Raw genomic sequence first — 115,343 nt, forward strand, 5'->3', positions numbered from 1 at the left:
CGACGCGCGCATGGTTGATCGCCGCCTGCCGGAACATGCCGGGGGTCTGCGCCGTGTTGGCATCGAGCCGGTCGCCCTTGATGACCCGAACACCGTCATGCTTCCATTGATCCTCCCCACGCGCATGGCCATGAGAATGAGGACGATCGTGTGAATGCTCGCTCATAGGTGTGTTCCGTGGTTTCCGTCCCAAAGCTCCGCTGCGTGGATATGGCACGCGCCAGGTTCGGATGCCTAGCCAAAGTTGCCCGTCAATCTTTCGCATCGAGGCGCCGACGCGAGTCATCATAGGGATTGCGTAAGTCGCGAGATAGTCCGGACACCCTGTGGTAAGCACCAGGATATCGGGATCGACAGCTTGATCTGATCGAGCTATCGCATTGCGAGAAGACGACTGAAACGGCGCTTGCTCGCGGCTCACGTTTGAACGGGTGGCTCTCCTATGCGCGATGGCATAACGGGTAAATTTACGACGAAGCGTTGGCGCTACGAACCAGCACCGTCCGCGTCATGAGCATCGACACGCCGGAAACCCGTGACAATCCCGAAGCCCGACGCTCGGACGTACATGCCGAAGATGCGCGTGAACGCCTGTTGGGCGCGCGCTATGGCCAAGCCTTGCTGGAGGGGCCGCTTCCCTGGAATGACGTGATTGGCACGATGCTCGCCCATCGCTCGGTCCGGGCCTTTCTCCCAAGAGCGCTGCCGGACGGCACGCTGGAAACACTTGTCGCTGCCGCGCAATCAGCGTCGAGTTCATCGAACCTGCAGACCTGGAGCGTGGTTTCCGTCACCGACCCTGCGCGCAAATCGCGCCTGGCGAGACTCTCCGCCAACCAGAATGCGATAGACGAGGCGCCGCTCCTGCTTGTGTGGCTTGCGGACCTCAGCCGCCTGCAGCGGATCGGCGACGAGTGCGGACACGCCGTCGATGGGCTCGCCTATCTTGAAATGGTGTTTGTCGCCATCGTCGATGCGGCGCTGGCGGCGCAGAACGCCCTCGTCGCGGCGGAGAGCCTTGGCCTCGGCGGCGTCTATATCGGCGCGATGCGCAACAAGCCGGTCGAAGTGGCGGCGGAACTCGGGCTGCCACCTCAGGCCTTTGCTGTCTTCGGGCTCTGCGTCGGTTATCCCGATCCCGCGCGCGCGTCCGGCGTCAAGCCACGGCTGCCACCGGACGTTGTCTTGCATCGCGAGCAATATGGCAGCGCTGCGCGCAACTATGTGGCGGAGTATGACGAGACGCTGCAGTCCTTTCAGCGGGAGCAGGCGATGGCCCAGATGCCCTGGTCCGCACGCGTTCTTCAGCGCGTTGGCGGCGCTGGATCGCTGTCGGGCCGCGATCGCATACGCACCGCTCTCGACGCGCTCGGCTTTGGCCTCAAGTGAGATTGCGCAGTTCGCCCTCGAGGTTCCGCAGATATTGCATCAGTTGAAGAAGCGGTTCTCAGGCCGCGGCAGGCCAAGATGCTCGCGCAGCGTCGTTCCCTCATACTCCAAGCGGAACAGGCCTCGCCTCTGCAGTTCGGGGATGACCTTGTCGACGAAATCGTCAAGCCCGCCCGGCAGATAAGGGAACATCACGTTGAAGCCATCGCTGGCTTCTGTCATGAGCCATTCCTCCATCGCGTCGGCGATGGTCGCCGCGGTACCCACGAAAGCAAGACCGGCGTAGCCTCCCATGCGCTGGGCAAGTTGCCGAACCGTCAGATTATCGCGCTTGGCAAGGGCTATGGCTCTCTCACGCCCGCTTTTGCTCGCGTTGGTCTCTGGAATGTCCGGTAAAGGCCCGTCCGGGTCAAAGCGAGAAGCATCCTGTCCGATGGCAATCGACAGCGAGGCGATCGCGCTCTCATAGTCCACGAGGCTATCGAGATGCGCCCGCTTGGCCTGTGCTTCAGCGACAGAATCGCCCACGACCACGAAGGCTCCAGGCAGGATCTTGAGATGATCGCGTTGGCGGCCGGCCTTTTCCACCCTGCTCTTCACATCGGCATAGAAACGTTGCCCCTCGGACAGCGTGGAGGCCGCGGCGAAGACTACCTCCGCGGTTTCGGCCGCAATCTGACGTCCGGCCTCCGAAGCGCCGGCCTGAACGATGACGGGCCAGCCCTGGACTGGTCGCGCGATGTTCAACGGGCCACGGACCGACAGATACGGCCCCTTATGGTCGAGAACATGAAGTTTGCCAGGGTCGAGATAGATGCCGTGATCGACGTCCCGGATAAAGGCGTCGTCAGCAAAGCTATCCCAAAGCCCCGTAACAACATCGTAGAATTCTCGCGCCCTGATATAGCGTTCGTCATGGGCGATATGCTCTTCCAGCCCAAAATTCAAAGCCGCATCAGGATTGGCTGTCGTCACGATGTTCCAGCCGGCTCTGCCGCCGCTGATGTGGTCGAGCGACGCGAAGCGCCTCGCGATGTGGAACGGCGCGTCAAAGGTTGTCGACGCCGTGGCGACCAGCCCAATCCGCTCTGTCACCATTGCCAGCGCCGCCAGCAAGGTGAACGGCTCGAAAGAGGTGACCGTGTGACTGCGCTTCAGCGCCTCCAGAGGCATGTTCAGGACGGCGAGATGGTCCGCCATGAAGAAGGCATCGAACTTGGCGCGCTCAAGCTTCTGGGCGAACGTCGCGAGATGCCGCAGGTTGAAATTGGCGTCGGGATAGGCCCCCGGGTAACGCCAGGCGCCGGTGTGAATGCTGGCCGGCCGCATGAAGGCCCCGAGGTGAAGGCGGCGAGACTGCGACATTGCAAGACCCTTGTGTTCAAGGCCGATCTTTCGAGGGAAAACTATTCAGTCTTCGACATCTCTGTGGTCTCACGACATATAAATACAGAATTCTTTTGTATAATGCGCGATAACCGCTGTGGCGGTGTGATACATGAAGTAGGGCGGCATGATCGGCGCTGCAAGGTCGCCATGGCGACTGGCATACGCCGGGGATACGAGCACGTCATTCGCCTCGAATCGCGCCGGCATGTTCTTTTCTATCGTGGGACGGTGTGCTAACCATCAAAGTGATAGGATATGCGGACCTGCGAGATAATCTGAGAGCATGCCCGACGACGGCGACAGTACAGACGACAGTCGATACCGATGCTGGCTGGTGCCGCTTTTGCGCCGCCAGCCTAACTCTCATGTTTTAAGCTGCGATCTGGAAGACGTGTGCCTCGGATATTCGATCCGGGGCTTTTTGCGTTCACCCAATACCCTGTAAGGCTGAATGATGGAATTGCTCGCAGATCCGAACATCTGGATCGGCCTTGTCACGCTTATTGTTCTGGAAGTCGTTCTCGGTATCGACAACCTCGTGTTCATTGCGATTCTGGCCGACAAGCTCCCACCCAGCCAGCGCAACAAGGCGCGCATCATCGGCCTCTCCCTCGCGCTGATCATGCGCATCGGACTTCTGTTTTCGATCTCCTGGATCGTGAAGTTGACGCGACCGATCTTCAGTGTCAGCGACTTCTCCTTCTCGGGCCGTGATCTCATTTTGATCATCGGCGGTGTGTTCCTTCTGGCGAAGGGAACGATGGAGCTCCACGAGCGGCTTGAGGGAGCCCACAAGCCCAAAGAAGGCAAGGTTGTTCACGCCGTCTTCTGGCAAGTCATTGTCCAGATCGTCGTCCTGGACGCGGTTTTCTCGCTTGATAGCGTCATCACCGCCGTCGGCATGGTTGACGAGCTCTGGGTGATGATCGTCGCGGTTTGCGTGGCCATGGCCGTGATGATGGTCGCCTCTGGGCCGCTCATGGCCTTCGTATCGAAGCATCCGACCGTCGTCATCCTCTGTCTCGGCTTCCTGCTGATGATCGGCTTCAGCCTCGTGGTCGAAGGCTTTGGCATGCATATCCCGAAGGGATATCTCTATGCGGCGATCGGCTTCTCGGTCCTGATCGAGGCTGCCAATCAAATCGGTCGCCACAATCGAGAAAAGCTGATCACCACGGGCGATCTCCGTGAGCGCACATCGGAAGCCGTATTGCGCATGCTCGGCGGGCGGGTGGGGCAAGCGCCAATGGGCGAGACAATCGACGTCATGGCGGAACAGGCTGCTCAAAGCGCCCTGTTCAAGCCAGAAGAAAAGGAAATGATCCGGGGCGTTCTCGATCTCGGAGAACGTCCCGTCAGCTCCATCATGTCTCCACGCAATGAGGTCGAGTGGCTAAATCTCAATGAAAGCGCCGAACAGCTGCAGGCTTCGATCCGAAAACTGACGCATGGCCGGGTCATTCTGGCGCGCGATAAGGTCGATGATTTCGTAGGCGTGGCGATCACGAAGGAGCTGTTGAATTCACTTATCGACGGCGGGCCGATCGATTGGGGCCACCTCACGCGTCAGCCGGTCATCGTCCACGAGGCGACGGATGTTCTCAAGGTCATGGAACAGTTGCGGCGATCCCCTGTGCAACTCGCCATGATCGTTGACGAATACGGCTCCTTCGAAGGGATCGCGACACCCACGGATATCCTCGAAGCCATCGCCGGCGAGTTTCCTGATATGGATGAGGAAGCCGCGGCTCTTGATCGCCAGGAAGATGGTTCCTGGATCGTCGACGGCTTCATCGATGTGCGTCAGCTCAGCGGTGCGCTCGGGCACGATCTCGTCGACGATTCCAACCGCTATTCCACCCTCGGCGGCTATATTCTAACCCACTTGGGCCACCTGCCGGCAGTTCACGAAACTCTGGAGCTCAAAGGCCTGCGGTTCGATATCGTCTCGCTCGACAAGCGCAGCATCGGCAAGGTCCGGATCAGCCTGATCGATGACTTGGACGGCTGACCGATGTGCAGGAGCGGCCCCTCATGGGGACCGCGCCTCGCCAGCGCGACTTGCGTACTCGGCGACATTCGTTCCGGGCTGACTTGCGCTAAGGGCGACTGGCGTCACCCCCGCGCGGGTTTCCCGGCTCGTCCGGCGAGCACAAGCAGGAGACCTCCCCCGGCAAGAATGGCCCCGGCGATCGGCACCGCGGCATAGCCCCATTCAAGGGCGATCACCGCCCCACCGACGCCCGCTCCCAAAGCATTGCCCAGATTGAACGCGCCGACGTTGATGGAGGAGGCAAGCCCCGGCGCTTCGGTCGCAAGCTGCATCACCCGCATTTGCAACGGCGGCACCACGGCGAAGGTTGCGGCGCCCCAAGCCAAAAGCGCCACCGCAGCACCAAGTTCGCTTCTCGCCAAGAGGGGGAAGACCAGCATGATCGCGGCCAACAGGGCGAGAAACAGCAACAGACTGCCGTCCAATGAGCGATCGGCGAGCCTCCCGCCGGCCATATTGCCGATGGTGAAGCCTATGCCGATCAACACGAGCATCATCGTGATGAAACCGGGCTGCGCTCCGTTGAGATTGGCGAGGACCGGAGCGACATACGTGTAGAGTGTGAACATCGCGCCCGCACCGAGAACCGTAGTCGCGAACGCAGCCAGCACCGCCGGTCTGCTGAGAACCCTCAGTTCGCGACGGAGATCCGGCATCCGCCCACGCTCGCCCCGCGGCAGCGCAAAAGCCAAGGCCGCCATGGCAAGGAGCCCGAGCCCCGCTGTTCCGGCAAATGCCATGCGCCAACCGATCTGCTGCCCGACCCAGGTCGCGGCCGGCACTCCGCCCACATTGGCGATCGTCAGGCCGAGAAACATGGTCGCAACCGCGCTCGCGCCCCTGCCGGGCGGCACGACGCTCGCTGCGACCAAGGACCCCAGGCCGAAAAACGCGCCATGGGCCAGGCTGGTCACGAGCCGGGCCATCATCAAGGTGCCATAGCCGGGAGCGGCCGCGGAGAGGAGATTACCCACGGTAAAAATCGCCATGAGCGCGATCAGTGCAGTCTTGCGCGACATCCGCCCCAACCCCAGCGTCATCAGGGGAGCCCCCAGCAACACGCCAAGCGCATAGGCACTGACGAGAAGACCCGCCTCCGGGATGGTGGCGCCCACGCCTTCGGCAATGACCGGAAGCAGCCCCATGGGCGCAAATTCCGTCGTTCCGATACCAAACGCACCCACAGCCAAGGCTAGCAAGGCCCAGGATGCATGTGACCGCGACGGCTCGGCGACCGCGGATGCCTCTTCGGCGGTTGTGCAAAGATTCATAGCAAGGTCTTCCTGTCAGTCCCAATCTCGTGCCGAGCGCCGCGGGGTCGCGCGCTCCACCTGCCGCATCCGACATGCGGAACACACCAATTCCGAGGGCAGGACTGCGGCGCCTGCGCCGTAATGGTCTGCATTGTGTCGTTCTCGTTGAATGATCTGGGATGGCGAACCTCGGGTCGGAGGCGTCGGACGCCCACGGCCTAAATGGATCGGGCGGCGCGACTTGATAATCCGCTCGCTTTCCACATCATCAGTGAAATGGTTTCACAGATGGAGCCCTTATGGACAATCGGTTCGGGGAAATGCAGGTGTTCGTGCGGGTCGTCGAAAGCGGCAGTTTCTCGGAAGCTGCAAGGGCGCTCCGGATGACCCCATCTACGGTCAGCAAGCTCATCGCCCGCATTGAGGAGCGGCTCGGAGCCCGGCTCCTCGAGCGGTCCACGCGTCGCCTGTCTCTGACGGCCGAAGGGCAGACCTATTACGAGCGAAGTCAGGTCTTATTGGGCGAGCTCGATGAGATGGAGCATGGCCTTTCGAGGGGCGCTGCGAGCCTCGGCGGAACCATACGCGTCAATGCGTCCGTCGCGTTCGGGATCATCGGGCTGGAGCCGATCCTGCCTGCCTTCTGGAAGGCTTACCCGGATATCGTTGTGGACCTCTCACTGTCAGACGAGATCATCGACCTCTATCTCGACAGGACCGATGTGGCCTTCCGCACCGGCAGTCTGCCCGACTCGACCATGATGGCGCGGCGTATCGGGATTGCGCGTCGCAAGATCGTCGCCTCGCCCGGCTACCTCGAACGATACGGCGTCCCCCGCTCCGTCGATGATCTCGCCAGACACAATTGCCTCGGCTTCAATTTCCGCAGAGCGTCACCAGTCTGGCCGGTCAAAGAAAGTGGCCGGATCGTCGATCGCGCTGTCCGCGGATCACTCCTCGCCAACAACGGAGAAACTGTACGCCGCATGGCGGTGGCAGGCATTGGGCTGGCAAGGCTTGGGGATTACCACGCGCGCGCCGATATCGCCGCAGGCCGCCTGGTTGAAGTGCTCGGCGACGTGGCGCAGGTCGATGAGGAAGAAATCCATGCGCTCTATCTCGGCGGCTCGCGCATGCCGCAACGCGTGCGGGCGTTTCTCGATTGCGTGGTCCCGCCGCTCCAATCTTTCCTAGCCGCCGAATGAAGGCGCCAGCGGACGGCAAGATGGCACGCCGGAACTACGGCTTAGGGAACATCACGTCCCCGCTGCCGCATGCCGCCACTCGTTAAAGGCTGTCCTGAAGGATCGGTTCAACGTTCATGGAGCTCTCCCCCCGGCTGAAAGCGATCGCGAGGCGAAATGAATGGGCGATGCGCAAGGCGCGATCCATGAACAGCGCCGCTACATCCGGCGGGCAGAGCTCCCTGACGGTCGCCTGGAAGAGGGTGAGCCAACGCCGAAAGTGCTCCTCCGCAAGCCCGGGAATGGCGAGATGCGGCGGTAGCGGCTTGCCCTCGTAACGACCGGTGCGCAGCAGCATCGAGGACCAGAAATCGCACATCTTGTCGAGATGACGAGGCCATTCATCGGGCGCGATCTCCGCATTGAATACCGGCCCCAGCAAGGCGTCCTGCCGAATCCGGGTATAGAAGCCATGCACAACGGCGTGAATCATCGCCTCGTCGAGAATATCAGGCAGCGGCGTACCGTCCACCAGGATGGTGCGCATGGGCACGGGGCGGCCTTTCATGGGTCGTCACCTCTTCTGTTCACGGACCAAGTCGTCTCTGACGGAGCCAGCCTTTCCTGGCCAAGGCCAACCACTCCCGAAGTAACCTAGTCGCACTCGCCGCTGGCCTAAACTGGCTATGCGACCAAACACCCGTGTCAGGAAATGAGAAAGGCGACGCTGTTCGTCGTCAAGGCCCCAATGCTGGCTCAACGTCCCCTCGCGATTCGCCTCGCGACGTGACGGGTAATTGCCGGATCCGAGGCGTGACGACGCCGCCATCGCTCTCGCAAGGCGATGACGTTGTAAATGATGGGCAAGGCGAAATTCTGTCTTACCAACCCGGCGGCCTCGCGCGCTACGGCGAATCCTTTCGGAACGGCCTGGTGGCTATCCCGGAGAAACCAGAATGGGTCGCGCTCCCGCCCGATATCGGCAGCAGCGGCTGGCGCCATCAGTATCAGGCTTCTCAATGCCATCAGAGGACCATGTCCTCCAGACAAGCCGGACCGTCGTCGGGTTTCGGAGGGATCAGTTCGTGAAAGCCGGCTCCTCGCTATACGCGTTCGGGATGCCCACCTTGGCGTGGTGTTTCCGCCCAGGCCCGGTAGCGCGGCGACGGCGTCACCTCGCCGCGCGCCATCAGGTCGACCCAGACGCCGCAGGCATCGAGAAAATGATTCACGCCGACCGGCCACATGATGAGGCTCATCGCTTCGACAAGCGCATCTTCGGACGTGCCGAGCCGGTAAACCGCCCGAATATGAGCCGCCAGTCCCCACTTGCGCCCGCGCGCGGCCTGCAGTCCCGCCATGGCGAGATGGCAGATCCCGGCTGGCAGCAGACTTTCATCGAGCAGCGCCTCGAAATCCGCAAGATAGGCGTCTTGGCCCGCGAGGGCCGGAAATGATGACGCCCAACTCCGGTCCATGAAGGCGTAGGCCTCGGCACCGAGTGCAAAGGCGGCGAGCCGCGTCAATAGCCGTGCCTGCTCCTGCGTTCCGCCCTCCTTGAAGAAGAGCTCGACATGGTGGGTTCCGATCGCCTCTTTTGCGGCAATGAGAATGGCGAGCCAGACGACCTCGCGTTCAAATCCAGACAGATGCCTGTCGGTCTGCGTCAGCGCCTTGTACATGCCGAAATAGGCATCCTGCAGATCAGGCGCCGCGACGGCCATCGCCCCGTGGTGGGGCAGAAGGAACCCACGCCCGCGCCGCAGGGTCTCTATGCGCTCCCGCAATTCGGCCGGCACGTCATTCCCGTGTGACATGCCCTCAGCTCCGCCAACGGAGGAGCCAGCCTTCCGTCACCTTCAGGAGCCCATTGATGATGGCGCCGACAACGGCCAGGATGATGATGCCGGCAAAAACGGAGTTCGTGTCGAAGAGGCCCGTCGCCTGGGCGATGATGAAGCCGATGCCGCGATTGGCGGACATGAACTCGCCGATGACCGTCCCGACCAGCGCGTAGGGCACTGAGACCTTAAGGCCGGTAATGACCCAGGCGGTCGCCGAAGGAATGATGACCGTGCGCATCACACCCCATTGGGAGGCGCCCATAATCTGCGTGGCATGGATGTAGATGGGGTTGACCTCGCGTACCCCTGAGAACGTATTGAGAAAGACAACGAAGAATACGATGGACGCTGATACTGCGATCTTGGATTCGATACCGATGCCGAACCAGATGATGAAAAGAGGTGCCAGCGCCAGCTTCGGGATGCTGTAGAGCGCGGTTATGTAAGGGTCGAGCACCTCGGCGAGGAAAGCAAATTTGCCGAAGATCAGTCCGAGAGCAAAGCCGATCGCCGAGCCGATCAGAAAGCCGATCGCCGTCGCATAGAGCGTGATCGAAAGATGGCGAACGAGTTCGCCGTTCAGGAGCCATGTGTAGAGCTTGCCAAAAACAGCGCTTGGGGATGACACGAAGAAGGGGTCGATCAAGCGGCCGGAGGCCCATTGCCAGAAAGCAAGAAAGAGAACGCCGAAAGCCAGCTGGCAGACGTAGACCAGCACCTTGCGGCGCACGAGCCCAGCCTCGAAGTCCCGCACCGCTTTCGACGGAGCGCCCGTCCCCACCGCGGCCCCTTCATCGATCTGCATGGCTCGTCCTCCGCTCACAGGTCTTCTCCCTTGGCGATTTCCGGCGAGAGCTCGCGCCAGAGGTTGTCATAAGCCGCCTCGAATTCTGGCAGGAAGCGAACTTTGAAGACATCACGCGGATAAGGAATGTCGATTGTCTCGATATACTTGATGCGCCCCGGCCGGCCGGAGAACACGACAACACGCGAGGCGAGCGCGATCGCCTCGGCGAGATCGTGGGTGACGAAGACGATCGTCTTCTTCTGCTCCTGCCAGATGCGCAGGAGCTGTTGCTGCATAACGAGCTTGAGCTGGGCATCAAGGGCGCCGAACGGCTCGTCCATAAGCAGCGTATCGGGGCCATAGGCCAGCATCTGCGCGAGCGCGACACGCTTGCGCATGCCGCCGGAAAGTTCCTTCGGAAAGGCCTTTCCGAAGCCCTTGAGATCAACGAGAGCCAGCATCTCCTCGACGCGCTTCTGCCGCTCGGCCACCGGGATACCGCGATATTCGAGAGGCAGGCCGACGTTACGTTCCACGGTGCGCCAGGGGAGAACGCTATCGGCCTGGGTGAGATAGCCGACACGCCGGTTGATCGCGGTGACCGCACGGCCTTCGTGCACGATCGTGCCCGAGGTCATTGGTATGATCCCGGCGATCATGTTCAGCAAGGTGGACTTGCCACAACCGGATGGGCCGACGAAGGCGACGAATTCGCCGTCCTCGATCGTTAACGAGACATGGTCCAGCGCAACGACCTCACGGCCTCGCCCGACATATCGCTTATCTACCCGCTCGATGCTGATGGCCGCTGCAGTCATTACAGACCCTTCATCGCTGCGTCCGCTATTGAGGGATCGCTGACGGTCTCAAAGGTGAGAGTTGTCGGGAGCGCCGGAGCGCCCATCTGCTTGTTCACCGTATTGATGAAGGCGATGTTCTTCTCGAGCAAAGCGCGCTTCGGCGTGGGATCATCGAAGTAAATCGCGCCATTGTTCGCGAAAGCCAGGTTGAACGTGTCTGGCTCCAGCCCCTCGAACCAGTCCTTTGCCCAGGCCTTGAATTTCTCGGGCTCGTTCTTGATCGAACGCAGCGAAAGAGCGATACCGCGCGCGTAGCGCTCCAACGCGTCCCGCTTGCTCGCAAGCGTCGCTTCGCCCGTCGAGGCCACAATATACTGAACTTCCTTCATCTCCGCCGGGGGATTGAGCGCCATCTGGAAAAGATAGCCGCAATCTTGCTTCTGCACAGCCATGTCGGCGGTGGGCGAGGAAAGGCAGAAGCCCTCGATCACACCTTGCTGCAGGGCGGCCAGTATAGCAGGCCCGCCCCCCTGGATCGGCACCAGCTGGAAATCCTTGTTCGCATCGAGCCCGGCCGTCGCTGCAAGGTAGCGGAACAGCGCGTCCGGGGCCGCGCCCGGCCCCGTCGTTCCCAGCTTGAGCCCCTTCAAAGCCTCGATTTTCTTCTCCTGCGGCGATGTCTCATCGACGCCGCGCTTCGCCAGGATGTCCTTCTTCAGGAGAACATGGCTCGCATAACGATTGACCGTCGCGATGAATGTGCGGATCTGGAGGTTCTGTGTCCGGGCCCGCAAGACCTCGCCGGGATCGCCCAGCACGATATCGACGCCACCGCCCTGCAGCGCAGCGACATTGGTGCCGCGATTCGAGGCGTTGGAATTGACCTTCACTCTTGCTTCCGTGAAGAAACCAGCCGCCGTCGCATAGTCCTCAGCAGCCCAAAGCCAAGATTTCGAGGTTGAGCGGAGTGTCGTCAACTCAGGCATAGACGCTTGAGCATAGACGCTTTTCGGCAGAAAGCTCGCCGCTGCGGCGCTGCCAGCAGCAACAATGACCGATCGACGAGAGAGACCTGCCCTATTTATCATGGTTATTTTCCCCTGTGATTATCCGTTTATTGCCTTGTTGTCGCAACTGGCACGTTCTCATCAAGTTTCGATGATGCGTCTCACCGATTCCAGGATCAAGGCATGATCCTCTTCATGGGGCAGCCCCGATACCGCAAGCGCGCCGACAAGTTGCGTTCCGGCGAAAAGTGGCACACCACCGCCCATGTCAACAACGGTCTTCGGATCTGCCCATCCGACATCGGACAGCGTGCGACCCGTCGCCCGCAGGTGATGAAACCACCAGAGCGAGCTATGCCCACAGTTGAACACGGTATTGATCTTGAGATCGAGAAAACGTTCGTTGTCGAAGCCCGTTCCGTCTTGCGCGAGCATCAGGACTGTGCGGCGGCCTAACACGATTTTCGCGCATAAGGGAGCCGGCGCGCGCGCCAGCAAATCCCGGCCAAGCGCATGCAGCGTGTCGGCGCCAAGCGGCAGCTTGGCCAGCAAACGCTCATCGGCCTCGATTGCGACCTTCGCGGCCACATGATCCATGCTCATACCTCTCCCTCACGCCGCGAGCACGATACCGCCCGTGACATTCAAAATTGTACCGGTCATGTAGGCTGAATAAGGCCCGCAGAGAAAGCGGACAGGCCCCGCGACATCCTCGGCCGTTCCGACACGCCGCAGGGGAATCGCTTGTGGATCGGGCTTGGAGAAGCTGGCCGTCATGTCGGTTGCGATCACGCCAGGCGCAACAGCATTGCAAAGTATTCCATGCGGACCACCATTCCGCGCGACGTGGCGGGTCATCGCCGCCACAGCGCCCTTCGACGCGGAATACTCCGTCCCCACGATGACGCCGCCCTGATAATAGGCCATCGAACTCACCAGCACGATGCGGCCGTAACCGCGCGCCATCATGTGCGGCCAGCAGGCGGCAATGCAGGCCTGGGTCCCGTTTACATTGACGTCGATCACCCGGTCCCACTGCGCCCAGTTACCCGTCACCTCACCAGGTGGACAGATTCCCGCATTACAGACAAGGATATCGAGACGCTGTTCAGCGGCCATGACTTCATCGGCAAGAGCAACACAGGCCTGCCGGTCGGCAACGTCGAGCTTTCGCGCGTGAGCCAGCGCGCCGTCTTCAGCAATTGCAGCGACCGTTGCATCGCAAGGCAACAGGTCCGCCGCATAAACGGTCGCCCCATCCTGCGCGAGAGCCTGGCAGACCGCCGCGCCGATTCCGCGCGCGCCACCGGTGACTAGCGCAACCTGCCCCGAAAGCGGCCGCTCTGCTGAACGCTGCATCAACACTCTCCCCCGCACCGGATCCAGGCTGGGCGCCCTCACATCCACGCGGCCATTACAAGTTGTTATTCCCGTCAACCTCTGTTATTCTTGTTATAAACAAAGTACAAGTAATTTGTCAAATGGGGCTTCCGTGGGATTCGACTTCATCATCGTCGGCGCCGGCTCCGCCGGCTGCGTCCTTGCCAATCGCCTGTCCGCCAACCCCCGCAATCGTGTACTGCTCCTGGAAGCAGGTGGATCCGATTGGAACCCGCTTTTCCGCGTTCCGTTGATGACCGGCGTTCTGCTACGCAGCCGCTATGCGAACTGGTTTTACCGCACGGAACCGGAGCCCCATCTCAACAACCGGGAGCTGTTCTGGCCACGTGGGCGGGTGCTCGGCGGATCGTCAGCCATCAATGGGATGGTCTATACGCGCGGCACCCGGCTCGACTACGACAGCTGGGCTCAGATGGGGTTGCCGGAATGGTCGTTCGACAAGGTTTTGCCCGCTTTCATGCGCAGCGAGAGCTATCAGCCGGGGGGTAACGCCTTCCACGGCGGCGACGGACCGCTGCCCATCTCGCGGCCGAATACGCCAAACCCCTTGTTCGACGCCTTTGTGGCCGCTGGACAGCAAGCCGGCTACCCGTTCAATCCCGATTTCAACGGCGAGACGCAGGAAGGCTTCGGCCGTTACGATTTCACCACGAAGAACGGGGAACGCTGGAGCGCGGCGAGGGCCTTTCTTGGTCCAGCGCGGCAACGACCCAATCTCGTGATCCGAACGGGCACGCGTCTTCTGAAGGTCATCGTGGAGAAGGGCCGCGCGACAGGCGTTGAGGTTCTGGCTGGCCGTGAGCGGCAATCGATCCGCGCTGAGCGGGATGTGATTCTGTCCTGCGGCACCGTGAACTCTCCCGCCGCCCTGATGCATTCCGGCATCGGCGATGCAGATCTGCTTCGCAGTCACGGCATTCCCGTCGTGCTGGATCTGAAAGGCGTCGGCAAAAACCTGCAGGATCATCTTCTGGCCAGGGTGGAGCATGCATGTCTCGAGCCCGTGACGCTCTACAGCACCTTGCGCGGGGATCGCGCAGCGCTTGCGCTCCTCAGGGCGATCTTCCTCAAGCGTGGTCCGGCAGCGTCCTTCCCGCTCGAGGGCGGCGCGTTCTTCAAGTCTGACCCCGCGCTTGACGAGCCGGATCTGCAATCGCATTTCCTCCCCGGCCTCTCTACCGCGGCCCTGAGATTGCCGTTCCTGGCAAAGGCCAGCGGGCGCTACGATGGTCACGGCTTTTTTGCCAATGTTTATCAGCTGCGCCCCAACAGCCGAGGCGAGATCACGATCGGCAGCGCTGATCCCCTCGCGGCACCGCGGATTAAGCCCAATTATCTCGCAGATCCCGTTGATCTCCACGTCTTGCGTGAGGGCGTGAAGGCGCTGCGCCGTGTCTTCGCCCAGCCGGCTTTCGACCGTTTCCGCGGGCCCGAGCTTGCGCCGGGGCCGGATATCGTCTCTGACGCAGATATCGAACGCTGGCTACGAGGCGTCGCCGACACCGTCTTTCACCCGGTGGGAAGTTGCCGCATGGGCACGGACGATCTGGCCGTCGTAGACCAACACCTCAACGTTCATGGCGTCACAGGATTGCGCGTGGTCGACGCATCCATCATGCCGCGCATGCCGTCTTCCAACACCCATGCACCAACGATGATGATCGCCGAACGCGCGAGCGATTTCATCCTCGGAGAGACGTCGTGAGTAGCGCGGCGAAGGCCCGCCGCGCTGTGCCTTCAGCGCGCGGCGCGGCTTGCTTCATCGAAACCGCCCTGGCCCGACATTTCAGCCCAGTCACGAAACATGGGAGAGGCCGGTACTTTGCCGTCAACGATCAGCTCGCGCCACACGCGGGCAGCCTCGACGAAATGTGGCACGCTGCCCGGAAACATCGTCAGCGAGATCGCTTCCGCCAAGTCGAGTTCCGGAACTGCGTCCTCATACGCAGCCACGATCTGCAAGGCGACCGCGTCCCAACCCGCCTTGCAGACGAAGACCGCCGCCGCAGCCATATGGACCAGGCGCATCGGGACCTTGGCCGCCGCGGTACGCAGCGCCCGCAGGTAGCTTGCGCGCGGGTCGCAGGCCGGCAGGTGGACAAGCCAATGCTTTTCCACGAAGCGGTAGGATTCGAAGCCGAGCGCGAGCGCGGTCACCGTCAGGATGACCTCGACCTCCTCGTCCGTCCCGCCGGCTGCCCTGAACTTGGCGATGTGGTGGGTGGCGATCGCCTCATCCGTCGCGATCAGGATCGCGAGCCAGACAAATTCACGATCGTGGTGGCTCAGGACCCGGTCATCAAGCGCCATCGCGGTATACGCAGCATCATAAGCGTCAAGCAAAGCCGGCGCGGTAATCGCCATCAGTCCATGGTGCGGCAGCAGATAGCCACGCTTGGCGCGAATGCCGGATAAAAGTTCACTCAAATCGAGAGGCGTGGTCATTGCAGACGTCTCCTCGAATCATCATGCAAGAGGTGTCGGACATGACAAGTATTACAAGTTTGGCTGACCGTCGCCTGCTTGTTACAGGTGCTGGCTCAGGCATCGGGCTAGCATTCCTTCGTCTCGCACTCGCGGATGGCGCGCATTGCGTCGCCCTTGTCCGCGACGTTGGCGAGGGCGAGGCTCTGCGGCGGCAGGACGGTCTCTCCGACTTCCCCCTAGAGCGTATCATCCCTGCCGATTTGACCGAATTCGGGCGGTCGAACGAGTGGGCCCAGCTTGCGGTCGACCTTCTTGGCAGCCTTGATGGCCTTGTTTCATGTGCCGGCATCTTCGATCATCGGCCCGGACTGGAGACTGGTCTGGCCGACTGGCAGCGCGTGCTCGACATCAATCTCACGGCCGGCTTCACCTTGGCGCGAGATTGCGCCCTCGTCATGGGCACCGGCGCGCCGAATGCGATAACCTTTGTATCCAGCCAGATCGGCATGATCGGGCACCCACGCGCAGCAGCCTATGCAGCCTCGAAAGCCGGCCTGAATGGGCTCACCAAGGCTCTCGCTCTCGAACTCGCGCCGCGCGGCGTGCGCGTGAATGCCGTCGCCCCAGGGCCGATCACAACGCCCATGACGGCGATCGCGAGAGCCGACGCGGCGCGCGCCGAGAAGCTCGTGGGCAGCATTCCACTCGGGCGTTTCGGCGAAGCAACGGAGGTGGCCGAAACATTGCGCTTTCTCACCTCCGCGGGCGCGTCCTTCATCACCGGGCAGATATTGTGTGTGGACGGGGGCGTAACCGCTGCTTGAGCGCCATGGCAAAGCAGCTTGATCTCCCGATCAGGTTGCGTAAAGGCTCGCAGCAAGAAAGAGGCGCATCATCGTGGGGGAAGAGGAGGAGCGATGACGACGGGCATCACCAGGCGGCCGAAAGACTTGAGGCAGGAGATTGCAGCCCCTCTGCACCATCAGGTCTATGTTGTGCTGCGCCAGCAGATAATCGACGGTGACTACCCGGCTGGCAAAGCTTTGCCTTCCGAGCACAAACTGGAGGACCTGTTCAATGTCTCACGCATCACAGTGAGACGAGCCCTGGACCGCTTGGCCGCGGAAGGCCTGATCGTACGGCGCCATGGAAAGGGCAATTTCGCCCAGCCGGTGATCACACCCCCTCCCATCGACACCAGCCTGCGGGGTATGCTCGAGAACCTGCTCGCCATGGGTCTCAAGACCCGCGTCGATCTTGTCGAGTTCGACTATATATCCGCGTCCCCCGAGATCGCCGCGCGGCTCGAGCTGGAACCCGGCGCCATCGTGCAGCGCGTCGTACGCGTCAGGCGCCATGAAGACACACCCTTCTCGTTTCTGACAACCCATGTGCCAGAGGCCGTTGGGCGCAGCTATAGCCAAGTCGAACTGCTCGAGCGGCCTTTGCTGAGCCTGTTCGAGAAGGCAGGCATCAAAGTGGCGCGCGCGGACCAGACGATTACGGCGAAGCTCGCCGACACGCGGGTGGCGCCCCTGCTTGATGTTGATATCGGCGCGGCGTTGTTGAGCATCCGCCGCCTCGTCCGCGACCAGAAGGGAAAGCCGGTCGAATTTCTTGAGGCACTTTATAGGCCCGACATCTACGAGTATCAGATGTCAATGACACGCAAGGGCAAGAGATCCGAGTTTCTATGGTCCGACGGTTTACCCGCCGGACAGTGAGGTTCCTCTGAAACTTCCGGTCGCGCGGAGCCGTACATCTCGTAACCGACACCTTCGCCCCGGATCGTCGGGCCGATCTGCGGCTCTGTTGGGCGCATTGCATGAAACATTCAACGACGCGCTCATCTGCCGGCGTCGATAAGGCCGTTTCTCAGATTATCACCTTTTTTCATCGGGCCTTTCTCAGCTATCGGGGATAAGGTGCGGCGCCGATTCACTGCCTGACGCCCTCGCATGCTCCGCAACTTCTTCTCCTACTACAAGCCGCATAAGGGTCTATTCGCCCTCGACTTCTCCTGCGCGGTCGCCTCCGGACTGCTTGAGCTCGGATTTCCGTTGGCTGTCAAGATCTTCGTCGACAGCCTTCTGCCCAGCGGCGACTGGATGCTGATCATGCTCGCATCGGCGGGCCTCCTCGCGGTTTATCTCGTGAATACAGGCTTGATGGCCGTAGTGGTCTATTTTGGCCACATGCTCGGCATCAACATCGAGACCGAGATGCGCCGGCGCAGCTTCGATCACCTCCAGAAACTGTCCTTCGGGTTCTTCGACAACCAGAAGACCGGCCATATCGTTGGCCGCCTCACCAAGGACCTGGAGGAAATCGGTGAGATCGCCCACCACGGCCCGGAAGACCTCTTCATCGCGGTCATGACGCTCATCGGCGCTTTTGTGCTGATGTTCATGGTCAATCCACAGCTCGCGCTGATCACCGCCACCATCGTGCCGCTCATCGTCTGGGTCACAACGCGATACGGCGGCCGCATGAGCCGCAACTGGCGGCAACTCTACGAGCGTGTTGGCAGTTTCAATGCCCGCATCGAGGACAATGTCGGCGGTATCCGCGTGGTCCAGGCTTTTGCCAACGAGGACCACGAGCGCAGGCTGTTCGCCTCCGACAACCAGAACTATCGCCGCACCAAGCTGGCCGCTTATCGTCTCATGGCCGTCACCACCTCGCTCAGCTATTTCAGCATGCGGCTGACGCAGATGGTCGTCATGATCGCCGGCAGCTATTTCGTGCTCAGGGGCGAATTGAGCAACGGTGGTTTCGTTGGCTTTCTCTTGCTCGTCGGGGTGTTCTTCCGCCCCATCGAGAAGATCAACTCGGTCATCGAGACATACCCCAAGGGAATTGCCGGCTTTCGGCGCTACATGGAATTTCTCGCTGTAGAGCCGGATATTGCGGACAGGCCCGATGCCAAGGCAGTCTCCGGCCTGAGGGGGCATATCCGCTATACCGACGTAGCTTTTGGCTACACGCCGGACAGACCTGTGTTGCGGGGGATCAACCTGGAGGTTCGCCCCGGTGAAATGGTTGCCTTCGTTGGCCCTTCGGGGGCCGGCAAAACAACGATCTGCTCCCTGCTTCCGCGGTTTTACGAAATCGACAGCGGCGAAATCAGCATCGATGACATCGACATCCGCGCGATGACGCTTGCATCGCTGCGTGGACAGATCGGCATCGTGCAGCAGGACGTCTTCCTCTTCGCTGGCACCATTCGCGAGAACATCGCCTACGGCCGCCTCGACGCAAGTGATGCCGAGATCGAGGAGGCTGCGCGCCGCAGCCGCCTCGACCAAGTCATTGCTCGCTTGCCAAATGGGTATGACACCATCATCGGCGAGCGAGGCGTGAAGCTGTCTGGCGGACAGAAGCAGCGGCTGGCGATCGCGCGCGTGTTTCTCAAGAATCCGCCCATCCTCATTCTCGATGAAGCGACCTCAGCGCTCGACACAGAAACGGAGCGGGCCATCCAGCGCTCCTTGACCGATCTATCCAAGGGACGCACGACACTTGTCGTTGCCCATCGCCTCGCCACCATCCAGCATGCCGACCGCATTATCGTCGTGGACGACCACGGCATCGTCGAGCAGGGACGTCATGATGAACTCGTCAAGGCCGGCGGCGCTTACCAGCGGCTTCACGAGGCGCAGTATGGCGCGTTTTTCAACCGTGCCGGCGAATGACGCAAGCGGGTGGAACGCGCGGCCGCGCCTGCTTGATCGATATTAAGGCGGCGCGTTTTTTTCGTGTGTTGCTGCGCCAGCATCCATGTATAAAACAGCGACTTCGGGAGTGATCGCGCCTCGGTGACCCGTCCGCGGGCGACAGTCTGCCTGCGTGTGTGACTGTCATCGCCGTGGCTCAGCCGTTGCCGGAGCATCGATAGCTGCTGGTCAGGATTAAGTCTGGAGGATTTGTTCATGCCGCATGAGACCACGCTCATCGCGACTGTTGCAGTGGGTTTCGTGCTGGCCTTCATCTTTGGCTTCCTGGCCGATCGATTTCGATTGCCCCCCTTGGTCGGCTATCTCGTCGCCGGCATCTTCATCGGGCCCTTCACGCCCGGCTTTGTTGCTGACGCGGGCCTTTCCGGACAGCTGGCCGAGATGGGCGTCATTCTGCTGATGTTTGGCGTCGGCCTTCACTTTTCGATTTCCGATCTCATGGCCGTCAAATGGATCGCCATTCCTGGTGCTGTGGGTCAGATCGTCCTCGCCACGCTGATCGGTGTGGGGGTCGGCACGATCTGGGGTTGGAGCCTCGGCGGCAGCCTGGTGTTTGGCCTCTCCCTTTCGGTCGCGAGTACGGTAGTACTGTTGAAGGCACTGGAAGAGCGCAACATGTTGCCAACAGCCAACGGGCGCATCGCCGTGGGCTGGCTCATCGTCGAAGATCTCGCGATGGTCGTCGCGCTCGTCCTGCTGCCGGCCTTCGCGGAAACGTTGGGTGGCCACGCAGCCGGTGGTCATGGAGCGGCAGCCGCGGCGGATACGAGCCTCGCCATGGCGTTGGGTCTTACTCTCCTGAAAGTCGCGGGCTTCGTCGTGCTTGCCATCGCGCTCGGGCCGCGCGTCGTTCCGTGGATTCTCGGGCAGGTTGCCCGCACGGGATCACGTGAGCTCTTCACGCTCTCGGTACTCGCGGTGGCGCTCGGCATTGCCTACGGCTCGGCTGTCATATTCGGCGTTTCATTCGCGCTCGGCGCCTTCTTTGCCGGCGTGGTGCTGTCCGAATCCCGCTTCAGCCATCGTGCCGCCCATGAGTCCCTGCCCCTGCAGGACGCCTTTGCCGTGCTGTTCTTTGTCTCGGTAGGGATGCTGTTCGACCCATCGATCCTCATCCGCGAGCCACTGGCGGTGTTGATCGTGCTGGCGATCATCATGGTCGGTAAGTCGCTTGCAGCCATGCTGATCGTTCTCGTACTCGGCTACCCCTTGGCGACGGCGGTGACCGTTGCCGCAAGCCTCGCGCAGATCGGAGAATTCTCGTTCATCCTCGGCGGCCTCGGTGTCGCCCTCGGCTTGCTTCCGAAGGAAGGCAGTGATCTCATCCTTGCCGGTGCCCTGTTGTCCATCACGTTGAACCCCCTCGCCTTTGTCCTGGCGCCGAGACTGATCAGCCGCCTCGGCGTGTGGAAGGCGCTCGCGACCCACGGCGAGCATCGCTACAACGCGTTGGAAGCTGATATCGAGGCGGCCCAAGCACGCGCCCACGAAAGGGAGCACGCCCACGCTCTCGAGGTGCAGCAAGTCGTGCAGCGCTTCCCGATCTTCGCGGATATCGACCCCGAACAGCGGCAGGAATTCTTGCTCCTGTTCCGGCCGGAAAGTGCCGACCCTGGCAAGCGTATCATCCAGAAGGGCGACAAGCCGGACGGGATGTATTTCATCTCATCCGGCAAGGCCGGGGTAGGTACAGAGGCTGGCGACATAACCCTTGGCCCCGGCGACTTCTTCGGTGAAATGGCGCTCCTGTCGGGCAGCCGCCGGACCGCGGATGTGACGGCGCTCGACTATTGCGAGCTCCTGAAGATGAGCCGGCGCGATTTCCTGCAATTCGTCGCCCGTAATCCGAGCCTTCGCAGGCGTTTCAGCGAAACAGCCACGCATCGAAGCGAGGTAAACCGGCGCAACCTGATCTCCGAACCACCGGCGGCTCCATCGCACTGATACTGCGGGAAGGGTGCTGGCCAACCGCGCGCACCCCACGGCGCCCAATCCAACGGGCGCCGTCTCCTTCCGGTCAATAGCCGACGGTAAATCGCTGGCGGATATGGGCCGGATTCTCCACTTCATCAACAAGGGCGACAGCGTAGTCCTCGAAAGAGATGCTGCTTCCCCTGTCGTTTGTCAGCAGTTCGTCCTTGCCGAGGCGGAACTGGCCTGTGCGCTCGCCGGGAACGAAGAGCGCGGACGGGGACAGGAACGTCCAGTCGAGGTCGTCAATCCCGCGCAATCTCTTCAGAAAATCACCCCCCTTGACGGCTTCGGCCTTGTAGGCCGAGGGAAAGTCAGGCGTGGTCACCAAGGCAATGCCCGGTGCGACCTCCAGGCTGCCGGCCCCGCCGACGACCAGGTAGCGCTTGACGCCCGAAGCACGGACAGCCTCGATCAGAACGTCCGGGTCGCTGGCGAGGAAATGAACGGAGCTGATGACCGCATCATGCCCTTTCAAGAGATCCGCCAGGCCCTCGCCATCAAACACATCCCCCTTCTTGGGCGTGACATTCGGCTCCGCGGAGATTTTCTCGGGATGACGGGCAATGGCGGTGACACTATGCCCCCGGCGCACGAGTTCTGCGAGGATGCGCGAGCCGGCGTTGCCACTGGCGCCTATGAGAGCGACTTTCATCGTCGTCGTTCCTTTCAGGGATGAACAGCTGGTGTCATTGACTGTCGAGCTGGCGAAGCAAGGCCTCGCGTTCGCCGTAAAGAAGCTGGCTCGGAATAAGGCGATCACCCTGCTCGGTGGACAGAACCACTGTCGGCACACCACGTGCGCCATGGGCCGCCATGAGACGTCGGCCGGTGGCAACCGCGTGACGTGCCGCGGCGAGAACACCCCGGTCATTAGCCAGAAGTCTAGCGGCGGCCCCGGACAGCCCCATCCCGTCGAGCACCGCAGCGACCTCCTGGCGAACGGAGGTATCGCGGCCGTCGACATAGCGCGCATGCTGAATTGCCTTGCAGGCCGCGAAAAGCTGATCGGGCGCGTCGAGGCTGACAGCCACGAGCGCCAACGTAGCGACTGTGGAATCAAAGGCTGTGCCTGGCAGCAGTACCTGCTCGCGATAGCGCTCCGAGAAGGGCTGGCCCGTTAGAGAGGCGATCCGCTGATCATTCTCCCAGGCATAGGCCGCAAAATTCGCATCCATGACGCGGGCGCCCTCCCCCGCGAAAAGGCCGGTTGGCACGAAGGTAATCTTCGCCCTGCTCTGCAGCACCTCAAGGGCCGGCATCGCGCCATAGCACCATCCGCACAGCGGGTCATAAAGATAGGTCACCTGTCCCGCCAGACTGTCGAAAGGAGCGACGGAGTCCGGCAACCCCTGTTCAACCCTATGGTTCATTATCAGACCAAGTTCGGATATTAGACTTAGTTGGGAGCATGGAGCGCTAACATAGGCAGTTCGGGATTCGTGACAAGAAGTCATCGGAACGGCCCTTGGTCAGCGGGATCTTACTGTTCCCTTCGCTCGGACGCCCGGCTGCAGGGAGCAAAACAAGGAGGAGTGACGGTGGTTGCAAAGTCCGCCGACATGGGTCGGGACGCGGTGGACGGTGAGCTTTTATTCTCGCCGTGCCCCATCCGGGATGTACTGGACCGCATTGGTGACCAGTGGAGCGTTCTCGTCTTAGAAGCCCTGGAACCGGGAACTCTGCGGTTCAACGCCCTGAAACGTCAGATCGGCGATATCTCGCAGCACATGTTGGCGCGAACCTTGAAACGGCTTGAACAGGACGGCCTCGTGTCACGAACGCTCTATCCGGTCATACCGCCACGAGTGGACTATGCCCTCACTCCGCTAGGTCACTCGCTGCTCATTCCGTTGCGCGGTCTGATCGCGTGGGCAGACAACAATCACGCTGCGGTCTGCGCGGCGCGTCGCGCCTATCGTGACACGATCATCGGAAAGGCGGCTTGTTGAAAGGGCGGAGAACACATCTCGGAGGGACTTCGTTAACGATTAGGTCTCAATCCACCGCCATCCTGGGATCGCCGCCGCCCTTCAGGCCGCTTGTCGCAGGAAATGGTGATCGATGACTGTTCAAACAACTGAAGTCCGCCTTCGAAATCGCTGGCGCCACGGCATAGCGGGGACGCTTCTTGTTCTCCTGACGAGTATTTCGGCGGGTCCCCTGGCTGGAATGTCCACGGCCCACGCCGCAACCCTTTGCACGGTCATTGCGGACGCTGCGACGGGCCAATTTTTGACCAAGGAGGGAACTTGCGAAACGCGCGTCACACCCGCTTCCACCTTCAAGATCCCCATCAGTCTGATGGGTTTTGACGCTGGATTTCTCAAGGACGAGCACAACCCGTCTCTTCCCTTCAAGAAGGGGTACGCCGCCTGGATCCCAGCCTGGAAGCAGGATACGGATCCATCGAGCTGGATGAAGAATTCTGTTGTCTGGTATTCGCGACTGATTACTGAAGCGCTGGGCGAGCAACGATTTCGCGACTATGTCCGCCGGTTCGATTATGGCAACGAGGATGTGTCCGGCAATCCCGGCAAGAACGACGGGTTGACCAATGCTTGGCTGAGTTCATCGTTGAAAATATCGCCAGTCGAGCAGATTGCTTTTCTGCGAAAGCTCGTACGCCGCGAGTTGCCGGTGAGCCCGCATGCCTATGTCATGACGAGTAAGATCACTGCGTTGCAGGACGTGGATGGCTGGAGCGTGCACGGCAAGACGGGAGCGGGTCCAGTGCGCAGGGCTGACGGCTCCCGTGAGCCCGGCCAGAGCTATGGATGGTTTGTCGGCTGGATGGTCAAGGAAGGCCGGACGCTCGTCTTTGCGCGTCTCGTTCGCGATGAAAAACGTGAGGCTGTCAGCCCCGGCATCCGGACACGCGACATCTTCCTTCGCGAGCTCCCCTCAATCATCGCGCGCCTCTAGGCTGTGGGCGGCGCTTCCGGACTGCGTTGCCTGGCGGGCCAGCGCGTGGACGCCGTGTCACGCCAGGGGCAGAGGTGGCTGACGGAGCATGGCAGTCAGGAGGGGCTCTCGACCACCAACTGATCCAGCAGAGAGGTCAGAAGCCGCAGGCCAGCTCCGGTGGCGACGGCGATGGCCGGCAGGACCATCCACTCGAGCGTCCAGGCTGCTCCCGACCTCTCATTTTCGTGGATCAGCGCCTGATGGAGAACGCCGGCCTGGCCGGCGTTGTAGCGCGCGAGCGTGACGAGCACCTCGGCTGCCACAGGATTTGACTTATGCGCCATCGCCGACGATCCGCCGCCACCCGACAGGCGGACAGCAGCAACCTCGTTCTGCGCCATCAAAGCGATGTCAGCTCCAATCTTGCCAAGAGAACCGCTGATCAATGAAAGCTGTGAACCCAGCCTGACGATACGATCTCGCGCTGTATGCCAGGGAGAGGCATTGGCAAGGCCGAGGCGCTGTGCGAGGGCGCGGGCTATCGCATCGCCGTGGCCTGCAAAGCTGGATCGATCACCAATCGGGCCTCCGAGCTGAATGGCGAGACAGGTGTCGCGGCATTCGACCAGCGCCGCCCGATGGCGCGCCAGCGGTTCGCTCCAGGTCTGCAATTTTCGATGCCATGTAAATGGCAGCGCCTGCTGCATGCGCGTATGAGCCATCAGTGCTTGTCCGCCATTGAAGTGGTCAATGACGGCAAGCTTATTCAGAATGACCGACAAACGCGCTTCAAGGATGGGCAGAACATCTGCGAATTGGAGAACCAGCGCCGTGTCGATCACATCCTGGCTCGTGGCGCCCTTGTGCAAGGCCTCGCGGAACTGTGGCTGCAAGCCGGCGCGGATCTGCTTCATCAATGCCGGGACAAGGACGCCATCACGGGCGATGCCAACCGCGAGATCATCCCAATCCGGACAAAAAGCCGCTATCGCCGCCGCTACGGCATCAGCGGCTTCGATCGCAATAAACCCGGCATCTGCCTGTGCACCGGCAAGCGCGGCTTCGAAACGCAATATAGCTCCAAGCTGCGCCGCGTCGGACAGCAGATCTTCTATGTCACGGTCACCGACAAGCGAAGAAAGAATTGGCATAGGCTATGCAGCATCCACGTCTACGTGACTGCAGGTCTATTACATATCGAAGAATACCGTCTCCCGATCCCCCTGCAGGTGGATATCGAGCACATATCGCGGGACGTCACCTTCTTCTTTTCGAGCGATCAATGTTGCCCGCCTTTTGGGATCGGGAATGCGGCTGAGAACGAAGTCAGTGCCGTTGGCCGCTTCTTCGTCGGCGAAATAAAGCCGCGTTTGCAGGCCGATGTTGATGCCCCTCGCCACGATCCAAAGCGCGATATGCGGCGCCATCAACGTTCCGTCGGGACCTCGCACAGGTCCGGGCTTTATCGTCTCGAACAGGAAAACGCCCTCACTGTTTGTGGCTTGCCGGCCCCACCCGGTGAAAGTGGGTCGCGAATTGGAGGTCCGCCCTACCTGGCCCGTGTAGGATCCGTCCGTATCGGCTTGCCAGATCTCCACCACCGCATCGCTGACCGCCGCGCCCGCGCCGTCGATAATCCGTCCGGATACAACGATCCGCTCGCCGCGCGTGTCTGGCGATACCATCGTAGCCCCTGGATCGGCATCATAGATGCCTCTGATCTCCGCGAAATTGGGCGTCAGCCCAATATGGACGTAAGGTCCCGCCGTCTGCGACGGCGTTTCCTTCAAGGTCGGGACGGGGTGCAGCATCAGTTCCCCTCCAGCTTGTTCTCGAACATGGTGGAGCGCCTGCCGCGCAGCACGATGTCGAAGCGATAGGCCAAAGCGTCCATCGGCGTTGTGTTGTGGCGATCAAGCTTTGCGACCAGCTGCTCGATCCCCGCTTTGTCAGGCACGCTCGCGACGATCGGGCATTGCCAGATCATCGGATCACCTTCGAAATACATCTGGGTAATGAGCCGCTGAGCAAAGGCATTCCCGAATATGGAGAAGTGTATATGAGCGGGCCTCCAGTCGTTCGCGCCGTTGGGCCACGGGTAGGCTCCCGGCTTCACTGTACGGAAAGAATAGAAGCCGTTTTCATCCGTTATTGCACGCCCGCAACCTCCAAAATTTGGGTCGAGCGCGGCGAGATAACCTTCGCGCTTGTGGCGATAACGGCCGCCGGCGTTGGCCTGCCAGAACTCGACCAAGGTATCGACGACGGGGCGAGCGTTTTCGTCTAGGACCTGACCGTAAACAATCAGCCGTTGGCCTATCGCCTCACCGCCATCTTGGCTGTAGTTGCGGATGAGGTCGTTGTCGAGAGGGCCGAGAGGTGTGTCGCCAAATGTTGGCCCCGTCAGCTCGGACACCGTGGCCGGAAGAGACAGGAGGGCGTGGCGTGGTGCGCGAAACGTCGTGCTCTTGTAACCGGGCGTATTAGCCGGCGGCTGCCACGAACGATCACGCGCATAGAGCGCGCCTCGATCATCGCCCGGCAGTATGATACTGTTCACTGGTCCCCTCCCCGCTCCTCGGGCGATTCCCGCTTGGCGGCTTTCCCTCTGGCCAACTCACCTTTCGCGATCTTGAAGGCGCGGTTCGCTGCCGGAACACCGGCGTAGACGGCGACATGCAGAAGCGCCTCCTTGATGTCGTCGGGCGAAGCTCCCGTGTTCGCCGTCGCGCGTATATGCATGGCGAGTTCCTCATCATGCCCGAGGGCCGCCAGCAACGCTACCGTCAGCATCGACCGTTCGCGCTTGCTGAGCCCGGGCCGAGACCAAACCGCTCCCCATGCGCCTTCCGTTATGAAGGTTTGGAAATCTTCATCGAAGGAAGTCTTGCGGGCCGTGGCCCCATCAACATGAACATCGCCGAGAACCGATCGGCGCGTTGCCATGCCCTGCTCGAACCGGGACGTGTCAGCCATGGTGAGCCCCATTGAGAAAGGTGCTGATGTGCTCCGCCAGGACCAGTGGCTGCTCGATCGCAGGGATATGGCCGGCGTTGTCGATGACGGCAAAGCGCGCGGCGGGAATACGCGCGGCGGTATCACGGACCAACTCCACTGGGGTCGATACATCGTCAGCGCCGACCACCATCAATGTCGGGACAGCGATTGATCCCACCTCCTCGCGCAGATCCGTATCTCGCAGCGTGGCGCAAGTGCCTGCATAGCCCGAGGCAGGCGTGCGGAGGAACATGTTGCGCCAGCCTGCGATATCGATGGGCTGCTCCTCACGGTAGCTTCTTGTGAACCAGCGCATCATCACGCCGTCGCCAAGGGCCTCCATACCACCACCGCGCACGCGGACGATGCGTTCGTCCCACATGGCTTCCTCACCAATTCTCGCAGCAGTGTCGCACAAGATGACGCCCGTGATGCGAGACGGGTGGCGCAATGCCATGCCCTGGGCGATCAGGCCGCCGACAGAGATCCCGGCCAAGGCAAAGCGCTCGATTTTGAGATAGTCGAGCAATCCGGCAAGATCTCCAACGTGGTCGTCAAGCGAATAGTCGTTCTCCGGTGCGTCGCTTAGCCCATGCCCACGTTTGTCATAGGCGATAATGCGGTAGCGATCTTCGAGCTGCGTCGTGACGGCTTCCCAGATGCGCGAATCGGTGCCGAGTGAATTCGCCAGCACCAGAACCGGTGCCTCGCGGCGCCCGCGGATTCCATAATTCAACAGAATGTCGTTGACCTTCGCAAACGCCATGATCGCCTCTTGCTAGAACGATTTAAGGCGCGGACGCGGCACGAGTAAAATGATTACTTCATACGCCGTCATAACCTATGGCTTATAGAACGATCGAATGCTCGAACTTGCCGCAGACCGCATCCACGATCCATAATCGAAGGTCGAAAATGTCCCGCCCCGCCATCGACCCGCGCATCAAGCTCCGTCATATCTCGTGCTTTCTGGAGGTAGCGCGGCTCAGCAGCGTCGTCAAAGCCGCCAACGTGCTCAACATCAGCCAGCCCGCGGCCTCAAAGACCATCCAGGAATTAGAGGATCTTGTTGGTGCGGCCCTCTTCGATCGCAGCCGGCGCAACCTTGCGCTCACGCCCTTCGGCGAGGTCTTCTATCGTTACGCTGGAACAAGCCTCACTGCGTTGCGCCATGGCATAGAAGCGGCACGGCAAAGCAACGCCGTCACCACCGTGAAGATCGGCGCACTCCCCACCGTGTCCGCGCGCATCCTTCCGACAGCCGTCGAGGCCTTCTCGTCCCAAGGACCCGGTATGCGGGTTCATATCATAACCGGGCCCAACGGCTATCTCCTGTCTCTCCTGCGTACCGGAGACGTCGATCTCGTCATTGGCAGAATGGCCGAACCGGATGCGATGCTCGGGTTTGCCTTCGAGCATCTCTATTCCGAACGGGTCGTCATGGTCGTCAGGCCCGGCCACCCCCTGTTGCGGGAGGCCCGATTTCACCTCGCGATGATTGAAAACTACCAGACTCTCATGCCGACCCCCGAATCCGTGATCCGACCTTTCGTGGACCGTATGCTGGTCGCCAACGGCATCACCGATCTAAAGGCGAATGTCGAAACCGTCTCCAACGCCTTCGGCCGCGCCTACACGCGGCAGACCGATGCCATATGGATCATTTCCGAAGGCGTGGTCGCCAACGACATCGCAGAGCAACTGCTCGTTCCCCTACCCATTGATACCAGGGAAACGACCGGACCGGTCGGGCTCACGACCCGCACCGATACGGCTCTGTCGCTATCAGCCCTGACTTTCATGAAGGCTGTGCGAGACGTGGCAGCGAGCCTGCGCGACTAAAGCAGGGTCCGCGCCGCCTGACGATAACGGCTCGGCGCGACACCCAGCATGCGCGTCAGAAACCGCGTAAAATAAGCGGGATCGTCATACCCAAGCTCAGCGCCGATCTGCTTGATCGTCAGAGACGAAAACAGCAGTTGCCGCCTCGCTTCCAAGACGATACGCCGCTCGATGATCTGCAGCGCGGAAACGCCAAGCACCTGGCGGCTGATCCGATTGAGATGCGTCTGGCTAATTCCGAGGGCATCAGCATACTTGCCGATGACGCGCGTGGTCCGATAGTGCTTGTCGACCAGAGTCCGAAATGCCGCGGCGTAGCGTACCGCTTGGGTGAGCCGCGCACCGGTGCGCTCATCGGCCATCCGGCCTGCCCGCGCGAGAGCGACGAGCAGCAAGGTGATCAGGGCTGGCATGGCCATTCCATGCCCCGTCCCGCGCCGGTCCGCCTCGTTGAGCAGGTTGGCAATTGCCGCGTGGACTTCGTCCATACCATCGCCGGTGAGCACGCGCGGCTGGGCGCTGATGTCGCCAACATCCCGTCCTGCGTTCTGGACGTCTCTCTCCATCAGTGTCAGCACGACACCAACGATGTCTCGGCTGAACACGTAGCCATGCACCGTGAGCGCGGGAACGACGACGACAGCCGGGCCGACAAGCTCGTATGTCGCGCCATCGATGGTCGTCCGCGCTGATCCGCTCGCAACCTGGAGAACCTGGAACAAGTGTTCGTGGCGATGCGGAGCGATGCGGAAGTCGTGGTGACTGCTGCGCGAAGCGATCGTCTCCCAATGGAGCCACTCGTGCTCCCTGTCCGCAACTTCGCCGAAAAGCGCGTAGATCGGAATTGTTTCCATGGTCGGATAGTCCAACAGTTTGCCTGCTCCGTCCATTGGCTTCCTTCGGCTTCACGCGCAGGATTCCTGAAAAGGGGAGGACATGATGCGGACCCAAGTCGCGATTGTCGGGGCCGGGCCTGCGGGCTTGATGCTCGGCCGGCTGCTCGAACTCGCTGGCATCGACAGCATCATCCTAGAACGCAAGACCGCCGACTATGTTCTCGGCCGCATTCGCGCCGGCGTTCTGGAACAGGGCACCGTGGAACTCATGGAGCGGGCTGCGGTCGGATCCCGGCTTCAAAACGAGGGTCTTGTTCATCAAGGCATTGAACTCTGCTTTGATGGCGATCGCTATCGCGTCGATTTCTCCCGGCTGATCGGGCAGCACGTGGTGGTTTACGGTCAGACCGAAGTCACACGTGATCTCATGGCGGCGCGGCAGTCACCCACGATCTACGGCGCGGATGACGTCGCTTTGCACGATTTCAATACCGAGCGGCCCTGGCTCTCTTATAGCGTAGGCGGCGAAGTCCGCCGCCTCGACTGCGATTTCATCTGTGGCTGTGACGGATATCATGGGGTTTCGCGACAAAGCCTACCGACGGCTTCGCTCACGACCTTCCAACGTGAATATCCATTCGGCTGGCTCGGCGTTCTCGTCGACAAACCTCCCGTGTCCCACGAACTCATCTATGCCCATCATGAGCGCGGGTTTGCCTTATGCTCGCAAAGATCACCGACGCGCAGCCGCTACTACATCCAGGTCCCCGCGGGCGAGAATGCGGAAACCTGGTCTGACGAACAGTTCTGGGATGAATTGCGAGCCCGCCTGCCACCCGACGTCGCGGGAGCGATCGAGACCGGCAACTCCATCGAGAAATCAGTAGCGCCGCTGCGAAGCTTTGTCGCTGAACCCTTGCAATGCGGGAGATTGTTCCTCGCAGGCGACGCTGCCCACATCGTTCCGCCAACCGGAGCAAAAGGTCTTAACCTAGCCATGCGTGATGTTGGATCGCTCGCCGATGCTTTGATCGAGTTTTATGCCGAGAAATCGTCCGTGGGCATCGAGACATATTCGTCCGAGGTGCTTCGCCATATCTGGCGGGCTGAGCGCTTCAGCTGGTGGATGACAAGCCTGCTGCACACCTTTCCCGAAACCGGGCGATTTGGACGCCGCATCCAGCGCGCGGAGTTTGATTACCTGACCCAATCGACCGCTGCGCAGATGAGCTTGGCCGAGAACTATACGGGATTTTCCGATTGATGCGCCGCCATCCATCTTCCACGGCAACGGCTTTCAATGGCCTACCCCGAGGAGGCGTTCCACGATACGCGGCTCCGTGGCGAGCAACCCGGGCGTTCCGTGCCAGGCGATGCGTCCGCGCTCGAGAATAATGACGTCATCCGCGAAGGAGAGCGCTGCCTTTATCCTTTGCTCAACCAGCAGGATCGTCATCGTACGCGCCGCAGCCAATTCTGTCAGTGCAGCCATCAGCTCATCACATATGACGGGCGCCAATCCTTCCAGCGGCTCATCCAGGAGCAGCACAGCCGGCTGCCCCAGGATAGCGCGCGCGGTGGTGAGCATCTGCTGCTCGCCCCCGCTCAGCTGCGAGCCCAGATTGTGGCGCCGCTCCTTGAGGCGGGGAAACATCGCATAACTTTCCTCAATCGCGGTTTTTGGGCGCCGCTTCAGGCCGACCTGAAGGTTCTCTTCCACCGTCAGGGATTGGAAAATCGACCGGTTCTGCGGCACATACCCGAGCCCACCGAGCGCACGTGCGGAACCATCGAGCGTCGTAAGATCCAAGGCGTCAATCGTCACACGGCCGGCATAGTGCTTCGTCTGTCCCGCGATGGAAGCAAACAGCGTCGTCTTGCCGACCCCGTTGCGGCCAAGGACCGCCAAGCGGCCGCCGGCGGGCACGTGAAATGTCACGTCCTCCAGTATACGTGTCGGGCCGTAGCCGGCACTGAGGCCCTTCACGTCAAGCGACGCTGCGGTCATCAGCATAGCTCCCGAGATAAGCCTGGCGCACGGCGGCATCCGTGGCGACAGCCTCCGGCGTGCCCTCGAAGATGACGGCGCCCGCCGCCATCACGATCACTTTGCGCGCGAAACGAAAAACGAAATCCATGTCATGATCGATCATCAGTATCGCGAGATCAGCTGGCAGATGCGCGAGCGCCCGCTCGATCAGTACGATGTCCGCGCTGGGAACGCCTGCTGCTGGCTCGTCAAGCAGCAGCACCTTCGGCCGCAGCGCCATGACGAGCGCCACTTCAAGCAGCCGCTGCTGGCCATAGGCGATCTCCCCGACCGGAACCCGCGCTATCCCATTCAAATTGAAGAGCGCCAGAATCTCATCGCTTTCGCGAGCGACGTCCGGCATAGTGCGGAAATCCGCGAACAGCCGCCCCGTACGTCCAAGCCGCTGAAGCAGCGCGAGTGCCACATGCTCCTCCGGCGTCATATCCGAGAACAGGCGGGTCACCTGGAAGCTGCGCACAAGGCCGCCTCTGACGCGCCGGGTGGGCGACCAGCGGGTCACATCCTCTCCGTCCAGGAATACGCCACCGGCATCGGGGCGAACATGCCCCGTCACAAGATTGACGAATGTTGTCTTCCCCGCGCCATTCGTCCCTATCAACGCGACCCGGTCCCCTTTCGCAAGGGCGATCGACATGTCACGCGTGACAATCAACCCTCCGAACCGCTTCCTGAGCTGACGAACTTCGAGGAGGCTCATTTCTCGCTTTCCCGGGTTCGCTTCCAGAGCCCTTCTATCACGCCGGTTAGTCCCCTCGGCTCGAAGAGCACGACCGCGATCAGCATCGCCCCGACGATGGTCAGCCAGTGGAAGGGGTTGATCGCCGAAACGAGATGTTCGAACCAGACGAATACAAACGTACCGATCAGGGCTCCAAATAACTTTCCCACGCCTCCGAGGACCAGCATCACGAGCGCCTCGGCGGAGAGCGTGAAGGAGAGGCTGTCGAGCCCCACGACCTTCGTTGCGATCGCGGACAAGGCGCCTCCCAAACCGGCGACCGCCCCGGCGATCGCGTAGAGCTTGACGAGTGTTCCGTAGACTGGCGCACCCATCGCTCTGACGCGTATCGGATCCTGCTTGATGCCGCGGCAAAGCATCCCGAAGGGCGAGCGCACGACCACGCGCAGCGCGACAAACACTAAAACGAGGAGTGCGACCGCGAGGACAAATGCGGTTCGTCCCCACAGATCGAACCGGAAGAGGCCGAACACCGGAGCCGGCGTAATACCGGATAGACCATCGCTTCCGCCTGTCCAGGCCGAGAGCTTGTTCGCGGCCTCGTGGGCCAGTTGGACGATGGCGATTGAGAGAACGAGCTGACCCAGCCCACCTCCGCGCAGGATGACGAGGCTCGATGCGGTCCCTGCCAGTGCCCCCGCCACCGCGCCAACACCGAGCATGGCGAAAGGATCCGTCAATCCGAATTTGGAGGCCAGAATGCCAGCTGCATAGGCGCCCGCGCCAAATAGCGCCGCATGGCCCAAAGTGGCGATACCGGCGTATCCCGTAACGAGATCCAGCGATAGTGCCAGGAGCATGATCGCAATCATGCGCGTGAACAACGCGAGACTGCCAGGAAAGACAAAATAAAGAAAGGTGGCTGCGGCGAGGATGAGGAGTGCCGCCGCCGCATCGACAGCCCAACTGCGCCGAGCCCTCGTGAGACCGACAACGGTCCGCGCCTTGAGTATCGCGTCTGTCATCCCGTCCGTCCCAGCAAACCGTGAGGAAAGATGCAGACGATCGCGATGACGGCGAGATAAAAGAAGAACTCGCCGAACTCCGGCATCAGATAGCGCCCGGTGGTCTCCACGGCCCCCAGCAGCAGGCAGGCGAGCAAGGCTCCCGGAATGGAGCCCGCGCCGCCCACCGACACCACGACGAGGAACGTCACCATATAGCGCAAGGCATAATAAGGCTCGATGGGGAGCAATTGCGCCCCGACAACCCCGCCCAATGCCGCAAGACCGACCGCGGCCGCGAAGCTGACGGCATAAACGATTTTCGTACGCACCCCGAGCGCCCCCGCCATCGCAGCATTGTCGACGGAGGCGCGGAGTTTCACTCCAAATGCAGTGCGTTCGATCAAAACCCACAAGGCGATTGCGACGACGACCCCCGTCGCCACCGCGAAGAGTTTGTGTGCTGCGATCGATCGAAAGCCGAGTTCGACCGGCCCCTGCAACGCCTCCGGCAGAGGTATGGTCTTGAGCGAGGGCCCCATCACGAAGTTGGCGATACCAATGATCACGAAGGTGATGCCAATGGTCATGAGCACCTGTGTGAGTTCAGGCGCGCCATAGATGCGGCGGTAAAGCCAACGCTCGAGAGGAACGGCGGCCAGCACAGTGCCGAACACCGCCGCGACCAGGGCAACGCCGTAAGGCACTCCGAGCTGATGGGCGGCGAAGGCCGCGATGTAACCGCCCATCATCGCAAAAGCACCATGGGCGAGGTTCACGACCTTCATCAATCCCATCGTCATACTGAGGCCGATGGAAATGACAAAAAGCACCATGCCATAGGCGAAGGCATCAACGGCGATGGAAAGAATGGTTTGCATCGCACCTCAGGGTCGACTCAAGGAACAGCTCCCATCAACAATGCCTGCCATCACGGCGCCTTCCAACCTGGGTCCCCCTGTTTTTCAAAGGTCCGTATTTCCTTGTTGATGTATTTTCCGTTGTCTTCGGCGACTTCCCGAAGATAAATGTTCTGCGTGATGTGACGGTTTTGAGGATTGATCGACACCGGTCCGCGAGGGCTTGTCCAGGACATGCCTTTTACTGCGTCTACGGCCGCCTTGGCGTCCTGCTTGCCGCCCGTCGCCTCGATCATCTTCGCAATGACATACATGCCGTCATAGGCGCCCACAGCCGGGAAGCTCAGACTTGCGGGGTCGCCGATCGCCTTCGAAGCGGCCTCGACAAAAGCCTTGTTCTCCGGCGAATCGTGGCTCACGGCGTAGTGAAACGTCGTCAACGTTCCCAAGGCGCTTTCACGCAGCGCAGGCAGATCCGATTCCTGTGTGAGATCCCCGGGCGCCAGCAAGGTGATGCCAGCTTTCCGCAGGCCGTTTTCGGCGAACGACTTCATGAAACCGAGCGTCGCCGGTCCAGAAGGCAAAAACGCGAAAACGCCCTCGGCGCCCGAATCCTTGATACGCTGCATGATCGGACTGAAGTCATTCGTATTCATCGGCATGCGCACCGAGGCCACCACCTCGCCGCCTGCGTCCTTGAAGCCTTTGACAAAGGCCGACTCCGCGTCGACACCTGGGCCATAGTCCGTGACGACCGTGATGGCTTTCTTGATGCCGCGTTCACGCGCGACGGTCGCCATCGGCGTCGACGTCTGCCAAGTCGTGAAGGACGTGCGTACCACATAGGGACTGGCGTTCGTAATGGCCGACGTGGCCGCGTTGAACACGACCATCGGCACATTGCCCTCTACCAAGATTGGGGCGGCCGCCATGGCATCAGGCGTGTAATAGTAACCCGCCAGATATTGCACGCCCTCACCAACAATGAGGTCACGCGTCACGGCGGCGGACTTGGCGGGATCCGCCGCCGGAAGGTCACGGTAGACGATCTCGATGGTGTTGTTTCCGATCTTGTTCCCGTGAAGCGCGAGCCAGGCGTCAATTCCTGCCTGGAAGTTGCGCCCCTGCAGCGCCGCCGGCCCGGAAAAAGGGCCAACCACTCCAATCTTGATGGTATCGGCGATGGCCACGCCGGTGCTCATGGCGAGCGCCAACGCAAGTATGGCCAGCTTTTTCATATCAGTCCTCCCCAAAACCGCCAGAAGCTTACCCTCAATCGGAAGCGCTGGGACACCGCTTGGCGCGATTGCCCATCTGACATTTTGCAAATCCCCCTGTCGGGAGGAAATGAAAAAGTAGCGATGATCTATAGTTTGGGGGTTATACCTCAACGGGCGATGCGGGCATCCGCCAGGCCGTGCAAACATCCGCATATGCGGTCATAGCGCATTCCCTCAAGCGCAATGCTCGGGATCGGCGTGGTGCGTCGCTCGCGCTGGCCCACTCAAGGAATGGCAAAGCGTCAGCTGATCAAGCTGTTCTCAAAAGCGAAATCGAGACAGCCCTGCACATGCCGCTCGAGCACCCGCTGGGCTTCCTCCGTGTCACGGTTCAGCGCGCAGGTCAGCAGCGCCTTATGTTCCTCTGCGGCGATACCACCGCGAAAGATTACGAACACCATCTGGTAGCGCAGATACCGGTCGTAGATGCCGGAGTGCATGTCAAGAAGCGCTCTTGAACCGCAAGCCGACACGAGCGCCTGGTGGAATTCCCAGTCGTAACGCTTCCATTGCTCGGTTCGTGATGTGTCCCCCGCCAGAAGGCCCGCTTCCATGCGTGCGAGCTTGTGATGAGCGGCGACGACCCTGCCCTCCCATTCCATATCGCCCGCCCGAAAAGACTCGCTCAGCGCGTGCTTCTCGATGAGAAGCCGCAACGCCGCGATCTCCCGCAGATCCTCCGTCGAACAGGGCGCGACCTGAAAACCCCGCTGCCCCTCCGCGATGACTAACCCTTCTGGGGTCAATCGACTCAGGATCTCGCGCAAGGTGCTGATGCCCACCCCATAGGTGGGGCGCAATTTCTCCAGGGTTAACCGCTGCGCCGGCTTTAGGCGGCCGAAGACGATATCCGCGCGAATGCGGGCGTAGGCCTGCTCGCCGGACGTCGCAACGGCGGTCTCTTCGCCTAACAGATCTGATTCAGCCATGGCTTGGTTTCACCCTTCCGACAGAAGGCTTACCGGGAACGTTAAACTAAGCCAAGCTCAACATCACCAGCTATTTCAAGAAATCTCTGATGATTACAATTTTATCGATTGATACGTAAACTGATACGATCTATGGTTCGGAAGTCAGGCAGCGGTCGACGCCCACCTTCCATCGAACTCCCCGACCGATCGCTTGACATCATGAATTCGATAAGCTGGCGGCTCCGGGAGGAAGCTCATGGACAGCGTTCGCGCGCCGGTATGATCGACACCCGGGCACCTCAAGGCCGGAGAGTCCTTCCGACATCTCAACCAGCCGCCGACCATCCCATTCTCCACCGCGGACGGCATGACGCTTTTCGCCACCAATCCCCGAGGATCGGCGGCACTAATCCCACACGCCGAGCAATAGCCGAAACACCCCATGAACAATGTCGTCTATATTCTCAATGGCCCGAACCTGAACTTGCTGGGCGATCGCGAGCCTGCAATCTACGGCACAGCAACACTCGCGGATATTCGCGAACGCTGCGACAACACCGCTATTAAGCTTGGTCTCGCGGTTGACTTCCGGCAGACGAATTTCGAAGGTGAACTTGTGGAAAGCGTCCACGAGGCGCGCGGCAAAGCTTGTGCAATCATCATCAATCCTGCGGCCTACACATTCACGTCGATCGCCCTGCTCGACGCGCTCAAGACATTCGACAAGCCGAAAATCGAATTGCATATATCAAATATTCACACCCGCGAGAGCATCTATCACAACTCGCTGATCTCGCGAGCCGCAACCGGGATTATTATTGGTCTTGGGGCAGCCGGTTACGAGCTTGCTCTGCAAGCGGTCTCCGCCCTGGTCCCGCAGAATTAGGAGGTTCCCGACAAGAACGATGTCACCGCTGCCGCGCGTCAACTCGTTTCGACCAGCCAAATACATCAACGACAGAGCATGCGAAGGACGGTGTCGACCGCGCTCCTTCTTCGGCGTGCGCGCGCGGCAGGATCAGCCATGTCATGCCCGAACACCTGCTGGATCGTCGCTTGGTTCGACACATTGTAAAAACTGAGTGCACTGATGGTGAGGTGGATATCAATTGGATCAAGCCCCTCCCGGAATGCACCTGATGCCAGTCCACGATCGTATATTTCGCGGATCATATTGATTGCAGACATGTTGAGGTCGCTAATCTTAGAGGAATTCTTGAGATGTCGGGCGTGATGGATATTCTCGACCATGACAAGGCGGACGAAATCCGGATTATCGGCGTGATAATCGAACGTGAAGCCCGCAAGGGTGGCTATAGCCTCCACGGGAGGCAACGTCGCGAGGTCCAGGCTCCGCTCGAACCTACGGATACGATCGTAGGCCTCCTCGAGAACAGCCTGGTAGAGCCCCTCCTTATCCCCGAAATAGTAGTAGATCATCCTCTTGCTGGTGACAGTCTTGGCGGCGATCTCATCGACACGGGCGCCGCTCAGTCCGTATTCCACGAACTCCTCACGGGCAACCGCCAGGATCCCCTGCTTGACCCCTTCAGGATCCTGCGTCCAGCTGGCGGATTTCTTTCCGCCTTTGACCCGCGACGGCCGGGACGTAGCAACGCGATCCATGACAACCCTTTCATACCGCCTCCGACCGAGCATGAAGCCCGATTGAACGAACCGGTTAATTTCACTTGACCAATTGAACCAGATCGTACAATTAATGTCCATGGCTCGAGGGTACGTATTGAGGTCGCTGGAGCCGCGGCAGAAGCGCGCGACTCATACAGGTCGCATCGACCCGCAAAGAAGGTCGACAGCGAGGGGAGATGAATGAACTATCAGCTCGATTTCACCCCCGTCATCGAGGGTCTGCCTGATCTTCTGATTGCATGTCTCGGGACGCTTTGGCTCGCCCTCGGCGGGATGGTTCTCGCCATAATTATTGGTATAGGGGGAGTCGTTCTGCGCGATTCTCACGTCAAATCACTCCGCTGGCTTGTTATTTCCTTCGTTGAGCTGATACGTAACACGCCGTTCCTGGTCCAGATCTATTTCATCTATTTCGCCCTGCCTTTGGCGGGACTGCGCCTCGATCCAACACCCACAGCGATCATCGCTCTTGGAATTAACGGCGGCGCTTACGCCATCGAGATCATCCGCGGTGGCGTGCAGTCCATCAGCAAGGCACAGATCGAAGCCGGGCTGGCGCTGGGCCTGCACAAGGCGCAGGTCTTTCGGTTGATCGTGTTGAAACCGGCCCTCCGGGCGATTTTCCCGTCACTCACCAGCCAGTTCATACTCCTCACGCTCACGACAAGTATTGCTTCTGCCATCTCGGCCTACGAACTGACCTCGGTCGCCCAGCAGATCGAGTCCAACAGCTTTCGCAGCTTCGAAGTCTATGGCGTGATAACTCTTTGCTACCTCATCATGTCGTGGCTATTAATGCGGATGTTCGGTATGATCTCTGCGCATTACTTCAGCTACCCGGTCAAGTGAGGGCGGCGGGGATGGGACAGAACGAATTCATCTTCCTGCTGGTAGGGCTGAAATGGACGGTATTGCTGTCGGCTGTCGGCTTTGCGGGAGGCGGCGTGACCGGGCTGGGAGTTGCTCTGGCACGCACCTCCGGCCTGCCCTGGCTGGAGCGCGCGACAGCGGGCTATATCGCCCTTTTTCAGGGCACGCCTCTGCTGATGCAGCTCTTTGTTGTCTACTACGGCCTTGCTCTGATCGGATTGAAGCTTGATGCCTGGATAGCGGTCGCGATTGGTTTCACCCTGCACGCCAGCGCCTATCTCGGCGAGATCTGGCGTGGTTCCATCGATGCCGTACCTAAAGGCCAGACGGAGGCGGCAAAGGCCCTGAGCCTAAACTATGTGTCGCGCATGAAGGACGTAATCCTGCCGCAGGCCCTGCGCATTTCGCTGCCCGCCACAATAGGCTTTCTGGTTCAGCTCATCAAGGGAACGTCCCTGGCATCGATTGTAGGGTTTCTGGAATTGACTCGCGCTGGAAACATTATATCTAATCAGATATTCCAGCCAATACTTGTTTTCGGCGTCGTCGGAATGCTTTATTTTGCGATGTGCTGGCCGTTATCTCTTGCCGGCGCGCGGCTTGAGCGGCAGCTCGCCGTCGGCACGCGGTGATGTTCAACGGCATCAAGTGAATGGCGTGAAGCCAGATGTGGGAGAGGGAGAAACGGTCATGACAAAGATGAAAAAGTACAGCCCGAATCGTCGCGAGGTGTTGTTGGGGGGAGCGATTGCACTCGCGGCGCCGGCGTTGATCACACAACCCGCCTGGGCAATTACTCCCGAAGAAATCAAGAAGCGGGGCAAGTTGATCGTCGGCATCCAAGGCGACAATCCGCCCTGGGGGTTCGTCAACAGCGCCGGCAAGCAGGAGGGACTCGACGCGGACATAGCCGAACTCTTTGGCAAGGAGCTCGGTGTTCCGGTTGAGTTCGTGCCTCTCGAAGTAAACAATCGCATCCCCGCGCTGACGACCGGACGGGTCGACGTTCTCTTCGCGACGATGGCGATGCTGCCGGAGCGCGCCAAGGCCGTTCAATTCTCGAAGCCTTACGTCGCCAACACCATCGTCCTGGTCGGGCCGAAGTCAGCCCAGATCAAAACCAATGCGGACATGGGCAACTTCACCATCGGTGTGGCCAAGGGCGCCGCGCAGGACACTCAGGTCACCAAGAACGCACCCGCCAACACCGTCATCCGACGTTATGATGGCGATGCGCCCTCGATCCAAGCGTTGGTCTCCGGTCAAGTTCAGGCGCTTGGCGGAAATATCTTCTATCTCCAGCGCATTGAGCAGGCGCGTCCCGGCGAGTTCGAGAACAAACTCGAATTCCAGAATCTCTATAATGGCGCCTGCACGCGGCTTGGTGAGAAAGAAATCAATGCCGCCCTCAACACGTTCATCGACAAGATCAAGGCCAACGGCGAACTCCAGAAGGTCTATGACAAGTGGATGAAGGTGCCCGTTCATAAGTTCCCGGACAGCCTCGAAGGTATTCCCTTTACCGCCAGCTGAGGCATGTATTCCCATGGAAGCCTTGATGAGCCCCACGACAATCACCGCTGCGCAACATCATGAGACCATGATCAGCATGATCGCGGTCGAGAAGTGGTACGGCTCCTTTCAGGCTTTGCGTAACATTAATCTGTCGGTCAACCGGGGCGAGCGCATCGTCCTGTGTGGACCGTCAGGCTCGGGAAAATCGACCTTGATACGCTGCATCAATCGTCTTGAGGACTATCAGAAGGGCGAGATCCGTGTAGGCGGCATCGTGCTGACTGATGCAGGAAAGACGATTGATGCGGTCCGACGGGAAGTCGGCATGGTGTTCCAGCACTTCAATCTATTCCCGCACTTAACTGTTATGGAAAACTGCATGCTTGCGCCGATGCGATCTCTTGGCATCGGGAAGGAGCAAGCTGCGTCTACCGCGCGCCAGCTATTGGGACGTGTCAAGATTCTGGAACAGGCAGAGAAATATCCGGCCCAACTGTCGGGCGGCCAGCAGCAGCGTGTCGCCATTGCACGCGCCCTGTGCATGAAGCCGAAGGTAATGCTGTTCGACGAACCCACATCGGCTCTTGATCCGGAAATGGTCAAGGAGGTGCTCGACACGATGATCGGCCTTGCCGAGGAGGGCATGACGATGATCTGCGTCACACACGAGATGGGTTTCGCCCGACAGGTCGCCGATCGCGTGATCTTTATGTCGGAAGGCGCGATCGTCGAAGAAGCGCCGCCCGCTGAATTCTTTACCGCCCCACGTCACGCGCGTACGCGGAAATTTCTCGGTGAAATTCTCAATATGCATTGAACCGCGATACAGCGATCGGAGCCCGCCATGAGCCGCCTCGTCTATGTGATCAACGGTCCCAACCTCAATCTCCTTGGAAAGCGGCAACCCCATATCTATGGTGATGAAACGCTTGCCGATGTGGAGGCCGCATGCCGCATATTGAGCGAGGAATTGAATCTGCGGCTCAGCTTTCATCAATCCAATCGGGAATATGAAATCATCGACTGGATCCATGACGCGCGCGAAGGGGCAATCGGCATCGTCATCAACCCCGGGGCGTTCACTCATACGTCGGTCGCCATCCTCGATGCCCTGAATGCATTCGATGGAACGGTCATCGAATGTCACATCTCGAACGTTCATAAGCGCGAGTCTTTCCGCCATCATTCCTTCGTGTCTTTGCGGGCAGATGGCGTGATCGCCGGTTTCGGCACCCAAGGCTATGAGCTCGCCTTGCGGCGCATCGCACGTATCGCCGAGACCTCAGAGACTTAACCGTCGGCTACGGTGTGAGGAGCGCACCATGGGGCCAGTCAAACTCGCAATCGTTGGAGCCGGACTGATCGGCAGCCGCCACGCGCAGCATGTCGCTGCCGATCCGGGAGCCCTTCTGTCGGCCGTCATCGATCCCGCGCCCGCAGCTCAGGCGCTGGCCCGCACGCTGGACACCGCGTGGTATGCAAGCCTTGGCGCGTGCCTAGCGGTGGACAGGCCCGACGGCGTCATCATCGCGACACCTAACCAGTTGCACGTCGCCAACGGGCTAGAAGCGATCGCGGCTCGTATTCCCACGCTTGTCGAAAAGCCGATCGCAGATGACGTCGCCGCCGCTGAAAGCCTCGTGGAGGCTGCAGAAGGCTGCGGAATTCCGCTGCTCGTTGGGCACCACCGGCGCTATAATCCGATGATCCGCAAGGCAAAGGAAATCATCGACGCGGGTCGGATCGGACAAGTGCTGACCCTCACGGGCCAGTTCTGGCTGATGAAACCTGAGGACTATTTCGAGACGGCGTGGCGCCGGGAACCCGGCGGCGGTCCGGTCTTTCTGAATCTTATCCATGACATCGATCTGTTTCGATACTTGTGCGGCGAAGTGGATACCGTTCAGGCGCTGGAATCGAACGCGGTCCGCGGGTATGCGGTCGAAGAAACCGCGGCGATTATTCTGCGGTTCGATAGCGGAATCCTTGCAACGATCAGTGCGTCCGATGCAGTCGTTGCTCCCTGGAGCTGGGAACTGACGGCCGGCGAGAACCCGGCCTATCCCCGGCAGGGGGAAAGCTGTTATCATATCGGGGGGACGTACGGATCTCTGACAATCCCGCAACTGGAACTCTGGTCCCATCGCGGCAAACGGAGCTGGTGGGAGCCCTTGCAGCGCGAGCGCATTCCTTTCTCGCCTGACGATCCGCTCAAGCTGCAGATCCGGCATTTCTGCGAGGTTATCTGCGGTCGCGAGACGCCAATCGTCTCAGGGCGTGAGGGCTTGCGCACACTGAAAGTCATCGAGGCTGTCAAGCGGGCGGCCCGTAGCGGTACGGCGGTCAAAATCGCCGCCTGAATGGAAAGACATTTCGTCATGATCACGGGCACAACAAGGCTCGTTGCGCATCTCGGCCATCCGACCGAGAGCTTCAAGGCGCCGATGATCTATAATCCCTACTTCATGCGTCGGGGCATTGATGCCGTCGTCGTCCCCATGGGCGTGAAAGCGCCGGACTTTCCCGCCTTTCTGCGACTCTTCGCCCGGCTCTCCAATGCCCACGGCGCTTTGATCACCATGCCGCACAAGGTCACCGCTGTCGGTCTCGTCGACGAGGTCATGACCACTGCGGCCATTGCCGGGGCCTGTAACGCCGTGAGGATCGAGCGCGACGGACGGCTCGTCGCAGAGATGTTCGACGGGGAAGGTTTCGTCCGCGGCATGTTGAAGAAGGGACGCATCATCACGGGCAAACGCGCTCTGGTCGTCGGGGCTGGCGGTGTTGGGTCGGCAATCGCCGCTTCGCTCGCGAAGGCAGGCGTGGCCCAGATCGCCCTGTTCGACACCGAGCCACCCGCGGCGTCAGCGCTGGGGGAGCGACTGCGCCGCCATTATCCAGCGCTTGGCGTATCGGTCGGCGGCAAGGATCCGGACGGCTTCGACATTATCGTCAATGCAACCCCGCTCGGCATGAGGACTGGAGATCCACTCCCTGTCGATGTCGCACGTATCGCGCCATCGGCCTTCGTCGGGGAAGTCGTCATGAAACAGGAAATTACACCTTTTCTTGACGCCGTTCGCGCGAGGGGCTGCGCCTATCAGGTCGGGATCGACATGCTGTTTGAACAGATCCCGGCCTATCTCGAGTTCTTCGGCTTCCCCACGACAACGTCAGACGACCTGCGTGCTGTTGCCCACCTTGCACGGGAGGAGGCTCCATCATGATACCCTCGATAGCTACAGTTTGCGTGTCCGGAACACTTCAGGAGAAGCTCGAGGCCATTGCGGCGGCGGGTTTCCGGGCTGTTGAGATCTTCGAAAATGATCTCATCGCCTTTCCCGGCTCGCCAGCCGAGGTGCGTCGCATATGCGCGGACCTCGGCCTCGCCATCGTGACCTGCCAACCCTTCCGCGATTTCGAGGGCATGCCGGAAGCGCGACGCGCCCGCACCTTCGATCGCGCGGAACGCAAGTTTGATCTCCTTCAGGAACTCGGGACGGATCTCCTCTTCGTCTGCTCCAACGTCTCACCCGAATCCCTCGGCGGGATTGACCGGCTCGCCCAGGATTTCGCGGAACTCGGGGAACGAGCCTCCCGTCGTAGCATGCGGATCGGCTTTGAGGCTCTGGCCTGGGGCCGCCATGTTTGGGACTACCGGGACGCCTGGGAGATCGTCCGGCGCGCGAACCGCGACAATATCGGCGTCGTCCTGGACAGCTTTCACATCCTGTCGCGCGGTCTTGACCTCACGGCCATGACAATCATACCGCGGGACAAGATCGCGATGGTGCAGATGGCGGACGCGCCAAGGCTGCAGATGGATCATCTGTCGTGGAGCAGGCACTGGCGCTGTCTGCCGGGTCAAGGCGACCTCGACCTTCCCGGCTTCATGAATGCGCTCGTCGCGACGGGTTACGATGGCATCCTCTCGCTGGAAATTTTCAATGACCGGTTCCGTGCCGGTTCGGCGCGGTCAGTGGCATTGGATGGGCATCGCTCTCTCATATGGCTGCTGGATGATACCTCGCGAAAGCTGGGCCACGCTGTTCCTGGCGCAGTGCCGATGCCGCCGCCGACGCCGGTGGAAGCGGTCGAATTTATCGAGTTCGCAGTGGCCGAGGCATTGCGGCCGACTTTCGAAGGCCTGCTCGCGGCACTCGGCTTCCTCCGCGCCGGGGCGCACCGCTCCAAGGATGTCGGGCTCTGGCGACAGGGGGATATCCGCGTCGTGCTCAACAGCGACGTCGAAGGCTTCGCCCATAGCTACCAGATCACGCACGGCACATCGGTATGCGCGATAGCACTCAGGGTGGCTGATGCTCAGGCGACTATCCGCCGCGCTACCGCCCTCCTCGATACGCCGCACACCGGCGCTGTGGGCCCTGGCGAACTCGACATTCCTGCGGTCCGGGGACTGGGCGGCAGCCTGCTCTATTTCCTGGACAACGCTTCAGCATTGGGGCGCTGGGCGGAGGTTGACTTCGCGCCGACCGGTGAAACCGGAGCAGACGTCGGCTTGATCGCCGTCGATCATATCTCACAAAGCATGCAATACGAGGAAATGCTGACGTGGGTGCTGTTTTATTCATCGCTGTTCGAGACGACGAAAGCGCCTAGCCAAGCGGTGATCGACCCCGGCGGCGTGGTCCAGAGCCAAGTGATCGAAAGCGGCCTCGGCGATGGAGCTGGACGGGGCTTGCGTCTTATCCTCAACGGCTCGCAAAGTCACAGAACGCTGTCGGCGCGGTTTATCACGGACTTCTTCGGCTCGGGTGTGCAACATATCGCTTTTGCAACGGCGAATATTCAGGCAACGGTCAAGGCTCTCGTTGCCAACGGTGTCGCGATGCTGCCAATTCCGGAGAATTATTACGACGACCTCGAAGCACGGTTTGATCTTCCGGCGGATGAGCTCAGTTGGCTGAAGACGCTCAACATTCTCTATGATCGCGACGAAACCGGTGTGTTCTATCAGGCCTACACGACAACCCTCGACGGCGGCTTGTTCTTCGAGATCGTGCAACGCGACAGATACAGCGGATATGGTGCCGCCAACGCCGGGATTCGCTTAACCGCGCAGGCGCGCCTCGCACGGCCGGCGACCATTCCGGCGCCGACAAGGCCCTGAGATTTGGCGATCGATGGCGACAGGCGATGTCGCCAATCCTCATCAAATCCGAACCAGGGCCTTGATCAAACCTTCTTTTTCCCGGGCCCATCGCGGCAGATCCGTGACCACAGTGTCCAGCGTCGTCTCGTGCGTCGCGAGTGCATCGAGCGGCACGGCTCCGCTGCCGATCGACGCGATGACATGCTCGAAATCAGCGGCCGTGGCATTCCGGCTGCCTATCAACGACATCTCCCGTTTGTGGAACTCCGGGTCGGAGAACGTGATGTCGTCCTTCACAACGCTGACCAGAACATAGGTCCCGCCATGTGCGACGAAGGAAAAGCCTGACATGATCGACCTGGCATTACCTGTCGCATCGAAGACCACATCGAAGCCGCCCGGCTCGAGTGCCTGCACGCGCGCCAAGGCTTCGGCGTCGCCCACGACAACTGAACGAACCTCGCCGAGAACCCGCTGCGCCTGCGTCAGTCGCCCCGCATCGACGTCGGCGATTGTCACATCCAAGCCGGCGATGCGTGCAAAGATCGCAACACCAAGGCCGATTGGCCCTGCGCCAACAATGAGAGCGACCCCATCCTTCTCCCCTGCCCGACGCACCGCATGAGCGCCTATAGCCAGGAACTCAACCATAGCCGCATCGCGAGGAGAGAGGCCGTTTGCATGGTAGAGATTGGTGGCGGGAACTGCGATCTGCTCGCACATACCGCCGTCGCGATGCACGCCGAGAACCTCAATGCGCTCGCAACAATTCGGCTTCCCCTTGCGACAGGCCCCGCAAACCCCGCATGACAGGTAAGGATTAACCACCACCGTCTCGCCAGCCGCAAAGCCGGAAGACGGATGAGCCTGCGAGACCACGCCCGAAATTTCGTGACCGATCACGCGGGGATATTCCAGAAAGGGATGCTTCCCTTCGTAGATATGGTAGTCCGTGCCGCAAATGCCCACGTGACTTACGTCAAGAAGGACCCAGCCTTCCAAGAGCTTCCCCGGTGCAGCTCGCCTCTCCTGAATGATCTGATGGGGCGCGAGACATACGATTGATTTCATCGCAAGGTCCTGAACGATTGGTTCGCCGACAGTTCGCGCACCCTGATGCCACGAAGCGCGGCGTGGGACGCCAAGGGGGCACACGACATCTCCATCGCGTCGCCAGCTGTGTATTTCGATAAAGCGACCCTTGAGCCCTCTGCCATCCAATGTCAAAGTGTTTTTTACCGATAACTAGACGGATAAAAAACAGTTTGATGGGTGAGGAGGCGCAGCTTGAAAGACAATTCGGTTTACAAGCAGGCTTACAACAACTGCCTCGCGGTTATCGCAGATCTCCCCATCGGCGCGCTGCTGGGCGCCGAGCCGGCGCTGGCGAAAAGGCTGCACGTAAGCCGCACCACGGTTAGAGCGATCCTCGTTACCCTGCACGCCGCAGGCATCCTCAAGGTGAACGGGCGTGAGAAGCGGGTCTTGCGGCGTCCTCGCGCCGATGAGTACTTTTCGGAAACGGAGACGGAGCCGAGTTCCCAACTGATCGAGCGCCGTGTGAAGGAATGGCTGCTTGCAGGTGACCTTCGGCCAGGAGATGCGATCAGCAGCCTTGAGCTCGCCCGGCTTTTCAACGTCTCGACATCAGGAATTCGCGAGTATCTCAACCGATTCAGCCGCTATGGCCTGATCCAACGTCGCCCGAACGCGAGCTGGGTATTTCAAGGTTTTACCCGGGACTTCGCGCTGGAGCTCTGCGATATACGCGAAATGTTCGAAATGAGATCCATCCACTACTTTACGCGAACACTGCGCACGGAGGAGGGACGCCACAGGCTGAACGCGCTGGAAGCTGCGCATCTTGATCTGCTGCGGCGGATAGAGAGCGGTTATCACGAGTTCTCCAGGCTGGACGAGAGCTTCCATCGTACCGTTAATGACGCAGCGAATAACCGTTTCATAACCGACTTCTACGAGATTATATCATTGATTTTCCACTATCATCTGCAATGGGCCAAGCATGATGAACGCGAGCGCAACGAGGTCGCGCTGCACGAACATCTCGCGATCATTCATGCATTGAAGGTCGATGATACCGAAGGTCTCGACAAAGCGGTGCGGACGCACATGCAATCCGCACGCGAAACACTTCTCCGCTCCATATAACTGATCCCTGTGCAAGACCCTCTTGTGCGGTGAGCCGATGCCGACCAAGTCTCCAATTTGGCGCGCTCGCTGTCGGCCCGGCCTCACCGAACGAGCCGATCAACAGCCTCTCGTGGAGCTTGGTCGCGCGCTCCCGTCGGGGCGGGGATCGCGGCGCGAAACGCATGCCATCCGGCCCTGCCGCATGTCTGCAACGCTCGTGAGCCCCGGGAGCGCCATGCTCATCGTGAGTTCCTTTCTCAGCATCTCGAGAACGGCGGTGACGCCGGCTGCTCCGACCGAGGCAAGGCCATAGGCGTAACTTCGACCCAGCAGGCAGCCGTCCGCGCCGAGGGCCGAAATCGGCCGAGAAGGCCGTGCCATGTGCATTCATTTTCTAACCGGGACAGAGACCGCACGAAGCGATCTGAAATAGAATTAGCGTGCCGCTCCTGCGCAATTCTCGGCCCGGCTTGCGATATAGGCGCGCCAGTAGTCCGCCTGAGGGAAGTTTGGGTGGACGCTGATCAGGCTCCGCGGATCCACCGCTTTCAGAAGCGCCTCGCCGTGAGGAAGTGAGGACGGGGCGAGACACGCCAAGGCGTCGGCGCGCTCCCACACCCTCGCAGCGCTCGTGAGCTCCTGCGAAACCCAGATATTGTAAAGGTATGTGGTACCTGCTCCCAAACCGAGCGCGACTGCGAGAGCGACCTGCATAATCCGGCCAAAACGGAGCAGCCAGCCGCAAATTCCTACCAGGGCAACGGCAACGCCGGGAAAGGCCGAGCGCGTATCGAGATAGGCGCAGGGCCACGCCGTTGCGCACCAGCTCTGATGTCTCAGGGTCGCTGCGACGGGAAGCGTCACGTAGACGCTGAAAAGGACGCCTATGGTGGCGATAGTAAGCCAGGGCCGGTCGCGTTCGAGATGCCGCAAGGCACCCCACGCTACCCCCGCGGTCAACACGGACATGCCAGCCCAGGCAGCGAGCGCCTTCCATGGCGCTTGTGCAAAATGCGCCCATTGGACTGGCAATATGACGGTCCCGTTCAGCACGTGAAAGAACGAAGTCCAGATCAAGGCACCTAGATTCCGGATGCCGTCCGGCGAATTGCTCTCATAGTGTGAGGGATGCACGATGCGGTAGCCAAGGTAGAGTGCCAGCGCGATGGTGATCGCCATCATGTCGAGCGCGAATCCTCGCGTTTTCAGTCTGGCGAGCCCCTCCTGCCTTCCAAGGGAAAAACTTGCAAGATATTCGCATCCGATAACACCAAGCCCGAACACCCATGCATACTCAGTGGTCACCATGCTCAAGCACAGGATGACGCGGAGAATGCAGTCTGTGACGAGGGAGCGCTGCACCCCGCCGGCGAGCCGTGACGCCAGGATCAGCAGGAACGGCACCGTGTTCTGGAGCGGATAGCTGTTCGGCGGCATGTGATCAAACCCGAGACGCTGGTAAGTGACCAGCACCAGGAAGCTCAGCAATGCGACCGCTCGGGATCGACACAGGCCGCCAACCCACAGTGCCGTGAGTAGCATCAGCCCGCCCCAAGCACCGAGAAAGCCAACCCTTACCCATGTAACGGCTGACAAATGGCTAGCCATCATGTTGATGGGCAATACTACGAACTGTCCGATGCGCCCTTGCTGCGCAGCGGTTTCGCTCAGGAACTGGAAATTCTGTGCAAGCGTATTCTTAAGCGTTAAATAGTGGAACAGTATTTCATCAGCGGTCAGCCGGTAGCCGGCCAGGAAGGGCTGCGCTTGAAGTGCGGCCGCAACCAATGCGCAGATCCAGAGCGCAGCGAAAATGTTACTACGAATTCGGATTTGTTCCCCCGCCGAAACTATCTGGCCTGGAGACTGCAGGAAGTTCGTCCAGCGGCCGGCACAGGTATCATTTTACGGTCCCGATCGTCTACACGAGGATCTAGATAACATGTTGAGATCAAACCGCTCTGCCACCCGCACGCAAAGAGGAGCAAGCGCCCGCCGCGCGGCTCGCTCTCTCGCATAAATGCGACGGGGAAGCAAGGGACGTTTGCGCCTTTGACGCCGGCGCTTCCGAGGCAAGACGTCGGTCGGTGCCGGCCCCAGGCTTAGGGGAGCTCTCAAGGCTCGCCCACGATGCCAAGGACCCCGCGAGAGTAAGCCGTTAACCTGAGCTATATTTTGCTGGTCATCGTTGCTTGGCTCGGGTAGCATTCCACCATTCTGCATGGACATTGGATCGGGGTTTTTGTCGATCATGCCCGTTCGCAAGACTGAAAGCCGTATTCCTGAGAATTATCAGGCTTCCGATCTGGGCCAAGCTAATCTTTCGGCCGACGGAGGCTCCGCCGTTGTGTCCTACATCACATCGCCTCTGGTTGTTGGAAGACGGAATACTTTCATCGTCTTCATCACTGATGCGGCTTTAGCGGCATCTGTGCAGTCATTCGAATGGTCGTTCGTGGAGAGCGATGGCGCACCTACGGTCGAAACCACGGCGGCTGGCGAGATCAGCTATAGTCCGGGCGTAACGGGACGCCTCTCAACAACGGTGCGGTGCCTTGACGGGGGCGGATCCGCGCTCGCTGCGCTCACCCTCAATCAGTCGGTTGTTGCCGCTCACGCCGGGCTGGAGGCGATGATTGTGGCTGGCGCTGACGAGCCCGGCCCTTCCGCAGCGAACCCGGATGTGTCACGTGAACTCGTGAACGACTACAATATCTACTACCAGAACGTGGTCCCACGCTCAGGGGCCGTGGATGACGGCTTTCGGCGGTTGGTATTTACCATGCTCATGGAAAGCGCATTGCAGCGCAATGTAGGGCGCCGTCAGGCCGATCTCTCAGAAGTGGCCGCCGTCCTCAATGCCGGCTCAGCCGGCTTTGCCACCCTGGCGGGCAGAGGACTGGGCATTGCGGGGTTGCGCCCTGCGCTCCTCGCGATGATCGTCGGCCCCCACCTGCCCTGGACGGAACTGCCGACCGTCGGACCAGCTCATACGCTGGCCGAGGAGGAACTGCGTCATAAAACGGCCGCGCTACCGGAGACCGCGCGCATCGACCTTTTCAACCTCGCCCGTTTTCCAAAGAGCAGCATCACCCAATGTGGAAGGGTGATCGAGACCCTGCGCGACCGCTATTTCAATGGCATCGACTTCGACGCGGTCCTGCGCGAGTTGTCCGGCACGCGGGCCCACTGGATCAACAGACATTACAGGGAAGGCCCCTTGACGCGCGCGTGACATTCAACCCCGCCGATCCGTGCGGGCTGGAGGATCGGGAATGGGGAGGACCAGCAAGCGATCGCAAACGGCCGGCCATGAGGCCATCCGTACGCTTGCGCCGAACACAGCCCCGGGGGAGCCCGGGCCAGATCCCGGGGGCGGGCCAGCCTCGACATTTCCCTTGCCGCCAGCTTTGGAGACCGCCGCGCAAAACTTCCGGCAGCTTTTCACGGACAACGGCTCGGAATACCATCTGCTAGGCGGCCAGTTCGCCCTTGTACGCGCCATGCGCGCCGCTCTGAAAACGAAGATCTACGACATCAACGATATCGCATTGCGCGAAGCGCTGCTTGCCTTGACCGAGGACGACGGCTGGAGTGATCTTGTCGATGCGCTGCGCTCAACGGGCAGTATTCACAACCACAAGCCCTACCGAGATGGCCTGCCTGCTGGCCACCCCGATAAGGCAAAGCCTTACGGTGTGCTGAGATCCGGCTCGAGGGTCAACGGCACAGCGGCCTATACGTCGGCCACAGCATCCGCACGCGATAAAATGAATGCCGCGCAAGTCTCCCTGGCCGATAAGGCAGTAGCCACCGCCGTGCTCAGCGACAACACAGCAAGCGGCGAGTGGGCCTACGGGCGGGTCAATCAGTGGCTCGGCCAACCTAAGCTCGCGCCTGCCACCTTCGACAAGGTTTCCTTACCACGGCAATGCGCCCTTTTTCTCGATTCGACCGTGATGTGCGGCTCTGCCTCACAGTTCACAGCCAAACAACTTTTCAGAACCCGCAATGTCGACACACAATCACTGCCGGCTTTCTCCCCCGTCACCCTGACGAGCTTGAATGCTAAAGATAGCCGCTCGACAGACACGAACCTCATTCTGAACTACACACCCAATACGTTACAGAGCACGGTTGCCAAGGCTACGGCGCTTCTGTCCGCCGGCGGCTATCTGGTCGCTGGCTGCCTAAGCGGCAGAAAACACGAGGACGATCACCCCCCGATCGAGCACTACATTCTCCTCTTTGCCGTCGCAGATAATATGTTCCTTTTTTGGGATCCCGACGTATCCGTCACGAATATTGCTGAGCTAACTAGTAAGATCGGGCCGGCTGTCGGCGTAATGATCTACGACAATGCAGATTCCACTCGACCAAAACTATCGACCGGACTCAATTTCAGCGATTTGTCTGATATTGACATCAACGGGCATCACACCAACCACCGCAAAAGACACCGCTATCAGGTCATGACCTTGGCAAAGCCATAAGCCAAACCGGAATAGGCTCCGCATCATGTCCCAGAACGCCCTCGCCTCCCTCATCTGCGACATCGCGGTGGCGTTCGGATCGGTCGCCGACATCGATACGCCGGAACGAGCGGCCGCCCTCTTTGCCAAGCTCGGCTATGCCGTGCCGGGGGCCACCGCCGTGGGCGCGCTCTCCCGTCTTAAGAGTGCGGTGGCCGGGCTTGGCGGAAGTGTGCGGGCGTCGGCCAGCATCGAGACCGACAATGGCAAGCTTGCCGCCAATATCGATCTGCTGGCGCGGCTCGCCGCCGTCTCCGATGCCATGCGCCAGCTTCAATCCGCCCTTCAGGGCGCCGGTGTCCCCAACCTCGGCGAGCTCGTGCCACGGCTGACGGACCATCTCCTGCTCGACCATATCGATCGCGCGCTGCCGCAACTGCACGAGGGGTTGCTGCTGTTCGGGCTGATCGATTGCAACGAGGAACCGGCGGCTGGCCAGCCCATGCGGCGCATCAACTGGCGACGCCTTGGCGCCTTGCTCACCGCACCCGGCGAGATCGCCCGGGATGTCTATCGTTTCGACACCAACCTCGATATCGACCTGCTCCTTGGACGCTTGGAGGCGCTGATGCGCGCTTCCGGCATGCCGGGCGGGCGCTATCCGCAATCGGCTGCGACCAAGGCGGCTTTGGGCAACGCCGGCACCGGACTGCCCGAACTGCGTTTCCCCTTCTTCCAGAAAGGCTTTACGCCCGAGACCTACAGCCAGTTCGGCATCACCATTTCGCCGGCCGAGGCCATCGGCGGCAAGCGCCGGGGCGTGGCGCTCCTCCCCTATATCAGGGGCGGCAACAGCTTCCAGTTCAATGTCTGCGACCGGGGTGAGCTCGTCTTTTCGTCCACAGCCGACATTCGCAAGGTCGGCTTTACCGTGCGGCCTCCCTTCACGGCTGAAGGGCTTTTCGATCTCACCGGCGCCTTCGGCGCCAGTATCGCAATTCGCGAGAAGAAGGCCCGTGCTGAGGAAGTCACCCTCATCGGCTCACCCGGCGGCACGCGCCTCTCCATTCAGGGCCTCGGCTTCAATGTCTTTGCCGGCACACCGCAAGGCAAGCTTGACCTCGGCGTCGAAGCCGAGATTGGAGCCTTTCGTTTCGTCATCGATGCCGGCGAGGCAGACGGCTTTCTGCAGAAGGTCCTCTCCGGCCGGCATGTGGAAGCGGAAACAGACCTCGCCTTCGGCATGGCGCTCCTCTCGGGCTTCACCTTCCGCGGTGGCGGCAAGCTCGCGCTGGAGCTCAGCACCCATATCTATCTCGGCCCGGCCAAGCTCGATGGCATCCGGCTCGGGCTCGGCCCGAGCAGCGACCGCTTCAGCCTCGATACGGGCGCGCTGCTGAAGTTCGACCTCGGGCCGCTCAAGGCGGTGGTCGAGGACATCGGCCTTTCGACCAGTCTCGATTTCCGGCCGGGCAATCTCGGTCCCGCGCATCTCAGCGTCGGCTTCAAGCCGCCGAAGGGCGTGGGACTCTCCGTGGATGCGGGCATCGTCACCGGCGGCGGCTATCTCAGCCTCGATCCCGAACGGGGCGAATATGCCGGCGCCATCGAGCTCAGCTTCAGCGGCATCGTCGCGCTCAAGGCCTTCGGGCTCATCTCGACCAGGATGCCCGATGGCTCCAAGGGCTTTTCGCTCGTCATCATCATCTCGGTCGAGTTCGGTACGGGCATCCAGCTCGGCTTCGGCTTCACGCTGCTGGCGGTTGGCGGCCTTATCGGCCTCAACCGGACGATGAATCTCGAAGCGCTGATGGACGGCGTGCGCACCGGCTCCATTGAATCCATCATGTTCCCGCGGGACGTGGTCGCGAACGCACCGAAGATCATCAGCGATCTCAGGACGTTGTTCCCGGCGCAGGAAGGCACCTTCCTCATCGGGCCGATGGCCAAGCTCGGCTGGGGTACGCCGACGCTGGTCAGCGTCTCGCTCGGGATCATCATCGAGATCCCGGGCAACATCGCCATCATCGGGGTCCTGAAGGTGGCGATCCCGGCCGAGGATGCACCGCTTATCATCCTTCAGGTCAATTTCGCCGGCGCCATCGAATTCGACAAGCAACGCATCTATTTCTTCGCCTCGCTGTTTGAATCCCGGGTCGTCTTCCTCACCATCGACGGCGAGATGGGATTGCTCGTGGCCTTTGGCGACGACGCGAATTTCGTCGTCAGCGTCGGTGGTTTCCACCCCCGTTTCGCGCCGCCGCCCCTGCCCTTCCCAAGCCCAAGGCGCATCAGCGTCAGCCTCCTCAGCACACCGTTGTCCCGAGTAAGGATCGAGGGCTATTTCGCCGTCACAGCCAATTCCGTGCAATTCGGGGCGCGGGTCGAGGTCTATTTCGGCTTCAGCGCCCTCAACGTCAAAGGCCATCTCGCCTTCGACGCGCTGTTCCAGTTCTCGCCCTTCCGCTTCATCATCGAGATCTCCGCCTCGCTGTCGGCGAATGTCTTCGGCGCGGGGCTGTTTTCGGTGCGTGTCCGGGGCGAGCTGCAAGGCCCCGCGAAATGGCGCATCAGGGGTCAAGGCTCGATCTCTTTGCTCTTCTGGGATGTCGATGTGGACATCAACGAGAGCTGGGGCGAGAGCGCCGACACCCTGCTGCCGCCGATCGCGGTACTGCCGCTGCTCGCCGGCGAATATGCTAAGATGGAGAACTGGCGGGCAATCCTGCCCGCAGGGAACGGGCTCTTCGTCACGCTGCGCAAGATGCCGGCCGAGGAAGCAGCGCTTGTCCTTCATCCCGTCGGCCACCTGGCGATCAGCCAGCGCGCCGTGCCGCTCGCCATCAAGCTCGACAAGATTGGCAATCAGGCGCCCAGTGACGTCAACCGGCTGACGATCGATGTCGCCGGCGGCGGGCTCGCCAAGCGCGACGACGCCTTCGAGCCCTTCGCGCCGGCGCAGTTCCAGAATTTCTCAGATGCCGACAAGCTGTCGCGGCCAGCCTTCGCGCCGGAGAAATCCGGTTTGCATCTGTCCGCAGCAGGCGCCGATCTGCGGACGAGCCGCATGGTCAAACGCATCGTGCGTTACGAAGAGATCATCATCGACAACAACTTCAAGCGCTTTACGCGGCGCTTCTTCCTCTTCGCCGGCACGCTGTTCAATTTCTTCCTCAACGGCGCGGCGATCACCCATTGCGCGCTCTCGAAGGCCGCCAAGAAGCAGCTCGATCCGTTCGAGGACAAGATCACGGTGATGCCTGAGACCTTTACCGTGGCTTTCCAGGCGACCAACAAGGCCTTCGCCGCCAATGCCGGCGCCTTCCGCAGCGAGGCGAGCGCCCGCCAGTTCATGAATGACGTCGTCGCGAACGATCCCACACTGATGGACGCCGTCCACGTCATTCCAAGCTACGAGCGGGCGGCATGAAGGGGCGCGCGGGCGTAATGGCCAGAGCGATGGCGGGGGTGACGGAATGAGCGTGATCGGCACCTACTCCTTCCTGCCATGGCTGCGCCAGGGGCTCGCCAACCAGATCGCGACAGCCGATTTCGATCCGTCTGTCAAAGTCAGGGCCTCGGTGAGCATCGACCTAGCGCTGACTGGCGACAAGCTCGGCGGTGGCACGGCAACCGAGACTGTGAGCCGTCCCATGGCGCTGTTTGGCCCCGGCGATATCGTGGGCATCGACAAGCGCGCCATCGTGCGTGTCGAGCCGCGCGACTGGGTCACGAATTTCGAGCCCAACTATCTGCCGGCCATCGAATTCTACGACGAGGATTTTCCGTGGCGCTACACACCGGCGGCGCCCGATCTCGGCCGGGGGCGGCTGCGTCCCTGGCTTGCCCTCGTCGTCCTCGCGGAAGGCGAGTTCAAGGACGGCAAGGCAGGGCTCGACCGGCCGTTACCTTATGTCGACGTCGACAATCTCGCCGCCTTTCCCCGCGCCGACGAGCTGTGGGCCTGGGCCCATGTCCATGTCAACCGCAGCCTCGCGGCAGGCGACAGCGAGTTCGTCTCGACGGATGTGAACGCGGTCCTGTCGAAGTTCGGCGCCGTCCTCGCTGAAAACCCGGATCTTGCGTATTCGCGGATCATCTCGCCGCGCAAGCTGGCGGAGAACACCGCCTACCACGCCTTTCTCGTGCCGACCTTCGAGACGGGGCGTCGCGCCGGCCTCAAGATCGAGATCGGCGACGATGTTCCCGCGACCTTGTCCGCCTGGGACGCAGGCACCCGGCCGGAGCCGCAGAGCTTTCCCTATTATCACCGCTGGTTCTTCCACACGGGCGCGCGCGGCGATTTCGAGATGCTCGTCCGCCTGCTCAAGCCGAAGCCGGTCGATCCGCGCGTCGGCACGCGCGAGATGGACGTTCAATATCCGGGCGCTAATGTCTCGGGGCTCGACAAGCCGGAGCTGGGCGGCATCCTCAAGCTAGGTGGCGCGCTTCGCCCCCCGGCGAAGGTGCCGGCCACGCCACCGGACATGTTCGAGACCTGGGACGATCCCTTTCCGAGGCCGCTGCAGGAGGATCTCGCCCGGCTTCTCAACCTGCCTGACGACTACCAGCGCGCAGGCGACCCCGACCCGATCATCGCGCCACCTCTCTACGGAACCTGGCATGCCCTGACGAAGCGGGTGCTGAAGGAGGCCGACGGCACGCCGGCAGCGAACTGGGACAACTGGGTGCACCGGCTCAATCTCGATCCGCGCTTTCGCGTGCCGGCGGGTTTCGGCACCCGCATCATCCAGGATAACCAGGAAAAATACATGGATGCGGCCTGGGAGCAGATCGGCAACGTGCTTGAGGCGCAGCGCCGGATCCGCTTCGGCCAATTCGCAGTGAAGGTCAGCGAGATCTGGTACGACCGCCATCTGCTGCCACTCGTCGGTGTCAGCCGGCAAAAGGCCCTCCTGCTCATGGCGCCGCTGAACAAGCGTATCCTCACCGGGGCGTTCACCATCCACCACGCGCAGGCGACGAGCCTGCTGCAGCCGGTCATGACATCGGCGCCCTTGCGGCGCATCATCCGGGCGCGCGGGCGGCTGATCAGCGCCCTTCCCTTCGACGCCGCGCGCCCGCCCGACCAGCTCATCGATCGTGTCAACAAAGGCGAGGTCAGCGCAGCACCTCCCAAACAGACGCCGCCCGGCCTCTTCACCGCCGATCAGGCGGCGGACGCGCTCGTGCCGGCTGCCGCGCCGCCCTGGGTGGTGGATTGGCTGAAGCGCCTGCCGCCTCTGCCATGGCTCGTCATTCTCGTCGCCATTCTCATCGCTCTCCTCTGCCTCCTGGTGCTGTCACCGACCATCGGGGTCCTCCTGGCGGCGCTCGTCATCGCTGGCGCGGTCTATCTCAGACGGTGGCTCAACCAATGGGCTCCGTCGGTCGCCGCGTCAGAGGCCTTGAAGGAGGACAACCAGACGCCAGCGGCCGTCGATGCCATGCCGGGAGCCGGCGGCTTCGTCATTACCGAGCCAGGCTCCGGATTCCTGCCCGGTCGCGGCCCGGACAGTCAGGAGGCCATGCGCTTCAAGACCGCCCTGAAGGAGGGCTTCGCGCTCGTCCAGGCGAGCGCCGCCGCCGGCGCGGCCCCGGTCCGGCGGCCGCTCGATCTCGACGACCTCACCGCGACAGCCGTCAAGGCGATCAATCCCACGCACACGATCCCGCGCCGGATCCGCGCCGACCTCTTCGTTCCACCGCGTCTCATCGCCGAGATCGGGGAAGCCTTCGTCGAGCCCATGGCCTACCCCGTCATCGATCAGCCGATGTACGAGCCGCTGACGGCGCGCTCCTCGGAGCTTTTCCTGCCGAACATCAATCTCATCGCAAATAATTCAATCACGCTGCTCGAGACCAACCAGCGTTTCATCGAATCCTATATGGTCGGCCTCAACCATGAATTCGCGCGCGAACTCCTGTGGAGAGAATATCCGACCGATCAGCGCGGCTCGATATTTCGCCAATTCTGGGACGTGCGCTCGTTCTTCAACAGGGACAATCTCGATGACGAGGCGCTGAAGGAAAAGCTCCGCGACATCAAGCCCCTCCACACATGGAGCCGGACGTCCACACTCGGCAGCCACGACAACCGCGAAGCCGTCGCCGGCGCGACGGAAGAAGAGCTGGTGCTCGTCATTCGGGGGGAATTGCTGAAGCGTTATCCAACCGCCGTCATCTATGCCCATCGCGCCGTCTGGCAACGCAAGGACGACGGCACCGAGGCCGACAAGGCCCGTGAGCCGTGGGATCGCCATGGCCCGATCGACAATCTCAAGGAGCGGCGCCTCGCGCCTCTGACCGCCGCCGAGGAGGCCAATCCGCCGAAGTCCAAGGTCTTGACGCCGCTCTACCAGGCACGCGTCGAGCCCGACATCTATTTCTTCGGCTTCGACCTAACCGTGGACAAGGCAAAAGGGGGCACGGGTGCCCATCCCGACGACGATCCCGGCTGGTTCTTCGTCATCAAGGAGCGCCCCGGTGAACCCCGCTTCGGCCTCGACATCGAGAAGCAGCCGAAACTGAATGTCTGGAACGATCTCGCCTGGGACGACGTGCAGCCCAATGCGCCGGGCAGCCATATCGAGATCGCGACCGCGCCCACCGCGTTCACGCTCGTGACGCCGACCGGCACCGACAGCGAGAAGGCCGTGCAGTTCGCCGACGACAAGAAGATCGCCTGGACCCGCAATATGAGTTCCGCAGAGCTCGCCTACATCCTCTTCCAGGCCCCTGTGCTCGTCGGCGTCCACGCCAGCGAAATGCTTCCAAAATGAGAGGGCGCCATGGCTGATTTCAATGATCTGCGCGTCGCGCTCAACACGACACGATCGGCGCTCGACGGTCTTCAGGGTGAGATCGCGGCGCTCAGGGCGCGCCTAAAACGCCTCGAGGACGAGGACGCCGCGGCTGCCCGCCGCTTCAATCGCCACGATGAAGCCGACGTCGCGGCACGGGAGCGCCGCGCGGCGGACAGGCGCCGTCTCACATCCAGGCTCGCTGATCTGCGCACGCGCGAGAAGGCGGCCCTGACGGACGAAATCCGCATCCGCACTGATTTCGCCGATTTTACAGATCCGCGCGGGGGGATTTCCAACCTCAGCGACGCGACGCCGATCCTCATGATGCCTATCCGGCTTGAGACACGTTTCAAGCCTGCCCGGGAAACCGGCGCAAGCAGCGATGAACTGTGGCTGCGCATCTATCCCGATGATTGCTTCATCACCACCTTCGATCCGGCGCTGACCGCGGCGGAAGCGGCGGATGCGAGGAGCTATTGGGCGGGCATCTGGTCGGCCGGCGGCCATGAGGGTGAGGAACGCGCCGCCTGGCGGGCCATCGCCACCGCCCATGGCGCGGGACGGGCCGGCTGGATCGTCGATCAGTTCCCTGAGATAGCCGCCTCGGCACGGCCGACCAAGCCAAGACCGCAGGACGTTATCCTGACCATCGTCACCGAGACGCCCCTGCCCGCCGCCGAGGCGACGGCACTCGTCACATTCTGGCAGGCGGCGTGGCGCGCGCAGGGCGACGCGACCGCGTTGGCGGCGGCCCGGGCCGCACTCGCGGCAGCCGTCGGCCCGGACCGGGCAGCGGCGCTGGCGGCGGAAACCCTGCCCGCCAATTTTGCCGTCGCGCCGGCGGCGGGCAGCGATCCGACGAGCCTCAATGTGGCCGTTGCCTTCCTCGTTTTTCCACCCGTCGAGACCAAGGAGAGCGCCTGGGCGCGCGCGCCGAAGATGACGATCCTGCCGGATCGCTTCATCTTCATCGGCTATCGCGGCAACGCGGCTCCGCGCATCGTCCTCGGCAACCCCGTACCGGCGACGCTCTTCGTGGGACCGGATCCGCAGGCCGATGCGGCGAGCCAGATCCGGCATGACGACGACGGCGATATCGTGATGCCGGACGAACTCAAATGGATGACGGACTTCCCGCAGGCCGTCGAGAACGGCATGGGCTTGCGGATCATGCTCGATCCGGACGAGGCCAAGGGCGGCTTCGACCGGGTGCTCGTCGTCGGCCTGCGCCTGAGTGCCGACGCGACAGAAGGGGCCGCCCAATTCGCCGCGCTGCTACGCAGCCACGCTTGCGGCCGGACAGGCCTTGCCGTTTTGCCGCAAGGCACGCCCACCAACAACACCGAGACGGTTTCGTCCGGTCACGCCCGCCTTGACGATCCAGATGCAGCCTTCGACGACCGCAAGGCGGCCCTTTTCATTCCCGATGCCGACTGGCTCGACAAGCGCGACGGCGAATGGCTGGCGGACTATCTCGGCATCGACGCGCAAGTCTTCGCGCATGTGCACGGTGCCGGCGCGACCGACCAGATTGCCGCGCGCGCCATGAACACCGCGCTCTGGCCGGCCACCTTGGGCTACTGGATGGAAAGCCTGATGTCGCCGGCCTTTCCGCGTCGGGTGATCGAACAGACGCGCGGCTTCTTCAATCGCTATGTCATCGCCGGTGGCGCCGTACCGGCGCTGCGCATCGGTTCCCAGCCTTACGGCATCCTGCCGGCGACCGCCTTCTCGCGCATGGCATGGCTCGAAGCCCGCGAGCGCCCACTCCTGCGCGGTGAGGAACCGACACTCGCCTTCCTGCGGGAGCTGCGGCGGATCATCGCCGCCTTCGAGACGGACTGGCGCGCTATGGGCGCCGGTCTCGCCCATATCGGCAAGGCGGGCGACCCGCACCAGATCCTGCTCGATATCGTCGGGCTCCACTCCGGCTCGGTGGAATGGTCGCAGCGCTATGCCGAAAGCCTGAAGACGGTCTTCAACCGTCTCAATCTGCTCGGCCTCGGCGGGCTCATGGAGCAGATCAACATCAGCGTGCGACAGGCGGCCGCCCGCCAGATCCTGGCCAATCTCGGCTACGCCGGCGAGGAGGAGCCGGAGATCTTCGACAAGCTCTTCTCAGGCCGCCACAACCTCCTTAAGGGCGGCGTTGTGGATGACGTCCCCCTCTCGGAGACGGCTCCCATCCGCCCCTCGACGGTAGACGGCCGGAACTATATCGAATGGTTGGGCACGGCTTCCGGCACCTCGCTCAACGCGCTTTATGCCCAGGACGGCTTCCTCGACGACAAGCCGCCCAAAGCCCTGCTCTATCTCATGCTCCGCCATGCCTTGCAGCTCGGCTACCACGATGTCGGCGTCCGCCTCTATGAGAACGCCGCGCTGATGACACCGGCCGCCGCCACCCTCGCGCGGCAGGACAGTCCCTTTCTCCATATCCAGGCGGCGAACACGCTCAGCGAGAGCCGCTACCAGATTCTCTACAACGCCGACGTCGCGATCACCGGCTCGGCGACCCAGACGGTCTCCGATTTCATCACGGCGCAGTTGCCGACCTTGACCCTCGCTTTCCATCTGCGGGACCAGCGCGCCGCGCTTGAGCGCCTGAAAGCGGAACCCACCGCGCGCCTCGAGCGGGTTTTCGCCGATCATATCGACTGCCTGAGCTACCGGCCGGATGCTTGGCTGCTCGGCCTCGTCACCTACCAGCTCACGCGCATGCGCAATATCATCGATGGTGAGGATCGCGAGCCGAGACGGGGTCTTTATCTCGGCGCCTATGGCTGGCTGGAGGACTTGAGGCCCGAGAACCGGCGTCTGACGCCGGTCAGGCTTGATAACCCCAAGCTCGCCGCGGATTTCGCCGATCCCGACGCGCCGCCGCTGATGCGCGACGATACCAACCAGGGCTATGTCCACGCGCCCTCGCTCAATCACGCCGTCGCCGCCGCGGTGCTACGCAACGGCTATATCACCAACGCGGGCAAGCCGAACGGCGAGACCATGGCGGTCAACCTCTCCTCGGAGCGCGTGCGCACCGCGCTTGCCCTGCTGGAAGGCGTACGGGCGGGCCAGGGCCTCGGCGATCTTCTCGGCTACCAGTTCGAGCGGGGGTTGCACGACCGCCATGGGCCCATCGAGGTCGATAAGTTCATCTATAAATTGCGCAAGGCCTTCCCGATCCGGGCCGACCGCATGGCCTCCACCCGCACCGAGGAGGGCGTGCCCATCGAGGCGATTGAGGCGCGTAACGTCATCGATGGCCTCGCCCTGGTCAATCACATGAAAGCGGGCGGCGCCTCGACCTACCCCTTCGGCAAGGCGAACCTGCCGCCTGCCACCGCCGCCGAGGCCGCCGCCATCAACGCGGAGGTGCAGGCCCTGGTCGAGGCCCATGACGCCGTCGCGGATCTTGCGCTCGCCGAGGGCGTCTACCAGGCCGTGCTCGGCAATTACGACCGGGTGGCCGCCACCTATGACGCCTACGCACGGGGCAACTTCCCGCCGGAGCCGGAGGTGGTGCGCACGCCGCTCGACGGCATCGGCCTGACCCATCGCGTCGGCCTGCATCTCGACGCGACCGCGAGCCCCACTGTCTCGCCGCTTGCCGGTGTCGCGATGACCCCGCGCGCCCAGGCCGAGCCCGCCCTGAACCGCTGGCTCGCAAGCGTCATGCCTCCGCCCGCAGAGGTCGGCTGCGTTGTTGCCTTCACCGAAGCTGCCACGGGCGAACAGCGGACACGGGAGGTCACGCTCGCCGATCTCGGCCTCCAGCCGAGCGACAGCCTCGCCCTCGTCGGCCATGAGAGCGAGCAGGCGATGGCCGAGATCGATGACCGAATCCTCCGCCATGTGATGGAGCACTTCGCGCCGAGACCTGACAAGCCGGTCACCATCCGCTACATGGAGACCGAGGCCGCCCCTATTTCGCTCTTCGCGCTTAGCCCGCTGCTCAAGGCCCTGCGGCAGCTCACAACCAAATCACGCGCCCTGAAGCCGAGCGATCTTACCCTGATGAACGAAGCCACCGTCGCCCAGGACGCCGCGCCCGTCATCGACAAGGCAAGGCTCGATCTGGTGCAGGCTGCAATGGCGACCTTGCACGGCGATCTCACGGCCTTCCAGGCCACGCTCAAGGCGCCGCTCGCCGATCTCGACAACCGCCGCGGGGAGATCCTCGACCACATCGACGATCACGTGACGGCGCTTGTGGCTCTCATGGGGCGGGCAGCGCTTTTCGCTGTTCCGCAAGCCGGCTGGGGGATGGCCTACGACTTCAAACGGCGCAGCTATGCCGCCGTACTCGCGCAATTCAGCGAGCGGGTCGCGCGCTGGGATGCCCAGCTGGCCATATTCGATGCCACCATCATCACCTATGGCACCCTGCCGGTGGATACGAGCGACGACGAGCGCTTCAGGCTGCTTGTCCAGGCGGAACAGGCGATTTCGGCCACGGCAACGGAGGTGCTGCCGCCGACGCCAGCCGCCTTCCTCGCGGACATCACGATGAAACGCACCGCCTTCGTCGCCAAGCAAGCGGCGCTCAGGAGCCTCGACGACACGACGGAGACGGGGCTCGTCGGCCTGCTCGCCGAAGCCGCCGCCCATCTGCCGACCGACGACTTCGATCCGCTGCCCTTCACCCTCGCGGAGCGCGAAGCCGAGATCATTCGCTTCGCCGAGGATGCGGCCCTGCTCATGGCCCGCATCGCGGCCGAGATCGAGCGCCGCCTTACCCTGTCCCAGAACCACTTTGATGCTCACGACGCGGCCGCGACGGCGACTGAAGCCGCGACCGCGTTGGAAAAGGCGGCAAAGGCCCTCCTTGGCGAGGATTTCCGCATCATCCCAACTTTCCGCCTCGGGGCGGGTCAGAGCAGCGAGATGGCGAACGCGCTGGCCGCCAGCCAGTCCGGCGATCTCTTTGCCTATCTGACCGCAGCACCGGACCCCGCGACGCCCGCCATCGCGCCCTTGCCCGTGGAGACCTGGCTCGCGGGAATTGCCCGGGTGCGCGACAAGCTGCGCGCCTTCGAGCAGATGACGACCTTTACCGGCGCCTTCGGCCTCGATGAGCCGGAGCTGACGCCCCTGCAACTCCCCTTCCTGCCGGATGACCGCTGGCTTGCCCTAGAATTCCCACCGGATCTTGCACTGGACAAGGACCGGCTGCTCTATAGCGCGGTCTTCGCCGCACCGTTCGACGGAACGGCAAGCCAATGCGGCCTGCTCCTCGACGAATGGACGGAGACCATCCCCGGCGCGAGCGCCACAACCGGGATTGCCTTTCATCACGACCGCCCGAATACGGAGGCGCCGCAGACCATGCTTCTCGTCACCCCCAGTGATTTCCGGGGCGCGTGGCAGTGGGACGACCTGGTCGACGCCCTCAACGAGACGCTCGACCTCGCCAAGCTGCGCGCGATCGAGCCCGCGCATATCGACGCCACGCCCTATGCGCCCTTCCTGCCGGCGACTGTGATGGCCGCCCAGGCGCGGCAACTGACCATCGCCGCCAACCTCGTGCTCAACAACAGCTTCAACCTTGTCCGGCGTTAAGGATCCGCGATGTCCGAGAAGCTCATCACGGCCAATCTGGCCTCGACGATCGCCACGCGCGCGCTGCCCGGCATCACCCAATGGAACCGACTCGAAGGCCGCCCGCGCACCGAGAATTTCGAACGTGCCCTGCGTGCCGAGGTCCGCGATCCCCTCTGGCTGCTAACCCGTCAATGGCAGATGGGCGAGTTCCGCGGTGACGACGCGGGATCGCCGATTTTTGCCCGGGCCCGCATCGAAACGACGCGGCTTACACGCTATCGCGCCGCCGACGGCCCGACCGAGGCCTTCGACACATCGCTGCCGCTGGAGGCGCGCGTTGAGCCGCTGCCTGTCGCGCTTGCCCTCGGTGACCACGACATCGCCCTCGATATCCGGCTGATGATGGGGCGTTACTGGCTGAAGCTGATCAAGGCTTTGCCCCAGGCTGCCCGCGACCAGTATATCGCGGCCTATCCCATCCATGCTCCCGACCCAAATGACGCGGCGGATGCGCCGACGCTCGCTCATGCGGAGGTCTGGGCACAATTCGCCGCCGTGGCCGGCCGGGCGATGGATGGAGCCAAGCTCCATGCCTACTTGAAGGCCGATCCCGCGCACCGCGCCTCCGACGGCATCGCCGCCCTTGCCGGCGGGGAGGCACAAGCCGACGTGCAGGGCGTGCATTTCCTCGCCTGGTTCGAGAAACTCCTGCACCAACCTCCCAAGGGTTCCGCCTTCATTCCGGAACGGCTCGAATATCAGTTCAGCTGCGCCACGCCCGCCGGCGACGGTGCGGAGAAGGTCTATGTCGCGGACCAATATTTCCAGGGGCATCTCGACTGGTACAATTTCGACAGCGATCCCACGCAAACGACGCTTGGTGGAGAGACCGCAACTGGCGGAGCAACGGCCGCCGGAGAGGAACCGCCACAGGCGGCTGTTGAGCCGCCCGAGGTCACGACGCTGACGACACTGCCGGCGCAGGCGACCTTCAACGGCATGCCCAACACACGCTGGTGGGCCTTCGAGGACGGCCGCACCAATTTCGGCGACATCAAGCCCGACACCACGGACCTCGCCAAGCTTCTCCTGATCGAGTTCGGCCTCATCTATGCCAATGACTGGTTCGTCGTGCCCTTCATCGTGCCGGCCGGCGCGATCGCAACGATCAAGGGCCTCGCCGTCACCAATGTCTTCGGCGAGCGTATCTGGATCGAGGCTGCGGGTCGCGGCAGCGACGATGACTGGCAGCGCTGGGCCCTGTTTCTCACGAGCGTCAAGGGGCAAGGCCACCAGGAGGCGGATCTGAGCCTCATGATCCCCCCCGCCGCGCAGAAGACCCTGGAGGCAGCCCCTCTTGAAGAGGTGGTCTTCGTCCGTGACGAGATGGCGAACATGGTTTGGGGACTGGAGCAGACCGTGCCCCTGCCGACCGGCATGCCGAAGCCTGGCGCGGCCGCCGCCCGCGAAACGCGGCTCTTCTTCGAAAAGGACGTGGAACGGCGCCTCGGTGCGCCACCGCAACCGCCACCCGCGGCGACTGGCGCCAGGATCCGCTACAAGGTCATGAGCACCATGCCGGAAAATTGGATCCCCATGATCCCGGTGCATGTGCCCGGCGACAATCGCGAGGTTCAGCTCCAGCGCGCGGCCATGCTGCGCGTTATCGAAGGCGACCCCGCCCCACCAGCCAGCGTACGGCCGCGCAGCGCGCTGTTGCGCCACGGCCTCGACGAAACGCCACCGCAGCCATATTTCCTGCACGAGGAGGAAGTGCCGCGCGCCGGCGTGCGCGTGACCAAGAGCTTCCAACGCACGCGCTGGCGCGACGGCCGTGTGTGGCTGTGGCTAGGGCTCCGCAAGCAGACCGGCCGCGGCGGAGGCTCGAGTGGCCTGTCCTTTGACCGTATCGTCGATCTGCCGTGACCTGCGCGGCAACGCTTACTTCCACGGATCCCGCATGGATGAACGCCATGGCCTCATCGGAGAGCGTGGTCATAGTCGCAGGATAGCCGTGGGTCTGCTCGCCCGCTGCAATGACTGAACCTTACGGGGTTCCGGTGGTTTCGCCGGCCGGGCGATTGGACAGGCCAATTTTCCTTTCCGCAGCTCTAATCCTCGAAAAGCCGCTTGACGCCGCTCGCTCCCGCCCATATTGTCCTGACCAATAGATCTTTCCAGGAAATGGCATGACCAATCCCGCGTCCAGGACGACGCCAACCCTCTCGATTGTGCGAAGCAAGCGTGTCTACGAGCAGATCGCCGAACAAATCGGCGAAATGATCCGGTCCGAACACTACCGCGCGGGTGAACGCATTCCGCCGGAGCGGGACCTTGCTAAGGCGCTCGGCGTCAGCCGCCCATCGGTCCGCGAGGCGATGATCGCGCTCGAGGCCGCGGGATTGATCGAGGTACGCGTTGGCGATGGCACCTACGTGCGGGAAAGCGCCGCCGCGGCCGGCGTTATGCCCTGGTCCGCCGGCGCGGATCCAGGACCCGGGCCGCTGGAGCAATTCCAGGCGCGCCGCCTGATCGAGACGGAAATGGCGGCACGCGCCGCCGTCAGCGCCACCGCAGGAGAAATCCAGGAGTTGGAGGCTCTGGTCGGAGAAATGGCTCGCGTCTATCCAACCCTTGATGATTTCGACGACAAGCTCGGCTTCCGCTTCCATACCGCACTCGCGCGCGCCGCGCGCAACGGCGTCCTCGCCAATGTCGTCGAGTATCTTTGGACCCTTCGCGACAGTGACATGTGGCGGCATCTTCGCCGACGGGTCGTCACGCCCGATAACCGGCGCCAGGTCGTGCTCGATCGTCAGGAGATCGTCGCTGGCATTGCCGAGCGCAATCCCGCTCGCGCGAAGGCGGCCATGATCGCGCTGCTCGATCGCGCCGAACGGCGTTATTTTGGCCTGGACGATGAATAGTTCTGCAACACCAAGGTATCACAGTATGTAACAACCACATTCGTGGCAATCGCACAGCACCGCCATTCATGGCTCAAGAAAAACGCGATGCCTGTCGAACAACGGAGAGGAACGAATAATGGGGCTCATTCGCATGACGCCGTCCCGGCGCACCCTTCTGCTCGGCAGCGCGGCAGCGGTCGCGCTGTTGTCGCCGCATGTGGCGGCCGCGCAGGAAACCTATAAGGAAGCGCCGGCGCTCGCGGCGCGCGTTGCCAAGGGTGACCTGCCACCCGTCGCCAAGCGGCTGCCGACCAACCCGCAGGTCATCAAGCCGAACAAGGAAATCGGCCGCTACGGTGGAACCTGGCGGGCAACGATGCTGGGCGCCTCGGACCATTGGTGGCTGATCAAGACGATCGCCTATGATGGTCTTATTCGCTACGATCTGGATACAAAGGGCTTCACCGGAAATCTCGCCGAAAGCTTCGAGGCGTCGCCCGACGGCAAGGAATTTACTTTCAAGCTGCGCGATGGACTCAAATGGTCCGATGGACAGCCCTTCACCTCGGCCGACATCCAGTTCTGGTACGACAGTGTCGCCAAGAACGCTCAGCTGACGCCGAGCTTGCCCTCCTGGTTGCGCACGGCAAGCGGCCCCGTGGAAATTACCTCTCCCGACGCGCGCACGGTCAAGTTCGTCTTCAAGGAGCCAAACGGCCTCTTCCTGCGCAACCTCGCGTCGAACTCGAACATTGGCGATAATCCACCGATTGAAGGTTTCCCCAAGCATTACCTCGCCAAACTCCACGCCGACCACAATCCAAATGCGGACGCGGAAGCTAAAGCCGCAGGCTTCTCCGGCTGGGTCGAGCGCTTCACAACGGTCACCGGCCCCTTGAGCCGCTGGCGCTTCACCGGCCTGCCCACCATGCAGGCCTGGGTTCTGACCGCGCCTTATGACGACAAGCGACGCGTGGCCGCCGAACGCAACCCCTACTACCACAAGGTCGACCCGAGCGGTCAGCAGCTACCTTATCTGGATGGCTATGATTTCCGCGTCGTCGACGATGCCGAGGCGATGGTCCTCCGCGCGACTGCCGGAGAAATCGACCTGCAGGACCGCACGCTCGCAAGCCTGCGCAACAAGTCGGTGCTCTTCGACAACCAGGACAAGGGCAAGTATCACTTCTTCGAAGTGCCGCAGCCGCATCACAATACGATGGTGCTGTTCCTGAACCACAACCATGCCAATCCGCAAAAGCGCGCGCTGATCCGCAACAAGGACTTCCGCATCGCGCTGAGCCATGCGATCAACCGCAAGGAAATCATCGATCTTGTCTATTACGGGCAGGGCGAGCCTTGGCAGGTCGCGCCGCGCAAGGGATCAGTCGGCTACGACGAAAAGGTCGCGAAGCAATATACGGAATACGACAAGGCAAAGGCCAACAAGATCCTCGACGAGTTGAAGCTCGACAAACGTGATTCAGCAGGCTTCCGCATCGGCCCGGATGGATCGCGCCTCAGCATCATCGTCGAAGCGCCGTCGGACTTCCGGCCCGACTGGATCGACGTGCTCGAGACGGTCAAGAAGCACTGGAAAGAGGTCGGTGTCGATCTGCAGATCAGGACACTCGGACGCGCGCTCATTCGCAACCGCGCGCTGGCCAATGAGCATGAGGCCTTTGTCTTCCTCGGCAACGGCGGCGAGGATATCGATCTCGTCATGCATCCCGACAACTTCCTGCCCTATGACCAGACCGGCTACCGCACTTTCGCGTTGTTGTGGTCCAACTGGTTCGCGGGAAAGCAGCCTTCCGAAGAACCTCCGGAAAACATCAAGAAGGCCTTTGAACTCTACCGGAAGGTCCAGTCATCGCCAGATCCAAAAGTACAGGGAGAGGCGATCAAGGAGATCGTCAAGATCAGCGGTGACGAATTCTTCAACATCGGCGTTTCGCTGGCGCCGCCCGGCTATGGGCTGATTGCCAATTCGATGCGGAACGTCCCCGATTCGATCACGGATATCGGCACGATACCCTATATCGGGGTCGTCAAACCGGAGCAGTTCTTCAAGGCGCAATAAGTCCGCGTCTGAACATCGGTTCCCGGCACGTCAAAATCGCGCGCCGGGGCTACCCGTCCCTCACGGGGAATACGCATCCATGCTTGCTTTCATCATCAAGCGTACCGCGCTGATGGTGCCGACGATGCTCATCATCTCGGCCATCGTCTTCGTGGTGATCCAATTGCCGCCCGGCGACTTTCTCGACACGCTCGCCTCCCAGCTCGCGTCACAAGGGGAAGGCCTCGCCGACTCGCAGATCGCGCTGCTCAGGGAGCGCTATGGGCTCGATCAATCGATCCTTGTCCAGTATTTGAAGTGGATCACCAATATTGTGACCGCTCTTGATTTCGGCCAATCCTTCGAGTGGAACAAGGCGGTTCTCGATGTTATCGCGCCTCGCTTCTGGGTCACGCTTGGTATCGCGCTTCTGTCATTGGCGCTGACGGCCGTGGTCGCGATCCCCTGCGGCATCTATGTGTCGCTGCGGCAGTATTCGCTTGGGGATAATCTGGCGACATTCCTCTCATTTCTCGGCCTTGCCGTCCCCAACGTGCTGATGACGCTTGTGCTGATGTACGCAAGCTTCACCCTGTTCGACGCCAACCCCGGCGGCCTGTTCAGCGCGCAGTATCAGGACGCCCCCTGGTCCGTGGGGCGCGTCCTCGACCTCATGGCGCATCTGTGGATACCGGTCGTCGTTCTCGCGACGGCGGGCACCGCGGAGGTGGTCCGGGTGATGCGCGCCACCATGCTCGACGAGTTGTCAAAGCCCTATGTGGACACCGCGCGCGCCAAGGGGCTGACAGAGGCTCGCTTGACAATGAAATATCCCGCGCGCATCGCGATCAATCCGATCGTATCCAAGCTCGGATGGATGATACCGATCATCGTATCGAGCGAGGCCGTCGTCAGCATCGTTGCCGATATTCCGACGATGGGTCCCTTGCTTTTGCGATCCTTACTGGCGCAGGATATGTATCTCGCGGGCGCCATCATTCTTCTGCTTGCGTTTCTGACGGTCGTTGGCACGCTCATCTCCGACATTCTCCTAGCGCTGCTTGACCCGCGCATCCGCCATGCGATGGAGTAGCCATGTCGTCCGCCACTGACACGACAACCGCCGCAGCGGCTCCGGCCGTTCCCGCCGCGATCGCCGCGCAGGAAAACCGTCTGGCCGGTGCCAGCGAATGGCGCCTCATCTGGTGGCGCTTCCGCCGCCACCGTCTCGCTTTCGCGTCAGGCATCGTCGTGCTCGCGATCTATGTCGTCGCGCTCCTCGCCGACCCGATCGCGCCAGCCTCGACGGAGGCATCGAAGCCCCAATACACCTACGCGCCGCCTCAAATGCTGCATCTGTTCCGCGCTACGGCCGACGGCTGGCGCTTCGAACCGCATGTCCTCGGCTATCGTGTCCAGATCGACCCCCGCGCCATGCGACGCAGCTTCGTGACCGATCCCGATACGATCATTCCCGTGGGGCTCTTCGTCCAGGGCGATCGCTACAGCTTCATGGGGCTGTTCGAGAGCGACCTCCATCTCTTCGGCCCCATCGAGGCCGGCCAGCCGTTCTTCCTGCTCGGTGCGGACAGGCTGGGGCGGGACGTGCTCAGCCGCACGATCCATGGCGCCCGCGTCTCGATGTCGATCGGCCTCGTCGGCGTCCTGATGAGTCTTGCGATCGGCGTCGTGCTCGGCGGCCTGTCGGGCTATCTCGGCGGCTTCGTGGACAGCACCATTCAACGGACGATCGAGATCATCCGCTCCATCCCGACGATCCCTTTGTGGATGGGTCTCGCGGCCGCCGTTCCTCTCACCTGGCATCCGCTCGCGGTCTATTTCGCCGTCACGGTCATTCTGTCACTGATCGGCTGGACGACCATCGCGCGGATCGTACGGGGCAAATTCCTGTCGCTGCGCAGCGAGGATTTCGTCGTGTCGGCGCGGCTCGATGGCGCTTCGCAGACACGCATCATCCTCGTGCACATGCTGCCCTCGTTCTACAGCTACATCATCGCCGCGACCACGCTCGCCGTGCCGACGATGATCCTGTCGGAGACGGCGCTCAGCTTCATCGGCCTCGGCCTGCAGCCGCCCATGGTGAGCTGGGGCGTGCTGTTGAAGGAAGCGCAGAACATCCGCTCGCTCGCGAGCGCGCCCTGGCTGTTCGCGCCCGGCGTCGCCGTGATGATCGCCGTTCTTTCCCTGAGCTTTCTTGGCGACGGCCTCCGCGATGCCGCAGACCCCTATCAGAAATGAGTGCAGACATGAGAGCGCCCACGCTTGCGCCCCTGCTCGAGGTCGACGATCTCCGCACCCATTTCACGACGCCGGGCGGCATCGTGAAATCGGTCGATGGCGTCAGCTTCACGGTCGGACATCGAGAAACCGTCTGTATCGTCGGTGAATCCGGGTCCGGCAAGTCGATCACCGCGCGCTCGATCATGGGTCTCGTGCGTCGCCCCGGCCGGGTTGTCGGCGGGCGGATGGAATTCCGGCGCCGCGATGGATCGACGGTCGATCTCGCGGCGATCCCCCCGGATTCGGCCGCCTACCGCGCCATTCGTGGACGTGAGATCGGCATGATCTTTCAGGAGCCGATGTCCGCCTTGTCACCGGTGCACACCATCGGCAGCCAGATCGAGGAAGGCATTCGCCTGCACCTCGGCCTTGGCGCGCGGGCAGCCCGCGAACGCGCGGTCGATGCGCTGGAGAAGGTCGGTTTTCCGGGCGCCCGCCAACGACTGAATACTTACCCTTTCCAGCTGTCCGGCGGGCTGCGGCAGCGTGTCTGCATCGCCATGGCTCTCGCCTGCGAGCCGAGCCTTCTCATCGCGGACGAGCCGACGACGGCGCTCGATGTCACCACCCAGGCCAATATCCTCGAACTGCTGCTGCGCTTGCAGGGGGAACTCGGCATGGCGATTGTCTTCATCACCCATGACTTGGGGGTGGTGGCGGAGATCGCGGATCGCGTCGTCGTCATGTATCTCGGTCAGGTCATGGAGGCGGGCCCTGCCGGCAATGTCCTGGGCCAACCCCGTCATCCATATACCCGGGGGCTTCTGCGCTGCGTCGCGGATATCGAAGGCGACGGGCTGCTGCGCGCCATACCGGGAATTGTCCCGCATCCCCTCGCTCGCCCACGCGGATGCCCGTTCAGCACCCGCTGCGAGGAGATGATGCCCGGACTCTGCGACACCACCGCGCCGGATCTCCTGGCGCTCGACCATGAGACACAGGTCAGGTGTCATCTCTGGTCGTGTGGCGAGGTCCAGAGCATTGAGGGAGCGGTCCATGGCTGAGCCCATCCTGTCCGTCCACGACCTGCAGCAGCATTTTCACCGCCGCAAAGGCTTTCTCAAGCGCGAGATCACGACAATTCGCGCCGTGGACGGCATCTCCTTCGACCTCATCGAGGGCGAGACCCTTGGCCTTGTCGGCGAGTCCGGCTGCGGAAAGTCGACGACGGGCCGGGCGCTCGTCGGCGCCTACCGTCCAACAGCAGGCTCGGCCCGCTATCGCCGTGCGGATGGGCGGATGGTGGATCTCGTCCAGGCGGATCCGGCGGTACGCCGCGCTATGTTCTCCGAGATCCGTCTCGTCTTCCAGGATCCGCAGTCCTCGCTCAATCCGCGCATGCGGGTCATCGATATCGTGGGCGAACCCTTGCGCAATTTCGGCCTCGCCAGAGGCGCGGAGCTGCGCGAGCGCGTCGGCCAGCTCCTCGCGCAGGTCGGCCTGCGCCCTGAATACATCGACCGCTACCCCCATGCCTTCTCCGGTGGCGAGCGCCAGCGCATCGGCATCGCCCGCGCCATCGCGACACGGCCCCGCCTTCTCGTTGCCGATGAGGCCGTCTCGGCGCTGGACGTCTCCATTCGCGCGCAGATTCTCAACCTCCTGGTCGAGCTGCAGTCGAGCCTTGGTCTGACCTATCTGTTCATCTCGCATGACATGAGTGTCGTCCGGCGTATCGCATCCCGGGTCGCCGTCATGTATGTCGGCCGCATCGTCGAGATCGCCCAGACTTCGGATATCTTCCGGCAGCCGCTGCACCCCTACAGTCGGGCGTTGCTGTCGGCGGTTCCAGACGTCCACCGGCCGAAATCGGCCCACGCGCGACGCATTCGCCTCGCGGGAGAGGTCGCCGACCCGGCCAACCCACCGTCCGGCTGTCATTTTCATCCCCGCTGCCCCTTTGCCACTGAGCGCTGCCGCACCGAGGCGCCGGCCCTGCGTCGCATCGTCGGCAGCGGCGAGGTCGCCTGTCATCACGCCGAGGAGATCGCGGCCACCAGTCCCGCGATCCCACAGGCGCAGCCCGCCATTTCCCAGGAAGGACAACAATTATGGACAACGGTTTAAAGGGACGTGTCGTCTTCATCACCGGGGCGGGGGGCGGCATCGGCCGCTCTATCGCGCGGCACTTCGGCGCGGAGGGCTCCGTGGTCGTTGTGAGTGATATCGATGTGGCGGCAGCCGAACGCACCGCCGGCGAGATCCGGGAAGCCGGGGGCGCGGCGGAAGCCCACGGGCTCGACGTCGCCAAGCGCGACGCGGTGTTCGACATTGTCGGGACGGCTACACGCAAGCATGGCCAGATCGATGTGCTCGTCAACAATGCCGGCGTTGTCGGCCTCGCCAAGATCGAGGAGATCACCGATGCGGAGTTCGACCGTCTCTATGGCGTCAACGTCAAGGGCAAGCTCTGGTGCATGCAGGCCGCCGTGCCGTCCATGAAGGCCCGCAAATGGGGCCGCATCATCAACTTGTGCTCCATCTCCGGCAAAACCGGCGGCCGTCTGCCCTACGCGCACTACACATCATCAAAAGGCGCGGTCTGGACGATGACGATGGCGGCCGCGCACGAATTCGCGCCCTGGAACATCAACTGCAATGGCGTCGCACCCGGGTCCGTCATCGGCACGGCCTTCTCTAAGGACTTCGAGCTGACCAACGATCCCGAAGTCCTGCGCGCGACGATCCCCCTGGCCCGTCGCGGCGTTCCCGACGATATCGCCCCCGCTGTCGTGTTCCTCGCTTCCGAGGGCGCCCGTTACATCACCGGCGAACTCATCGATGTGAACGGCGGCCTGCATATGGATTGAGGCTGCTGCGTGAAGATCCAGCAATGAGGATGCTGCTGTGAGCTCCCTGAGAATTGAATCGATCGAGTGCATACCCGTCACCGTACCGGTCGAGGCCCCGATCCTGACCTGTTACGGCTCGCTCGGCGCCTACCCGCGCGTGCTCATCAAGATTGTTGCTGAAAACGGGCTTGTCGGATACGGCGAGACTTCGGCACGCTACAAGGCCGATACCTTCCGGATGTTTGAAAACATCTTCAAGGGCGCCAGCCCTTGGGAGTCGACGCGCCTGATCAACCGTATCAAGCACTGGAATTATTATCCCTGGCAGAAGCCGGAACCGCTGATGGCTGGGCTCGAGATCGCGTGTCTCGATCTCGTCGGCAAGGCGACTGGTGAGCCGCTGCATCGCATCCTGGGCGGCAAGATCCACAATGAAGTGCCTGTCGCGTCCTATCTCTTCTACAGGCATGCGAATGCCGAAGGGCACGGCAAGATCCACACCGTCGATGAACTCGTGGATTTCGCCAAGGCGCAGGTCGCGACCCACGGCTTCTCGGCCTTGAAGCTCAAGGGTGGCTATTTCTCACCCGAGATCGATCGCGACGTGCTCTACGCATTGCGCGAAACCTTCGGCCGTGACATGCGGCTCCGGTTCGACCCGCAAGGAAGCTGGACACCCGTCACGGCGATCCGCATTGGCCGGCAGCTCGACGCGATCGATCTCGAATACTACGAGGATCCTTGCTGGAACGCGGCCGCCATGGCGCAGGTTCGCAAGTCCGTGACGACACCCCTTGCGACCAACATGTGCGTCACCCAGTTCGAGGAGTTCCATCCCGCCACGCAACTCGGCGCGGTGGACGTCGTCCTCAGCGACATCTGGTACTGGGGCGGCGTGCGGGCCACCATGGCGGCGGATCGCATGTGCCACGCCACCGGCATCGATCTCGGGATGCACTCGAGCGCCGAACTCGGCATTGCCTGGGCCACGATGATTCATGTGGCAAGCGCGATGCCGCATATGAAGCTCGCAATCGACTGCATGAACCTGCATCTCGCTGACGACATCATCCGGGGTGGCAAGATCGAGCCCCGCGGCGGCTTCGTCACGCCGCCGGACGGCCCCGGCCTCGGCGTCGAGATCGATGAGGAAAAGCTCGCGAAATACAGCGCGCTGGCGACATCTGGCGCCGCCAGCGACCGCTTTCTCAACCCCAATCTCGCAGACAGCGCACGCCCGGGTTGGGCACCGCACAGTCCCGCCTGGTAACGTGCCAAGAGAGACAGAACAATGCAGCTCGACAATCACGATTGGCCTTCCATCGCCGAGCGCTTCAAGCGCCTTTATACGCCGGCGGTCTGCGATGTGCTCGATTCCTACGAATTGCGGTTCCAGTTCGTGCATCACTCCATCCGGCCGCTGGACCATCGCCTGATGGTCGCTGGACCGGCTTTCACCATCGTCGGGATGTCGAATGCGACACGCGACCAGACCAAGCGCATGGGCCCGCGCGTCATCGACAGTTTCCTGCCCCATGTGGTGGCTTGCTACGACACCATGGGTGACGAGGAAACGGGCGTATGGGGAGAGTTGTGGAGCGCGGGCGCGGCTCGGCGTGGCTGCGTCGGCGCCGTGGTCGACGGCGGCATCCGCGACACCGCATATATCCGCCGCGCCGGCTTTCCGATCTTCCACAAATATTGCATTCCCGGCGACGCGGTTGGTCGTTTCAACATCGTTGACTTCGGCTGCCCTGTGTCCATCGGCGGCGTGCGGGTGAATTTCGGCGACTATGTCTTCGGGGACGAGGACGGCGTCGTGATCATTCCGCGCGAATTGACGCTGGAAGTTCTTCAGCGCTCGGAAGAGGTCTGCTCGAAGGAGAACCGTATCCGTGACGCCATCCAGGACGATACGTCCCTGGCCGATCTCTACAAGAAGTTCGGCAAGTTCTGAGCGATGACGCCACCTATCCGCAGCATCCTCGTCACGGGCGCCGCCGGATTGCTCGGCCGCGCGGTGGTCTCCACCCTCAATTCCGCGGGTCATCAGGTCATCGCGCTCGATCGCCTCGAACGGCCCGTGCCGGACGGCGTGCGCCCTGTTGTAGACGACCTCAGCGACCGCGGACGGCTGGGGCATCTGCTGGATGGCGTCGATGCGGTCGTTCACTGCGCCGCTTATGCGACGCCTCAGGCCGCCTGCGAGGAGGTCGTGTTCACGGGCAATGTCACCGCGACGACGAACATCCTGCTCGCGGCGGAAGCGACTGGCATCAGCCGCTTCGTCTATGCCTCAAGCCAGTCGGCGCTGGGGCTGGCCTATGCGCCACGGGTCATCCCGCCCGACAGGCTGCCCGTTGACGAGACGCACCCCTGCCGCCCGCGTGAAGGCTATGCGCTGAGCAAGCTCGTTGGCGAGCAGATCTGCGCCATGGTCGCGGCGCGCTCCAACATCTGCATCACAGCGCTGCGTTTCCCGGTGATCTGGGCCGCCGAGCGGTTCGCCGAACACACCGCAAAACGCCTCGGAGACCCTGCACAGGCGGCCAAGAGCCAATGGGCCTATGTCGATGTACGCGATGCCGCGCGCGCCTGCCGGCTTGCCATCGACCGTGGCGGGCAAGAGGGCTTCGCGCTCTACAACATCGCCGCCCCGTGGCCCTTCGCCATGCCCGAGGCGGAAACTACGCTCGCCGCGGTCTATGGTGAGCTTCCAAGGCTTGCTGGCTGGCATCCGGGTCAAGCGGTCCTGTCGCCCGAGAAAGCACGGCGGGAACTCGGCTTCGTCGCGGAATGGCGATGGACGCCCGACGCGATAGAGCGCATCGTGCCCGCATAAAAACAGGGAGGGCATTGATGTCGTCTTTCGCCGACGCCGTTCGTGAGGCGCCCGTCGCCTGGCCTCCGCCCAAACGCCTGAAACCCATGGCCGGCCTGTCGCCCGACGGCATGGCGCCACGCGCGATCACGCCCGCCGAGGTCACTGAGCGCCTGTCCAGCCGGCTGCGTGACCTCGTGGGGCCCGGGCGGCGCTGGAGCTACGCAGAAATCTCGGCGCGCACCCTGATCGACATACGCACGCTGAAAGCCTATGTGCGGGGAACCGCCTGCCCCAACCTCGCCAAGTACAAGAGGCTCGTGGTCGTCATGGGCCCCGAGGTCGCGATGGACCTCAACCGCATGCTTGGGTGGACGCCGCGCATCGGCAACGATCCGCCCGAGGCTCTCGACCTCAATGCGCTGGAGACGGCACTCCTGCGCGCTGACCAGGCCTTGACGCAATTGCACATCTCACCGCCGTCGGGACCGAAACCCGCGCGGCCGCAATCCGGCATCACAGCCGCGCGCACCGCCGATACGCTGCCTGAATTCGCGCAAAGCCTGCATGCGCAGGACATCACGCCGACAGCCATCGCTGCAAGACTGAGCTACCGGTTGAAACGCATGCTGAACGGCGACGGCGGCCGTTCCATCGGCGATATCGCAGAGGCGACGGGCATTTCGCGCGGGGTCATAGAGGCCTATGTCGCGGGCACGGCCTGCCCCAATCTCGCGCGCTATTTCCGCCTGGAGCGTGTCCTTGGCCAGGAACTCGGCATAGAATTCGCGCTGATGCTCGGCTGGACGCCGCGTTTTCATGCCGGCCGTGACATCGCGGACCCCGTCATCGCCGATCTGCACGACCGCGTCCGCGCCTGCCTCCACATACTCGCCCGCATCAAGGATGCGGGCGAAGGCTCATCACTCAGCGGCCGCCCGTAGCATCGATGAACGCGCCTGTCACAAAGGATGACCGCTCGGACAGGAGAAACAGGACGACCTCGGCGATTTCCTCCGGACGGCCCGGCCGGCCCATCGGAATGATCCGTCCCATGCGCTCATAATGGCCCGGGCCGTCCACATCATGAGCCGGCGTCATGACGGTTGCTGGCCTCACCGCGTTGATGCGAATGCCCTCGCCCCCAACCTCCACGGCCGCGTTGAGGGTGAAGCCGTCAACCGCCGCCTTCGCGGCGGCGTAAAGCACGAGCCCCTCCGCCGTTGCCTTGCGGCTCGTCGGTCCGCCGCGCCGGGCGCAATCCGAGGAGATGTTGACGATGGAACCGCCCTTGCCGCCGTGGCGTGTCGACATCCGGCGCACCGCCTCACGGGTGCAAAGCATCGTGGACACCACGTTGAGGGCCATGATGGCGTGCATCTCATCAGCCGTTGCGTCCTCCACGCGCGCGCCATCGGGACCAAGGACGATCTTCCCGCCGCCGGCGTTGTTGACGAGGCCAGCGACCGGACCGAGCTCGGCGTCCACCCGCTGGAACATGGCGACGACGGCCGTCTCATCCGTCACATCGGCCTGGACGGCGATGGCGCGGCCACCCGCATCACGAACGGCGGCCGCGACATCTTCCGCCGCGGCGCGGGAGGTGTTGTAGTTCACGGCAACATCCCAGCCATTGCGGCCGAGGACCGGGCAGATGCCCGCGCCGATCCCGTGGCTACCGGCGGTGACAATGGCGACAGGTCTCATCGATGCTAGCTCCCAGCCCGGCGCCCTGGCGGGCGTCTTTATTGCGGATGGTACGAACGATAGCCGCGATGAGGGGACAGAACCTTGTTCAATCGCGACAAAGCCCGAGGGCCGCTCATTGGCTGGTTGACCGCCCCCCTCCCCGACCATGCGTTTTGCAGCAAACCGTCATTGTAACCCCGGAAGCCTCGCCGCACTCTCACCGAAACGATAAGAGGAACGTCCGATGGCCCTGCCAGACACGGCAGATTATTGGAGCAACCGACCATCGAAGCCGCTCGTGATTCCACGGCGGCGGCGGCGGTTTGCCTCCGTCGACGAGATACGCGCCTATGGCTTCATCATTCCGCTGGTTGTGCTCGAAATCCTGTTCGTCGTCACACCGCTGGTGATTGGCTTTTACTACAGCCTCTACCGTGTAGACTATTTCGAGCTGACGTCCTTTCGCGGCTTTGACAATTACTGGCGCGTCCTGACATCCCCAATGGTGCTGCAAAGTCTAGCCGCAACGGCGATCTTCGCCGTAGGAGCGCTGGTCTTGACGCTGTCTGTCGGCATGAGCCTTGCCCTCTATCTCGAGCAGGACACGCGCTGGAATATATTTTCCCGCGCCGCGGCACTGGTGCCTTACGTCATCTCGATGCTCGTGGGATCCCTGCTGCTTCGCTGGATCTTCTCCACGGATTCAGGACTGGTTGCCGCGACGCTCGGGCCTTTCGGGCTTGGTGACGCGACCATTCTGGCGGACCCCACGGCAGCGATGGGCGCGCTCATCTTCAATGCCGGCTGGCGTGACAGCGCCTTCGCCATGATCCTGCTGCTTGCCGGTTTGAAGAGCATTCCGCCGCAACTGCATGCCGCCGCCCGCGTCGATGGAGCGAGCACATGGTATCGCTTCCGTCATATCACGCTGCCGCTGATGCGCATTCCCATCCTCATCGCCGTGGTGCGCCTGCTCATTCATTTCGTCAATGTGCTGACCTTCGCGCTGGTGTTGACCGGTGGCGGCCCGAATGGCGCGACGCAGACGATGGGGCTTGCCATGTACCGGCTCGGTTTTCTCGACGCACGCATCGGCGAGGCCAACGCACTCGCCATCCTCGTGTTCCTGTTCAACATCGTGCTGATCGGCATCAATGTCGCGCTGTTCAGCGAACGCCGTCGGAGCAATTCGTGATGGCGACTTCAGCAAAGGCTACGGTCCCGCTTTGGAAGCGCCGTCAGCGAACACGACGGCTCGTGCGCCGCGCCATCAACGTCGCGATAGCGCTCGTCGCGCTGTTCCCCATACTTTGGGGGTTATCAACCTCCTTCAAGACGGCATCCGAGCTTGCCCTGTTTCCGCCGACACTGTTGCCCGCCCATCCGACACTGGAGCACTACGCGCTTCTATTTCGCACAGGCATAGAGCGTTACATGCTGAACAGTGTCATACTGTCGATAGCGACGGTTCTCTGCTGCCTGGCCTTTGGCAGCCTTGCGGCCTATGCCATGGCGCGGATCAAATTTCGGGGTAGCAACCTGCTGCTTCTGGCGATCGTCGCGCTCATGAGCATACCCCTGCCATCCCTGCTGGTTCCAACCTTCACCTTCCTTGCGCAGCTCGGGCTTCTCGACAGCCTGACAGGCCTTGCCCTTCTCTATACAGCCTATCAATTGCCGATCGCCGTCTGGGTCCTCTATGGATATTTTCTCACCATCCCGATCGAGCTCGAATATGCGGCGCGCGTCGACGGCTATTCGCGGTTCGCGACCCTGCGCAAGGTCATTCTGCCCTTGTCGGGTCCGGGCCTCGTCGCCGCCGGCCTGTTCGTCATCACATTTGCCTGGAACGACTTCGTCGTCGCCGTGGCGATGACATCGTCCGATGCGGTGAGAACACTCCCGGTCGCAATCTATGGCTATCTCGGCTTTTACGGCCGTGAATGGGGGCCGCTCACCGCCTCCGCCATCCTCTCCACCATTCCCGTCATCGTCGTGTTCATTGCCTTCCAGCGCTTTTTCCTAGGCGGCATGACGAGTGGCGGCGTCAAGAGCTGAGCGTCATGACCACATCCGTCCAGTTTCGCAGCGTGACAAAGCGCTTCGGTTCCATGGAAGCTCTGTCCAGCCTCGATCTCAAGGTCGAGCCCGGTGAGTTCGTCTCCTTGCTCGGCCCCTCCGGCTCCGGCAAGTCCACGACGCTCGGGCTTCTTGCAGGGCTCATCGAGGCCGACGAGGGCGAAATTCTCATTGGTGATCGCATCGTCAACGATATCGGGCCCGAAGACCGGGACATAGCCATGGTCTTCCAGAACTACGCACTCTATCCCCATATGACTGTCTTCGAGAACCTCGCCTTTCCTCTGCGAGCTCGTGGGCGACGGCGCCCGGAGCAGGAGATCGAGAACCGCATCAGCGCCGTCGCCCACGCGCTCGGCCTGCCGGACCTTCTTCATCGCTATCCCCGGGAATTGTCAGGCGGACAGCAGCAACGCGTCGCACTCGGCCGGGCCATGATACGAGAACCGAAAGTCTTTCTTCTCGACGAGCCGTTATCGAATCTCGATGCGCGTTTGCGCATTCGCATGCGCCACGACATCAAAGCGCTCCATGCGGCTATCGGCTCGACAATCGTCTATGTCACGCACGATCAGGCAGAAGCTCTGTCGATGTCATCGCGCATTGCCGTTTTCGACAAAGGCAAGCTGCAGCAATACGCGCCCCCCTTCGAGATATACAATCGCCCTGCGAATATATTCGTTGCCAATTTTGTCGGAGAGCGCGAAACCCTCTTTCTTGAGGGAAGCATAGAGACAAGCCCCGCTCCCCACTTCCTCTGCCGTGGCGAAGCGCTGCCGCTCGGAAACGGCGCTGCGGATTTCAGCGCCGTCACGGGACGGCCGCTGAAGCTCGGACTTCGTGCCGAGGCGGTCACGCTGGTATCCGCGGAGATGCCGGGCGCTTTTCCCATCACGGTCTCCCAGATCGAACTCTCGGGCCCAGACGTCATCGTCTATGCGATGACCAATGCCGGCATCGCGCTGTGCTGTCGTGTACCATCAAGCTATCCGGTGACGCGTGGTGACCATCTTCACGCCGCTCTTCTGCCTGCGGCCGTGCACCTGTTCGATCCGGAAACCGGCGCGGCGGTTCCGGTGCCCGAAAAGGACGTCGGATTTGGTGGCGGGAATCAACCCGCGCATCTGGAAAAAACCTACAGCCAAGTCGTCGAAAGAACGGCGTGAGTAGAAGTTACCGAGCGCGGCCAGCAATGCACTGGTCGTTCTTTGGTCAATAACCCGAACGAGAGGGAGGAAACCAATGTCAGCTCAACAGTCGCGTGCTTTACGATCCCGTGCGGTGGCGTTTGCTGGCATTTTTGCCAGTCTCATCGTCGCGCAACCACTCGCGGCCCAGACGACCGTCACGATGTGGACATTCCTTGACCCCAACAAGACCTCGCCCCGCGAGGTGGCGCTGAAGGAGATCATCGCGGGCTTTGAGGCATCCAATCCATCAATCAAGATAAAGGTCGAGCCGCAAGACTTCGCGCAGATGCCGCCAAAGTTCTTCCTTGGCCACCGCACGGGCGGTAATCCCGATCTGGTCTGGATTGATGCGAAGAACCTCGGCGGCCTCTCACAATCCGGCGCGGGCGCTGATCTTAACGCGCTGGCCGTGAACGCATGGTCGCAGGCCGAGCGCGACGACTTCTTCGTGAAAGCGGGATGGAATGCCGCACTGAAAGACGGCAAGCTCATGGCCATGCCGCTCTTCCACGGCGCCAGCGTCATCTATTATCGCAAGGATCTGCTCAAGGCCGCCGGCATCGACCCTGCCACTCTCACGAGCTGGGACGCGCTGGCTGCCGCCGCAAAGAAGCTGACCACCGACAAGGACGGCGATGGCCGCGTGGATGTCTGGGGCTTCGGCATGCCGCTTGCCGCCATCAAGACGGAAAGCACGCCGGTGCTCATCGGCATGCTGGACCAGGAGGGCGGCCCCTTCAATACCTGCAAGGCGAACTATGCCACTCCGGAAGGCATCAGGTCGCTGACCTTCACGACAGACCTCATCACCAAGGACAAGGTCACGCCGCAGGAAGCCCTCGTCCAGAACGTGGACGATATCACCGAGCAATTCACGGCCGGGCGCTACGCCATGGCAATCACCTCCAACCTCCGCTTCAGCGTGATCGCGAAGGCAGCGGCCTTCGGTGGCGACAATATCGGCATCATCGCCTGGCCGTCGTGGTCGGGCAAAAAGCCGGCGCCCATGCCAGTATCCGGCTGGTGGATCGCCGCCTGGCAAAAATCACCACGCCTGGCGGAAGCGAGCAAGTTCATCGATTATCTCGCCAGCAGGGAGGCGATCGGAAAATGGATGACGGTCGGCGGGCAGGTGCCGATCCGTAAATCATTGCTGGACAGCCCGTTCCTCAAGCAGCCCGCCAATGCGTGGATGACGACCATGGTCGATGCCTGGAGCACGTCGAGCTGGATGGAGCCAACGGAGTGCAACACCCGCACTCTCCAGTCCGCGCTGAATGAAGCGGTCAGCCGCGTCATCCTCGACAAGGTCGAGCCAAAGGCAGCCCTTCAGGAAGCCGAGCGCAAGTTCGCCGACGCGCAATAGGTATCAGGCACCGCTCCCGGTATCAGACGATCGGCAAGCTTTCGCTTGGATGATGGCTGGCGACCAAAGTGCCGTTGGGAAGGCGAAAGCGACGTCTTACTAAGGGCAAAGCTTCGATGTCCAGGCGGACGGGCTTCCCCCCCGCCGGGTCTTAAGTTGGCCCCGCAGTTTGGGAGGCTTCGCCGCGCGCGTGGTGGAAAACCACCGGAGATCCGATGGGCATCGGGCCCACATCGTGTTCAGGCCAGAAACGGCCTTTTGTCCAGTTGAACATACCCTGGGTGAAATAGCCGATCCCCGGCGTTCGCAGCATCAAGGGCTTTGCGAGGCCGGCGAAGTTCAGCGTGAAGTGATAGCCGGATTTGACGACGATGCAGTCCTGGTCCGCAATCATGATGCCGTTGTCTTCAAAGGCGGCTGGATCATGGGTGAAGCCAGGCTTGCTCGTGACGAGAACCGAGACGCGCCCATCGATCTCCAGAACCGTGACCGGGCCAAGCGCGGTCGGCTCGCCCCCTCTGTAAGGACCACGCATGTTGAACATCCCGTCGCCGATGCGCACAACGCGGGCTTCGACATCGATCGGCAGGAAACCCGGTGTCATCCCGCCGCCAAGCTGAAAACGCGCGATTGCCCCGGGACCCAGCTGCTGGGCCCGGGCCACGCTGACCGCGTCGGTGATGGGCACGGCGGCGCGCAGGCCGTCCGAGCGAGACAACAGGGCCCTCAGGATCGCCGTCGAATCTCCCGGTGCTCCCGCAAGCACCCGGTCTCCCATGTCGGCGAGCACGTAAGGCGTGGTACCGGCATGTTCTGCGACATGATCAAGGGCCTCATCGATTGACATGAGGTGGTCGACGAACTCGCTCCGCTTGCGCCAGAAGGCTTCGCCCAGCTCAGAGGCCGCGGCGCGGGCGCTCATCTCCGTACCCTCGGCGCTGGTGACGACCACCGCCTGCCCCATTCCAGCGTCGTCGAGAAAGCGAAACACGTTATACAGCGAGATATCCCACGTTCCCGCGGCTTGCGCCGCCAGACCACGAGCCATGTCGTGGAGATCGCGGAGTGGACCTGTCGCTGTCTCGTTACCGCCCGGCAGCAGCATGGGGATCTTTACCAGGGTGCTGACAGGCCGGAGCGATCCATCGAGGACGGAGAGGATGCCGCGCGCGACCTTCTCTCCGCAAGCGACGACGTCGGAATGGGGATTCTCCTTACAGGCAATACAGATGTCCGAGGCCACCAGCATGGCCTCTGTCAGATGCGCATGGAGATCGAGGCCAACGCCGATCACGCCATCCGGACCGATGGCCAGGCGCAAGTCGCGCAGAAGGTCGCCTTCAGCATCTGGCAGGACGGTAGTGCCCATCGCTCCATGTAGTTCGAGAGCGATGGCATCAGGGGCATGCGCTTTAACGGCTGCAAGAATTTCCTGCTTGAGGCTCAGGTAGAAGTCGTGCTCAACGAGGCCGCTTGGCGGGGCGGAGGCCGAGAGAACCGGCATCAGTTCCACGCCCGCTGCATCGAGGGCCGAAATAATGCCGCCTAGCGTTGTTCCAGATCCCCTCGCCTCGCTGAGGACCGCGTCACCCCGGGACACCAGGAAGCAATCCTGTGGCGTTGGAAGCGGGCTGAACCCGTGCGATTCATGGAAGATCCGCGCCACCATGACGCGCGGCTGAGGCAAAGTGGCCCTGTTCATCTCGCAAATCCATTGTCTGGATGGAAGGATAGCCTCAGCCTGCCTCGAGAGCGGTGCTTTCCAGGCCAGGCGTCGGTTGGAGGTCCTACCGTGTCGATGCCGCGTTCCGGCTGCGAAGCCACTCGACCCCACCCATCAAAACGAGGGAGAGGACGACCATGACCGTCGAGGCAGCCGCGATGACCGTCGTCAGATTATAGTCGATGTCCTCGAACAGCTTGCGCGTGATGGTCTTGCCGTCGACACCGGAGATGAAGAAAGCCACCGTTGCCTCGTCGAAGGAGGCAAGAAAGGCGAAGACGGCTCCGGCCGCGACGCCCGGGGCGATGTTGGGCAGCACCACATGCCAGAAGGCCCGGGCCCTGGACGCACCGCAGTTGAGTGCGGCGAGCTCGAGAGCCGGATCGATCCGCTGCAGCGCGGCTGACACCGTGAGCATGACGTAGGGCACCGACATCATGGTATGGGCGATCGCGAAGCCTGTGAAATTACCGGTGAGCCCGACGGGCGCGAAGACGAGATAGAGCGCGACCGCCAACACGATATGGGGGACGATCAGCGGCGCGAGCGTCAAGGCCTGGAGCGCCCGCGCCCCCGGCAGGTTGCCGCGTACGAGGGCGAAGGACGCCAGCGTACCAATGACTGTCGCCGACAGGGTCGTCGCCAGCGCGATCTTCAGGCTGAACCATGTCGCGTTCATCCAGTCCGCGTCCGAGAAATAGGCCCGATACCATTTCAGGGTCAGCCCTTTTGGTGGAAACTGGATATAGGCGGCTTCCCCCAGCGACATCGGCACCACAAGCAGCGTCGGCAACAGGAGAAACACGAGGACGAGACCCACGAAGCTGTTGAGAAGCCAGCGGCCAAGGGCTGGATGCAAGGCCGCTTTCGAAGCTGGGGGCGAGCGCAAGGCATCCAGGGCGTTGGTTTCCGACAGCGTCGTCGACATCACGCAGCCTTTCCGAAGCTGAGGAACCGCCTGAATAGGCCGACCAGACCAAGCGTCACCAGCAGCAAGACCCCGGCCAACGCGCCGGCGAATGGCCAGTTGAGCAGCTCGGTCGTCTGCTGTCCGATCAAGGTCGCGATGGTCAGGTTCTGGGGCCCGCCGACCAGCGCCGGCGTGACATAGAACCCAAGAGACAGAATGAAGACCATGATCGCCCCCGCATAAACGCCAGGAAGGCTGAGCGGCAGTGTGACGGCGGTAAAGCTCGTCCAGGGTCCGGCGCCAAGATTGCGCGCTGCCCTATCGAGTTCCGGCGGGATCGAACGGAGCGCAGAGAAAATCGGAAGGATCATGTAGGGAGACAGCACATGCGTCATGGCCACGATGACGGCCCCTTCGGTGTAGATCAGCTTCAGCGGCTGATCGATCAGTCCCCAGCTCATGAGCGTGCTGTTCACCACTCCCGTACGCTGCAAAAGCACGATCCAGGCATAGGATCGGACAAGCACGCTGGTCCAGAGCGGGATCAGGACGCAGGCGGCGACAAGCATCGCAGCGCGACCGCTAAGCCTGGTCATGACCAGAGCGACGGGATAGCCGAGGACGAAGGCGAGAAGCGTGACAATGGCGGCTGTTTGCACCGTCCGCAGGAGAATGCGCAGGAAGATGGGTTCCTGCGCGATCCGCAGATAATTCTCCGCCGTGGGGGTCGGCGTGAAAATGCTGCCCAAGAGGAGTTTCGCGACCGGTAGGAGAAACGCCAGGACGAGCAGCAAGATGAGCGGTAGCGCGAGCGCCACCGAGGCCGAGGGGGAAAGCTGGCCGGCGGCTGTGCGATCCGAAGGGGCAGCTGTCACATCAGCCATCACTCAGCCCTCGCCTGCGAACACGCGAACGGCGCTTGGGTCCAGCCGGACAAAGGCCCTGCCACGCTTTTCGGCACCGCTATCGCGATTGGACGAGGGAACCTGCACCTGGAGCTGTGTCCCGTCGTCGGACCTAACGATCAGGGTCCTATGCGATCCAAGGAAGATCGTGGTTTCGATCTCCCCGGCGATTGCCCCCTCGCTGGTCTCCGCCGGGCTCAGGCTCTCGGGACGGGCCGCGATGCGGACCGGGCGGCCGACGGCAATCTCATCGCGGCCGCCGAGCTGGGACCGCGCGACGCTGATAGTCTGCCCCGAGACCGTGACATGGATCGAACGATCGTCCAGGCCACTGACGATCCCCTTCAGGAAGTTCATCTTGCCGATGAAATCGGCGACGAAGCTGCTGTTCGGCTCATGGTACAGCGCCACCGGGCTGCCCAGCTGCTGGATGCGCCCCTTGTCCATGACCGCGATGCGGTCGGACATCGTCAGCGCTTCTTCCTGATCATGCGTCACATAGATGATGGTGATGCCGAGGCTCGCGTGCAGCTTCTTGATCTCGATTTGGAGCTCTTCGCGCAACTTCTTGTCGAGGGCTCCAAGGGGCTCATCCATCAGGAGGACCGGTGGTTGGAAGACCAGCGCCCGCGCCACGGCGACACGCTGCTGCTGGCCGCCCGAGAGCTGCGCCGGCGAACGGTCGCCGTAATCTTGAAGCCGCACACGCGCCAGGGCCTGCTCGACAAGCGGGGCGATATCGGCCTTGCCCAAGCCGCGCATCTTGAGCGGAAACGCCACATTCTGCGCCACGCTCATATGCGGGAAAAGGGCATAACGCTGAAACACCATTCCGATGCCGCGCCTGTTGGGCGGCACATGTGTCAGGTCTCGGCTACCCAACGTGATCGTGCCAGAACTCGGTGTTTCGAAACCTGCCAGCATCATCAGAAGCGTGGTCTTTCCGGAGCCGGAAGGACCCAAGAGCGAGAGGAACTCACCGGCCTCGACATGGAGATCGACCTCGTCCACACCGACAATCTGGCCAAACCGCTTCGATATGCCGTTTATGACGATGGCTTCGCCTTTCGGAGGTGTCAGGCTTCGGCGTGCCTGCAAGGCATCGCTGTTCGACATCCCGCTCATAATCCCGCTTCGAACCTCTGCAAGTGGCTTTCCTCGACCATTTTATGATCGGGCAGCGTCAGTTTTTGATGTTTGATGTATCATTTATAACTTTACACTTGTCAACCGCCGAATTTCAGCTTTCGACCGTAGCTGGACTGGCGGTGCGTGAAGACTGCCGGTATTTGATGCATCAAGCAACATGAGGATTGTCATGTCGGAGCATTTGCTCGCCGGAGTCGTCACACCGATTGCTCGCCAGTCCAACCTGGGGGAGCTCACCTATGGACGCCTGAAGGAGATTATCGTCGCCGGTTCCTTCCCCCCAAATGAAAAGCTGACCGTGCGATCGGTCGCAGCTGCCCTTGGTGTAAGTACGACACCGGCGCGCGATGCCATCAACCGGCTGCTCTCCGAAGGCGCTCTCGTCAACGAAGGTCCCAAGACGGTCGTTATCCCCTCGCTTACGCTCGACGCCCTCGATGAGGTGACGGCCACACGCCTTGCGCTTGAGGGCCTGGCCGCCGAGCGATCGGTCCTTGCGGCAGCGCCAGCCGAGGTTACGGCATTGGAGAGGATGCAGACCGCCATCAATGCGGGACTGGACGCCGCCGACTATCGCGAGGTCCTCAAGGTCAACCGGGAATTCCATTTCCTGATTTATCGTCTGTCCGGATGGCCGCGACTCGTCGCGATGATCGAATCGCTCTGGCTGCGGGTAGGCCCCTCGCTTAATGAGCTCTATCCGGACTTCGCCCAGAACCGGCGGGGCGTCTCCAATCACATGGCCGCCATCGAGGGGCTACGCACAAAAGACGGTATCAAGGTGAGGGCCGCCGTAGAGCAGGACATCCGCGATGGCTATGTCCGTCTGAAAACGATGATCGCCTCGCGTAACTAGCGCTCAAGAACCAAGAAGGCCCAGCTAAATTTTTTGTTGCATCAAATATCAATTTGTCATTAGCTCTTCCTGACCGCGCGCCCTCCAGCGGTTCTTGGATCGAGAACAATGACTGCAACGACGACCGAAGGTCACAACTCCGTAGGGAGCGCTTCGCGGGAAGCGTTCAGACGCGCGCAACGCGTTTTCATTGACGGCACGACACGGATCACGATCGAGCGTGATCCTATCCCCCGCTATATGGACAAGGGGGAAGGCGCCTATCTCGTTGATGTCGATGGGCGGCGTTTCCTCGATTTGAATGGAAACTTCACGACGCTCATCCACGGCCATCGCTTCCTGCCCGTGATCGAGGCCGTCACCCGCCAGTTGCACTCCGGCTCCTGTTTCGCCAATCCTACGCTGGCGGAGATCGATCTTGCTGAACTGATCTGCGGACGCGTCCCCGGCGTCGAAACGATCCGCTTCGTCAATACGGGCTCGGAGGCGGTGATGTTCGCCATCAAGGCCGCCCGTGCTTTTACCGGGCGACCTGCGATCGCCAAGATCGAGGGCGCCTATCATGGCGCCTATGACTGGGTCGAAGTCAGTCAGGCGAGCACACCGGGCACTTGGGGGCAGGCGGATGCACCGGCGACCGTGCCTTACTATCGCGGCATGCCCGCGTCCGTTCTGAGCGAGGTGGTGCCGCTCCGCTTCAATGATGTCGCTCTCTTGGAGAAGCAGATCACAGCCCACGCCGCCGGCCTGGCGGCCATCGTGCTCGACCCGATGCCAAGCCGCGCTGGTTTGATCGCTCCAACCCCCGATTTCGTTTCGGCGATACAGCGCATAGCCAATCAACATGGCATTCTCATCATCGCCGACGAAGTGTTGAGCTTTCGCCAAGCCTATGAAGGCGCTTCCGCGCGCTACGGGCTGTCCCCGGACCTCTTCACATTCGGAAAGATCATCGGTGGCGGCCTCCCTGTCGGCGCGATCGCCGGCAATCGGGAGATCATGAGCGTCTTCGACGCATCCGGCGGGCGGCCGCTTTTGCCACAGGGCGGGACTTTCTCGGCCAATCCGCTGTCGATGGTCGCGGGCTTCGCTTCGATGACCGCGCTGGACCGATCGGCCTTTACCCATCTGGAGCAACTGGGAGACCGGCTGCGTGGACAACTCACGGCCGCGATCGCACGAAACCGGGCTCCACTCTCAATCTCGGGGGCCGCATCCCTCTTCCGGATTCACCCGAAGGCCGTCCTCCCCCGTGATTTCCGCGAGGCGACGGCAACGGCCAGCCAGGCTTATGTCATGAGGGAACTCAGTCGCGCCTTCGCCGAGAGCGGAATCATCCTTCCGAACGGTGCCGCCGCCTGCCTCTCCACCCCGATGACCACCGCGGATACCGACCGCGTCGCCTCGGTGTTCGACGACTTTCTTGCCAAGCGCAGCGACCTCATCGAAAGCCTCGCAGTATGACCAACCCGAAACCCACCGTCGCGCAAGCGATTGCCCGTGCCCTGAAGCGCCATGGCGTCGACGTCATCTTCGGACAGAGCCTGCCTTCGGCGGTGATCCTCGCCGCCGAGGCGATCGGCATTCGTCAGATAGCCTACCGCCAGGAAAACATGGGCGGCGCCATGGCCGACGGCTTCGCCCGGATCTCGGGACGCGTCTCTGTCGTCGCCGCACAGAACGGCCCTGCCGCGGCCCTTCTCGTGCCGCCGCTCGCCGAGGCCTTGAAGGCGAGCATTCCGATCGTGGCACTTGTCCAGGATGTCGAGCGGCATCAGGTCGACAAGAACGCCTTCCAGGAGCTCGATCACGTCGCGCTGTTCGCACCTTGCGCGAAGTGGACTCGCAGGCTGTCCGGACCTGATCGCGTCGACGACTATATTGACGCGGCCTTTGCCGCAGCCGCTAGCGGCCGGCCCGGCCCTGCGGTGTTGCTCCTGCCCGCTGATCTCCTGCGGGACACAGCGATACCCTTGGCATTTGAGCGCAACGCGAGCTATGGCTCCTTCCCACTGGACCGCATACGGCCGGCCCAGGCCGATCTCGAAATCGTCGCGCGGGCGATCGCCGCGGCGCGGCATCCGGTCGTCATGGCAGGTGGCGGCGCGCTCTCCACAGGCGCGCCGGCCGCTCTGGCGCGGCTTCAGGATCTCGCCGCCCTTCCCGTTTTCACAACGAATATGGGAAAGGGAGCCGTCGACGAGCACCACGCCCTATCCTGCGGCGTCCTCGGCGCGCTCGTCGGGCCGGCTTCGCTCGGCCGATATAGCCGGGAGCTGCTGGCCGACGCCGACGTGATCCTTCAGGTCGGCACGCGCAACAACCAGAACGGCACCGACAGCTGGAGGCTCGTGCCTCCCACGGCGCGTGTCATCCAGATCGACATCGATCCGCAGGAGATCGGGCGAAACTACGAAGCGCTTCGCCTGGTCGGCACGGCCGCCGAGACGCTCGAAGCGCTGGCGGATGCGCTCGGACGGATGGATCTGGCATCGCGCAACCACGCGCGGCCCGCTCTGGAAGCCCGCATCGCCGCGATGTGGCGCCAGTTCGAGGCCGCTCGCGCGCCGCTCGTCCAGCACAACACCAGTCCGATCCGGCCGGAACGGATCATGGCCGAGCTGCAGGGGCTGCTGACGGCCGACACCATCGTCGTCGCGGATGCGAGCTATTCCTCGATGTGGGTCGTCGGCCAGTTGCGCGGACTGGCTCCCGGCATGCGCTTCCTGACGCCGCGCGGCCTCGCGGGTCTTGGCTGGGGCCTGCCGCTCGCGATGGGCGCGAAGGTCGCGAAGCCCGACGCGCGGGTCGTCGCGCTCGTGGGGGATGGCGGCTTCGCCCATTCCTGGGCGGAACTCGAGACAATGGTGCGGATGGACATCGCCCTCACGGTCATCGTCCTGAACAACGGCATCCTCGGCTACCAGAAGGATGCCGAGACCGTGAAGTTCGGAGCCTACACTACAGCATGCCATTTCGCCCCCGTCGATCACGTCGCGATTGCCCGCGCCTGCGGCTGCTTAGGAGTTCGCGTCGATACGCCCTCCGCGATTCTGCCAGCCCTTCGTGAAGCTCTCGGGAGCAATCACCCGACACTGATCGAGGTCATGACCGACCCTGATGCCCATCCGGCGATTTCGCTTTTCGACGGCACGCTCGATCACGCCGTCACACCGGAACCGGAGCTTGCCTGATGGACCATGCTCGTCCTGTCGCTGTCGTCTCGGGTGGCAGTTCCGGCATCGGCCTCGCCGCTGCGGAAGCGCTGCTCACGGAAGGCTGGGCCGTCGCACTTTTCAGTCAGCAGCGCACCCATGTCGAGAGCGCCCGCGAGACACTGGCGGGGCGTTTCGGAGATGACGGCCTGTTCGCTGACACGCTCGATCTTAGGGAACCGGTCGCCATCATCGGCTTCTTTGCCGCCGTTTCCGCGCGCTTCGAGCGGATCGATGCGCTCGTCTGCAACGCGGGTTTCTCACCCAAAGGGCCGGGCGGCCGCACGCCACTCGGCGAGATCCCACTTGCCGAATGGAACGATGTGCTGTCCGTCAATCTCACCGGCGCGATGCTCTGCTGCCAGGCCGTCCTGCCCGGCATGGTAGAAAGACGTCACGGCCGCATCATCCTCATCGGCTCGATCGCCGGGCGCACGGCGCCGCGCATCGCCGGCGCAAGCTATGTCGCTTCGAAGGCAGCGCTGACCGGCCTCGCCCGCTCGATCGTCTCGGAATACTCGGAATACGGGATCACGGCGAACACCATCTGTCCCGGCCGGATCCTGACGGAGATGACCGGCCACTCGTCATCTCCAGCCAACCAATCCGCCTTGTCCCGTATTCCGGCCCACCGCCTCGGGCGTCCGGAAGACATTGCCCGCGCTGTCGTCTTTTTGTCCGCACCGGAGGCCGGCTTTGTGAATGGCGCGGTCCTCGACATCAACGGCGGCGAATTCACCCCGGCCTGAACGCCAGAACAACCTGATCGCCAGGAGATCCGCATGGTCAATCGCAAAGCATTGCTTGTTTCGGCCCTGATCGGAGTGGGCTTCGCACATGGGGATAGCCACGCTCAGTCCCGGAATGAGCTCGTCATCACGACGACGGGCGGCGTCCAGGAACAGGTCCTGCGCGAGACCTTCTACGAGCCTTTCGAAAAGGCAACCGGCGTCAAAATCGTCTCTGTCTCAGGGTCAGACGCCCAGAACGTCGCACGGGTGAAAGCCATGGTGGCGGCCGGAAAAGTAAGTTGGGACCTCTATCAGGCCGGCGAAATCCAGTCGTCGTCGGCCGAGCATCGCGCCTTGAACGAAGACATGAGCGCCTTCTGTGCCCAGTTTTCGAGCCGCGACGACCTTTTGCCGGGCGCCTGCAACGCCGCAGGCGTGCTCGCCGCCTACGGCACCACGATGCTCGTCTACAACGCCGAGAAGTTTGCCAACGCCAAGCCGCGCAATTGGGCGGACTTTTGGAACGTCAAGGATTTCCCGGGCCCCCGCGCGCTGCCGAACTTCAATGATCCCTGGCGGGTGCTGGCGGCAGCCCTGCTTGCAGATGGGGTGCCGGCCGACAAATTGTTTCCGCTCGATCTCGACCGTGCGTTCCGGAAGATGGACGAGATCCGGCCGCATGTGGCGCTCTGGTGGAAAACCGGTGACCAGAGCGTCCAGGGTTTCCGCAACGACGAATATGTGATGGGCATGATCTGGCAGACACGGGCCTCCGCGTTGCGGGCCGAGAAGCAGCCACTCGAATGGAGCCTTGATCAGGCCGTTCTCGTCGGCGACCGCTGGGCTCTCGTGAAAGGGGCGCCGAATCGTGAGAATGCCCTGCGTTTCCTGGAGTTCTATCTATCGAACGTGGAAGGCCAGGCGAAGCGTTGCGAGGCGCAGACCTGTACGCCCGTCAGCCGGAAAGCTGCCGCCATGATGAGCCCGGAGACGCAGCAGGCCTTGCCGCTCGCTCCCGAGGTTTTCAAAGGCCTCATTGTACCGGACAGCGAGTGGATCAACGCTAATAAAGCGCGGCTGCTCGATCGTTGGAATGCTTGGCTGCAGCAATAAGCACCGCCTTCTTCCTCTCCAGTCCAGGCAGATCAAAGTATCCCACGGGCGATCGCCATGCGCATATTCGTGTCCAGCCTTTTCCATGAAGGCAATAGCTTCAGCAGGCTGACAACGAGGGCGGACAATTTCGCGACTGTCCGGGGCTCAAGGCTGCTCGAGAAAGCGGCGGGATCAAGCTCCGCCCTGGGCGGTGCCTGTCGTGTCCTCGCCGATCTGGGATGCGAGATCCTGTCTGGCGTCTCCGCGGTAGCACCGCCCGGCGGACCGGTGGACGACCGTCTCTTCTCGCAACTCCGCGGTGAGATGGTCGCCGCTGTCGAGACCACACGTCCCGACGGCGTTTACCTTGACCTTCACGGCGCAATGATCACCGAAAGCCTCGATGATCCGGAAGGCGCCCTGATCACGGCTATCCGCGAAGCGGCTGGACCGCAGACCGTCATCGCAGTCAGCCTTGATCTGCACGCCCATGTCACTAAGGCTATGCTCGCCGACACGGATGTCGTGCTCGCCTGCAAGGAGAATCCGCATACGGACTATCACCTCGCCGGTGAACGCGCGGCGACCCTGCTCGTCGAAACCGTACAGCGGCGCATCACACCCGTGACGGCGGCGATATGGCTGCCCCTGATTTTCGGGGCGCAGATGGAGACCGCGCGCGGACCTCTCTCCAGCCTCCACGCGCGCCGAAGCGAGATACTGGCGCAACATCCATCGCTGCTCGATATCTCGATCTGCAATTGCACAACCCTTGTCAACGTGCCGGGCGGCGCCCAGTGCATCACGGCGATCGCAAACGACGACCCCGCCAGCGCCAAGGACGCGGTCGAGGATCTTGCCCGCATGCTATGGGACCTGCGTGACGCATTCACGCCGGATTTCACGCCGCTCGAGACCGCGCTCGCGGACGTCGCCTCCGGTCGTCTGTCAACGCCTGTCATTCTCGGCGATCAGGGCGATCGCGTACTGGCTGGCGCAGCCGGTGATGGTACGGTGATCATGTCCGAAATCGCGCGGCACTGGCCAGATCTCAACGCGGTCGTCCCAATCACCGATCCTGACGCTGTCCTCCGCGCGCAACGCTCCGGGGTCGGCGGAGTGTTCGAGGCGGCGATTGGCGGGGGCCTCTCCAAAGGCGTTGCGCCGTTCCACGCAGAATGGTCCGTACTAGGCCTCGGCAATGGCCATTTCGTGCATGATGGTCCCTATCTGAAAAACGAACCCGCCACTCTCGGTGACACGGCCGTACTGCGATGGAGCAACCTCACCGTCCTGGTGACCAGCCTTCCAGGTTTCACCCAGGATCCGGCGGCGTTTCGCAGTCAAGGCATCGAACTTGACGACCAGGATGTCATCGTCGCCAAGTCCGGCTACCATTTCAAAATATCATTTGGGCCGATCGGCTCCTGTGTGGTCGTCGATACGCCAGGCATCTCGAACTATCGTCCGGGCCTCCTGCCGTTCACGAAACGTCGGCCGGTCTATCCGGAAGACATGATCCCGGACCCAGACTTCATTGCGGAGATTTTCACCCGTATCCGGCCGTCGACGGCCGCGTAAGGTCCTCGGCCCTTACCTGCTATTCAACACACCAGGGGAATTTTGACTATGAGCACCATTGGTCCGCGCCCAAGCGCATGCAGCCTCATCTTCGGTCTTGCTCGCCAGATCGGCCTTGGTCTCCTACTCACCACGGCTGCTGCAGCCCAGTCGGGTGAGGTCGTCGTGGCCACGACGGGCGGCGTCTACGACAGGGCGCTCAAGGAGATCTGGTTCGAGCCCTTCACCAAGGCAACGGGTATCAAGGTCGCCACCGTCACGGCGACCGATGCTGAGCAGCGTACCCGCGCCCAGGCCATGGCGAAGGCCGGAAGTGTCACATGGGACATTATCAATAACGTCGATATAATCGCGGAGTCTGAACAAAATCGTTCTTTCACGCGCGATCTCACCTCGTTCTGCGAACAGTTCGTCACCCGTAAGGATCTCGTGGACAAAGCCTGCAATCCATCTGGCGTCCGCATTACACTCAATGCGACGTTACTCGCCGTGAATACAGACGACTTCAAGAATGGGCAGCCTAAAAACTGGGCTGACTTCTGGGACATCAAGCGCTTTCCAGGTGCGCGTGCGCTGCCTAGTTTCAACGATCCCTGGCGCGTGCTCGCCGCTGCACTGCTTGCCGACGGCGTGCCGGCCGACAAGCTTTTCCCGCTCGACATCGACCGGGCGATCAAAAAACTCGATGCGATCAAGCCACAAGTTCAGCTGTGGTGGCGCACCGGGGACCAGAGCCAGCAGGGATTCCGCAACCGGGAATATGTCGTCGGCATGATCTGGGGCACACGCGCCTCTGCCCTGAAGACAGAAGGCCAGCCGGTCGGAACTTCATATGAGGGCGCGTTCCTGCTTGCCGACACCATGCAAGTCCTGCGTGACGGCCCCAACCCCGCGGGCGCTGAAGCGTTGCTCAAATATTACCTCGACAACCCGACAATCCAAGCGAAGCTCGCTGAAAAACTGAACGTTACGCCGCCCAGCACAGACGCGGTTGCTCTGATGAGCGAAGCAGCCCGCGCTAATATACCCAGTTCACCAGAAGCCTTCCGGGCCGTCGTCAAGCACGATACCGCGTGGATCGCTGCCAACCAGGCACGGATGCTCAACGCATGGAACGCATGGATTCAGCGTTGAACAGATTCAACTTGGATGGAATCATGTGATTCCATCCAGCCAGTGCATTTGCGGCCACGGCGCGGCTGCGTCCTCCGCGTCAGAGCGCCTCCACAGCAAGGGCAACCCGGCTGTGAGGAATGAGATCTCAGTTGCACAACCACGATCTCGCCCTGCAGCCGCATACGCGGAGTAGGCTCATCCGCCCGTCCGACGCCTCACGGCTTCTCGCGCACGATCGGGGTGCCGGAGGAGCCGACCGCATTGGAGAGATGCGCGTGCATCACCTCGCTGGCGCGTCGATAATCTCCGGCAAGAACGGCGTCGATAATAGCGAGATGTTCTTTACACCACTCGCGAACGCGCCGCCGGTTCCGGTAACCACCGAATTCAAGAAGACGCCTCAGACGATTCTGCTGCTGTACGGCTTGCAGAAAGAAAACATTTCCACTGAACTCTGCAAACATCTCATGGAAACTTGCATCCGTCGAAAAGAGCTGCATGCTGTCGACGCCGCTTATATCGGGATGTGACGCGAGATACATGTGTTGCAGTCGGGCGCGCTCAAGGGCGGCCATGTCGGGCTTGAATGTGCTCAGGAGAAATGACGCCGGCTCAATCGTCAGGCGGAAGTCGTAACTCGAGTGAAGCGCGAGCTTGGAGTCGAGCGTCGGGAGAAAAGTCCAGCCGTGCCCCTTGTTGCGCGCGATTAGTCCGTCTTCTGAAAGTCGCCCGAGCGTCCTCAACATCACTACGCGATCAACGTCGTAACGCTGTGCGATCTCACTCTGAGTCAATGACTGCGGGAGTATCCCGGCGAGCCTGTCTCGTACGAGCTGTTCATAAAGGCTCTGGTCAAGGGACGTCGGCACCTCAATTTCAATGCGGTGAAGCGCGTCAAACGGCTTGATGAGGAAAAAGCCCTGGTTCCGGCGAGCCTCCACGATTCCGAGCTCGGTCAGAAGCATCAATGCAGCGCGGATCGGTGTCCGCGAAACACCTAGCAAGTCGCCAAGCTGCTGCTCGCGCAAATGATGGCCTGGCTCAAACTTCGCGTCCCGAATGAGATCGAGGATCTGGTTGGCGAGGCGGTGCCGACTCTGGTTGGATGATCGCGCCATGGATCTGCTTCTGTTCTAAGGACGTTTAGTGACGGCAACCGAGCAATTGGAGTTCCTCGAACAGCGTAAGCAAACGGTCTCGCGCTTGGATACCGGAAGCCCGCTGCACTATCTGTTGCGCGAAGCAGTGTCCAGTGCGAATCCGCGGCGATCCTGCATGGCCTCAGGCCTTCAAGCCATCGACAAAGCGCCTGGCCCCGGGGAGGAAATCTGATAATTTTTGCGCCGCAAGCGCAGGATCTCCGAGTGTGTCAATAATCGTGAACCAGGGCATCGTGCGCGCATAATCCGGCAATGCGACGAGAGTGTCGGCAACCAGATCCCAACTAGCACCGATATGATCTGGATGGAACGGCAACCGCGCGTCGACAATCAGCCGGGCAGGACTGTCCGGGTCGTTTCCTTGCAGAAGGGCCATCAGCAAAATGCCAAGCGCCACCGCTTCGCCATGGATCATGCGGCGGCCAGCCGTGGCATCGAGGGCCCAGGCAAACAGGTGCTCCGAGCCCGCGTTGAAGCGCGCTTTGGGATGGGAGGAAAACCAAGGCGCGAAGCGCGCGCAAGCTCTGATGATACCGACGAACGCGTCCGGCTCCCCGTGTGCGACGGCCGGGATCATCTGAGGAACGGCTTCGAGTTCATTCAGGGCGAATGCGAGCAGGGTTTGGTCCCAGTCAACGTCCAACCCGGCCTTGTGCCCGAGAGCCCAATCGAACACGGCGGTGTGGCTGCATAGAATTTCTGCCAAGCCCGCCCGATTGAATGACGGAGGCGCTGCAGCGATCAGCGCAGTGTCCGCAATTATCGCATGCGGAACCGGGCAGTCCCTTTCCGCAATACGCCGCCCTCCATCCATCGCCCAAGCTGTCCGCGTGAAGCACGCATTATTCGAGGCACTGCTCGGAACTTGGACAAGGACCTGCCCATTCTGCCGTGCGACATACTTTGCCGCATCCATGACAAGGCCGCTGCCGACCCCGACAACCGTGTGGAACGCCGCGGCCTCGCGAGCGTATTGATCGAGCAATTTTCGATCATTCCCTTCCACTACGATGACTGACAGGGGGGGTGATGCAAGAATGGTGGCGACTGCACGCAGCGGGGAACGCGTTGTCAGGATAACAGGCCGCGTCCATTCTTCGCTCGCCTTTCGCAACACTCCCGATCCATGAATGATGGGGGGCCAATCGCGAGCGGAATCTATGCCATGAGGCACGGCTTGCAACTCCCATTTCGAACCACCCTGCGCGAACCTCTTGTGACCGATGCTAAGCTTGGACGATCTCGCGACTTATGTTGCTGAAGGTTCGTGGCGCACCATCCGTCACCAGGACCGTCTCGCTCACGGCAACCGTGAACTTGTTGTAAGCCCGCAGTGTAATTGGCACATGAAAGGCCATGCCCGGCTCCAGAGGGATGTCGATCCCGCGAAACAGGCTGAGGATGTTACCCTCTCCCCAATCCGGAGCGAAGGAAATGCCCATGCTGTAGCCCGTGCGCTTACGGTAGCCGTTCGTCTGCCCATGACGATCGATCACAGCCTGTACGGCATTGTGAACGTCGGCACATGTATTGCCGGGGCGGAGTTTTTCCAACGCCACCTCAAGGGCCTCGCCGCACACCTGATACATGTCGCGTGCAACCTGAGGAACACCGCCGCATGCGACAGTGCGGAAGAGTGCCACGTGGTAACGGTTGTAGCACGCCGACGTCTCGAGAACAGTTACGTCGCCAGGCTCGATCTGGCGGCGACGCCATGTCGTATGGGGAATTCCGGAACGAGGTCCTGAAGTAACAAACGGTTCCATCCCGACATATTCGGACCCCGCCTTGATGGCGGCGCCCATGATAGCGGAAGCGATGTCGTTCTCGCTCGCCCCGATCTTCGTTACGGCAAGTCCGGCGCTCATTCCAGCCTCATTGGCGAGACCGGCCTTTTCCATCTGCTCGATTTCCAAAATGGACTTCACACGGCGGAGGGGCTCCACAAGCCCAGTTGCGTCGAGGAGAGGGCCGAAGTCCGCGACAAGCTTGTTGTAAATATTGATGGTCAGGAACCATCCACTTTGATCAATCGCCACACGCTTCCCGCGCCAGCCGCGCGCAACGAGCACTTCAGCCACGGCGCTCGCCGGGAGGACATCGTCGGCGTAGCCAATGATGTCATCGATGTAGGTATTGAGGCGCGCATTCATGGCCTCCAGTCCACGCAGGACATGGAACGGTTTACCCTCGAGTGGCACGCACAGACATTGGAATGTATAGTAGCCCGGCGTCTGCTGGCCAGATAGATAGAAGATATTCTCAGGCCCTGACAGAAGGACAAGATCGAAGCCGCGCTCGCTCATCATTGTACGGAGCCTGGCAAGACGTCGCTCATATTCGTCTCTCGGGAAGACGCTCTCTTTGCCCTGCGGCACTTCCTGCAAGATGTCGTTGAGATCAAAATCTGCCATGATCGATTTTCTCCACGCTGGAAGATGCGCGCACTGCACGGCACCGGCGGCCGTCCACGATTGTATATTAACGCGCTATTTGACCAATTCAATACCAATCGTCTCTGACGTGCAAGCGGCCAAGCACCTCCTAATCCGCTACGATGCTTTAAATCCGGGCACGAGAAAATAACAGCGCCCCAATAATTTCCTCAAGGATTATCAGGTATTTACAGCAGTTCACCCTGTCAGCGCCGGAATTTCGCGACTTGGGGCCGGTTGCAAAGCTGCCAGGCATCTGCTGAAATGGTGGGCATCACATTGCTGAAAATGTATCAAAAAAAACAAAATGCGTGCTGGACACCGGCATCTTCGCGTTCTTAAATGTGGCTTCAACACAAGAAAAAACTGAACTGACGAGGTGGAACCATGAAAAGTCGTGCGAGCCGCATGGCGGCGGTCGTCGGGTTGGCAGTTTCCTGTTTAGCAGCCAATCAGCTCCAGGCTCAGGAAGCCTGCACTTCCATGCAAGTATTCCTCGGCATCGCGCCAAACCATCGCGAGAACGTGATGGAATACATAGCGCCCAAGCTGAAGGAAAAATTCAATGTCGAGCTCGTCGCCGAGGCGATCGGTTCAGCCAACATGGTCGAGCGTATCACGGCGCAGGGCGCCAACCCGCGCATCTCGATCGCACAATGGGATGTGCCTATCGGGCTGACGGCCTGCGAGCAAGGGTTGTGCAAGGCCATTGATGTCAATCGTGCGCCTAATACCAAGAATCTAGCCGAGTGGGCTGTAACCAAGGACAAGGACGGCAACCCGAATGTCCTGGCCACCAATGTGCTGGGGGTTGGCATCATCTACGATGAGGAGCAGTTCAAGAAGAACAACATGGCCCCTCCTAAGTCATGGTCAGACCTTGGTCGTCCCGACATGAAAGGCAGGGTTGCGATAACCGCTCCACAGAGCACGATGGGCACAGCGGCTCTTGTCATGCTGGCCAAGAATAACGGTGGTGGCGAAGCCAACATCGATCCTGGATTTGATGCAACCAGGAAGCTTCTCCCTAATATCCACACTGTTTTCACCTGGACCTCTGAGCTCTCCAATCTCATGCAGCTTGGCGAGGTCTGGGCCGCCGTAACCAGTTCGAACATCGCCCCCGCTCTGCGCGCTCAAGGAATTCCGATGAAGTTCGTAATTCCGCAGGAAGGTTCGCCCACGGTCAATGGTGGACTGTCGCTGGTCAAGGGAGCACCGTGCGAGGAGGTCGCTTATGAGTACATCAACTTGTACTATAGCGACGAGTTCCAGGCCCTGCGGATGCGGAAAGGCGCAACAGCGAGCCCCAGCGCGTCAGCCTGGACCAAGCTCACTCCGGAAGAGCGAGCCGGAATGGGACTGACGGCTGACGATTTCTCTAAGCTTGTCAATTTTGATTGGCGCGCCATCAATGCGGCACGCCCGGCCTGGATCGAGCGCTGGCAGCGTGAAGTTCGCTAGCCGACGGGTCAAGAAGGCCCGCTTCCTTGAGATCGGGCATTCACTCTCGCCAGGAACACGCGCTCAGGCGTGCCTCATACGTCGTGAAACTGCCTGCAAAGAGCTTTCTCATGATCGCTGCCCTCAGGAGACACGAAGCGCCTATGGCCAGTTTCGCGTTCGAAAGCCCCCGCAAACCGATCCTGAAGATCGAGGGCGTCAACAAGACATTCCAGAATCAACACGTTCTGCAGGACCTCAATCTGGAGATTGCCGAGGGTGAATTCCTGACGCTGCTTGGCCCCTCAGGCTGCGGCAAGACAACGACATTGAACATGGTCGCGGGATTTCTTCAGCCAGATTCCGGGAACTTGTTCCTCCGCGGCCTTTCCGCAAACACCTTGCCGCCACAGAAGCGGAGACTGGGCATGGTGTTCCAGTCCTGGGCGCTCTTTCCTCACATGTCCGTATTCGACAATGTCGCTTACGGATTGCGCATGCGCGGCTTTCCTGGAAGCGAGATCCCGACGCGCGTCACGGCGATGCTCGAGATGGTCCGTCTGTCGAGCGCCAGGGACAAGTTTCCCTCCCAACTCTCGGGCGGCATGCAGCAACGTGTAGCGCTCGCGCGCGCGCTCGTTACCGAGCCGGATCTTCTCCTCCTCGATGAGCCCCTCTCCAACCTCGACGCGGCCTTGCGCAAGGATATGCAGGTCGAGATCAAGCGCATCCACGAACGGCTGAAGGTGACAACGCTTCTGGTCACCCATAGCCAGGAGGAAGCGCTCGTCATGTCTGACCGGATAGCTGTCATGCGAGGAGGCCGCATCGAGCGCATCGCATCGCCACACGCCATCTATACGGATCCTCATACCGCTTTTGTCTGTACTTTTGTCGGTGACGCCAACGTCTTCGATGCCACGATCGAGAGCATCTCCGGCAGCACCGCGGTGCTCCGTGTCGGCAGCCAGCGTATTCTCGCGCCCCGAGCTCCACGGGCTGACGGCCGTGGTTCCGTGCAGATCGCCATCCGGCCGGAAAATGTCGCGATAAGCCGGGTGGGGAACGTCAAGGGGGACAACGTCCTCGAAGGAACCGTCGAAGACACGATCTTCAAAGGCAACAACATTACCTACGAAGTGGACGTGGCGGGGCATAAACTTCACGTTCTCGATCTGCCGAAAGTGGGACAAGACCTGTATCGGCGTAAGGATCACGTCAGCCTCGCGTTCTCCCGGGAGAGCGTCATTATCCTAGATGGCGAGAGGAGCGCGTGATGGCTGATGTCACCGCTAGCACTGCCCCTGCGCCGACGGGCGTGGCACGAAGGCTTGGCGCTAACGTTACAGCGTTGTTCTTCACGGCGCCGATCATTCTGCTCCTGATCGTCTTTTTCGCTGTACCACTCTTTGATCTGTTCGGCTTCAGCTTTACGGCCTATAAGGCGGGGCCGCGCACGAGTGACGGACCGATGACGCTGGTGAATTTCACCGCGATATTCGGTGATCCATTCTACCTTGCGATGATCGGCAATTCGCTCATGCTCGGCTTGTTGACCGTGATCGCGACGCTTCTCATCGGCTATCCGGTCGCGTTTTACCTGACACGCGCCAGCGGATGGGAGCGCACGCTGATCTCCGTTGCTTGCCTCCTCCCCATTTTCGTTAATCTGATTGTCGGGATCCTGGGCTGGTATATCCTGTTGTTACCCTTTGGTGTTTTCCAGCAGATCCTTTCCTCGGTCGGCCTCGTTGATGGTCCCCTACCCTGGCTGCGGTCGTTCTGGACACTCGTTGCGGTCCTCACCTACGAGCATCTCCCATTCGCCATCCTCATCCTGGCGTCAACGATTCAGGCCGTGCCACAGGACAAGATCAACGCCGCGCGCATTCTCGGCGCGTCCACGCCGCGGATCATCTGGAACCTGATGCTGCCCCTGACGGCGCCCGGTCTGGTCGCCAGCGCCATCCTCGTGTTCTCGCTCAGCGTCTCGTCCTACCTCATCCCCATCCTGATCAGTGGGCCGCGGACACAAGTCTTGCCAATCGCGATCTTCAGCTATGCGAGTGAGCTGATGAATTGGCCGATGGCCTCGGCGCTCGCCCTCGTGCTCCTCATCGTCGTCGCGACGATGACCTATGCCGCAGCGGCGGTCGCGAACCGCGTGACCCGCCGCGGACAGTGGGAGATGGTGTAATGCGGTTCCTGCGCGTCTTCGTCTATCTCATCGTCGTTCTAATGCTTCTTCCGACGCTCATCAGTCTGCCGGTAGCCTTGACCGCAACATCAGGGATCCGGTTCCCTCCGGTTGGCTTAAGCACACGGTGGTTCGAGGCCATCTTCGCCGACGGCGTCCTACTGGCATCGATCTGGCGAAGCTTCGTGCTTGCGGTCATTGCATCCGTTGTCGCCGTCGTCATCAGCGTACCCTGCGCCTTCGCACTTGAGCGTTCACGCGGCAAATGGCGCAACTCGGTCGAGACCTTCATAACCGGTCCGCGGATGATTCCACAGATTGTCTTCGTCCTGGCGCTTCTCGTCTACTTCGAGCGGCTTGGCATCGCGGAAACGTTCGTTGGCCTCGTCATCGCTCATCTCGTCATCTCGATCCCCTTCGCCTTCCGTACAGTCATGGTGTCCGTCGCGTCGGTAGACCGCCGGCTGGAGTGGAGTAGTGCGATCCTCGGGGCAAATCCCGTATCCACTTTTTTCCGTATCGTTGTTCCTCAGATCAAGACAGGAATGATCGCGGCGTTCATCTTTACATTCATCCTGTCGTTCAACAACGTCACAATGGCACTATTCCTCTCGGGCATTGGTGAGCGCACTCTACCAGTCGAGATGTTCCAGAGGATGTACGTAGGTGGCATGACACCTGTGATCCCGGCGATTTCCTTCCTGCTGGCGATCGTTGGCATCATCGCTTTCATCATCCTCGACCGCACGATCGGTGTGTACAAATACTTGGCCGGACGTGACTGATACTGTCCGTAGATCAACGAGACCAGAGCCGAAGCGCCCAGACGCGACGGGGATTCCTCATGCAAATTGCTGCAATCACAATCTACACGGCCGATCTCCCGCTGGCGGATCCGTTCCAGCATGCATCATCCGGTCTGATCGACGTCCTCAAGGAAGTCGTTGTCAAGGTCGAAACTGACGAGGGCGCTGTTGGCTGGAGCGAGGTGCGTGGCAATGCGCCCTACGTGACAGGCGAGACGCAGGGGCGTGTTGTCGCGATATTGCGCGAACTGCTCGCCCCCAAGGTGTTGCTGTTAGAGGATGCAGCACCAGCGGCATTGCCCCGGCAACTCGACGCGATCGTACCCGGCAATACGACAGCCAAGGCGGCGATCGACATCGCCGTTCACGATGCCGCCGCGAAGATCGCCGGGCTTCCCCTCAGACAGATGCTGGGCGGAGGGGGCGGCAATTGTGTCCACATTCACGGCACCCTGCCGTTCTGCACGGCCGAGGCAGCCGGGCATCAGGCCCTCGCCTATCTCGACCAGGGTATAACAACCATCAAGGTCCGCCTCGGCCTGCCTGCCTTCGCCGACGATCTCGCCCGTCTGCGAGCGGTGCGAGCGGCGATCGCAGACCACGCGCGAGCGGCAGACGCAGTAATTGCCGCGGATGTCAACCAGGGCTGGGGCTCCAAGGAGGCGTTGGCGAAAGCGAAACGCCTCAGCGAGAATGATCTCGGATTCACTTTGGCCTGGCTGGAACAGCCCGTTTCGGCCGCCGATATAAACGCATTAAAGGCGGTACGGGAGACGGTCGATATCCCGGTATTCGCGGACGAGGCGTGCGGCACGCCGCAGGACCTGCTCGCGCTGATAAGGGCCAACGCGGTCGATGGCGTCCACCTCAAGCTTTGCAAGGCGGGCGGCATCCGCCGATTGATGGGGATGGTCGCGCTCGCGGAGGCGGCCGGCCTGCCCTATCTCATGGGCCAGATGGATGAAGGCATGCTGGCCACGGCTGCCGCGCTGCAATGCGCAGCAGCGAGTTCCCCGCTGTCATGTGAGCTCTGGGGATATCAGAGGGTCGGCAGCCAACCGTTCTACGGGATCACGATGGTTGATGGTGATATGCGACTGTCGCCGGATCCGGGCCTCGGCGTCACCATCGACGAGGCGCGGCTGACTCTCATTGAACGGATCGAAAGGCCGCAATCGTGAGCGAGGTCGGCTTGATATGGCTGATCGACGCCGATCCTCCTAGCGAGGCCGGCGGGGGCAAAGGTTTTTACCCTGCGGCCCGCTATAAAACCTCGCCCGATCACGCGGTCATGATGCATCGGTTTCAGACGATTGCCTCGCTCGTTGACAGTGAGGCGGGCGGTATGGCCGTCATCACCCTGCATACCAGCCCACGATATCGGAAGGATTTCTTTGAGGGGCCTTACCAGGAGTTCTGGCAGGAACGCCGGCGGGCTGGGACAAGCATTGCTCTTCACCCTCATGAAGATCGAGAGGACGGCTCCAGCCTTTATGATGAACTCGATCACCTTGAAAGGGTAATTGAAGCATCGATGAGGCGCGCCGCCTCTGCCAATATCTCTTTTGATATCTTTCGGTCAGGCGGGTTCTCCTTTCATCCAGATCTGCCAGCCCTTCTGCGCCAGGTCGGACTGACGGCCGACTGCTCGGCGGCTCCCGGCCGGCGCGACCTCAGCCGCGCCATAGATTGGCCGGCCGCTCAGGTGACGGCGATCGGCGAAGTCGAACGGGAGGTTGCGGAGGTTCCACTTGGCTGGAATGGCTCCGGCACGACATTGGAACGGGACTATCTGTACAACGAAAAGCAGGACCTGGAAGGTCTTAAGCGCGTATGGGATTGCATCCTCAGGCAAAGTGAGACACCGCGGAACCCGCGCGCCGTCAACTTCCTGACGCACGCCTTTGGCCTCGTGGACCCGCGCTGGCGGGATCAGGCAATTCGCTTCCTTGACTGGGCGTGCCGGCACGGTGGCGCGCTCGTCAACGCCGAAGGCGCGCTGCGCATGATGTCCCTTACCCGCGTGAGCGAAAGACAACCGACCGCGCCGATCTCTGCTGGTCGATGAGTGATAACAGGACAGAGCGAATGATCGAGCACAACATCCAGCAGGAACTCTTCTTCCCCCCGGAGGAATTCGAGAGGCGGCTAGCAGCGATCCGAAAAGAGATGTCGACGAAGAATGTCGACGTCATACTATGCTCGGGTCCGGAGAACATCTTCTACGCGTCCGGTTACCAGACCTTCGGATATCACAATTACCAACTCCTCGCGATCCCCTTGGAGGGGAAACCCTTTCTGATCCTCCGTTACCTTGAGAGCCTGCTGGCGTATCGGTATTCCTTCATTCAGGACGTCGTAACCTGGGACGATACTGACGATCCCGTTGCGATCACGATTGCCGCACTCGAGGAGCGTGGGCTGGCACACGGCGCTGTCGGCGTTGAACTGAAGAGCTACTTCTTTCAGGTCGCGACATTCCTCAAGCTTAAGGATGGTCTTGACCGGGTGGTCGACGGGTCGGGCATTGTAGAAGCCGCCCGAGCCATCAAGTCTCCCCTTGAAATAGAATGCATGCGTGAGGCGGCACGCCTCACAGACGTGGGCATGGCCGCGGCGATCGCGGAAATCGCCATCGGCAAGCTTGATCAGGATATCGCCGCCGGCTGCTTCGATGCGATGACACGCGCAGGATCGGAATGGACCTGCCGTGATCCGATTGTGACCACGGGTGATCGTTCTGGTCTGCCCCATAGCTGCTACATGCGGCAGACACTCGCGGCCGAAGACGCCGTGCTCATCGAGATTTCGGCCGTCTACAAGCGCTACTACGCTCCCATGATGAGGGGTGGGCTTGTGGGGCGCTCCAATGCCAGGATCGAACGCCTCGCGAATATATGTATCGAAGCCTTGGAGGCGGCGATCGACGCCATACGCCCGGGCGTGACCTCCGGAGAGGTCGACTACGCGGCGCGGCGCATCATCGAACGCGAAGGCATGTGGGAGAATTATCGCAAACGCACCGGCTATTCAGTCGGACTAGGCTTCTCGAGCTGGGTCGAAGGTGCGATTGGCAGCATCAAGAAGGATGATCCGATGGTTCTTCAACCGGGCATGTGTTTTCATCTGCCCGTCGCCTTGCGACTTTATGGTGAGGCCGGGCTCGGCTTCTCGGAAACGATCGTTGTCACTGACACGGGCGTCGAGGTTCTCGGCAAAACGCCGCGCGAACTCGCCATAAGGTGAAGGTGCGACGTGGCAGGACTTCCGATCGAGAGCGAGATCATCGAAACTGACGTTCTCATCCTGGGTGGCGGGCTTGCAGGTTTGCGCGCCGCCATCGCGGCCCGCGAGACCGGCGCGCGCGTCATCGTATCCGTGAAGGGGAAGATCGGGCGCAGCGGCTGCTCGGCCATGACAACCGCCGGCTATGCCGCGGCGATGCCCGCGCAGGATCCGGGCGACAGTTCGCTTTGCTGGTCAGCCGACACCCTTCGTGGTGGCGCGGATATCGGCGACCCTGTTCTCGTCGACGCGCTCTGCCGGGAGGGGGCGGAGGAGGTTCACGCGCTGGAAAGAATCGGTGGATCTTTTCAGCGCGTTGATGCCGGTTACAGGCTTTCGGCGAGCGGCGATCACTCCCGGGCGCGCGTGCTGGTGACACCTAACAATCTCGGCACCGATTTGACGGTTCCGCTCGCTTCACAGGCCGAGGCATTGGGCGTCAGCGCGCTCGATTTCACCATGGCGGTCGACATCGTCGTGGGCAGCCATGGCGTGGTCGGAGCGATCCTCCTGGATTTAAAGCGCGGGCAACTGCTCAGGATCGCAGCCTCTTCCGTCATCATTGCGACGGGTGGCGCGGGCCGGCTTTTCTCGGTCACCAGCAATCCGAATGATGTCACAGGTGACGGCTTCTCGCTCGCGGCTGCCGCCGGCGCGCAGCTTCGCGACATGGAGTTCATTCAATTCTATCCGTGGCGATGTATAGACCCCTTCGACAAGGCGCGGGTCTCCATCCAGCCTTCGACATTCGTGCACGGCGCGAGGCTATACAATGCGCGTAACGAGCGCTTCATGGAGGTATTCAATCCGGGCGGCGTTGAAATCTCGACGCGCGATATCGGCGCAAGGGGCATTTATAGCCAGATGCGCCAGGGGCTTGGCGTTGGCGGCGGCGTGCGCCTCGACCTCTCGCAGGTATCGCCCGAAGACTTCGCGCGCTCAAATCCCAAGGTCGCGAAATACGTGGCCGCACAGAACCTGGATTATGCCGCCTATCCCTTCATCGTCACGCCGGAGGCCCATTTTTGGATGGGCGGCGTCGCCATTGGCGAAGATGGCGCGGCAACCGTAGCCGGGCTTTACGCTGCTGGAGAGGCAGCCGGAGGGATCCACGGAGCCAACCGGCTGAATTCGAATGCCTTACCCGATACGCAGGTTTTTGGCGCGCGTGCAGGCCTTGCGGCGGCTGGGACGAGGCAGCGCCACGACAATCAGCGCCATGGCAAGTTCGGCCTCGATGCCGCAGCGGAACACTGGTCCGTGCGCATGAGCCAGCCGTCCGGCATGGCGCCTGAGGAGCTGAAATCGCATTTGGCGATGCTTCGGCGAACTATGTGGGAGAGCTTGGGGATCATTCGCGAAGCATCATCCATGGAGGCCGGCCTCGCCCAGGCTCGCGTACTTCGCGCCGAGCTGGATGAGCGTGGCGCCGCAGTTGGCGCCGCGCGCGCCTGGCGGGAACTCTGCTTCCTGTGTGACACCGCCGAACTCTCATTGGCGAGTGCCTTGTTTCGGCGGGAAAGCCGCGGCGCTCATTTTCGGGACGACTATCCCGAGCGGGACGACGAACGATGGTGCGGCAGCGTTTTCATCGCCGCCGCGGCAGCTGCGGAACCCAAGGTGACATTCAGCCCGAGGATAAGACATGCGGCGTGACGCAATCATCGCGGCAGTGACTGCACGCGAGGAGGCGATGCAGGCATTTCTGCGTCACATCGTCGATATGGATTCGCCAACCGAAGACAAGCGGCTATCAGACGCTGTCGGCGCGGTGCTGGAGGCCAAGGCTCAAAGCCTCGGTATGCATGTCACCCGCGATCCGCAAGCGTACTTCGGAGATAATCTCGTCTGCCGGGCAATTCCAACGCACAAGAGTAATGCGCCTCGTGTTCTGCTTGTCGGCCATTTTGATACAGTCTATGCCGCCGGCACGGTGGCAGAACGTCCTTACAGACTTGACGGTGATCATGCCTATGGTTGCGGCATCTATGACATGAAGGGCGGATTGACAATCGGTCTCTTTGCGCTTGAGGCACTTGCTTCCGTCCGCGGCGAAATTCCGCTCCCGGTGACATTCATCTTCAATAGCGACGAGGAAATCGGCTCACCGAAGTCGCGCCGTGTCATCGAGGAGGAGGCCGCGCGGCACGATCTGGCGCTCATTCTCGAACCCGGCCGCCCCGGGCCCGCACTGACCATCGCCCGCAAGGGTGTCGGCATATTTCGACTGACTGTGGACGGACGGGAGGCGCACGCGGGCGCCGAACCGGAAAAGGGCATCAATGCGATCGTCGAGATTGCGCATAAAACGCTCGCCATCCAAGCGCTTAACGCCCCGGATCTCGGGACGACGGTCACGCCTGGCGTCATCACGGGAGGCACGAAGCCCTATGTCGTCCCGGGCCAAGCCAGTCTGGAGGTCGATTGCCGCGTGCCGTCCGAGGACGAACAGAACCGCATCCTGCGAGCTATGGATGCCATATCCGCCAGCATATCCGTTCCAGGAACCTCCACTCGTCTATCCGGAGGCTTTCATCGGTCGCCAATGGAGCCCACTGCCCGCGCTATGGCATATGTTCGTCAGCTGCAAGCCATCGCAGATGCTGTTGGTTATCCCATCGGGGCCGAGCCAGCCGGCGGCGCCTCCGACGGCAACCTCACGAGCGCGATCGGCACGCCAACCATCGACGGGCTTGGTCCCCATGGCGGGAGGGCGCACAGCCCCGAAGAGTTCATCGAACTGGGCTCTTTGCCGGCGAAATGCCGGCTTCTGGCCTGTTTTCTCGACGAACTGGCCGGCTAGGGAACGCTCGCATACGTATTTGAAGATGAAATCATACAATTCTATCGTCCGGCCGAGAGCCCTGCGGATACCGATTCTGTGTCTATCATTGTGATCCTGTTGGGCGCCGGGTATGCAATACCGCGATGTTGATATTGTATGTTTTTGTTCATAAAATGCAAAATCTGTCACGCTTGAGGATGCTATGGCCGTCCCACCAGATCACCGGCGCATGAAGCGCGATCTTGCGCGCCTGATTGGCATTGACACGCAGAACCCTCCTGGCCGCGAGGCCGAGGCTGCGGACTTCGTTGGCGAACAACTGGCCGCCGTAGGCTTCGACATCGTGCGTGACGCCTTCTGGCCCCCGCGCGTCAACGTGATTGCAACGATGAACAATGGTCCGGGCCCCGTCTTCGCGTTCAACACGCATATGGACACAGTACCTGTCGGCGAAGGCTGGACATCGGACGCGCTCGTGATGCGAGAGACCGATGGCCGGCTCTACGGGCGCGGTGCCTGCGACTGCAAAGGCCCCCTGGCCGCGATGTTGGAGGCGATGCGGATGCTTGCAGCGGATCGTTCCGGCTGGTCCGGAACATTGCTCGGCGTCTTTGTGGCTGATGAAGAAGTAGGAAGTGCAGGCGCCCGGCATTTCGTGTCCACCGCTCCCCGCATCGATTTCGCGGTTATTGGAGAGCCAACTTCCAATACAACTTTCGCGGCCCATAAAGGTAGTCTGCGTCCCCTTGTGCGGGTGAGGGGCGTCACCGCGCATTCCGGCTCTCCGCATCTCGGTGAGAACGCGATCTACCGGGCGGGGGAAGTACTCGCAATGATCGCCGCCTTCCACGAAACCGATGTAAGCCGCCGCACGCATCCGCTTGTTGGCCAGGCAAGTCTAACGGTCACGCGCATCAGCGGGGGCCATGCGGACAATGTCATTCCGGACGCCTGTGACCTGTTGCTCGACCGCCGCATGATTCCGGGGGAGGACGAGGACGCGGTCAAGGCTGAGATCGCCGCATTGCTGGCGGAAGCCAATCGACGTCACGGATTGCGTGCGGAGATCATCGAGTATCGGACGACGACTGGAGGCGCTACCGAAACGCCCGTTGATCACCCGATCGTGCGCGCGAGCCTCGCGGCCTGCCGCGCTCACGGAACAGCCGATCCCGGGCCATTCGGCCTGCAGGGCGCCTGCGACCTGGTCCATTTCAATCGCATTGGCGCGCGGGGCGTGGTGGTGGGCCCCGGCAATATAGCAGCGGCACATAAACCGGATGAGTTTGTGCCGGAAGCGGAATTCCTGACGTCCAGCCTGATCTATCGCGACATCGCCTTGGCCATGTTGCGGGACGAAGCGCGATGATACGCGCGTCGCCGCATGACATCAAAACCTCACCAACGGCAGGTCTTGGCGTGAAGTTTCACTCGGGCCGCAGCAAGCAACTCCGGCCGTCAATGTGTTGAACGCGCCACTTAAATCTGCCAATTCCGCAAGGACCAGCACAATGAAAGACATCGTCGAATGCCGGGCGCGCTTGCGCGGCATCTTCAACATCACGGTAACTCCCTTTCACCAGGATGGGAGTTTTGACTGGACCGGCATGTCCCGCAACATCGAAAGGGTTATCGGCCTTGGCTTCGACGGCATCTTGATCGGCGGCACATATGGCGAATTTCCAGCCATGACCGCTGGTGAACGCGCGCAGATGTTCCGCCACGTCATGGAAGTGGTAGGCGACAAGGTTCCCGTTATGCTGTGCAGTGCGGGATCCGACACCCGGGATGTTAAGGCGCTTACGGAACTTGCCGGAGCTCTCGGCGGCCTCCCCATGGTTACGCCGCCCTTCGTCTCGGAAGTAACGGATGATCAGATCGTCGGCTTCTTCCGCGATATGGCGCCTTTGTCGAAGACTGGTGTGCTCATTTATAACGCGCCTGGAATCGGTATCACGCTGTCGTCGTCAACGATTGAGCGACTCGCCGATATCGAGGGAATCGTGGGAATCAAGCAGGGCGATCTCACACCCACCGTCATCGACCAGATCGCCAACCGTCTCGGAGGTCGCATCAAGCTCTTTTGCGCATCTGATCTTGGATTTCTCGGCCCTATGATGACTGGCTTCGACGGAATCAGCTCGACGAATAGCGGCGCTCTACCCGAGTTGATCCTCAAGATCTACCGCGCGGTCGAAAGTGGCGACGGTCATCTCGCGCGCGATCTCAACAGGCTGTGGTATCCGTTCCGAGCCGCAGCCCGATCGCTCGGTCAACCTCAGACAGTGAAGGCGGCGATGAACCTGCGGGGCTTCGATGGCGGGTCTGTACGCCTGCCCTTGCGTGACCTCACCGGCGGTAATCTTGATTCCGTGGCAAGTATACTGGAGGCTCTGGCCGCCGACCCACGCGCCGGAGTCACACTCGAGCGCTGATCAGGAGCCGTGAACGCTGGAAAGGCCCGCCGTTGCGCAGACAAGGCGGGCTTCTTCGAGGAGCCCCGCTGGATTTCGCGCTATGCCACGGCCTTCCGCGCCGCCGGCCTTGTCAAACGGCGGCAAGCATCCTCGACCCGACGGCAAGCGTCTTCAAGCACCGCGTTGTCCTGTGCGTAGGCGATGCGAATATAGGGGGACGCACCGAAGGCAGCGCCATGCACCACGGCAACCCCAGCCTCTTCCAACAAGTAGGTGGCGAAGTCGAGATCGCTGGCGATCAACTTACCGGCGGGCGTGGCAAGACCGAGAGCACCGGCGCAGTTTGCGAAAGCATAGAAGGCCCCTTCGGGCGAGACACAGGTCAGAACATCGGTATTCCGGATCATCTCCATGACGATCGCCCGCCGCTCGACCAGGCGCTCCTGCCACTCACCCATGAATGTCCGGCCGCCTTTCAACGCGGCGACGGCGGCGGCCTGCGAAATCGAACAAGCATTCGACGTCGACTGAGACTGCAGGGTTTGCATCGCGGCAATCAACCACGATGGGCCACCGGCGTAGCCTATACGCCACCCAGTCATCGAATAGCTCTTGGATACGCCATTGACGGTCAACGTCCGCGTCTTGAGACGAGGCTCGATTGCAGCCGGTGTCGCGAAGGGCACGCCGAAACGCAGATGCTCATAGATATCATCCGCCATGACGAGCACATGCGGATGGGCCATGAGCACATCCGTCAGACCCCGCATATCCTCCGGGCTATAAACTACGCCCGTCGGATTGCCGGGCGAATTGAGGATCAGCCAACGCGTCAGCGGCGTTATCGCCGCCGCCAGGTCAGCTGGTCGCAGCTTCCACCCGTCTTCGGCCCTGCAAGGCAGGATACGGGACTTGCCATCGGCCAACGCGACCATGTCGGGATAAGATACCCAATAGGGTGCGGGAACAATAACTTCGTCATCTGCCGCGACGGTCGCCAGCAGTGCGTTGAAAATCAACTGTTTGGCGCCGGCCCCGGCGATAACTTCCGAGGGCTGGTAGGCTAGGCCATTTTCCTCGGCGAACTTCGCAATGATCGCCTCCTTGAGCGCGGCCGTGCCGGCCACAGCCGTATACTTTGTTTCGCCTTTCTCGATTGCGGAGATCGCAGCCTGCTTCACATGATCCGGCGTATCGAAGTCCAGCTCACCTTCGCCAAGATTGGAGATTGTACGCCCGGCTTCAGTTAGGGCGCGAACCTTGTCCGAGATCTCGGCGGTGGCGGATGGGCGCACACGAGACATGCGCGGCGACAGTACGGTCGCGTCCATTTGGGGCTCCTGATCGATGTGAGGATTGTATAAATATAGACTTTTTATTCAACAAAAAACGAATCGTGAGACGCACTCACGTCGATCATTCTTTCACCGTATCCATACGCTTCACGTTAAACAAATTTCCGATATGCTCAATGAAAAGGCATGATAGTCCGGCCCGCCGCGAAATCGCTGGCAATTGCGGCACTGACACGGGGTTGACGCAGGGATCAGCTTGCACAATTGTACCATTTGAATCAAAAAGTAATCGTGATGCACT

100 protein-coding genes (1 of these 100 cut by a window edge) are annotated in these 115,343 nt (G+C 61.6%); 61 read left to right on the forward strand and 39 right to left on the reverse strand.

The window, feature by feature from the left end:
• Positions 1-166 carry the start of a cupin domain-containing protein gene (locus KIO76_RS21115; protein ID WP_213325572.1) on the reverse strand. The gene continues 350 nt to the left of window position 1, outside the view, so the window shows 166 of its 516 coding nt (coding positions 1-166); its start codon is at positions 164-166; its stop codon lies beyond the left edge, outside the window.
• 344 nt (positions 167-510) lie between these two features.
• On the opposite strand from KIO76_RS21115, the gene KIO76_RS21120 reads away from it, so the two are divergent.
• Positions 511-1,389 (forward strand): NADPH-dependent oxidoreductase, encoded by an 879-nt coding sequence (locus tag KIO76_RS21120; protein ID WP_213327050.1) that lies wholly within the window; start codon positions 511-513, stop codon positions 1,387-1,389.
• Positions 1,390-1,428: 39 nt separating this feature from the next.
• Here KIO76_RS21120 and KIO76_RS21125 read toward each other — a convergent pair whose 3' ends face one another.
• Positions 1,429-2,754, reverse strand: coding sequence for an LLM class flavin-dependent oxidoreductase (locus tag KIO76_RS21125; RefSeq protein WP_213325573.1), 1,326 nt, complete (start codon positions 2,752-2,754; stop codon positions 1,429-1,431).
• Between the two features lie 478 nt (positions 2,755-3,232).
• Between KIO76_RS21125 and KIO76_RS21130 the strand changes: the two genes are divergently transcribed.
• Complete coding sequence (locus tag KIO76_RS21130) at positions 3,233-4,789, forward strand: TerC family protein (RefSeq protein WP_213327051.1); 1,557 nt, start codon at positions 3,233-3,235, stop codon at positions 4,787-4,789.
• A 104-nt stretch (positions 4,790-4,893) separates the two neighbouring features.
• Here the strand turns inward: KIO76_RS21130 and KIO76_RS21135 are convergent, their stop codons facing one another.
• On the reverse strand, positions 4,894-6,102 hold the full coding sequence (locus KIO76_RS21135) for an MFS transporter (protein WP_213325574.1): 1,209 nt from the start codon (positions 6,100-6,102) through the stop codon (positions 4,894-4,896).
• A gap of 281 nt (positions 6,103-6,383) precedes the next feature.
• Between KIO76_RS21135 and KIO76_RS21140 the strand changes: the two genes are divergently transcribed.
• Positions 6,384-7,289: a LysR family transcriptional regulator gene (locus tag KIO76_RS21140; protein WP_213325575.1), complete on the forward strand. Its 906-nt coding sequence runs from the start codon at positions 6,384-6,386 to the stop codon at positions 7,287-7,289.
• 82 nt (positions 7,290-7,371) lie between these two features.
• Here KIO76_RS21140 and KIO76_RS21145 read toward each other — a convergent pair whose 3' ends face one another.
• The 8 genes from KIO76_RS21145 to KIO76_RS21180 all read right to left on the reverse strand — a co-directional run bounded on the left by KIO76_RS21145 (position 7,372) and on the right by KIO76_RS21180 (position 13,065).
• Positions 7,372-7,836 carry a group III truncated hemoglobin gene (locus KIO76_RS21145; protein WP_249729992.1) on the reverse strand — a complete coding sequence of 155 codons (465 nt, stop codon included), beginning with the start codon at positions 7,834-7,836 and terminating at the stop codon, positions 7,372-7,374.
• Between the two features lie 188 nt (positions 7,837-8,024).
• Complete coding sequence (locus KIO76_RS21150) at positions 8,025-8,294, reverse strand: hypothetical protein (RefSeq protein WP_213325576.1); 270 nt, start codon at positions 8,292-8,294, stop codon at positions 8,025-8,027.
• 77 nt (positions 8,295-8,371) lie between these two features.
• Complete coding sequence (locus tag KIO76_RS21155; RefSeq protein ID WP_213325577.1) at positions 8,372-9,085, reverse strand: carboxymuconolactone decarboxylase family protein; 714 nt, start codon at positions 9,083-9,085, stop codon at positions 8,372-8,374.
• Positions 9,086-9,089: 4 nt separating this feature from the next.
• Positions 9,090-9,917: an ABC transporter permease gene (locus KIO76_RS21160; protein WP_213325578.1), complete on the reverse strand. Its 828-nt coding sequence runs from the start codon at positions 9,915-9,917 to the stop codon at positions 9,090-9,092.
• A gap of 14 nt (positions 9,918-9,931) precedes the next feature.
• Positions 9,932-10,717 (reverse strand): ABC transporter ATP-binding protein, encoded by a 786-nt coding sequence (locus KIO76_RS21165; protein WP_213325579.1) that lies wholly within the window; start codon positions 10,715-10,717, stop codon positions 9,932-9,934.
• Entirely contained in the window at positions 10,717-11,787 is a 1,071-nt protein-coding gene (locus KIO76_RS21170; protein WP_213325580.1) for an ABC transporter substrate-binding protein, read from the reverse strand. Before KIO76_RS21170 ends, KIO76_RS21165 begins: the two co-directional genes overlap by 1 nt.
• 60 nt (positions 11,788-11,847) lie before the next feature.
• Positions 11,848-12,309: a heme-binding protein gene (locus tag KIO76_RS21175; RefSeq protein WP_213325581.1), complete on the reverse strand. Its 462-nt coding sequence runs from the start codon at positions 12,307-12,309 to the stop codon at positions 11,848-11,850.
• 9 nt (positions 12,310-12,318) lie between these two features.
• The gene (locus KIO76_RS21180) at positions 12,319-13,065 is read right to left on the reverse strand and encodes an SDR family NAD(P)-dependent oxidoreductase (protein ID WP_213325582.1); all 747 of its coding nucleotides are present in this window, start codon (positions 13,063-13,065) and stop codon (positions 12,319-12,321) included.
• A 133-nt stretch (positions 13,066-13,198) separates the two neighbouring features.
• Between KIO76_RS21180 and KIO76_RS21185 the strand changes: the two genes are divergently transcribed.
• Positions 13,199-14,812: a GMC family oxidoreductase gene (locus tag KIO76_RS21185; RefSeq protein ID WP_213325583.1), complete on the forward strand. Its 1,614-nt coding sequence runs from the start codon at positions 13,199-13,201 to the stop codon at positions 14,810-14,812.
• 32 nt (positions 14,813-14,844) lie between these two features.
• Here the strand turns inward: KIO76_RS21185 and KIO76_RS21190 are convergent, their stop codons facing one another.
• Positions 14,845-15,552: a carboxymuconolactone decarboxylase family protein gene (locus KIO76_RS21190; protein ID WP_213325584.1), complete on the reverse strand. Its 708-nt coding sequence runs from the start codon at positions 15,550-15,552 to the stop codon at positions 14,845-14,847.
• A 41-nt stretch (positions 15,553-15,593) separates the two neighbouring features.
• Here KIO76_RS21190 and KIO76_RS21195 point away from each other — a divergent pair, with 41 nt between their 5' ends.
• The 4 genes from KIO76_RS21195 (at position 15,594) to KIO76_RS21210 (ending at position 21,215) form a co-directional block, all read left to right on the forward strand.
• Positions 15,594-16,358 carry an SDR family NAD(P)-dependent oxidoreductase gene (locus KIO76_RS21195; protein WP_213325585.1) on the forward strand — a complete coding sequence of 255 codons (765 nt, stop codon included), beginning with the start codon at positions 15,594-15,596 and terminating at the stop codon, positions 16,356-16,358.
• 93 nt (positions 16,359-16,451) lie between these two features.
• The gene (locus KIO76_RS21200; protein ID WP_213325586.1) at positions 16,452-17,258 is read left to right on the forward strand and encodes a GntR family transcriptional regulator; all 807 of its coding nucleotides are present in this window, start codon (positions 16,452-16,454) and stop codon (positions 17,256-17,258) included.
• A gap of 234 nt (positions 17,259-17,492) precedes the next feature.
• Positions 17,493-19,229: an ABC transporter ATP-binding protein gene (locus tag KIO76_RS21205; RefSeq protein ID WP_213325587.1), complete on the forward strand. Its 1,737-nt coding sequence runs from the start codon at positions 17,493-17,495 to the stop codon at positions 19,227-19,229.
• A gap of 237 nt (positions 19,230-19,466) precedes the next feature.
• Entirely contained in the window at positions 19,467-21,215 is a 1,749-nt protein-coding gene (locus tag KIO76_RS21210) for a cation:proton antiporter domain-containing protein (RefSeq protein WP_213325588.1), read from the forward strand.
• Positions 21,216-21,288: 73 nt separating this feature from the next.
• Here the strand turns inward: KIO76_RS21210 and KIO76_RS21215 are convergent, their stop codons facing one another.
• Entirely contained in the window at positions 21,289-21,897 is a 609-nt protein-coding gene (locus KIO76_RS21215) for an NAD(P)-dependent oxidoreductase (RefSeq protein ID WP_213325589.1), read from the reverse strand.
• Positions 21,898-21,931: 34 nt separating this feature from the next.
• Positions 21,932-22,615 carry a DsbA family protein gene (locus tag KIO76_RS21220; RefSeq protein ID WP_213325590.1) on the reverse strand — a complete coding sequence of 228 codons (684 nt, stop codon included), beginning with the start codon at positions 22,613-22,615 and terminating at the stop codon, positions 21,932-21,934.
• Between the two features lie 189 nt (positions 22,616-22,804).
• Between KIO76_RS21220 and KIO76_RS21225 the strand changes: the two genes are divergently transcribed.
• Both KIO76_RS21225 and blaOXA read left to right on the forward strand, forming a co-directional pair.
• Positions 22,805-23,194, forward strand: a complete 390-nt coding sequence (locus KIO76_RS21225; protein WP_213327053.1) for a winged helix-turn-helix transcriptional regulator — start codon at positions 22,805-22,807, stop codon at positions 23,192-23,194.
• 220 nt (positions 23,195-23,414) lie between these two features.
• The gene (blaOXA, locus tag KIO76_RS21230; protein ID WP_213327054.1) at positions 23,415-24,167 is read left to right on the forward strand and encodes a class D beta-lactamase; all 753 of its coding nucleotides are present in this window, start codon (positions 23,415-23,417) and stop codon (positions 24,165-24,167) included.
• Between the two features lie 95 nt (positions 24,168-24,262).
• Here blaOXA and KIO76_RS21235 read toward each other — a convergent pair whose 3' ends face one another.
• The 5 genes from KIO76_RS21235 to pcaD are packed head-to-tail and all read right to left on the reverse strand — an operon-like array spanning position 24,263 to position 27,912.
• Positions 24,263-25,300, reverse strand: a complete 1,038-nt coding sequence (locus KIO76_RS21235) for a 3-carboxy-cis,cis-muconate cycloisomerase (protein WP_213325591.1) — start codon at positions 25,298-25,300, stop codon at positions 24,263-24,265.
• A 39-nt stretch (positions 25,301-25,339) separates the two neighbouring features.
• Positions 25,340-25,960 carry a protocatechuate 3,4-dioxygenase subunit alpha gene (pcaG, locus tag KIO76_RS21240; RefSeq protein WP_213325592.1) on the reverse strand — a complete coding sequence of 207 codons (621 nt, stop codon included), beginning with the start codon at positions 25,958-25,960 and terminating at the stop codon, positions 25,340-25,342.
• Entirely contained in the window at positions 25,960-26,709 is a 750-nt protein-coding gene (pcaH, locus tag KIO76_RS21245) for a protocatechuate 3,4-dioxygenase subunit beta (RefSeq protein ID WP_213325593.1), read from the reverse strand. Before pcaH ends, pcaG begins: the two co-directional genes overlap by 1 nt.
• Positions 26,706-27,125, reverse strand: coding sequence for a 4-carboxymuconolactone decarboxylase (gene pcaC / locus KIO76_RS21250; RefSeq protein WP_213325594.1), 420 nt, complete (start codon positions 27,123-27,125; stop codon positions 26,706-26,708). Before pcaC ends, pcaH begins: the two co-directional genes overlap by 4 nt.
• Positions 27,118-27,912 carry a 3-oxoadipate enol-lactonase gene (pcaD, locus tag KIO76_RS21255; RefSeq protein ID WP_213325595.1) on the reverse strand — a complete coding sequence of 265 codons (795 nt, stop codon included), beginning with the start codon at positions 27,910-27,912 and terminating at the stop codon, positions 27,118-27,120. The genes pcaC and pcaD overlap by 8 nt, the downstream gene beginning before the upstream one ends.
• A 149-nt stretch (positions 27,913-28,061) precedes the next feature.
• Between pcaD and pcaQ the strand changes: the two genes are divergently transcribed.
• Positions 28,062-28,988, forward strand: coding sequence for a pca operon transcription factor PcaQ (gene pcaQ / locus KIO76_RS21260; RefSeq protein WP_213325596.1), 927 nt, complete (start codon positions 28,062-28,064; stop codon positions 28,986-28,988).
• Here the strand turns inward: pcaQ and KIO76_RS21265 are convergent.
• Complete coding sequence (locus KIO76_RS21265; RefSeq protein ID WP_249729995.1) at positions 28,985-29,878, reverse strand: helix-turn-helix domain-containing protein; 894 nt, start codon at positions 29,876-29,878, stop codon at positions 28,985-28,987. The two genes, pcaQ and KIO76_RS21265, sit on opposite strands and share 4 nt — an antisense overlap.
• Before the next feature lie 49 nt (positions 29,879-29,927).
• Here KIO76_RS21265 and pobA point away from each other — a divergent pair, with 49 nt between their 5' ends.
• Positions 29,928-31,088 (forward strand): 4-hydroxybenzoate 3-monooxygenase, encoded by a 1,161-nt coding sequence (gene pobA / locus KIO76_RS21270; protein WP_213327056.1) that lies wholly within the window; start codon positions 29,928-29,930, stop codon positions 31,086-31,088.
• A gap of 33 nt (positions 31,089-31,121) precedes the next feature.
• On the opposite strand, the gene KIO76_RS21275 is transcribed toward pobA, so the two are convergent.
• From KIO76_RS21275 to KIO76_RS21300, 6 genes are all read right to left on the reverse strand, one after another.
• Positions 31,122-31,832 (reverse strand): ABC transporter ATP-binding protein, encoded by a 711-nt coding sequence (locus KIO76_RS21275; RefSeq protein ID WP_213325597.1) that lies wholly within the window; start codon positions 31,830-31,832, stop codon positions 31,122-31,124.
• Complete coding sequence (locus tag KIO76_RS21280) at positions 31,813-32,574, reverse strand: ABC transporter ATP-binding protein (protein WP_213325598.1); 762 nt, start codon at positions 32,572-32,574, stop codon at positions 31,813-31,815. Before KIO76_RS21280 ends, KIO76_RS21275 begins: the two co-directional genes overlap by 20 nt.
• A complete protein-coding gene (locus tag KIO76_RS21285) occupies positions 32,571-33,581 on the reverse strand; it encodes a branched-chain amino acid ABC transporter permease (protein WP_213325599.1) in 1,011 nt (336 codons plus the stop codon). The genes KIO76_RS21280 and KIO76_RS21285 overlap by 4 nt, the downstream gene beginning before the upstream one ends.
• On the reverse strand, positions 33,578-34,441 hold the full coding sequence (locus KIO76_RS21290) for a branched-chain amino acid ABC transporter permease (protein ID WP_213325600.1): 864 nt from the start codon (positions 34,439-34,441) through the stop codon (positions 33,578-33,580). Before KIO76_RS21290 ends, KIO76_RS21285 begins: the two co-directional genes overlap by 4 nt.
• A gap of 50 nt (positions 34,442-34,491) precedes the next feature.
• A complete protein-coding gene (locus KIO76_RS21295) occupies positions 34,492-35,658 on the reverse strand; it encodes an ABC transporter substrate-binding protein (RefSeq protein WP_213325601.1) in 1,167 nt (388 codons plus the stop codon).
• 284 nt (positions 35,659-35,942) lie between these two features.
• On the reverse strand, positions 35,943-36,629 hold the full coding sequence (locus KIO76_RS21300) for a GntR family transcriptional regulator (RefSeq protein WP_213325602.1): 687 nt from the start codon (positions 36,627-36,629) through the stop codon (positions 35,943-35,945).
• 424 nt (positions 36,630-37,053) lie between these two features.
• Here KIO76_RS21300 and aroQ (KIO76_RS21305) point away from each other — a divergent pair, with 424 nt between their 5' ends.
• Positions 37,054-37,497 (forward strand): type II 3-dehydroquinate dehydratase, encoded by a 444-nt coding sequence (gene aroQ, locus KIO76_RS21305; RefSeq protein ID WP_213325603.1) that lies wholly within the window; start codon positions 37,054-37,056, stop codon positions 37,495-37,497.
• A gap of 65 nt (positions 37,498-37,562) precedes the next feature.
• Here the strand turns inward: aroQ (KIO76_RS21305) and KIO76_RS21310 are convergent, their stop codons facing one another.
• A complete protein-coding gene (locus KIO76_RS21310) occupies positions 37,563-38,237 on the reverse strand; it encodes a TetR/AcrR family transcriptional regulator (protein WP_213325604.1) in 675 nt (224 codons plus the stop codon).
• A 204-nt stretch (positions 38,238-38,441) separates the two neighbouring features.
• Here KIO76_RS21310 and KIO76_RS21315 point away from each other — a divergent pair, with 204 nt between their 5' ends.
• The 8 genes from KIO76_RS21315 to KIO76_RS21350 all read left to right on the forward strand — a co-directional run bounded on the left by KIO76_RS21315 (position 38,442) and on the right by KIO76_RS21350 (position 45,777).
• Positions 38,442-39,110: an amino acid ABC transporter permease gene (locus KIO76_RS21315; protein ID WP_213325605.1), complete on the forward strand. Its 669-nt coding sequence runs from the start codon at positions 38,442-38,444 to the stop codon at positions 39,108-39,110.
• Positions 39,111-39,121: 11 nt separating this feature from the next.
• Positions 39,122-39,763 carry an amino acid ABC transporter permease gene (locus KIO76_RS21320; RefSeq protein ID WP_213325606.1) on the forward strand — a complete coding sequence of 214 codons (642 nt, stop codon included), beginning with the start codon at positions 39,122-39,124 and terminating at the stop codon, positions 39,761-39,763.
• Positions 39,764-39,830: 67 nt separating this feature from the next.
• A complete protein-coding gene (locus KIO76_RS21325; RefSeq protein WP_213327057.1) occupies positions 39,831-40,664 on the forward strand; it encodes a transporter substrate-binding domain-containing protein in 834 nt (277 codons plus the stop codon).
• A gap of 67 nt (positions 40,665-40,731) precedes the next feature.
• Positions 40,732-41,463: an amino acid ABC transporter ATP-binding protein gene (locus tag KIO76_RS21330; RefSeq protein WP_213327058.1), complete on the forward strand. Its 732-nt coding sequence runs from the start codon at positions 40,732-40,734 to the stop codon at positions 41,461-41,463.
• A gap of 27 nt (positions 41,464-41,490) precedes the next feature.
• Positions 41,491-41,940 (forward strand): type II 3-dehydroquinate dehydratase, encoded by a 450-nt coding sequence (aroQ, locus tag KIO76_RS21335; RefSeq protein WP_213325607.1) that lies wholly within the window; start codon positions 41,491-41,493, stop codon positions 41,938-41,940.
• A 28-nt stretch (positions 41,941-41,968) separates the two neighbouring features.
• A complete protein-coding gene (locus tag KIO76_RS21340; protein ID WP_213325608.1) occupies positions 41,969-43,006 on the forward strand; it encodes a Gfo/Idh/MocA family protein in 1,038 nt (345 codons plus the stop codon).
• 18 nt (positions 43,007-43,024) lie between these two features.
• Positions 43,025-43,873 carry a shikimate dehydrogenase family protein gene (locus KIO76_RS21345; protein ID WP_213325609.1) on the forward strand — a complete coding sequence of 283 codons (849 nt, stop codon included), beginning with the start codon at positions 43,025-43,027 and terminating at the stop codon, positions 43,871-43,873.
• A complete protein-coding gene (locus KIO76_RS21350) occupies positions 43,870-45,777 on the forward strand; it encodes a bifunctional sugar phosphate isomerase/epimerase/4-hydroxyphenylpyruvate dioxygenase family protein (protein ID WP_213325610.1) in 1,908 nt (635 codons plus the stop codon). The genes KIO76_RS21345 and KIO76_RS21350 overlap by 4 nt, the downstream gene beginning before the upstream one ends.
• Positions 45,778-45,819: 42 nt before the next feature.
• Here the strand turns inward: KIO76_RS21350 and KIO76_RS21355 are convergent, their stop codons facing one another.
• The gene (locus tag KIO76_RS21355) at positions 45,820-46,830 is read right to left on the reverse strand and encodes a zinc-binding alcohol dehydrogenase family protein (protein ID WP_213325611.1); all 1,011 of its coding nucleotides are present in this window, start codon (positions 46,828-46,830) and stop codon (positions 45,820-45,822) included.
• A 216-nt stretch (positions 46,831-47,046) separates the two neighbouring features.
• Between KIO76_RS21355 and KIO76_RS21360 the strand changes: the two genes are divergently transcribed.
• Positions 47,047-47,928 (forward strand): GntR family transcriptional regulator, encoded by an 882-nt coding sequence (locus tag KIO76_RS21360; protein WP_213325612.1) that lies wholly within the window; start codon positions 47,047-47,049, stop codon positions 47,926-47,928.
• Positions 47,929-48,027: 99 nt separating this feature from the next.
• Here the strand turns inward: KIO76_RS21360 and KIO76_RS31780 are convergent, their stop codons facing one another.
• Together KIO76_RS31780 and KIO76_RS21370 are read right to left on the reverse strand one after the other, a co-directional pair.
• The gene (locus KIO76_RS31780; protein ID WP_363316860.1) at positions 48,028-48,297 is read right to left on the reverse strand and encodes an alpha-hydroxy-acid oxidizing protein; all 270 of its coding nucleotides are present in this window, start codon (positions 48,295-48,297) and stop codon (positions 48,028-48,030) included.
• 48 nt (positions 48,298-48,345) lie between these two features.
• Complete coding sequence (locus KIO76_RS21370; protein WP_213325614.1) at positions 48,346-49,698, reverse strand: hypothetical protein; 1,353 nt, start codon at positions 49,696-49,698, stop codon at positions 48,346-48,348.
• A 463-nt stretch (positions 49,699-50,161) separates the two neighbouring features.
• On the opposite strand from KIO76_RS21370, the gene KIO76_RS21375 reads away from it, so the two are divergent.
• The 17 genes from KIO76_RS21375 to KIO76_RS21455 all read left to right on the forward strand — a co-directional run bounded on the left by KIO76_RS21375 (position 50,162) and on the right by KIO76_RS21455 (position 78,558).
• Complete coding sequence (locus KIO76_RS21375; protein ID WP_213325615.1) at positions 50,162-51,145, forward strand: hypothetical protein; 984 nt, start codon at positions 50,162-50,164, stop codon at positions 51,143-51,145.
• Between the two features lie 163 nt (positions 51,146-51,308).
• Positions 51,309-52,403 carry a hypothetical protein gene (locus KIO76_RS21380; protein ID WP_213325616.1) on the forward strand — a complete coding sequence of 365 codons (1,095 nt, stop codon included), beginning with the start codon at positions 51,309-51,311 and terminating at the stop codon, positions 52,401-52,403.
• A 25-nt stretch (positions 52,404-52,428) separates the two neighbouring features.
• A complete protein-coding gene (locus tag KIO76_RS21385) occupies positions 52,429-55,812 on the forward strand; it encodes a DUF6603 domain-containing protein (protein WP_213325617.1) in 3,384 nt (1,127 codons plus the stop codon).
• Between the two features lie 46 nt (positions 55,813-55,858).
• Complete coding sequence (locus KIO76_RS21390) at positions 55,859-59,164, forward strand: hypothetical protein (protein WP_213325618.1); 3,306 nt, start codon at positions 55,859-55,861, stop codon at positions 59,162-59,164.
• Positions 59,165-59,173: 9 nt separating this feature from the next.
• Positions 59,174-64,747, forward strand: a complete 5,574-nt coding sequence (locus KIO76_RS21395) for a hypothetical protein (protein WP_213325619.1) — start codon at positions 59,174-59,176, stop codon at positions 64,745-64,747.
• A 9-nt stretch (positions 64,748-64,756) separates the two neighbouring features.
• Complete coding sequence (locus KIO76_RS21400) at positions 64,757-66,655, forward strand: hypothetical protein (RefSeq protein WP_213325620.1); 1,899 nt, start codon at positions 64,757-64,759, stop codon at positions 66,653-66,655.
• 263 nt (positions 66,656-66,918) lie between these two features.
• Positions 66,919-67,656 carry a FadR/GntR family transcriptional regulator gene (locus KIO76_RS21405; protein WP_213325621.1) on the forward strand — a complete coding sequence of 246 codons (738 nt, stop codon included), beginning with the start codon at positions 66,919-66,921 and terminating at the stop codon, positions 67,654-67,656.
• Positions 67,657-67,774: 118 nt separating this feature from the next.
• A complete protein-coding gene (locus tag KIO76_RS21410) occupies positions 67,775-69,721 on the forward strand; it encodes an ABC transporter substrate-binding protein (RefSeq protein WP_213325622.1) in 1,947 nt (648 codons plus the stop codon).
• A gap of 79 nt (positions 69,722-69,800) precedes the next feature.
• Positions 69,801-70,793 (forward strand): ABC transporter permease, encoded by a 993-nt coding sequence (locus KIO76_RS21415; protein ID WP_213325623.1) that lies wholly within the window; start codon positions 69,801-69,803, stop codon positions 70,791-70,793.
• A gap of 2 nt (positions 70,794-70,795) precedes the next feature.
• The gene (locus tag KIO76_RS21420; protein ID WP_213325624.1) at positions 70,796-71,959 is read left to right on the forward strand and encodes an ABC transporter permease; all 1,164 of its coding nucleotides are present in this window, start codon (positions 70,796-70,798) and stop codon (positions 71,957-71,959) included.
• Between the two features lie 8 nt (positions 71,960-71,967).
• Positions 71,968-73,005, forward strand: coding sequence for an ABC transporter ATP-binding protein (locus tag KIO76_RS21425; RefSeq protein WP_213325625.1), 1,038 nt, complete (start codon positions 71,968-71,970; stop codon positions 73,003-73,005).
• The gene (locus tag KIO76_RS21430) at positions 72,998-74,068 is read left to right on the forward strand and encodes an ABC transporter ATP-binding protein (RefSeq protein ID WP_213325626.1); all 1,071 of its coding nucleotides are present in this window, start codon (positions 72,998-73,000) and stop codon (positions 74,066-74,068) included. The genes KIO76_RS21425 and KIO76_RS21430 overlap by 8 nt, the downstream gene beginning before the upstream one ends.
• Positions 74,053-74,811: an SDR family NAD(P)-dependent oxidoreductase gene (locus tag KIO76_RS21435; RefSeq protein WP_213325627.1), complete on the forward strand. Its 759-nt coding sequence runs from the start codon at positions 74,053-74,055 to the stop codon at positions 74,809-74,811. The genes KIO76_RS21430 and KIO76_RS21435 overlap by 16 nt, the downstream gene beginning before the upstream one ends.
• A 37-nt stretch (positions 74,812-74,848) precedes the next feature.
• Positions 74,849-76,063: an enolase C-terminal domain-like protein gene (locus KIO76_RS21440; RefSeq protein WP_213325628.1), complete on the forward strand. Its 1,215-nt coding sequence runs from the start codon at positions 74,849-74,851 to the stop codon at positions 76,061-76,063.
• Between the two features lie 21 nt (positions 76,064-76,084).
• Positions 76,085-76,750: an RraA family protein gene (locus KIO76_RS21445; protein WP_213325629.1), complete on the forward strand. Its 666-nt coding sequence runs from the start codon at positions 76,085-76,087 to the stop codon at positions 76,748-76,750.
• Positions 76,751-76,753: 3 nt separating this feature from the next.
• Positions 76,754-77,635 (forward strand): NAD-dependent epimerase/dehydratase family protein, encoded by an 882-nt coding sequence (locus tag KIO76_RS21450; RefSeq protein WP_213325630.1) that lies wholly within the window; start codon positions 76,754-76,756, stop codon positions 77,633-77,635.
• Positions 77,636-77,652: 17 nt separating this feature from the next.
• Positions 77,653-78,558: a helix-turn-helix domain-containing protein gene (locus KIO76_RS21455; RefSeq protein ID WP_213325631.1), complete on the forward strand. Its 906-nt coding sequence runs from the start codon at positions 77,653-77,655 to the stop codon at positions 78,556-78,558.
• Here KIO76_RS21455 and KIO76_RS21460 read toward each other — a convergent pair.
• A complete protein-coding gene (locus KIO76_RS21460) occupies positions 78,542-79,321 on the reverse strand; it encodes an SDR family oxidoreductase (RefSeq protein WP_213325632.1) in 780 nt (259 codons plus the stop codon). The two genes, KIO76_RS21455 and KIO76_RS21460, sit on opposite strands and share 17 nt — an antisense overlap.
• A gap of 226 nt (positions 79,322-79,547) precedes the next feature.
• Between KIO76_RS21460 and KIO76_RS21465 the strand changes: the two genes are divergently transcribed.
• The 4 genes from KIO76_RS21465 to KIO76_RS21480 all read left to right on the forward strand — a co-directional run bounded on the left by KIO76_RS21465 (position 79,548) and on the right by KIO76_RS21480 (position 83,938).
• On the forward strand, positions 79,548-80,498 hold the full coding sequence (locus KIO76_RS21465; protein WP_213325633.1) for a carbohydrate ABC transporter permease: 951 nt from the start codon (positions 79,548-79,550) through the stop codon (positions 80,496-80,498).
• On the forward strand, positions 80,498-81,361 hold the full coding sequence (locus KIO76_RS21470) for a carbohydrate ABC transporter permease (protein WP_213325634.1): 864 nt from the start codon (positions 80,498-80,500) through the stop codon (positions 81,359-81,361). Before KIO76_RS21465 ends, KIO76_RS21470 begins: the two co-directional genes overlap by 1 nt.
• A gap of 5 nt (positions 81,362-81,366) precedes the next feature.
• A complete protein-coding gene (locus KIO76_RS21475) occupies positions 81,367-82,548 on the forward strand; it encodes an ABC transporter ATP-binding protein (RefSeq protein ID WP_213325635.1) in 1,182 nt (393 codons plus the stop codon).
• A gap of 76 nt (positions 82,549-82,624) precedes the next feature.
• Positions 82,625-83,938, forward strand: a complete 1,314-nt coding sequence (locus KIO76_RS21480) for an extracellular solute-binding protein (RefSeq protein ID WP_213325636.1) — start codon at positions 82,625-82,627, stop codon at positions 83,936-83,938.
• Between the two features lie 151 nt (positions 83,939-84,089).
• Here the strand turns inward: KIO76_RS21480 and KIO76_RS21485 are convergent, their stop codons facing one another.
• From KIO76_RS21485 to KIO76_RS21500, 4 genes are all read right to left on the reverse strand, one after another.
• Positions 84,090-85,640 (reverse strand): M81 family metallopeptidase, encoded by a 1,551-nt coding sequence (locus KIO76_RS21485; RefSeq protein ID WP_213325637.1) that lies wholly within the window; start codon positions 85,638-85,640, stop codon positions 84,090-84,092.
• A gap of 85 nt (positions 85,641-85,725) precedes the next feature.
• Entirely contained in the window at positions 85,726-86,589 is an 864-nt protein-coding gene (locus tag KIO76_RS21490) for an ABC transporter permease (protein WP_213325638.1), read from the reverse strand.
• A complete protein-coding gene (locus KIO76_RS21495) occupies positions 86,589-87,455 on the reverse strand; it encodes an ABC transporter permease (RefSeq protein WP_213325639.1) in 867 nt (288 codons plus the stop codon). The genes KIO76_RS21490 and KIO76_RS21495 overlap by 1 nt, the downstream gene beginning before the upstream one ends.
• Before the next feature lie 3 nt (positions 87,456-87,458).
• Complete coding sequence (locus tag KIO76_RS21500; RefSeq protein ID WP_213325640.1) at positions 87,459-88,592, reverse strand: ABC transporter ATP-binding protein; 1,134 nt, start codon at positions 88,590-88,592, stop codon at positions 87,459-87,461.
• A gap of 202 nt (positions 88,593-88,794) precedes the next feature.
• Between KIO76_RS21500 and KIO76_RS21505 the strand changes: the two genes are divergently transcribed.
• The 7 genes from KIO76_RS21505 (at position 88,795) to KIO76_RS21535 (ending at position 97,237) form a co-directional block, all read left to right on the forward strand.
• On the forward strand, positions 88,795-89,481 hold the full coding sequence (locus KIO76_RS21505; RefSeq protein ID WP_213325641.1) for a GntR family transcriptional regulator: 687 nt from the start codon (positions 88,795-88,797) through the stop codon (positions 89,479-89,481).
• A gap of 108 nt (positions 89,482-89,589) precedes the next feature.
• Positions 89,590-90,945: an aspartate aminotransferase family protein gene (locus KIO76_RS21510; RefSeq protein WP_213325642.1), complete on the forward strand. Its 1,356-nt coding sequence runs from the start codon at positions 89,590-89,592 to the stop codon at positions 90,943-90,945.
• The gene (locus KIO76_RS21515) at positions 90,942-92,675 is read left to right on the forward strand and encodes an acetolactate synthase catalytic subunit (RefSeq protein WP_213325643.1); all 1,734 of its coding nucleotides are present in this window, start codon (positions 90,942-90,944) and stop codon (positions 92,673-92,675) included. The genes KIO76_RS21510 and KIO76_RS21515 overlap by 4 nt, the downstream gene beginning before the upstream one ends.
• Positions 92,675-93,445, forward strand: coding sequence for a 3-oxoacyl-ACP reductase FabG (gene fabG / locus KIO76_RS21520; protein ID WP_213325644.1), 771 nt, complete (start codon positions 92,675-92,677; stop codon positions 93,443-93,445). The genes KIO76_RS21515 and fabG overlap by 1 nt, the downstream gene beginning before the upstream one ends.
• Before the next feature lie 33 nt (positions 93,446-93,478).
• Positions 93,479-94,540, forward strand: a complete 1,062-nt coding sequence (locus KIO76_RS21525) for an ABC transporter substrate-binding protein (RefSeq protein WP_213325645.1) — start codon at positions 93,479-93,481, stop codon at positions 94,538-94,540.
• A gap of 57 nt (positions 94,541-94,597) precedes the next feature.
• Positions 94,598-96,103 carry a M81 family metallopeptidase gene (locus KIO76_RS21530; RefSeq protein ID WP_213325646.1) on the forward strand — a complete coding sequence of 502 codons (1,506 nt, stop codon included), beginning with the start codon at positions 94,598-94,600 and terminating at the stop codon, positions 96,101-96,103.
• A 48-nt stretch (positions 96,104-96,151) separates the two neighbouring features.
• Positions 96,152-97,237 carry an ABC transporter substrate-binding protein gene (locus KIO76_RS21535; protein ID WP_213325647.1) on the forward strand — a complete coding sequence of 362 codons (1,086 nt, stop codon included), beginning with the start codon at positions 96,152-96,154 and terminating at the stop codon, positions 97,235-97,237.
• A gap of 197 nt (positions 97,238-97,434) precedes the next feature.
• Here the strand turns inward: KIO76_RS21535 and KIO76_RS21540 are convergent, their stop codons facing one another.
• From KIO76_RS21540 to KIO76_RS21550, 3 genes are all read right to left on the reverse strand, one after another.
• Positions 97,435-98,337, reverse strand: a complete 903-nt coding sequence (locus KIO76_RS21540) for a GntR family transcriptional regulator (RefSeq protein ID WP_213325648.1) — start codon at positions 98,335-98,337, stop codon at positions 97,435-97,437.
• A gap of 163 nt (positions 98,338-98,500) precedes the next feature.
• Entirely contained in the window at positions 98,501-99,493 is a 993-nt protein-coding gene (locus KIO76_RS21545; RefSeq protein ID WP_213325649.1) for an iron-containing alcohol dehydrogenase, read from the reverse strand.
• A gap of 112 nt (positions 99,494-99,605) precedes the next feature.
• Positions 99,606-100,793, reverse strand: coding sequence for a M24 family metallopeptidase (locus tag KIO76_RS21550; RefSeq protein WP_213325650.1), 1,188 nt, complete (start codon positions 100,791-100,793; stop codon positions 99,606-99,608).
• A gap of 408 nt (positions 100,794-101,201) precedes the next feature.
• On the opposite strand from KIO76_RS21550, the gene KIO76_RS21555 reads away from it, so the two are divergent.
• The 11 genes from KIO76_RS21555 (at position 101,202) to KIO76_RS21605 (ending at position 113,765) form a co-directional block, all read left to right on the forward strand.
• Positions 101,202-102,278 (forward strand): ABC transporter substrate-binding protein, encoded by a 1,077-nt coding sequence (locus tag KIO76_RS21555; protein WP_213325651.1) that lies wholly within the window; start codon positions 101,202-101,204, stop codon positions 102,276-102,278.
• 143 nt (positions 102,279-102,421) lie between these two features.
• Positions 102,422-103,534, forward strand: a complete 1,113-nt coding sequence (locus KIO76_RS21560; RefSeq protein ID WP_213325652.1) for an ABC transporter ATP-binding protein — start codon at positions 102,422-102,424, stop codon at positions 103,532-103,534.
• A complete protein-coding gene (locus KIO76_RS21565) occupies positions 103,534-104,454 on the forward strand; it encodes an ABC transporter permease (RefSeq protein WP_213325653.1) in 921 nt (306 codons plus the stop codon). Before KIO76_RS21560 ends, KIO76_RS21565 begins: the two co-directional genes overlap by 1 nt.
• On the forward strand, positions 104,454-105,239 hold the full coding sequence (locus KIO76_RS21570; protein WP_213325654.1) for an ABC transporter permease: 786 nt from the start codon (positions 104,454-104,456) through the stop codon (positions 105,237-105,239). Before KIO76_RS21565 ends, KIO76_RS21570 begins: the two co-directional genes overlap by 1 nt.
• Before the next feature lie 59 nt (positions 105,240-105,298).
• A complete protein-coding gene (locus tag KIO76_RS21575) occupies positions 105,299-106,441 on the forward strand; it encodes a mandelate racemase/muconate lactonizing enzyme family protein (protein WP_213325655.1) in 1,143 nt (380 codons plus the stop codon).
• A complete protein-coding gene (locus KIO76_RS21580; protein WP_213325656.1) occupies positions 106,438-107,328 on the forward strand; it encodes a hypothetical protein in 891 nt (296 codons plus the stop codon). Before KIO76_RS21575 ends, KIO76_RS21580 begins: the two co-directional genes overlap by 4 nt.
• A 20-nt stretch (positions 107,329-107,348) precedes the next feature.
• A complete protein-coding gene (locus tag KIO76_RS21585) occupies positions 107,349-108,506 on the forward strand; it encodes a M24 family metallopeptidase (RefSeq protein WP_213325657.1) in 1,158 nt (385 codons plus the stop codon).
• 9 nt (positions 108,507-108,515) lie between these two features.
• Positions 108,516-110,201 carry an FAD-binding protein gene (locus KIO76_RS21590; RefSeq protein ID WP_213325658.1) on the forward strand — a complete coding sequence of 562 codons (1,686 nt, stop codon included), beginning with the start codon at positions 108,516-108,518 and terminating at the stop codon, positions 110,199-110,201.
• Positions 110,191-111,348 carry a M20 family metallopeptidase gene (locus KIO76_RS21595; RefSeq protein ID WP_213325659.1) on the forward strand — a complete coding sequence of 386 codons (1,158 nt, stop codon included), beginning with the start codon at positions 110,191-110,193 and terminating at the stop codon, positions 111,346-111,348. The genes KIO76_RS21590 and KIO76_RS21595 overlap by 11 nt, the downstream gene beginning before the upstream one ends.
• 211 nt (positions 111,349-111,559) lie before the next feature.
• Entirely contained in the window at positions 111,560-112,699 is a 1,140-nt protein-coding gene (locus KIO76_RS21600) for a M20 family metallopeptidase (protein WP_349629418.1), read from the forward strand.
• Positions 112,700-112,841: 142 nt separating this feature from the next.
• Entirely contained in the window at positions 112,842-113,765 is a 924-nt protein-coding gene (locus KIO76_RS21605; protein WP_213325661.1) for a dihydrodipicolinate synthase family protein, read from the forward strand.
• Between the two features lie 80 nt (positions 113,766-113,845).
• Here KIO76_RS21605 and KIO76_RS21610 read toward each other — a convergent pair whose 3' ends face one another.
• Positions 113,846-115,078 (reverse strand): pyridoxal phosphate-dependent aminotransferase, encoded by a 1,233-nt coding sequence (locus KIO76_RS21610; RefSeq protein ID WP_213325662.1) that lies wholly within the window; start codon positions 115,076-115,078, stop codon positions 113,846-113,848.
• Positions 115,079-115,343 lie beyond the last annotated feature (265 nt).

It is taken from the genome of Chelatococcus sp. YT9, assembly GCF_018398315.1.
In the GTDB taxonomy this organism is placed as follows: domain Bacteria; phylum Pseudomonadota; class Alphaproteobacteria; order Rhizobiales; family Beijerinckiaceae; genus Chelatococcus.

Bases quoted from the DNA above. Each gene is read 5' to 3' on its own strand.
- KIO76_RS21295 (WP_213325601.1), bottom strand. From the start codon at position 35,658: ATGAAAAAGCTGGCCATACTTGCGTTGGCGCTCGCCATGAGCACCGGC.
- KIO76_RS21210 (WP_213325588.1), top strand. From the start codon at position 19,467: ATGCCGCATGAGACCACGCTCATCGCGACTGTTGCAGTGGGTTTCGTG.
- KIO76_RS21505 (WP_213325641.1), top strand. From the start codon at position 88,795: ATGTCGGAGCATTTGCTCGCCGGAGTCGTCACACCGATTGCTCGCCAG.
- pobA (WP_213327056.1), top strand. From the start codon at position 29,928: ATGCGGACCCAAGTCGCGATTGTCGGGGCCGGGCCTGCGGGCTTGATG.
- KIO76_RS21605 (WP_213325661.1), top strand. From the start codon at position 112,842: ATGAAAGACATCGTCGAATGCCGGGCGCGCTTGCGCGGCATCTTCAAC.
- aroQ (WP_213325603.1), top strand. From the start codon at position 37,054: ATGAACAATGTCGTCTATATTCTCAATGGCCCGAACCTGAACTTGCTG.
- KIO76_RS21150 (WP_213325576.1), bottom strand. From the start codon at position 8,294: ATGGCATTGAGAAGCCTGATACTGATGGCGCCAGCCGCTGCTGCCGAT.
- KIO76_RS21515 (WP_213325643.1), top strand. From the start codon at position 90,942: ATGACCAACCCGAAACCCACCGTCGCGCAAGCGATTGCCCGTGCCCTG.
- KIO76_RS21525 (WP_213325645.1), top strand. From the start codon at position 93,479: ATGGTCAATCGCAAAGCATTGCTTGTTTCGGCCCTGATCGGAGTGGGC.
- KIO76_RS21445 (WP_213325629.1), top strand. From the start codon at position 76,085: ATGCAGCTCGACAATCACGATTGGCCTTCCATCGCCGAGCGCTTCAAG.
- KIO76_RS21165 (WP_213325579.1), bottom strand. From the start codon at position 10,717: ATGACTGCAGCGGCCATCAGCATCGAGCGGGTAGATAAGCGATATGTC.
- KIO76_RS31780 (WP_363316860.1), bottom strand. From the start codon at position 48,297: ATGCACATGGCACGGCCTTCTCGGCCGATTTCGGCCCTCGGCGCGGAC.
- KIO76_RS21355 (WP_213325611.1), bottom strand. From the start codon at position 46,830: ATGAAATCAATCGTATGTCTCGCGCCCCATCAGATCATTCAGGAGAGG.
- KIO76_RS21290 (WP_213325600.1), bottom strand. From the start codon at position 34,441: ATGCAAACCATTCTTTCCATCGCCGTTGATGCCTTCGCCTATGGCATG.
- KIO76_RS21485 (WP_213325637.1), bottom strand. From the start codon at position 85,640: ATGAACAGGGCCACTTTGCCTCAGCCGCGCGTCATGGTGGCGCGGATC.
- KIO76_RS21190 (WP_213325584.1), bottom strand. From the start codon at position 15,552: ATGACCACGCCTCTCGATTTGAGTGAACTTTTATCCGGCATTCGCGCC.
- KIO76_RS21340 (WP_213325608.1), top strand. From the start codon at position 41,969: ATGGGGCCAGTCAAACTCGCAATCGTTGGAGCCGGACTGATCGGCAGC.
- KIO76_RS21265 (WP_249729995.1), bottom strand. From the start codon at position 29,878: ATGGACGGAGCAGGCAAACTGTTGGACTATCCGACCATGGAAACAATT.
- pcaD (WP_213325595.1), bottom strand. From the start codon at position 27,912: ATGGCGTTTGCGAAGGTCAACGACATTCTGTTGAATTATGGAATCCGC.
- KIO76_RS21145 (WP_249729992.1), bottom strand. From the start codon at position 7,836: ATGAAAGGCCGCCCCGTGCCCATGCGCACCATCCTGGTGGACGGTACG.
- KIO76_RS21570 (WP_213325654.1), top strand. From the start codon at position 104,454: ATGCGGTTCCTGCGCGTCTTCGTCTATCTCATCGTCGTTCTAATGCTT.
- pcaQ (WP_213325596.1), top strand. From the start codon at position 28,062: ATGTCCCGCCCCGCCATCGACCCGCGCATCAAGCTCCGTCATATCTCG.
- KIO76_RS21130 (WP_213327051.1), top strand. From the start codon at position 3,233: ATGGAATTGCTCGCAGATCCGAACATCTGGATCGGCCTTGTCACGCTT.
- KIO76_RS21160 (WP_213325578.1), bottom strand. From the start codon at position 9,917: ATGCAGATCGATGAAGGGGCCGCGGTGGGGACGGGCGCTCCGTCGAAA.
- blaOXA (WP_213327054.1), top strand. From the start codon at position 23,415: ATGTCCACGGCCCACGCCGCAACCCTTTGCACGGTCATTGCGGACGCT.
- pcaG (WP_213325592.1), bottom strand. From the start codon at position 25,960: ATGCTGCACCCCGTCCCGACCTTGAAGGAAACGCCGTCGCAGACGGCG.
- KIO76_RS21120 (WP_213327050.1), top strand. From the start codon at position 511: ATGAGCATCGACACGCCGGAAACCCGTGACAATCCCGAAGCCCGACGC.
- KIO76_RS21135 (WP_213325574.1), bottom strand. From the start codon at position 6,102: ATGAATCTTTGCACAACCGCCGAAGAGGCATCCGCGGTCGCCGAGCCG.
- KIO76_RS21450 (WP_213325630.1), top strand. From the start codon at position 76,754: ATGACGCCACCTATCCGCAGCATCCTCGTCACGGGCGCCGCCGGATTG.
- KIO76_RS21550 (WP_213325650.1), bottom strand. From the start codon at position 100,793: ATGGCAGATTTTGATCTCAACGACATCTTGCAGGAAGTGCCGCAGGGC.
- KIO76_RS21375 (WP_213325615.1), top strand. From the start codon at position 50,162: ATGCCCGTTCGCAAGACTGAAAGCCGTATTCCTGAGAATTATCAGGCT.
- KIO76_RS21475 (WP_213325635.1), top strand. From the start codon at position 81,367: ATGACCACATCCGTCCAGTTTCGCAGCGTGACAAAGCGCTTCGGTTCC.
- KIO76_RS21610 (WP_213325662.1), bottom strand. From the start codon at position 115,078: ATGGACGCGACCGTACTGTCGCCGCGCATGTCTCGTGTGCGCCCATCC.
- KIO76_RS21500 (WP_213325640.1), bottom strand. From the start codon at position 88,592: ATGTCGAACAGCGATGCCTTGCAGGCACGCCGAAGCCTGACACCTCCG.
- KIO76_RS21405 (WP_213325621.1), top strand. From the start codon at position 66,919: ATGACCAATCCCGCGTCCAGGACGACGCCAACCCTCTCGATTGTGCGA.
- KIO76_RS21310 (WP_213325604.1), bottom strand. From the start codon at position 38,237: ATGGATCGCGTTGCTACGTCCCGGCCGTCGCGGGTCAAAGGCGGAAAG.
- KIO76_RS21220 (WP_213325590.1), bottom strand. From the start codon at position 22,615: ATGAACCATAGGGTTGAACAGGGGTTGCCGGACTCCGTCGCTCCTTTC.
- pcaC (WP_213325594.1), bottom strand. From the start codon at position 27,125: ATGGCTGACACGTCCCGGTTCGAGCAGGGCATGGCAACGCGCCGATCG.
- KIO76_RS21390 (WP_213325618.1), top strand. From the start codon at position 55,859: ATGAGCGTGATCGGCACCTACTCCTTCCTGCCATGGCTGCGCCAGGGG.
- KIO76_RS21200 (WP_213325586.1), top strand. From the start codon at position 16,452: ATGACGACGGGCATCACCAGGCGGCCGAAAGACTTGAGGCAGGAGATT.
- KIO76_RS21470 (WP_213325634.1), top strand. From the start codon at position 80,498: ATGGCGACTTCAGCAAAGGCTACGGTCCCGCTTTGGAAGCGCCGTCAG.
- aroQ (WP_213325607.1), top strand. From the start codon at position 41,491: ATGAGCCGCCTCGTCTATGTGATCAACGGTCCCAACCTCAATCTCCTT.
- KIO76_RS21455 (WP_213325631.1), top strand. From the start codon at position 77,653: ATGTCGTCTTTCGCCGACGCCGTTCGTGAGGCGCCCGTCGCCTGGCCT.
- KIO76_RS21575 (WP_213325655.1), top strand. From the start codon at position 105,299: ATGCAAATTGCTGCAATCACAATCTACACGGCCGATCTCCCGCTGGCG.
- KIO76_RS21490 (WP_213325638.1), bottom strand. From the start codon at position 86,589: ATGTCGACGACGCTGTCGGAAACCAACGCCCTGGATGCCTTGCGCTCG.
- KIO76_RS21180 (WP_213325582.1), bottom strand. From the start codon at position 13,065: ATGCAGCGTTCAGCAGAGCGGCCGCTTTCGGGGCAGGTTGCGCTAGTC.
- fabG (WP_213325644.1), top strand. From the start codon at position 92,675: ATGGACCATGCTCGTCCTGTCGCTGTCGTCTCGGGTGGCAGTTCCGGC.
- KIO76_RS21540 (WP_213325648.1), bottom strand. From the start codon at position 98,337: ATGGCGCGATCATCCAACCAGAGTCGGCACCGCCTCGCCAACCAGATC.
- KIO76_RS21585 (WP_213325657.1), top strand. From the start codon at position 107,349: ATGATCGAGCACAACATCCAGCAGGAACTCTTCTTCCCCCCGGAGGAA.
- KIO76_RS21510 (WP_213325642.1), top strand. From the start codon at position 89,590: ATGACTGCAACGACGACCGAAGGTCACAACTCCGTAGGGAGCGCTTCG.
- KIO76_RS21555 (WP_213325651.1), top strand. From the start codon at position 101,202: ATGAAAAGTCGTGCGAGCCGCATGGCGGCGGTCGTCGGGTTGGCAGTT.
- KIO76_RS21215 (WP_213325589.1), bottom strand. From the start codon at position 21,897: ATGAAAGTCGCTCTCATAGGCGCCAGTGGCAACGCCGGCTCGCGCATC.
- KIO76_RS21275 (WP_213325597.1), bottom strand. From the start codon at position 31,832: ATGACCGCAGCGTCGCTTGACGTGAAGGGCCTCAGTGCCGGCTACGGC.
- KIO76_RS21480 (WP_213325636.1), top strand. From the start codon at position 82,625: ATGTCAGCTCAACAGTCGCGTGCTTTACGATCCCGTGCGGTGGCGTTT.
- KIO76_RS21280 (WP_213325598.1), bottom strand. From the start codon at position 32,574: ATGAGCCTCCTCGAAGTTCGTCAGCTCAGGAAGCGGTTCGGAGGGTTG.
- KIO76_RS21300 (WP_213325602.1), bottom strand. From the start codon at position 36,629: ATGGCTGAATCAGATCTGTTAGGCGAAGAGACCGCCGTTGCGACGTCC.
- KIO76_RS21285 (WP_213325599.1), bottom strand. From the start codon at position 33,581: ATGACAGACGCGATACTCAAGGCGCGGACCGTTGTCGGTCTCACGAGG.
- KIO76_RS21235 (WP_213325591.1), bottom strand. From the start codon at position 25,300: ATGCCAATTCTTTCTTCGCTTGTCGGTGACCGTGACATAGAAGATCTG.
- KIO76_RS21325 (WP_213327057.1), top strand. From the start codon at position 39,831: ATGAAAAAGTACAGCCCGAATCGTCGCGAGGTGTTGTTGGGGGGAGCG.
- KIO76_RS21175 (WP_213325581.1), bottom strand. From the start codon at position 12,309: ATGAGCATGGATCATGTGGCCGCGAAGGTCGCAATCGAGGCCGATGAG.
- KIO76_RS21350 (WP_213325610.1), top strand. From the start codon at position 43,870: ATGATACCCTCGATAGCTACAGTTTGCGTGTCCGGAACACTTCAGGAG.
- KIO76_RS21170 (WP_213325580.1), bottom strand. From the start codon at position 11,787: ATGATAAATAGGGCAGGTCTCTCTCGTCGATCGGTCATTGTTGCTGCT.
- KIO76_RS21595 (WP_213325659.1), top strand. From the start codon at position 110,191: ATGCGGCGTGACGCAATCATCGCGGCAGTGACTGCACGCGAGGAGGCG.
- KIO76_RS21155 (WP_213325577.1), bottom strand. From the start codon at position 9,085: ATGTCACACGGGAATGACGTGCCGGCCGAATTGCGGGAGCGCATAGAG.
- KIO76_RS21345 (WP_213325609.1), top strand. From the start codon at position 43,025: ATGATCACGGGCACAACAAGGCTCGTTGCGCATCTCGGCCATCCGACC.
- KIO76_RS21435 (WP_213325627.1), top strand. From the start codon at position 74,053: ATGGACAACGGTTTAAAGGGACGTGTCGTCTTCATCACCGGGGCGGGG.
- KIO76_RS21320 (WP_213325606.1), top strand. From the start codon at position 39,122: ATGGGACAGAACGAATTCATCTTCCTGCTGGTAGGGCTGAAATGGACG.
- KIO76_RS21430 (WP_213325626.1), top strand. From the start codon at position 72,998: ATGGCTGAGCCCATCCTGTCCGTCCACGACCTGCAGCAGCATTTTCAC.
- KIO76_RS21535 (WP_213325647.1), top strand. From the start codon at position 96,152: ATGAGCACCATTGGTCCGCGCCCAAGCGCATGCAGCCTCATCTTCGGT.
- KIO76_RS21565 (WP_213325653.1), top strand. From the start codon at position 103,534: ATGGCTGATGTCACCGCTAGCACTGCCCCTGCGCCGACGGGCGTGGCA.
- KIO76_RS21410 (WP_213325622.1), top strand. From the start codon at position 67,775: ATGGGGCTCATTCGCATGACGCCGTCCCGGCGCACCCTTCTGCTCGGC.
- KIO76_RS21530 (WP_213325646.1), top strand. From the start codon at position 94,598: ATGCGCATATTCGTGTCCAGCCTTTTCCATGAAGGCAATAGCTTCAGC.
- KIO76_RS21330 (WP_213327058.1), top strand. From the start codon at position 40,732: ATGATCAGCATGATCGCGGTCGAGAAGTGGTACGGCTCCTTTCAGGCT.
- KIO76_RS21205 (WP_213325587.1), top strand. From the start codon at position 17,493: ATGCTCCGCAACTTCTTCTCCTACTACAAGCCGCATAAGGGTCTATTC.
- KIO76_RS21415 (WP_213325623.1), top strand. From the start codon at position 69,801: ATGCTTGCTTTCATCATCAAGCGTACCGCGCTGATGGTGCCGACGATG.
- KIO76_RS21195 (WP_213325585.1), top strand. From the start codon at position 15,594: ATGACAAGTATTACAAGTTTGGCTGACCGTCGCCTGCTTGTTACAGGT.
- KIO76_RS21460 (WP_213325632.1), bottom strand. From the start codon at position 79,321: ATGAGACCTGTCGCCATTGTCACCGCCGGTAGCCACGGGATCGGCGCG.
- KIO76_RS21495 (WP_213325639.1), bottom strand. From the start codon at position 87,455: ATGGCTGATGTGACAGCTGCCCCTTCGGATCGCACAGCCGCCGGCCAG.
- KIO76_RS21385 (WP_213325617.1), top strand. From the start codon at position 52,429: ATGTCCCAGAACGCCCTCGCCTCCCTCATCTGCGACATCGCGGTGGCG.
- KIO76_RS21125 (WP_213325573.1), bottom strand. From the start codon at position 2,754: ATGTCGCAGTCTCGCCGCCTTCACCTCGGGGCCTTCATGCGGCCGGCC.
- KIO76_RS21465 (WP_213325633.1), top strand. From the start codon at position 79,548: ATGGCCCTGCCAGACACGGCAGATTATTGGAGCAACCGACCATCGAAG.
- KIO76_RS21400 (WP_213325620.1), top strand. From the start codon at position 64,757: ATGTCCGAGAAGCTCATCACGGCCAATCTGGCCTCGACGATCGCCACG.
- KIO76_RS21395 (WP_213325619.1), top strand. From the start codon at position 59,174: ATGGCTGATTTCAATGATCTGCGCGTCGCGCTCAACACGACACGATCG.
- KIO76_RS21600 (WP_349629418.1), top strand. From the start codon at position 111,560: ATGAAGCGCGATCTTGCGCGCCTGATTGGCATTGACACGCAGAACCCT.
- KIO76_RS21315 (WP_213325605.1), top strand. From the start codon at position 38,442: ATGAACTATCAGCTCGATTTCACCCCCGTCATCGAGGGTCTGCCTGAT.
- KIO76_RS21425 (WP_213325625.1), top strand. From the start codon at position 71,968: ATGAGAGCGCCCACGCTTGCGCCCCTGCTCGAGGTCGACGATCTCCGC.
- KIO76_RS21225 (WP_213327053.1), top strand. From the start codon at position 22,805: ATGGGTCGGGACGCGGTGGACGGTGAGCTTTTATTCTCGCCGTGCCCC.
- KIO76_RS21420 (WP_213325624.1), top strand. From the start codon at position 70,796: ATGTCGTCCGCCACTGACACGACAACCGCCGCAGCGGCTCCGGCCGTT.
- KIO76_RS21560 (WP_213325652.1), top strand. From the start codon at position 102,422: ATGGCCAGTTTCGCGTTCGAAAGCCCCCGCAAACCGATCCTGAAGATC.
- KIO76_RS21140 (WP_213325575.1), top strand. From the start codon at position 6,384: ATGGACAATCGGTTCGGGGAAATGCAGGTGTTCGTGCGGGTCGTCGAA.